Here is a 94,071-nt window from a genome sequence, read left to right as displayed (position 1 = left end):
GACAAATCGAACCGTTTCTTTTTTGAATTTTTCACTATAACGTTGCCGTTGTTCACCCATGTGAACCCCTCCTTGGTATGATGATGCCATTCCGTTATAGAGGTGTCTACCAATCATACTAACAGCACGATGTCCGGCAAAGCCGTGAAAACGTGCTGTTTGGGGAAAATAGTGGAACCCATGTCCGCAGAATTGCCCGTTTCTGCTTCTCATAAGGCTATTTATTTGCCTCATCCAACTTCAATCTCTGATAAATTTTAGAATGAGTATAAAGAGGTTGACCATCCCGGCGCAAACTCGCTTACCGCGGGCAACGCTTCAACTTCCTCGGCAGCTAATGCAGCTTATCAATATAAAAATCTATACGAACAAATCTCAATAGAGGACCAAGACATTCAATATTTAAAAGCTACTATCGAAAGGGTATTTGAACTATTTTCACCTAAAGAAAAAGACGCAAAGAGTCAAGAGGAACTAAAAAAGATACAAAAAGATAGAAAGGATTTTGAACTCGCAATTAGCGTAATTGATGTTGACACTTTGAAGACGATGCAATTACTTGGTTTTAATTATAAGGAAGCTATTGGACAACCTCTAACTCGTGCTTGTGCAGGGTTAATTTATGACAAATTTGGGGGCTTTCCACCCCAAGATTAAGCAGAGGCGGGTTATATTAATAAATAAATATAAGGAACTTATTGAATGTAATAGATAATTAAGAAAACTCGAATATACGTGGCATATCTTATCGCTATTATGAAGCAGCTCCGTCATGACCGACGAATATACTAACTACAAATTAGAATATCATTAATATTATCTTGTCTACTAGCGATATACATTTACTGTCTCTCACTATCTTTGAACACATGGATGGTCAAAAATCAGGAGACGACTGCGGGAAAAGCAAGAGCTGAAGATCCACCGACGGTGATATTCCGTCGGTTAGCTGAAGCCTTGCCCGCGGCAAGCGAATGGATTTTTGTGCCATCCAGCCATTAGCACAGAAAATCCTAATGAAAGTCAAGGCTTTTGCCTTTTCCTGGCCCTTTTTCTTTAATTGGTGTCACCATCTTCTTATCATTTATATAAACGGAGTCAGGGAGATCCTGACTCTGTTTTTCTATGCACTCATTCGAACATCTCATCTATTGAATATGATTTAAAAAATATAGATAAGTAAGACTTTCTCCACGTAGTTCCTGGAAATAATCTAATTTTTCTTCATAGGTAAATTTTTTGTAGCATGTTTTCCTTCTCACTTCCATACATATGAAAAAGAAATGACAGGTAAGTCGTGAGACAGAGGGGGAAATAGGTTGTTTTCAATTGGACTCGATAGTGAAACGGAGAGTCAGCACATGTATTACTGGCTGATGAAAGAAAAAACAAATTGGGAGCGGCAGGGATTTTCGGTAGGAAATTTGAAAAAAAGTGGAGATAGGATTGAATGGGAATTCAACGGAACAGAGGATCAATGGAAGGAAAGCGTCGTTCCCTTTCTTGCTTCCATACTATGTGATTATATGATCAAAAATAAGGAGCAGCAATGGGTTAAGCAATATGTGGAGCAGATGTATTATGAAGGGGATGAAGCCCGTGCTATTTCAGAAGTCGCTTATTCTCTGCTGGAGGGAGTGAGAAAAGAAATTCCCGAAACCGCTTTACTTCAGACAAGAAAGCACTTCATATACCGTGAGCTTGTCGATGAGATGAATGAAAAGTGTACCATTCAGTGGGGACCGCTTTTAACATTTCGGTTTGGTGCATATCACCGTCTTCTATTAAAAGCAGCGGCTGCGGCGGTCGACGAGTATAAATGGGAACAGGAATATCAGACGATGATTGAGTCGTGCCGTTATTATTTAAAAAAAGCCCCTCCATCATACGGAGCTATTCACGTGCTGGCCGCAGAAAAACCAGTATTTCTCGATGAATCATTGCAGCTGATCGACCAGTGGACAAGACTCCGGCATCTTGAGCCGACAATAGTGTTTGAAAAAAGTCTGCCTTTTGAAAATATGGTCGTCAGTCCAGCAGTCAGCATGGCACCGCAGAAAATCCACCTTTACGCAAAGGATGATAATAGCACAGTGCAGACGTTTGAAATGATTTTTCAAGAAAAATTGATTAAGCATCCGGTTGAGGCCTGGCCCCGTTAAAACGAAAGGTTGATTTTTTCCCTGTCACTCTCTATAATAACTTACAGATGAATGAAACAGCATGCAGTGACGAGGATAAGAGAAATAAAATCTCCCATGTCAGAGAGGAAAGCCAGCGGCTGAAAGCTTTCTATGCAGGAATTTATTTCTTACCACCTTCGAGCAGCAGATCCGAACGGACCCGTGTCCAAGTAAGCCCTGCCGTTACCGGACGATACCCGGTCTTGAGCCGGTCGGCTGTTTTTACATGCCCGATCGGAAAACAAGGGTGGAACCGTGAGTAGACTCGCCCCTTCAGTGGAAGGGCGGGTTTTTTTGTTTTAGAGCGAAGCCGTCTGAAATTCAAGTGAAGGAATAAACGGACGCTTTTAATGAACGGTGCATGAAAGTTCAATCATTATAAAATATTCAGGAGGTAGAGCCCATGGCAGAACAGGTAAGCATTACGTTTCCAGATGGAAATGTGAAAAACTTCGATGCTGGAGTCACTATGGAGGATATCGCCTCTTCAATCAGCCCCGGTTTAAAAAAACAAGCACTTGCCGGAAAGCTGAATGGAGAGATGATAGATCTGCGCACCCCGATCCAGGACAGCGGAGCCATTGAGATTATAACTTACAAAAATGAAGAAGGGCTTGAGGTGCTTCGTCACAGCACGGCTCACCTAATGGCCCAGGCGGTTAAACGGCTTTTCGAAGACGTAAAGCTCGGCGTAGGTCCTGTCATTGAAAACGGCTTTTACTACGATATTGACATGCCACACCAGCTTACACCGGAAGACCTTCCTAAAATTGAAAAAGAAATGAAGAAAATCATGGATGAAAACCTCGAAATCATTCGTAAGGAAGTGAGCCGCGAAAAGGCAGAGGAAATCTATGCGGACATTGGCGATGATTTGAAGCTTGAACTGATTGAGGCCATTCCGGCGGAGCAGATCTTAACAATTTATGAGCAGGGCGAATTTTTTGACCTGTGCCGCGGGGTGCATGTGCCAAGCACCGGTAAATTGAAAAAATTCAAGCTTATGAACATTTCCGGAGCATACTGGCGCGGGGACAGCAACAACCAAATGCTGCAGCGTATTTATGGGACCGCCTTTCCGAAGCAGGACCAGCTCGATGATCATCTGAAAATGCTTGAAGAAGCAAAGGAGCGTGATCACCGCAAGCTCGGGAAGGAACTCGACATTTTCACAGTGAATCAAAAGGTGGGGCAGGGCCTGCCCCTCTGGCTCCCGAACGGTGCGACTATCCGCCGTGTCATCGAGCGCTACATCGTGGATATGGAGGAACGGCTCGGCTATGATCACGTGTATACACCAGTGCTCGGCAGCTCGGAGCTGTATAAAACCTCGGGCCATTGGGACCATTACCAGGATGACATGTTCCCTCCGATGGAAATGGACAACGAAACCCTGGTAATTCGGCCGATGAATTGTCCCCATCACATGATGGTGTACAAAAGCCAGATGCACAGCTACCGCAATCTGCCGGTCAGGATCGCAGAGCTTGGAACGATGCACCGTTATGAAAAATCCGGTTCCCTCGCCGGACTCCAGCGGGTTCGGGCAATGACGCTGAATGACGCTCACATTTTTGCAAGGCCGGATCAGCTGAAGGGAGAATTTATCAGAGTAGTGGAACTCATTCAGCATGTGTATAAGGATTTCGGACTTGATAACTATTATTTCCGTCTCTCTTACCGGGACCCGGAGGATAAGGAAAAGTACGTTGATAATGATGAAATGTGGAAAAAAGCGCAGGCAATGCTGAAGGAAGCTATGGATGATATGGAAGTAGAATACGTGGAAGCAGACGGGGAAGCAGCATTTTATGGGCCAAAGCTTGACGTTCAGGTCAAAACCGCTCTCGGTAAAGATGAGACACTTTCTACTGTGCAGCTTGATTTCCATCTACCGGAACGATTTGAACTTGAATATGTCGGTGAAGATGGCCAGGCACACCGCCCGGTTGTTATCCACCGCGGGATCGTTTCTACAATGGAGCGTTTTATTGCGTTCCTTCTCGAAGAATACAAAGGGGCTTTCCCAACCTGGCTTGCTCCGGTACAGGCTAAAATTATACCGGTCTCTGCTGATGTGCACATGGATTACGCCCAAAAGGTTGAAGAAGAGCTCCGTCTTGCCGGCGTACGCGTCCAGACCGATACTAGAAATGAAAAAATCGGCTATAAAATCCGTGAAGCGCAAATGAAGAAAATTCCGTATATGCTCGTGCTTGGCGACAAAGAAATTGAAGGGGATGCGGTGAATGTGAGACGTTACGGACAGCAGGATTCTGAATCAGTGGAGCTCGACTCGTTCATTTCCCGCATCAAAGAGGAAATCAGCTCTCGTTCCATCCGCTGATCAGGAGGAACAAGAAAACTGCCGCCGCCTCCTGCTATTAGAGGCGAGATGCCGGCTGAAAACCGAGGAAACGCCAGTAATAAAAAATAAGGGTTGCGCCAGCTATTATTTTTCGGTAGGATAAAGGAGTGCCATTTTTCAAGTTGACACTGCCTCTGACGTGTGATAACGTTAGAACGTAATTTAATAAACGAATCTCAGCAAGCAGAAGCGCCCGCTTCTCACCTGACCGACGCCAAGAGCTGTTGCCAGGTTTACGACGATTTTTTCAAAAAACGTATTCTAGTGGGCGCAGTGTGTATGCGCCCGCTTTTTTATTGTGGAATAGGATCGTTTTTCATACATCGTTCCCTCACCGCAAGGAGGCGGGATTGGGAGATTGTGCAGCTAAATGCTTGGATTCGCAATTAATTTTGGAGGTGGCTAATTATTCGTAAGGACATGAAGGTCAATGATGGAATTCGCGCACGAGAGGTTCGCCTGATCGACGCAAACGGAGATCAGCTGGGAGTAAAATCAAAAAGCGATGCACTTGATCTCGCAACAAAAGCGAACCTGGATTTAGTACTCGTTGCTCCGAATGCGAAGCCTCCGGTCTGCCGTATTATGGACTACGGAAAGTATCGCTACGAGCAGCAGAAGAAGGAAAAAGAAGCGCGGAAGAAACAAAAAGTCATCAACATCAAAGAAGTTCGGCTGAGCCCGAACATTGAGGATCATGACTTTAACACGAAGCTTCGTAATGCCCGCAAGTTCCTTTCAAAAGGAGATAAAGTAAAAGCGGCGATCCGCTTCCGCGGACGTATGATTACTCACTCTGAGATTGGAAAAGTCGTTCTGGAACGGATGGCCAAAGAGTGTGAGGATATTGCCTCTGTTGAACAGCGTCCAAAAATGGAAGGCCGCAGCATGTTTCTCGTGCTCGCTCCGAAAGCTGAGAGCGAGATAAAGAAAGAAACTAGTGAAAACAACGGGTAAATTCACCCTGGGAATATGGATTAAGGAGGACTCACGATGCCAAAAATGAAGTCGCACAGCGGTGCAGCAAAACGTTTTAAGAAAACAGGTTCCGGCAAGCTGAAAAGATCTCATGCTTTCACAAGCCATATGTTCCGCAATAAGTCTGAAAAGCAGAAGCGCAGACTTGCGAAGCAGGGAATGGTAGACGCATCTGACCACAAGCGCATTAAGAACCTGCTTCCGTACGATAACTAAAATCAACGAAGACTCACAATAAATGATGGATTAAAAGGAGGGATTGACGATGCCAAGAGTAAAAGGCGGATATGTGGCTCGTCGTCGACGCAATAAGGTATTGAAACTTGCGAAAGGTTATCACGGTTCTAAGCACCGTTTATTTAAAACGGCGCAGGAGCAAGTGATGAAATCACTGCAGTATGCTTACCGCGATCGTCGTCAGCGCAAGCGCGAATTTCGTAAGCTTTGGATTACACGTATCAATGCGGCGGCACGTATGAACGGACTTTCTTACAGTCGTTTGATGTACGGCTTGAAGCAGGCAGAAATCAACGTGAATCGGAAGATGCTTGCAGATCTCGCTGTAAATGATGAAAAAGGTTTTGCAGAGCTGGCTGAGAAAGCTAAAGCTAGCCTGAAATAAATAAAGGAACCATCCGGCCGGGAACCCTTCCCGGTCTTTTTTGTATATAACATACCGGCGTCTCTCAACATTACTAGGCGAAAGCAATAGTTTTTCTTATACTTTAATCAATAAAGTTAATCTGTCTAAAGTGCAGGCGAGTTTGTAAGACATTTTCTATACAAGTACTTTTGCAGCAGCCCTGATCGTATGGCTGAAGGCATTCGTCGTGCAATCATACCGCTTTTAATTGGAATAATTAGCTGGCTGCTGTTTCAAACGAGTAAAGATAAAAAAGGGGACATTATGACAGCGATTCTTATTATTCTTGCTGCTGTAAATCTTTTTGCCATTGTTCTAATGGGGCTTGATAAAAGGAAAGCCAGAAAACGGCAGTACCGCATTCCGGAAAAGAATTTTCTAGTGCTCTGCCTGCTCGGAGGAGCAGCCGGCGTGCTTGTCGGAATGAAAATCTTCCGCCACAAAACGAAACATAAGTCTTTCACAATGGGAGTTCCACTGCTGCTTGTGATGCAGGCTGCAGCTCTCCTATACATTATTAGCATACGGCCATTCGGGTAAAAATTTGACACTTTCCAGTTGTTTGCTCGGGACTTGTAGGTCGGGCGGCCACTGCTTGTTTTGCTGTTACATAAAAATGACAAGCCTCAGCCTGTCATTTTATAAAGTATATCTTTATTTTTCAGCGTTACGGAGAAAATCCTTGATCGGGCTCTTCCAGTCAATATCGGCATCGGGATAATAGTGGTGGATTTCATTTTCTAAAAAGACAAAATCCTCCCGCTGCATGCCCTGCAGCCGGTCTTTGTTTTTTACCCAGACTGCAACCGACACGATATCAAATGCTTTATCCGTTGTTCCTAAATACTTTTCACCCTCAAACATCACGCCTTTGTACGTAATAAGAAAGTTTTTCCGCACATCCTTCGGGTCGTCCAGAAAATAAAAATTCTTCTTTTCATGCGCAAGTTCAAGCTTCCGTTTCGGGTTCAGGAAGTATTTAACGACGGCATAGACTAATATGATTAATGCAATAAGGATCAGAGCGCGCAGCAATAAAGCCATTATCATTACCTCCCGGCGCTTCGCTTTCTTTATTTTACTTAATATACGAATCATAACCGAACTCGTTTCATTATGAAACAAATAATTTTTGGATTTTTTTAAGGAAAGGAACTGATATTAATGGATACCCTATTTGCAATACAAAAAAAACTGGATGACCGAATTCTTAAGGAGCATCATCTGAATAGGGAGGATTTATTTCATGATAAAGTGCTTGCTCTGCAGGTGGAGACAGCAGAGCTGGCGAATGAAACCCGCTGCTTTAAATATTGGAGTAAGAAGCCGGCATCCCCGCGGGAAACAATTCTTGAAGAGTATGTGGACGGACTTCATTTTATTTTATCACTGGGGATCGACGGGGGCTGGCCGGAGACACCGGAATGGCGAACGGAAGTGGAGCTGCCTGACGCCACCACCGCTTTTCTTGCTGTTTTTGAAAATATTTCTTTGTACGCCGCATCTCCTTCTAATTCTGCATATAAAGAAATGTTTTCGGCTTATTTAGAACTGGGCAGGACACTTAATTTTTCCACCGAAGAAATAAAAGAAGCTTATTTATCAAAAAATGAAAAGAACCATATCCGCCAGGAAGAAGGATATTAATAACGGGGTATTGAAATACTTTGAGTATCGAAAAAAATTCGATATAATAAGACGTGGCTTGAAAATGATTACGTACATTGAAGGAGGAGCACGTATTGGCACAATTAGACAACACTTTACAAATGCTGAAAGATTTAACAGATGCAAACGGAATTCCGGGGAATGAAAGAGAACCCCGAGAAGTGATGAAGAAATATATTTCTGAATATGCAGATGATATTTCAACTGACCATCTTGGCAGCTTAATTGCAAAAAAATCCGGCAAAGCAGGCGCTTCTAAGATTATGATTACCGGACACCTCGATGAAATTGGATTTATGATATCCAACGTCGATGACAACGGCTTTTTAAAATTTCAGACGGTTGGCGGCTGGTGGAATCAGGTGATGCTCGCCCAGCGCGTTCGCGTGATGACAAATAAAGGCGACATCATCGGTGTGATCGGTTCTAAACCACCCCATATTCTTCCTCCTGAGCAGCGGAAGAAGCCGGTCGAAATAAAAGATATGTTTATTGATATCGGTGCCTCCAGCAAGAAAGAAGCCGCAGAGTTCGGGGTGCGTCCAGGGGATTCGGTGGTGCCTGTATGCGACTTTACTGTGATGAATAATGAAAAGCTATTGATGGCAAAAGCATGGGACAACCGGATTGGCTGCGCCATTGCCATTGAAGTATTGAAGCGGCTGCAGGGCCAGGAGCATTCCGCAGATGTTTACGGAGTCGGAGCCGTACAGGAGGAAATTGGCCTGCGCGGAGCTAAGACTGCAGCCAATAAGGTACAGCCGGACATAGGCTTTGCTGTGGATGTAGGCATTGCCGGCGATACACCGGGCGTTTCAGATAATGATGCGATTGCGGACATGGGAAAAGGGCCGCAGATCCTCATTTATGACCATTCCATGGTTTCTCACAAAGGGCTCCGCGACTTTGTGACGGATCTGGCAGATAAGCATGAAATCCCTTATCAATTTGATGCAATGAGCGGAGGCGGTACCGATGCAGGCTCCATTCATTTATCCGGCCACGGTGTTCCGTCGCTGGCCATTACGGTCCCGACACGCTATATTCATACTCATGCAGCGATTCTGCACCGCGATGATTTTGAACATGCCGTTCAGCTGCTTGTCGAGGTAGCTAAGGCACTGGATGAAGAAACGATTAAAGAAATAAAACAGAATGCATAATAAAAGGGGGCTGTAGCAAAAGCCCCTTTTTATAGAAAAAGTAGTATCCTAAATAGAAGATATCAGGGGACAAGTCCGAAGACTCCAGTGGGAAGCGCTGCCCACGGAAAGCGAAGGACTTGTCCCCTGCTTTTTTTACCATGCAAAAAGGGGCGAGTATCATTTATGATACAGCCCCTTTTACGTTATTTCTGCAATCCTTCTGCTATTTGAGAAATAACTTCATCTCTTCCCTGCTCGTCTGTTGTGTTCCAGTATACTTCGAATAAAACACCGAGGCCGGGAAGCATTTTTTCTTCACCACTTTTGACGGCATCTTCAATTGTGGCTTCTACTTGCTCTTCATTATGGCCAGTCACGTTTGCTAAAATAGCCTCACGGAGATTAAATGACATCATCCATCCTCCTGTTTGTGATAAAATAAAAGCTATCAACGTAGGTCGATAATTGTAGTATGTAGTATTAATTAAAAAAATATGCGTGAGCAGCTTGTTGTGGATAGAAGGAGACGAACGAGAGTGAACCGAATTGAGTCAATCAAGAACCCAAAGATAAAGCACATAAAGAAATTACGGAGAAGATCCGTCAGGGAAAAAGAAAATCTATTTCTCATTGAGGGAATTCATCTTATTGAAGAAGCAATTCAAGCCGACATTACAATAGATGAGCTGTACGTAGAAGAAACGAAACAGCCGCATGCTGAACTGGTCACAAATTCCCAAATCACGCTCGTTACAGAAGCTGTTATGAAGGAAATGAGTACGTTAGAAACACCCTCCGGTTTTCTCGCTGTTTGTGAGCTTCCCGAAAAGCCGAATACGGCTGCCCGTTTGAAGGGAACGTATCTTTTTGTTGATGGAGTCCAGGACCCCGGCAACCTCGGCACGATGATAAGAACAGCTGATGCAGCAGGGGTGGATGCTGTGATATTAGGAGAAGGCACCGTTGATCCATACAACGATAAAGTTATCCGCTCCACACAGGGATCATTGTTTCATGTCCCGGTTATCAAAGCGGATCTTGGGGATTGGATCGCAGCCTGTAAGGATAAGAACATCCCTGTTTTCGGAACATCCCTGACAGCCGGCACTTCTCATACAGCCATTGAAAGCCAGCAGTCCTTTGCCCTGGTTGTAGGAAATGAAGGAAGCGGAGTGAAGGAAGAGTGGCTGGAAAACTCAGATCAGACGATTTACGTACCAATTTATGGAAAGGCAGAATCACTCAATGTATCCGTTGCGACAGGCATATTATTATACCATCTGAGAAGCCCGGCGCTTTAAATCAAAATAGCCGGGGTTGCAGACTTGTGAAAAATTTTCTATAATACGGGAGAACAAAACATTTAATCGTTATAATATAAAGGCTGAGATGAAGAGTAGTAAACAGGAGCCCCCACGCAGGGAGGGAATGCCACAGACTGAAAGCATTCCTGTGAAAGGACCTGTCGAATTCACTTCGGAGCCGGCACCGGAGGACCGCGAGCGGTTAAGGTGCCCCGGACATAATCCGTTATTTAATAAAGTGAGCTTGTCTATTGCGACAGCTAACGAGGGTGGTACCGCGAAGCTTCGTCCCTTACCAGGGGCGGAGTTTTTTTATACTTCACAAAAATTTTCAACGGTTTTAAGAAAAGCGGTGGTGTTCTCCATTAGACATGGATAAAGCTATGTTTTTCTTCAATGATTGAATGACTGAAGGAGGAAATAAGATGATTGAACGGCTGGAGCAGCTTGCAGAGGAAGCCAATCAGGAAACAGCGAAAGCGGAAAATGTAAAAGAGCTGGATAAAGTCCGCGTCAAATATCTCGGAAAAAAAGGGCCGATTACAGAAGTACTGCGAGGCATGGGGAAATTAACCTCAGAAGAACGCCCTAAGGTCGGCCAGAAAGCCAATGAAGTCCGAGAAGAGATTCAAAAACAGATCGATGAAAAGACCTCTGCGCTGGAAAGAAAAGAGTTAGAGAGCAGGCTTGAAGCTGAAGGCATTGATGTGACCCTTCCCGGAAAGCCGTTAAAGCGGGGAGCAAGGCATCCGCTTACAGCAGTAGTCGAAGAAATTGAAGACATTTTTATTGGCCTGGGATTTGGGGTGACCGAAGGGCCTGAAATCGAAACGGACTATTACAATTTTGAAAAGTTGAATCTGCCGAAGGAGCATCCTGCCCGCGATATGCAGGATTCCTTCTACATTACAGAGGAGCTGCTGCTGCGCACTCAAACCTCTCCTGTCCAGGCCCGAACAATGGAAGAGCGCAATGGCAGGGGCCCGGTGAAAATTGTCTGTCCCGGTAAGGTATACCGCCGTGATGATGATGATGCGACCCATTCCCATCAATTTATGCAGATCGAAGGGCTTTATGTAGACGAAAACATCCGCATGAGTGACTTAAAAGGAGTGCTTGAGGCGTTCGTAAAGAAATATTTTGGAGAGGAACGCAGTATCCGGCTCCGACCTAGCTTCTTCCCGTTTACAGAACCATCCGTAGAGGTGGACGTTACCTGCGGCATCTGTAAAGGCGGGGGCTGCAGAATATGCAAACATTCTGGTTGGATTGAAGTACTCGGAGCGGGAATGGTCCACCCCCGCGTACTTGAAATGAGTGGATTTGATCCGGAAGTTTATAGTGGATTCGCATTTGGCATGGGCGTGGAACGCTTCGCCATGCTGAAATATGGAATAGATGATATTCGTCATTTCTATACGAATGACGTCCGTTTTTTAAATCAATTTAAAAGAGTGTAAACGAGGAGGCGACAAAGCATGCTTGTATCCTATCAATGGCTGAAGGATTATGTGAATATAGAAGATCTGACACCTGAAGAAACAGCAGAAAAACTCACGAGAGGCGGGGTAGAGGTAGATTTGCTCCATCAACGGAGTGAAGGTATCGACCATGTTGTTGTCGGATATGTCGAGGAATGCAAAAAACATCCGGACGCCGATAAGCTGAATATCTGTCAGGTGAATACCGGCTCCGAAACGGCTCAAATAATTTGTGGAGCGCCAAACGTAGCAGTCGGGCAGAAGGTGGCCGCAGCAAAGCCTGGTGCTGTACTTCCCGGCGGTATGAAAATTAAAAAAGCAAAGCTGAGAGGCGAAGCATCTAAAGGAATGATCTGTTCCCTGCAGGAGCTTGGGATCGAACAAAAACTCGTAGCGAAAGAATTCAGCGAAGGAATATTTGTGTTCCCTGATGATGTCGAAGTCGGTACAGATGCAATAGCTGCACTCGAACTTCATGACACTGTTCTTGAACTGGATTTAACACCGAACCGAGCTGACTGCATGAGTATGCTCGGAGTCGGCTACGAAATGGCTGCCCTGCTGGACAGGGAAGTGACCCACCCGAGTACAAATCTTTTGGAGAGCTTTGGAAGTGCGTCGGATTTTATTTCCGTTCAGGTGGAGGAAACAGAAGATAACCCTTATTATGGAGCTAAAGTTATCAAAAACGTCACAATTGCCCCTTCTCCGTTATGGATTCAGAATCGATTAACAGCCGCAGGCATTCGTCCGATCAACAATGTCGTGGACATAACGAATTATGTGCTTCTTGAATATGGTCAGCCGCTGCATGCGTTTGACCTAGACCGTTTCGGTTCAAAGGAGGTCGTCGTACGCCGCGCAAGAAACGGAGAGTCTATAACAACCCTTGATGAAGAAAATCGTACACTTACCTCAGATCATCTTGTTATTACGAATGGCCGGGAGCCTGTCGCACTAGCCGGTGTCATGGGCGGATCTTTCTCAGAGGTACAGGACGATACGAGGACCGTTCTGCTTGAAGCTGCCTATTTTCACCCGGTCCGGGTTCGAAAAGCTTCTAAGGATATGGGGCTGCGCAGCGAATCAAGCAGCCGTTTCGAAAAGGGCATCGATTCAAGCCGCGTAGAAGAAGCGGCAGACCGTGCCGCGAGTTTGATCGCTGAGTACGCTGGAGGCGAAGTGCTTGCCGGCACCGTCGATCAAGATTCCAGGTCGAAAAAGGATGCAGTGATCACAACGAAGGTGGAACGGCTGAACAAGCGGCTTGGTATGGAGCTGTCGACAAGTGATATATTAGCCATCTTCCGCAGGCTCCGGCTGCCTGCTTTGGAATCAGGGGATCATATTACCGTGACGATTCCTCCGCGGCGTCCGGATCTTGTAATAGAGGAAGACCTTGCTGAGGAAGTGGCAAGATTATATGGTTATGATCACATTCCAACCACGCTTCCCTCCGGCGCCACAACTCCCGGGGCCCTGACGAAAAGACAGCTTAACCGCAGGAAAGCGAGACGTTTTCTGGAAGGAAGTGGATTAAATGAAGCAATCACTTACTCGTTAACGAGTCCTGAAAAGACGCAGCGCTTTTTATTGACCGACCAATATCATACTGTTTCGGTTGCTATGCCGATGAGTGAAGAACGAAGCATGATGCGTACCAGCCTGATTCCACACCTGCTGGACAATATTCAATATAATCGAAACCGCCAGCAGTACGACTCGGCTGTATTTGAAGTAGGTTCTGTTTTCTTTAGTGAAGTGGAAGCATTAACAAAGCAGCCGGAAGAAAAAAATCTTGTGGCCGGTGCCATTTCCGGGGTGTGGGATCTGCATCTTTGGCAGGGGGAAAAGAAGAAAACAGATTTCTTTGTAGTTAAGGGGATTGTGGAAGGATTAGCCGAGGAGCTGAGGCTGTCCGACGCCATTACCTACCAGGCAGCAGTCCGTGACGACCTTCATCCTGGCCGGAGCGCTGACATTTTATTGCAAGGCCGAATTGTCGGCTTTATCGGACAGGTTCACCCGCTTGTCGCAAAGGAATGGGATTTGAAAGAGACATTTGTTTTCCAGCTTGACCTCGACGCTCTGCTGGATCAAAAAGAGCTTCCACTGCAGTACACGACTCTTCCTCGATATCCATCCGTTACAAGAGACATTGCTTTAGTCGTAAATACGGCAGTGACGGCAGGGGAGGTCCAATCTGTCATTGAAAATGCCGGTGGTGAGCTGCTTAAGCATGTTCAGCTGTTTGATGTGTATGAAGGCAGCAATCTTGAAAGCGGCAAAAAATCATTAGCATTTTCCCTCATCTACCTGGATCCAGAGCGGACTCTCACTGATGAAGAAGTAACCAGTGCTCATAACCGCGTCCTGCAGAAGCTCGAGGATCAGCTTCAAGCTGTTCTGCGGAAGTAAGTTTTATGGGAAGTAGACTCTGGTGCTTAATAGGTTGCGACTACCAATTCTTTTTAAGAAGGCAGCACACTGCAGGCGGAAGCTTTCTATGGGCAGCGATTCAGCTGCTTCTGCCAGACTACCCCAATTAGATAAGAGCGCAAAAATTGGCGGTGCGGTGGACGTGGACAAGTGAACCGACTGCGGCCGCCTGACAGAGCGTACGAAAGCAAATCACGAATTTTTATAACGTAACGCTCCCGAATTAACGGGGAGCGTTTTTTCTTCTTCAGAGACCTCCGTCTCTATTACATATGAATAAACATATTTTTGCCATTCTTCTTTGACAAGTAGAGTGCTTTGTCTGCGGAATTCAGCATCTGTTCTGAATTGTTGACGGCGGCTGAATCAGAGCTCGAAGCGCCGACACTGATCGTCACTGAGGAGTGAATCGGCGAATCGTGATGAGATATTTGCAGCCGTTCAATTTCACGGCGGAGCTTTTCTCCTTGTTGTAATGCCGTCGATCCGGGCGTTTCCGGGGTAATCGGCAGCAGAACTGCGAACTCCTCACCGCCGTATCGGTAGCCGCTGCCTCCGAGTTCTACAGCCCACTCGCAGATACGGGAAGATACAAGTTTTAAGCAATTATCACCACTCACATGGCCATAATAGTCGTTATACTCTTTAAAATAATCTATATCAATCATAAACAGCGCAAAAGAACGTTCATTTTTTTCCCAGGAAAACCAATAATCCTCTAAAGTGACATCAAATAAATAACGGTTGCCGATATTAGTGAGACGATCAAGCCGGCTTAGTGTTTCGAGCTGTTCTTTTTCATAAATAAGCCTTGCTTCAGAATTTTTTTGTTCAGTAATGTCAGTAAAATATACCGACATGCCTTCCTTGGAAGGATAGATTCGAATATTGAACCATCGGGAATGCCCGTGAAAGCGCAGTTCAAACACTTGCACCTCCTGATCGTCTCTCGCTTTAAAGAAATATTTGTTTATTTGTTTATTTTCAAGGGCAAGCGGGAGCCGGTCAATCCGTTCACCGATCAGAGAGGTATCGGAATCTAAAAAAGAGGCTGCCTCGTCATTGATATACGTAAATTCCCACTGATTATTTAAATGAAAAAAGCCATCTGTAATGCTTTCGAGTATAGTGTGTAGCCGCTTATTGGATCGTTCAAGCTCAGTCTGTATGTATTTTCTTTCGGTAATATCACGAATGATCACTTGAATACAGGGCTGCTGTTCAAACCAGACGAAGCCGGTGGCTACCTCTCCATAAATTTCTCTGCCATCAAGCCCGACGAAATGCTCTTCGATTATTGGCAGCCTGTGGTTTATATGATAGGCTGCTTTGGCACGTTTAAGTGCCTTTTCAAAGGAGTCCGGATGCACAAATTCCATAATGTCACGACCTAAAATTTCCTCTGTTGAAAAGGCTCCAAGCCGTTCCCGCCCCGCCTTGTTTACAAACACAATCTTATTGTGATGATGAACGACAATTGGATCCGGACTCATTTCAATTAACGTGCGGTACCCTTCTTCACTGCGGTTTGAATTTACCGCCTGGTATATCGCTTTATTTTTCCATGTAAATGTTCTGTGGAGATGGATGCTTAACAACGACACCATCAACAGGATAAAAATAATAAGGTAAGCCAGCAGCTCCGGCACCGAGGCACTTTGAATAGCTTCGGCAGTGTTCGGATAGCTGTAAAAAATAAAAGTAATTGATAGTATCCCGTTGGCAATAAGAAAGCGGACGTTTTGATAAAAGGACGCCAAAAGCGGAAGTGTTAAACAGACTACAAATAAAAGAAATGAAGGATGAGTGTACGCTCCTGCAAACAAATACCCCCAGCTGCCTGCCATCAAAAAGTATTTTATAGATTCGCTGTCTTTATGTTTATATGTAACCATCGTCAGTATGAGAAGAAGCAGACATGCTCCTGCTAAATATAACACCGGCCAGCGTTCGAGTCTGGTCAAATGGGTCAGGAAGGTGACGGTAATAAACAGCCAGAGCATGAATAACAGCAGGAGGTTTCCCCCGGCAGTGTGAGTCCGGTGGTCCTGATTCATGAGCACATCCTCCCCCTGGGTCTATTTTTGTATGATAATAGTATGGAATCCATTATACTAAAAAAAGGAATAAATTTCTAAATGAGGATGAGGAAATTTTCCGACAGAAACTGATATATTCTCCGCTGATCTTGTCAAAATGGGATAGATTTTCAACCGGAAGGGTTTCTGTTATGATATTGGGTAGGTATTTTGCATAAAGACAGGAGGATAATGCGATGGCAGGTGACAATAGTAAGCATCGCACGACTGTTACTATATATGGACAGCAATATAAAATAGTAAGTGACGAATCACCTCGTCACGTAGAAAATGTTGCCGATTATTTAGATCAGAAAATGCGAGAATTTAAAAATTATAACCCTTATCTCGATACGACCAGTCTTGCTGTATTAACAGCAGTTAATATTACAGATGATTATTTTAAAATGAAAAGAAAATTGGAACTATACGAAAAGGAAGAAAGAGAAGAGGAATAGCTGCTCATGCTTAGTCTACTATTAATTATTATATTATTTGTGAGCTTTTTAGTCGGGCTGCGCCGGGGATTCATGCTGCAGCTGATTCATTTGGCCAGTTTTTTTATTGCGTTAATCATCGCTTTTTATTTTTATCAGGATTTAGCCGAGTATTTAAGGCTGTGGCTTCCATATCCGGAAATCTCGTCCGGTGGAGACGGTGCTGTCAACATGTTCGTTTCCATGTTTGATATGGAATCTGTGTATTATTACGGAATTGCGTTTTTCATCATTTTCATTGCAGCTAAAATCCTTCTGCAGATTGTCGGTTCCATGCTTGATTTTGTTTCGCAGCTGCCGCTTTTGCGTACAGTCAACCGTTGGCTGGGAGGGTTGTTAGGTTTTTTAGAGTCTTATCTCATTTTGTTTATTTTATTAATTACCTCAGCGCTGCTGCCGATTGAAATGTTCCAGGAGATGATTGCTGCGTCTTCTGTTGCCGATATGATGATCAACCATACTCCAATATTGTCCGACTGGATCAAAGATCTTTGGGCGTCTGAAAATAGTGATCACTTCTGAACCGCTCTATAAATGGCCCAGGAAACTGAAACGCTGCCCGCCTGCTGCGTAGTTTTCACCTGCAGAAGAGGGTGAGAATTCCATTAAAGGTAGGGAACAAAAGGGGAAGTATTTGATGAATAAAAAAGAACTTATTTACCACCTTGAAACGATCGCTGTTTATATGGAGCTGAAAGGCGAGAATCCGTTTAAAACATCTGCATACCGAAAAGCAGCCGCGGCGCTTGAACAGGACGAGCGATCCATTTCTGAAATTGATGATCCGGCGGCGCTTTCCGGCATCGGCAAGGGAACTGCTGCTGTTATTCAGGAGCTTCAGGAGACAGGAACGTCAGTGCTTCTGGAATCTTTAAAAAAAGATGTTCCGGATGGCCTCGTTCCGCTGCTGAAGCTTCCCGGCCTCGGTGGAAAGAAGCTTGCGCGGCTTTATAAGGAGCTGGACGTAACCGACGCCGCTACTTTAAAAAAAGTATGTGAGGATAAAAAAATACAGAAGCTTTCGGGTTTCGGTGAGAAGAGTGAAGAAAAAATTCTTACCGCTCTGGAGGAAGCAGGAACCAGGCCGGAACGGCTGCCGATCAGCTTTATGCTGGATATCGCCGAACAGCTGGAAGCAGAGCTTTCGGGAATAGATTCGATTATCCGGTTTGCACGTGCGGGCAGCCTCCGCCGCATGGAAGAGACGATTAAAGATTTAGATTACATTGTTGCGGTGGATGAAAAGAAAGTAGATGAAGTCAGAAAAAAACTGACCTCGCTATCTCTTGTGAATGGAATAATTGCAGATGGCGAAACAAAGGTTTCAGTGGAGTTAGCTTTTGATTATACAGTGCAGGCAGACTTTAGGATTGTGGCTGACGACGTATTTTTTACCACTCTTCACCATTTTACCGGCTCGAAGGAACATAATGTACTAATGCGCCAGCTCGCTAAGAAACAGGGAGAAAAAATTAGTGAATACGGTGTGGAAAGTGCGGAAAGTGGTAAAGTAAAGACGTTTGCTTCTGAGGAAGCGTTTTTTCAGCATTTCGATCTTCATTTTATTCCTCCTGAGGCAAGGCTCGGCCGGGAGGAGACAGAAATATTTAAAAAACCGCTCGAATTAGTCTCTCTCTCCGATATCCGCGGTGACCTTCATATGCATACGACCTGGAGCGATGGGGCCCAGTCAGTGGAGGAAATGGCGGAGGAAGGAAGATCCCGCGGCTATGACTGGATAGCTATTACAGACCATTCCAAATTTCTTCAGGTTGCACACGGCCTGGATGAAGAGCGGATTTTGAGACAAATAAAAGAAATTCAGCGTGTTAATAAAGCGTATGTTGATATAGAGGTGCTGGCCGGTATTGAAATGGATATCCGCCCGGATGGCAAACTTGATATTGAAGACCGGGTACTGAAGGAGCTCGATTTCGTGATTGCTTCGATTCATTCTTCGTTTTCCCAGTCACAGGAGCAGATTATGGAGAGATTCGAAAGCGCACTGCAGAGCCCATATGTTCACATGATTGCCCACCCTACCGGAAGGCTGATCGGGCGCAGAGGCGGTTATAAGGTAGATATCGATAAGCTTATTCAGCGGGCAGCTGAGACGAATACGGCGCTGGAGCTGAACGCGAATCCAAACCGCCTTGATCTAAGTGCGGAGTCTGTAAAGAAAGCAGCAGCAGGCGGTGTGATGATAGCCGTGAATACGGATGCTCATCATCCAGGAATGATGGACCATATGGAAGTCGGGGTCGGAACTGCCAAAAAAGCATTTCTGACTAAGGAACAAATTTTAAACACTAAACCCTTTAAGGAACTTAAACAATTTTTAACCAGGAAAAAAACTCAGAATAATTCTGAGTGAAAGGGCTGAGGGAAAGGGTGAAAAGCATGAATGAAAAAGTCATGCGTGTGCTCGAATATAATAAAATGAAGGAACAATTGCTGGAGCACGCAGCTTCTTCCCTTGGAAAGAAGAAGGTGGAGGAGCTTCAGCCTTACACTACGCTGGAAGAAGCCAGGCAGGAGCAGGCGAGAACGACGGAGGGCACGAAGGTGCTCCGCTTGAAAGGACAGGCTCCGCTTGGTGGTATCCGTAATATATATGCGCATGTGAAACGTGCTCAAATCGGTGGAATGCTGAATGCGCATGAATTGATGGAGGTGGCAGATACAGTTTATGCCGGCCGACGGCTGCGAACGTTCATCCAGACGATGATTGAAGATGAAATCGAACTGCCGCTGCTTTCTGAGCTGAGCGAAGGCATCGTTCCACTTACGGAGCTGGAGCGTGCAGTTAAGCAGTGTATCGATGACCACGGCGAGGTGCTCGACAGTGCCAGTGCCGGCCTGCGCAGTATCCGCCAGCAGATTCGCAGTCATGAGGCATCCGTACGTTCTAAGCTGGAGCAGTTAACGAGATCCTCCGATCAGCAGAAGCTGCTCTCAGATTCGATTGTGACCATCCGCAATGACCGTTACGTTATTCCGGTGAAGCAGGAGTACCGCTCGTCTTTTGGGGGGATCGTTCACGATCAATCGTCGTCCGGAGCTACTCTGTTTATCGAACCTCAGGCTGTAGTCAGTATAAATAACCAGCTTCGTGAAGCAAGGGCAGCGGAACGTCACGAAGTGGAACGTATTTTACAGGAGCTTTCTTTCCAGGTGCAGGAGGAGTCAGAAGCACTCCTTGAAAATACAGACCGGCTCGCTGAGTTGGACTTTTTATTTTCAAAAGCTTATTATGCCAACGCAATTAAAGCGACAGCTCCTGCCCTGAATGACGAGGGACGTCTTCATTTTATGGAAGCGAGGCATCCACTGATCGACGAAGAGGAAGTGGTACCGATCGATGTAGAACTCGGCACCAGCTTTTCTTCTCTTGTTATTACCGGCCCGAACACAGGCGGAAAAACCGTAACATTAAAAACAGTAGGACTTCTGACACTGATGGCTCAGTCAGGCTTATTTTTACCGGTCCAGGAGGAATCAGAAGCGTCTGTGTTTTCGAATATATTCGCCGACATCGGTGACGAACAGTCCATTGAACAGAGTCTCAGTACCTTTTCATCGCACATGACCAATATTGTACAGATTTTAAACGACATTGATCACCAGAGCCTCGTACTGTTTGATGAAATTGGCGCAGGCACCGACCCGACAGAAGGGGCTGCCCTCGCGGTTTCTATTTTGGACTATGTCTATCAGAGCGGCGCAAAATTAGTCGCCACGACACATTACAGCGAGCTGAAGGGCTACGCATATAACCGTACCGGAGTAATGAATGCAAGTGTAGAATTTAACGTGGAGACGTTAAGCCCTACGTACCGTCTCCTTATCGGAGTACCGGGACGAAGTAATGCATTTGCGATTTCGAAGCGGCTCGGTCTCAGCCAGGACATTATCCAGGCAGCTGAAAAAGAAGTGAATGCCGACAGCCGCCAGGTCGAGCAGATGATCACCTCTCTTGAAGAAAAACGGCGAAGCGCTGAAGAGGATAAGCTGGATGCGGCCCGTGTCCGTCGAGAGTCTGAACAGCTGCACCGGGAGCTGGAGCAAAAATGGACGGAGCTTGAAAACGAACGGGAAAGCATTCTGGCTGCAGCTGAAAAAAAAGCAGAAGAAGAGCTGAAGAAAGCACGTCGAGAGGCTGATGAGGTAATCAGCGGACTTAGGGAGCTTCAAAAACAGGGACACTCAATTAAGGAGCATGAGCTGATTGAAGCGAAGAAACGTATGGCAGATGCGGTCCCTGAAATGACGAAACGTCAGAAGCAGATTAAAAAACAGGCACAAAAAACAGCAGCTATAGCTCCTGGAGATGAAGTGAAGGTTCTCAGCTTCGGACAAAAAGGACAGGTGCTTGCCAAAGTCAGCGAGCAGGAGTATCAAGTTCAGCTTGGTATTATGAAAATGAATGTAAAAGCCGAAGACATGGAAAAACTAAAGTCCGAACCTGCGAAACAGCCTGCCAGGCCTGTTGCTGCAGTTTCCTCGAGTGACCCGGTGAGGCCGGAGCTTGACCTGAGGGGAGAGCGCTATGATGATGCAATGCGAAAGGTCGAGAAGTATCTGGATGATGCAGTACTTGCCGGATACCGGCAGGTTCATATTATTCATGGAAAAGGAACTGGCGCGCTCCGAAAGGGAGTTAAGGAGCTTTTGAAGAAGCATCCGAATGTGAAAGGCACGAGAGACGGCGGCATGAATGAAGGCGGCCTGGGAAATACCGTAGCCGAATTGAAATAATAACAAGGAGGAACTCAAATGGAGGCACTCATGCAGAATCCGTTTATTCAGTCAGCTGCTGATTTTAGTGTGGCGGTTCTTTCCTTGATTTTATTTCTTACCATTTTTGAGGTAATTACATCTTATAAAAACTGGGAAGAGATTAAAAACGGCAATCTCTCGGTTGCACTTGCGACCGGTGGTAAGATTTTCGGAGTTGCTAATATCTTCAGATTTTCAATTGAACATAATGATACCATTCTCACAATGATCTTATGGGGGGCATTTGGCTTTACACTCCTGATTTTCAGCTATCTGATCTTTGAATTTTTAACTCCGATGTTTAAGGTGGATGAAGAAATAGCCCGCGACAATCGTGCGGTTGGATTCATTTCTTTTATCATCTCTGTCGGCTTATCGTTTGTAATTGGCGCCGGTATTATTTCTTGACGAATATAAAGGAGACCAGCGGGCATGGAAAAACTGGCTAAAATTTTAATCGCCTGCTGCATAGGATTTGTAGCTGCAGGAGCCGTATATTTGTTGTTTTTTTCATAGTAAGTTCGTGTGATGGCCTGCGGCTGTCACGCGTTTTTTATGGCTGACATTACTCATTACTTATAGCAAAGTAGTCATCGAGTAGGGTACGCGAGTTTTTCGAACGCCACCTCCCAGACATTCGGGAATATATAAACCGCCATTCAGGCAAATAGCGTACCTCCTGTCCGCATCCGGCTCACGGCCAGATTATTCTCTATAGTCCGCCACTTGGGAAGGCAGGCAGAGGAAGGGGGCTATTGTGCATATTTCTTGAAAGGTTCACAATATTTTCCTTTGCTTTTGTAAGCGCTTCCATTAAAATAGATAATAGAGAGGAATGTCTAAATAAGGAGGGTTAGCAATATAAAATAAGAAATGAGACGGAGGAGGAAGCGGCGATGACGAAACCATGGTTGAATCATTATCCTGAAGAGGTGGCGCCTTCCATTGAGTATCACGACAGAACCCTGCATTCTTATTTAAAAGAAGCGGCAGAAATATCCCCGGATAAAGAAGCGCTGCATTTTATGGGGAAGGAAATGACGTATAAGGAAGTATACGAGGATGCTCTGCGGCTTGCCTCACAGCTGCGGAGGATCGGAGTGGAAAAAGGGGATCGTGTTGCGATTATGCTTGCGAATACCCCTCAGTCCGTCATCTGCTATTATGGAGCCTTATTTGCCGGAGCGATTGTCGTACAGACAAATCCATTATATGTCGAGCGTGAAATTGAATATCAGATGAATGATTCTGAAGCAAAAGTTATGATCTGCCTGGACCTGCTTTTTCCGCGTGTCGAACGAGTCCGCAGCGACACAAAGCTGGAGCATGTTATTGTGACGAGTATTAAAGATTATCTCCCGTTTCCGAAAAACCTGCTCTATCCAATCGTTCAAAAGAGGAAGTCGACAATTAAAGTAGAGGTCGGCTACAACGAAAACACTCATCCTTTAAACGAGCTGATTTCTGAAGGGAAGGCTGAAGAGCCGGAGCTTACTATTGATCCTAAGGAAGATCTCGCATTGCTGCAGTACACAGGAGGGACAACAGGACCGGCTAAAGGGGTTATGCTGACCCATTATAATCTTGTCGCGAATACGCTTCAGAGCAGGGCGTGGATGTACCGGATGAAAGAAGGAAGCGAAAGGCTCCTTGCCGTCCTTCCATTTTTCCACGTCTACGGCATGACTGTGGTGATGAATATCTCGATCATGTATAAGTCTAAGATGATCATCCTTCCTAGATTTGAAGCGGTTCCGGTATTGAAAGCAATTCAAAAACACCGGGTTACGCTATTTCCAGGTGCTCCGACAATGTATGTAGGACTGATTAATGAACCGTCCATTAAGAAATATGATCTCTCATCCATCGAGGCCTGTTTAAGCGGTTCAGCTTCTCTTCCACTTGAGGTTCAGGAGAAGTTTGAAACGCTTACTGGCGGAAAGCTTGTAGAGGGTTATGGATTGACAGAAACGTCTCCCGTAGCGATTTCTACTCCAATATGGGGAAAGCGAAAGCAGGGAAGTATCGGACTGCCCTGGCCGGATACAGAGGCTGCGATACTTTCCGCCGAAACTGGAAAAGAAGCGGTTCCCGGTGAAATTGGTGAGATCATCATTAAAGGACCGCAGGTGATGAAGGGATATTGGAAACGACCAGAGGAAACAGCAGCTGTTTTCAAGGATGATTGGTTCTTAAGTGGAGATATGGGTTATATGGATGAGGACGGCTATTTCTATGTAGTGGACCGGAAAAAGGATATGATTATCGCGGGCGGCTTTAACATTTACCCTCGTGAAATTGAGGAAATTCTATACGAGCACGACGCCGTCCAGGAAGCAGCGGTTATTGGAGTCCCGGATGTTTACCGGGGGGAAACCGTAAAAGCATTTATTGTATTTAAGGATGGCAAGTCCGCTTCGCCGGAAGAGCTAGAGGCTTTTGCAAGAGAAAACCTTGCCGCCTTTAAAGTGCCCCGCTTATTTGAATTCCGTGAGGAACTGCCGAAAACGATGGTAGGAAAAGTTTTGCGGCGCGTTCTCGTTGAAGAAGAGAAGAAAAAACAGGAGGAAGCAGAAGATACGATAAAGCAGGGAAGCTGATGAATACCTTAGAAGGAGGCGGGGCCAGCACCCGTCTTTTTTTTATGTTCGACAAAAGGTTCAATCTTTGAAAAGCTGCCCTGATTGCGGACGCCTTCTGCGTCTTATACTGCTCCTCACCAATATTCCTCACGGTTTCAAGTGCTGAATCATCTTTTTTTTAAAAACATATTTAAAAATGAAGGACTATTCAGTACAATGTAAAGAGAGGAGAAAACGCTTTCAATAGAGGGAAGAGGTGAAAAGGGAGGAACTGGTCTTGCAATTCCAAACAAGCAAAGTATGGTTTAACCAATATCCTCAAGATATCGACAAAACTATTTCTTATGAGAACAAACCACTGCATGCATTCCTTCAGGAAACAGCTGCAGAATATCCTAATCATCCTGCCATGAATTTCTATGGCAGACGCTGGACATATCAAAAGCTGCTGGAGAATGCCTCTGCTTTTGCCAACCAACTTGCCGGGCTTGGGGTGAAAAAGGGAGACAGAGTTGCTATTATGCTCCCCAACACACCGCAGTCTGTGATCAGCTATTACGGAACTTTAATGGCAGGGGCAATCGCTGTGCAGACAAATCCCCTGTATGTGGAAAGGGAGCTTCAGCACCAGCTGGCGGATTCGGAAGCTAAAGTCATTGTCTGTCTCGATCTTCTTTATCCCCGGGTGATGAAAGGAAAGAAAGAGACAGCGGTCGAACACGTTATCGTCACCGGCATAAAGGATGCGCTGGCATTTCCAAAAAATATACTGTATCCTTTGAAACAGCGTAAAACAGCAGCAGTGAAGGTGGATATAGAATATAACGAAACCACCCATCATTTTCATGACTTTCTGCAGGGGGGAAGTATTCATGTGCCGGATGTTAGCATCAGACCCGAAGTGGACCTGGCCCTTCTTCAGTATACTGGTGGAACGACAGGACCGGCCAAGGGCGTCATGCTGACTCATCATAACCTCGTGGCCAATACCACCCAGTGTCTGCGCTGGATGTACCGGATGAAAAGAGGAGAAGAAAAAACTCTCGCTGTTCTGCCTTTTTTTCATGTGTATGGCATGACGGTATCAATGAATCTCTCAATTATGCACGCCGCCGAGCTCATTATTCTTCCGAAATTCGACGCCGGGGAAGTACTGAAGACGATAGAAAAACAACGTATCACGATTTTTCCGGGAGCACCGACGATGTATGTCGGTTTGATCAACCATCCGGAGGCTGCATCCTTTGACCTGTCTTCGATTGAGTGCTGTATCAGTGGTTCGGCTTCGCAGCCTGGTGAGGTGCAGCAGGAGTTTGAAGAAATGACCGGAGGAAAGCTTGTGGAGGGTTACGGTCTCACGGAAGCATCACCTGTGACCCACTGTAATATGATCTGGGAGAGTCGAAAAGAAGGCAGTATCGGCCTGCCCTGGCCGGATACAGATGCAGCGGTTTTTTCACACGAAACAGGGGATATCGCCGGCCCCGGCGAGGTGGGAGAGCTCATTGTCAAGGGACCGCAGGTTATGAAGGGTTACTGGAAGAGAGAAGAAGAAACAAATGCGGTATTCTTGGAGGACTGGCTCATGACCGGGGACATGGCCAGGATGGATGAAGACGGCTATTTTTACATTGTGGACCGAAAAAAGGATATGATTATTGCTGGCGGCTTTAACATTTATCCACGTGAGGTGGAAGAAATTTTATATGAACATCCTGCTGTTAAGGAGGCTGTTGTGATTGGCGTGCCGGACCCATACCGCGGTGAAACTGTGAAAGCTTTCGTTGTGAAAAAAGATCACGAAGAAGTAACAGAGGAACAATTAAATGCGTTCTGCCGCGAAAGGCTTGCTTCATTTAAGGCCCCCCGCCTTTATGAATTTCGTAAGGAGCTTCCAAAAACAAGTGTAGGAAAAATTTTAAAGCGCGTGCTTGCAGCGGAAGAAACAAAAAACGGCTCGGAAAAAGCACTGTAATTATTGACAGGGTAAAATACTTTTTTTACACTAAAGGGAAGATGAATGAATAATCATTCATTTATTTCATGTCCGGTCCAGATTGGCCTGGAAGCGCGAAAGGAAGTAATCAAATGGGTAAAAGAAAAGGGCCTAAATACGATCAGATTATCGAAGCAGCTGTTACTGTTATAGCTGTCAACGGATATCATCATGCCCAGGTTTCCAAGATTGCCAAGCAGGCCGGAGTGGCAGATGGAACAATCTATTTATATTTTAATAATAAAGAAGATATCTTAATTTCTTTATTTGAAGAAAAAATGGGTGTATTCGTTGAAAAGATAAGGGAAAAGCTGAAGCATGCCGCTACGATGGAAGAACAGCTGCAAGTGCTTGTAACCATGCATTTCAAGCAGCTGGCTGCTGATAAAGAGCTCGCTGTCGTTACTCAGCTTGAGCTGCGCCAGTCGAACAGCAGTCTGCGCCAGAGGATCAATGAAGTATTAAAAGACTACTTAACACTGATGGAAGAAATTATTTTAACAGGAAAACGAGAAAATATTTTCTCTGAGGAATTAAATGAAAAGCTGGCCCGGCAGATGATCTTTGGTACACTTGATGAAGTGGTAACCAACTGGGTAATGAAGGATTGTAAATATGACCTCGAAGCGCTGAGCCAGCCTGTACATGACATGCTGCTTCACGGCTTTGGGGCAGGCGTCAGATCGTAATTACACGACAGGGGAGGAAGAGCAGGCGATGGAATTTTTAGAGCTTGCAAAAGAAAATCATGTGGCAGAAGTGACCTTAAAGAGGCCCCCTGCCAATGCACTCTCTCGTGGAGTGCTTGAAGAATTATCCTTGGTCCTGAAGGGTTGCGAAGAAGATGAGGAAGTCCGTGTGATTCTTCTTTACGGTGATGGAAAATTCTTTGCCGCGGGAGCCGATATTAAAGAATTCACAAAAGTAAAGGACGGAACAGAATTTTCAGAGCTGGCCAGACTTGGCCAATCAATATTCGATCATTTGGAAGCCCTTTCAAAACCCGTCATTGCGGCTGTACACGGAGCTGCCCTTGGGGGCGGCCTGGAGCTTGCGATGGCCTGCCACCTGCGGCTTGCAGCCGAGGATGCAAAGCTTGGCCTTCCTGAGCTGACCCTCGGGCTTGTGCCTGGTTTTGCCGGGAGTCAGCGACTTCCGGAGCTTGTTGGACGTCCGAAAGCCGCTGAAATGCTGTTAACCGGGGAGCCGGTATCAGGAGCGGCGGCAGAGAGGATCGGACTCGTAAACCGGACATATCCCGCAGAACAACTGCTTGACGAGGCGAAAAAACTGGCAGGTAAAATAGCTGCAAAAAGTACTGTAAACGTGAAAATGATTATTGAATTGCTGCAGTATGCTAAGCACAGCCGTTTTTCTGAAGGAACGGATAAAGAAGCGCAGTTATTTGGTAAAGCATTTGAATCAGAAGATGGAAAAGAAGGAATTCATGCTTTTTTAGAGAAAAGAAAACCTGAGTTTAAAAACAGGTAACATCTTCATTTACAGGAGGCGTGCACATGAATATTTTTGTCATTATGAAAAGGACGTTCGACACGGAAGAAAAAATCGTTATCACGGACGGCAAAATTGATGAAGACGGGGCTGAATTTATTATTAACCCTTACGACGAATACGCGCTGGAGGAAGCCATTGTACTCCGCGATGAACACGGCGGTGAAGTAACCGTCGTAACTGTCGGTGATGAGGAAGCGGAAAAACAGCTCCGCACAGCTCTCGCGATGGGAGCGGATAAGGCCGTTCTAATTGATGTGGAGGATGTAGATGAAGATATTGATCATTATACAATCGGCGAAATTCTAACAGCTTACTTGAAGGATCAAGAATACGATATTATTCTCGGTGGTAATGTGGCTGTGGATGACGGCGCCGGCCAGGTTGCTCCCCGAGTGGCGGAAGGGCTTGGCATCAATCAGCTGACTACGATTACGAAGCTCGAGGTCAATGGAACCTCTGTCAGCATTGAGCGGGATGTGGAAGGTGACGTAGAAATCGTTGAAACCTCCCTGCCGCTGTTAGTCACCTGCCAGCAGGGCCTGAATGAACCGCGCTATCCTTCTCTTCCGGGAATTATGAAAGCGAAGAAAAAACCGCTTGAAACTCTTGATTTGGATGACCTTGACCTGGAAGAAGAGGATGTAGCCGCAAAAACAAGCACCATCGATCGATTTCTGCCTCCTGAAAAAGGAGCAGGAAAGGTGCTTGAAGGAGATACAGATGATCAGGTCCGTGAGCTTGTAGAACTTCTAAAAAGCGAAGCAAAGGTCATATAAGGGAGGGGCACAACAATGGCAAATAAAATACTCGTGCTTGGTGAGATAAAAGATGGAGAACTGCGAAATGTATCATTTGAAGCAATTGCGGCCGGACGCAGAATTGCAGACGGCGGAGAGGTCGTAGGGCTCCTGTTCGGTGAAAACCTCCAGGGACATGCTGAAGAATTAATAAAATATGGCGCTGACCGTGTGCTGACATCAGAAAATTCCGATCTGGTCCAGTACACTACGGATGCTTATAAACAGGCGCTGCTGCAGGTGTTTGAACAGGAAAGTCCAGACGGAATTATCCTTGGTCACACATCAAGCGGGAAAGATCTTGCCCCCCGGATCGCAGCAAAAATCGGAGCAGGGCTGGTCTCTGACGCCGTGGATGTCGAATCGAGCGGAGGCAGCACGGTATTTACACGGCCGATTTATTCCGGGAAAGCCTTTGAAAAGTTAAGCATTTCAGATGGACCAACACTTGCTACCATCCGTCCTAATAATATTGCCCCGGAAACGAAGGACGAAGGAAAGAGTGGGGACATTTCCTCCATTTCCTTGGAAGTAAAGGATCTTCGTACGATCGTAAAAGAAGTCGTCAAAAAAACAAGCGGCGGCGTTGATCTGGCTGAAGCAAAAATAATTGTAGCCGGAGGACGGGGAGTGAAAAGTGCGGAAGGTTTTAAACCACTGCAGGAACTGGCTGACGTTCTCGGTGCCGCAGTTGGTGCGTCAAGAGGAGCATGTGATGCAGAGTATTGTGATTATTCTCTGCAGATTGGCCAGACCGGTAAGGTAGTTACTCCTGATTTATATATTGCCGCAGGTCTCTCCGGAGCAATTCAGCATCTTGCCGGAATGTCTAACTCAAAAGTGATCGTTGCGATCAACAAAGATCCAGAAGCACCAATTTTTGAGGTCGCCGATTACGGCATTGTTGGGGACTTGTTTGAGGTAGTTCCGAAATTAACCGAGGAATTTAAAAAAGCGGTTTCGAATTAACTTAAAATCGCTGCTCGAAATAGACAGAACAAACCTATTAATAGATAAGCTAAGGCAAATCCGCCAGATTCAAATGGCGAAAGCCTTAGCTTTTTTTAAAATATAAGAAAGTAAGATTTTGTTGATTTCATCCCTGCAGGCGGACGCTTTCCGTGGGACCTGTGTTCGTTCCACGAGAGTTACGTCAGACAACGTATAGATGGTTTTAAGGAGAAGGTATTTGAACATACGGATGGGGTGAACAGCGTTCCGTCCATTGTCATGACAGTATTTTTTCTTCCGTTCGTCCTAAACGAAGGAAAAGTCTATAAGCTCATAAATTCTGCCTCCGAGCTCATTTTGTTGCAGGTCGTCCCGTATATCATGTAAGATTCCAGAATAAACATTATCCAACGTTTTTTTGCTTTCTGCATAGGGTAATAATAGCTAGAGCAGTTCGTTAGCAACGATTGTAACCTTAATGCTATAATAGCAGTTGGATAGCGCAAGCTACTATAAAGGAGGACAATAAACAATGGCAATTGTAAATGTATCCGACCAAAATTTCTCAAATGAAACTTCTGCAGGTGTTGTACTTGCTGACTTTTGGGCACCATGGTGCGGACCTTGTAAAATGATCGCTCCCGTATTGGAAGAAATTGATTCTGAAATGGGCGAACAAATTAAAATCGCGAAACTTGATGTAGATGAAAACCAGGAAACAGCAGGTAAGTACGGTGTGATGAGCATACCGACACTGCTCGTTTTCAAGGACGGCGAGGTAGTCGAGCAGGTTGTAGGCTTTCAGCCAAAGGAACAGCTCGTAGAATTGTTGAATAAGCACCTTTAAAACGGGAAAACTGCTGATTGCGATCAGCAGTTTTTTCTGTAATATACGGAGGTTGTTATGCCAATTCAAACAAAAAGAATTTATGAAAAACCGGCACACAATGACGGATTTCGTTTCTTAGTGGACCGGGTCTGGCCGCGCGGCATCTCCAAAGAAAAGGCAGCGCTTGATGATTGGGTGAAAGAGATAGCACCTTCAAAGGAACTGCGGCAATGGTTCGCTCATGAGAAAGAGAAATATCCGGTCTTTGCTTCAAGGTACAAATCTGAAATAATTGCTGATAAGGAAGCGATTTCCATATATAATAAGATGAAAAAGCAGGCAAGAACAGAAACGATCACGCTGGTGTTCGCAGCAAAAGAAAAACGCTGGAACCATGCCGAGCTTTTAAAGAAATGGCTCGAGGAAGATAAAGAGATAGAACAATAATCGAAGGGAGGGAGAGCCGGTGACAAACTCCATTCAAGAAAAGCTGGCGGTTCTTCCGGGCCAGCCAGGCTGTTATTTAATGAAAAACAAGCATGGGACCGTCATCTACGTCGGAAAAGCCAAGGTGCTGAAGAATAGAGTCCGTTCTTATTTCCGTGGATCTCATGACGGAAAAACGCAGCGGCTGGTAATGGAAATCCGTGATTTTGAATACATTATCACGTCTTCAAATCTTGAAGCTCTTATATTAGAAATGAATTTGATTAAAAAATATGAACCGAAGTACAATGTGCTGCTAAAAGATGATAAATCCTACCCGTATTTAAAAATAACAAATGAGGAGCACCCCCGATTGATTACGACCCGCAAGGTGAAAAAAGACGGCGGCAAATATTTTGGTCCCTATCCGAATGCCGGTGCTGCCAATGAAACAAAAAAGCTGCTTGATCGTTTGTATCCATTGCGGAAATGCCGAACCCTGCCGGACCGGGTATGCCTTTATTATCACATCGGCCAATGTCTTGCCCCGTGTGAATTTGAAGTCAGCGAAGACACCAACCGTGACCTTGTCCAGCGGATAGCAAAATTTTTGAATAACGGACATCAGGAAGTGAAAAAAGAGCTGCAGGTAAAAATGGAGCATGCCGCAGAGGAACTGAACTTTGAACGTGCAAAGGAAATGCGCGATCAAATGCATCATATTGATGCAGTGATGGAAAAACAAAAAATGACGATAAATGATCAGGTGAGCCGGGATGTGTTTGGCTTTTCATATGATAAAGGCTGGATGTGCGTGCAGGTCTTTTTTGTTCGGCAGGGAAAACTGATTGAACGGGATGTGTCGGTATTTCCGTTTTATCAAGAGCCGGAAGACGATTTTTTTACGTATCTTGGCCAGTTTTATTTGAAAGAAGAACACATAAAGCCGAAGGAGGTTGTGATTTCGGCAGCCATTGATTCGGAGCTCGCCGAACAGCTGCTGGAGGTAAAAGTTGTGCAGCCAAAGCGCGGCAAAAAAAGAGAACTATTAGCGCTGGCTGAAAAAAATGCCGAACAGGCTCTGCGGGAAAGGTTTGCCCTCATTGAAAGAGATGAAGAGAGGACAACCAAAGCAGTGGAACAGCTCGGAGAAGCTCTCGGTATTGATACTCCGTACCGAATTGAGGCGTTTGATAACTCTAATATTCAGGGGACCGATCCTGTCGCCGCTATGGTAACATTTTTGGACGGCAAGCCTCATAAAAAAGATTACCGTAAGTATAAAGTGCGCAGTGTCGAGGGACCGGATGATTATGCCTCCATGAAAGAAGTGGTACGCCGCCGCTATTTTCGGCTGTTAAAAGAAGAAGCTGCGTTTCCGGACCTTATTTTAATCGACGGAGGCAAGGGGCAGCTGAGTGCAGCAAAAAGCGTACTGGAAGATGAGCTGGGGCTCACGATTCCGGTAGCCGGAATGGCAAAGGATGAAAAGCATAAAACGTCGGAGCTGATCATTGGAGAGCCTCCCGCGATCGTGCCGCTGCAGCGGAACAGCCATGAGTTTTATCTGCTGCAGAGAATCCAGGATGAAGTGCACCGGTTCGCGATTACCTTTCATCGACAAATCCGTGGAAAAAGCATGTTCACTTCTATACTCGATGATATACCAGGGATTGGCGAAAAGCGGAAGCGCCAACTGTTAAAGCACTTTGGCTCGATGAAGAAAATGAAAGAAGCCACTCTCGATGATTTTCGAAAAGTGGCCATTCCCGACCGCATTTCGCAGGAATTAATGAACCGCCTGCATGATCAGGATCGAGCGTAAGTTTCCTGTCCGAGTTTTTCGGAAAGGGGACCTGCGCTTTTTTAAACGCAGAATTCAGCACTTCCCTGTTTAGGCAGTTCTAAAAAATAGCCTGCTTCCCATTTGAACAGGGCTGATTATTTGTCCCAATGAACTTGAAAGGTTAATTGTGATTTCTTTGGAATGATAAAGGTTTCTGTAAATTTGCCTGTTTGAATCTCCAGCTGTTGTGCCAGAAAGCCGGCTTCGAGCTGAAAATTAAACGATTTTTCACCAGAGGCTGGATGATCTAATTCGAATGCCATTTCTCTTTTTTTTCTTTTCAGGATCGTCAGTTCGCCCCATCCGGCTTTATGGAAAAAATCTTGAATGTCCTCGACTGTTTCCAGCGGGTACTTTCTGGCAATTACTTTTCCTCCCCAATAAAGAATATCCGCTTCCTCATTTCCCAGCAATTCAGGAAGAAGCGTTCCCCGCAATATTTCATAGCCAAAATCTGTATACAGTCTCTCTGTTTGTTCCACAATATCCCCACCTTCTCCACCACACATTATACCTGCTAAAACTGAGAATCTCTATAGCGCATGTATTTTATAAATGATATACTAAAGCCCGAATTCTTTGCGGAGGTATACAAGATGAAAAAAGGGTTAGAGCAATTTATGACTCCTTTTAGGATGATCATTTCTTCATATATTTTTTCCATGTTTTTATTCAGCTTTCTGCTCTGGCTCCCAGTTTCTCAGCAGCCGGGTACGAATCTGAGCTATCTGGAAGCATTATTTACCTCCGTTTCAGCAGTGAGTGTGACGGGACTGACAATGATCAATGTATCTGAGTCACTCAGCTACACCGGGGTCTTTTTTCTTGCACTCGCCATGCAGATCGGCGGTATTGGCATCATGTCTCTCGGGACGTTTGTATGGATGCTTCTCGGGAGAAAAATAAATCTGTCGCAGCGTCTGGTTATAATGGTGGACCAGAATCAGTATCAGTTCTCAGGTATGGTCCGGCTGCTGCGGGGTATATTACTGCTTGCGCTCGGAATTGAGCTCGTTGGGGCGCTGATTCTCGGTACATATTTTTTACAGTACTTTGAAACGGCAGGGCAGGCTTATTATCAAGGGGCGTTTGCTGCGCTGAGCGCTTTTACAAACTCTGGTTTTGATGTCACCGGTCAGTCCTTGATTCCATTCGCCAACGATTACTATGTGCAGTTCATCGTTATTCTGCTTATATTTGCCGGAGCGATTGGATTTCCAGTGCTGATTGAACTGAGAGAGTACTTTTTGGGCAAGCATAGAGGCTTTACCTTCAGCCTTTTCACAAAGGTTACTGTAACAACCTACTTTCTTGTTTTTCTTGCCGGAGTTGCAGGGATCTGGGTTCTTGAAGGAAATTCTTATTATGATGGTATGGCCTGGCATCAGCAGTTTTTCTATTCAGTTTTTAATTCTGCGACAGCACGAAGCGGTGGATTATCGACGATGGATGTCTCCGAGTTTACACTGCCGACATTGCTGTTCATGTCGATGCTGATGATAATTGGCGCAAGTCCATCGAGTGTGGGAGGCGGTATTCGGACGACTACTCTGGCTGTCATGTTTCTGACAATTCGAAGCTTTGCACTCGGGAAAAGTGACGTAAAGGTGTTCGGCAGAGAGCTTCATCCGGAAGATAAACAAAAAGCATTTATTGTCATTTCGTTTTTTCTTGCGGGTCTTTTTACTTCAATTATATTAATCAGTGCTTTTGAGCAGGGTAATAATAATATTGCATTAGTTGATATAATTTTTGAAGCAAGCTCTGCATTTGGTACGTGCGGCCTGTCAACCGGAGTGACTCCTGATTTGACGAGTGGAAGCCAAATTCTTCTGATGCTGATGATGTTTATCGGCCGCGTTGGAATCTTAGTGTTTTTATTTTCCGTAAAACGCAAGGAAACACAATCCTATTATAAATATCCGACAGAACGCATGATTATAGGATGATGGATTATTTTTTGCAGGGCCTTTTTTTCATACAAATACAGGCCTGGCACGGGAAAGAAGTCAAGTAAACGGATACACCGATTTCTTGACTGGCTCTTAAAGTGGGAGTACAATAAATTTGTCGGAAATGAGGGGAACAGAGCAGAATTGTAGACTATTCAGACTAATTAGTCTTTTTCGCTTTCCCCCGATGCTCTCAACTACCCATACATAGGTGAATAATGAACAGTCCTGTCAGCAGGCCGCACACAGCGGCTTTACAGCTTGAAGTGACTGTTTTAATTATGTGGAGCACCCGTTTTCCGAATAGGGGCCAGGGAGGTTGTTTCATCCGCACAATTATATAATTTAATAATCATAATCACCTATCGTTCAGGCAAAATTATTTTGGGGGGACATTGGCATGGCTGAAAATCGTGAATTTTTTAACCGCAGACTGCATTCCCTGCTCGGTGTTATACCGGTCGGAATTTTTCTTATCCAGCATCTGACGGTCAATCATTTCGCAACTCGTGGAGCAGAATCATTTAACGCTGCGGCTCATTTTATGGAAAGCTTGCCGCTGCGCTATGCATTGGAAATTTTTATTATATTTCTTCCTCTGCTGTTCCACGCAATTTATGGACTTTACATAGCGTTTCAAGGAAAAAGTAATACAAAGCGCTATGGCTATTTCAGGAACTGGATGTTTCTGGCCCAGCGTATTACCGGAGTGATCCTGCTTGTATTCATTTCGTGGCACGTATGGCAGACAAGAATTCAAGCTTCCTTTGGCGCAGATGTCAACTATGACATGATGGCAGATATTTTAAGCAGTAATTTTATGCTTGTCTTCTATATTGTCGGTGTCCTGTCTGCGACATTTCATTTTTCTAATGGACTCTGGTCATTTCTCGTTTCCTGGGGAATTACTGTGAGCCCTCGTTCACAGCAGCTTGCAACGTATGCGACAGTCGGCATTTTTCTCGTTCTGTCCTTTATGGGCATGAGAGCAATCTTCGCTTTCATCGACCCAAGCTTAGCGAATATGTAAGGAGTGGGTCTTTTTATGAGCAATGGTAAAGTTATCGTAGTCGGCGGCGGCCTCGCAGGACTGATGGCGACAATAAAAGCAGCTGAAGCAGGCGTTCAGGTAGATTTGTTTTCGCTCGTACCGGTGAAACGTTCTCACTCTGTCTGTGCTCAGGGCGGTATTAATGGAGCGCTGAATACGAAAGGGGAAGGAGATTCTCCCTGGGAGCACTTTGATGACTCTGTTTATGGCGGCGACTTTCTCGCAAACCAGCCTCCAGTAAAAGCAATGTGTGAAGCGGCCCCTGGAATTATTCATCTGATGGACCGAATGGGCGTTATGTTTAACCGGACGCCGGAAGGTCTCCTCGATTTCCGCCGCTTTGGAGGAACTCAGCACCACCGTACAGCTTTTGCCGGTGCAACAACCGGCCAGCAGCTTCTTTACGCACTTGATGAACAGGTCCGCCGCTATGAGGTAGCCGGACTGGTCAATAAATATGAGGGCTGGGAATTTCTTTCCGCTGTTTTAGATGAAGATCAGGTCTGCCGCGGCGTAAGTGTACAGAACCTCCGCTCGATGGAAATTGAAACGTTCCGTGGTGATGCAGTCATTATGGCCACTGGCGGTCCTGGCATTATTTTTGGAAAATCCACCAACTCGGTGATTAATACAGGCTATGCGGCAGCCTCTTTATACGAACAGGGAGTATACTATGCCAACGGTGAATTTATTCAGATTCATCCGACAGCAATTCCCGGTGATGACAAGCTTCGTCTTATGAGTGAATCAGCACGTGGTGAAGGCGGACGAGTTTGGACGTATAAGGACGGAAAGCCATGGTACTTCCTCGAAGAGAAATATCCGGCGTATGGTAACCTTGTGCCGCGTGATATCGCAACACGTGAAATATTCGACGTCTGCGTGAATCAGAAACTCGGCGTCAATGGTGAAAACATGGTTTACCTTGATCTTTCCCATAAGGATCCAAAGGAGCTTGACATCAAGCTTGGTGGCATCATGGAGATTTACGAGAAGTTTATGGGAGATGACCCTCGTAAAGTACCAATGAAGATATTCCCTGCTGTACATTATTCGATGGGCGGCATGTGGATCGACTATGATCAAATGACCAATATTCCAGGTTTGTTTGCCGCAGGCGAATGTGATTATTCCCAGCACGGAGCAAACCGTCTTGGTGCCAATTCGCTCGTATCTGCGATTTACGGCGGAATGGTTGCAGGTCCAAAAGCAGTAGAATATTTAAACGGCCTCGAAAAATCATCGGAGGATCTCTCCTCATCTGTTTTCGATGCCCAGCAAAAGAAGGAACAGGAAAAGTTCGATGGAATTATGAATAAAGATGGCAGTGAAAACGCCTATGTCCTTCATAAAGAGCTTGGGGAGTGGATGACTGCGAACGTTACGGTTGTTCGTGAAAATGAGAAGCTTCTCCAGACCGATGAAAAGATTCAGGAATTGAGCGAGCGTCTGGAAAACGTGAATATTAACGATACGGCAAAATGGAGCAACCAGGCTGCTTCCTTTACTCGTCAGCTCGGAGGCATGCTGAATCTCGCACGGGTGATGACCCTTGGTGCCTATAACCGTAATGAAAGCCGCGGAGCTCATTTCAAGCCGGAATTTCCTGAACGGAATGACGAAGAATTCCTGAAGACGACGAAGGCAAAATACAACCCGGCTAAAAATGGTCCTGATTTTGAATTCGAAGATGTAGATGTTTCCTTGATTAAACCTCGTAAGCGTGACTATTCGAAGAAAAAGGCAGGCAATAAACAAGGAGCTGGTAATTAATGAGTGAAGCAAAAAAAGTACGTTTTATAATTACTCGCCAGGAAGGACCGGATGAGGATTCCTATACCCAGGAATTTGAATTAGAGCACCGTCCGAATATGAACGTCATCTCTGCTCTAATGGAAGTCCGTCGAAACCCTGTCGATGCAAACGGCAACCCGACGTCCCCCGTTATCTGGGATATGAACTGTCTGGAGGAAGTATGCGGTGCATGTTCGATGATCATTAACGGTAAGCCCCGTCAATCCTGTACTGCGCTTGTGGATCAACTCGAGCAGCCGATCCGGCTTGAACCGATGAAAACCTTTCCGGTGATCCGGGACCTGATGGTGGACCGCAGCAGAATGTTTGATTCTCTGAAGCGGGTCAAAGCATGGATTCCGATTGACGGGACGTATGATCTTGGTCCTGGTCCGAGAATGGCTGAAAACAAACGGCAGTGGGCCTACGAGCTGTCAAAATGCATGACCTGCGGTGTGTGCCTGGAGGCATGTCCGAACGTGAATGACAATTCTGAGTTCATTGGACCTGCAGCACTTTCCCAGGTGCGGCTCTTTAACGCCCACCCGACAGGTGAAATGAACAAATCAGAACGTCTTGAGGCGTTAATGGGAGATGGAGGACTTGCGAACTGTGGTAACTCTCAGAACTGCGTGCAGTCATGTCCAAAAGGAATTCCTTTGACAACTTCCATTGCCGCATTAAACCGCGACACTGCACTTCAATCGTTCAAAAATTTCTTCGGCAGCGACCGGACGTAAAAATAAGTACAGAATACTTTCCCTGTTTTCGCGTTAACACCGCGGGAGCGGGGATTTTTTATTTTTAATAGTGCCTTAACTGCTCCGCTGGGATTTTCTTAAAGCAGCTATATGCTAAAATCGCTGCTGATAATTTTCAATTACGGATAGATATGTGTATGATTACCCCTTTACAAAAAGATGGTTGATTAGGGCCGGGCAAACGAGACGCCAGGTCGATTAAAACCGGCAACGTCTTGTGGCCAACATCATCGACACTAGCACGTCCGTCGCGGGCTGTCCGGCAGGATTTTAGTTAAAACACCCATACGCGGCTTTCCGAACTCTTATTCTTTATCAGAGTTATGTGAAAATCCTTGTATTTCTGCACAATCAAATGCTTTGAGCATAGTATATTGCGACTATATTCTTTTCTTCCTCCGGCTCTTTCGATAGAAAGTTACAAACGGAGACAGCCTTGCCAGGAAAGGGTGAAGCCATTTGAGGGAGTTGGATAGAGGCTACCGTTCCGTTTTAACAAAAAGAGAGCGGGAAGTCTTTGAGTTATTAGTACAGGATAAGACCACAAAAGAAATTGCAGCCCAATTATTTATTAGTGAAAAAACTGTGCGTAATCATATTTCAAACACAATGCAGAAATTGGGTGTCAAGGGGCGATCTCAAGCTGTTATCGAATTGATACGGATGGGAGAATTGACAATTTAACAGTCTGCCGGCTTTCCATGTTGAAGGCCGGTATTTTTTCTTGAAGTCGTGGATTATGAATGTTATAATACCGTTTAGTTGAAAAGCTGCTATCACTACACCATATCTATCCATTTACGTGTTACTGATACGATCAGGCATGAGTAAATGCTCAGAGAGTTTTTACAGCCGCTGTTTTTGTGAACAGCTCCTGTTCCTTCCTTCTGAGCTTGCTCATGTCTTTTTTAATGTGATGGAAGCCGCTGAATTCAAGAATGTTGGTTTAATTCGGCGCGTTGGTGGTAACGTAATAGAAAGCTGACAACTTCCGCTTGACCTGAGGCAGAGTCCTTAGTATGTTTATGTAAGCGATATTACTAATTGAAAAGGGGATAAGAAAATGGAACAAAAAACTTTCACAATCACAAATGACACAGGAATTCACGCACGTCCGGCTACCCAGTTGGTAAACAAAGCAGGACAGTTTGCATCTGACATTACACTTGAATACAATGGTAAATCCGTGAACCTTAAATCTATTATGGGTGTTATGTCACTTGGTGTCGGCAAAGGCTCTGATGTAACTATCAAAGTGGAAGGCTCTGATGAAAAAGAAGCCATGGCTGCAGTAGAAGAAGTAGTGAAAGAAGGGCTAGGAGAATAATGGCTGAAAGCTTAACAGGCATCGCCGCTTCTAAAGGCATTGCTATTGCAAAAGCTTTTGTTTTAGAACAGCCTGATATGGACATCCAAAGAAAAACGACCGATGATTCGCAAGAAGAAATCGGTCGTTTTAATGAAGCGGTCAAAAAGTCCAAAAACGAACTGCTGGCCATAAAAGAAAAGACATACAAAGAAATGGGAGAAGACAAAGCAGAAATTTTTTCTGCCCATTTACTTGTGCTTGAGGACCCGGAAATTGTCGATGGCGTATCCTCTAAAATCAGCGAGGAAAATGTAAATGCGGAATTTGCAATGAAAGAGATTTCGGATACGTTTGTCGCTATGTTTGAAAGCATGGAGAATGAATACATGAAGGAACGTGCTGCTGACATACGCGATGTATCCAAACGCGTTCTGCTGCACCTTCTCGGTATGGAGAATACCAACCTTGCTTTGATCGATGAGGAAACGGTCGTAATTGCAGAAGACCTGACTCCGTCGGATACGGCTCAGTTGAATCTTGAATACATCCGCGGCTTCGCTACAGATATCGGCGGACGCACTTCTCATTCTGCCATTATGGCTCGATCTATGGAAATACCGGCAGTGGTTGGAACCAAAAATGTCACCAGCACTGTCAAAACAGGAGACTTAGTGATCATTGATGGAATGGAAGGGGAGGTTGTCCTTCATCCAGATGATAATACCATTGCAGCCTTCAAAGAGAGACTCGAGGAATTTAATAAGCAGAAACAGGAGTGGGCAAAGCTTATTAACGAACCTTCCGTAACAACGGATGACCATCGGGTCGAGCTTGCCGCAAACATTGGTACGCCTGGAGACATGGAAGGTGTACTTTCCAATGGAGCAGAAGGCATTGGCTTATACCGTACCGAATTTCTTTACATGGGCAGAGATGAGCTCCCGACAGAAGAAGAGCAGTTTGAAGCTTATAAAGAAGTATTGAGCCGGATGGAAGGCAGGCCGGTTGTCATCCGGACGCTTGATATCGGTGGAGATAAAGAGCTTCCTTATTTGAACCTCCCGAAAGAGCTTAATCCTTTTCTCGGCTTCCGGGCGATTCGTCTTTGCCTTGAAGAAACCGATATGTTCAAAACTCAGCTCCGCGCACTGCTTCGAGCAAGTGCTTTCGGTAATCTGAAGATAATGTTTCCTATGGTTGCTTCCGTAGAAGAGGTAAGACAGGCAAAAAAAATTCTTGAAGCAGTAAAAGAGGATTTGATCAAAGAAGGCATTGACGTGTCCGAAAAAGTAGAAGTCGGCATTATGGTCGAAATACCTTCTACTGCTGTCGCTGCAGATATCTTCGCTAAGGAAGTTGACTTCTTCAGTATTGGAACAAACGACTTGATTCAATATACGATGGCCGCTGACCGTATGAGTGAAAAAGTAGCTCACTTGTATCAGCCGTACCATCCCGCGATTCTGCGACTCATAAAGAATGTAATCGATGCCGCTCATAAGGAAGGAAAATGGGCCGGGATGTGCGGTGAAATGGCTGGAGAAGAAACGGCTGTGCCATTACTGCTCGGGCTCGGGCTTGATGAATTTAGTATGAGCGCTACATCTGTACTGCCGGCCCGGAGCCAGCTCCGGAAGATTTCCCGCTCAGAGGCAGAGAAGCTTGCCAATGAAGCAATTCAGCTGTCAACAGCGGATGAAGTGGAAGAATTAGTATCGTCTAAAGGCTTTATTTTATCCTGATACTGATTTTTAAGCGCTGCCCCGGAGCTGTGTCGGAGGCGGCGCTTTTTCTATTTCCTTCACCAGCACTGGGTTGAAGGCATAATATAATGGAAAGAATATAAGGCAAACGTGTGACGATTACTTACGGATATCTTGAAAATTAAATGAAAAAGAGTAAGAATAGAAGAATGATCGAAAAACAGGGAGGAAAATCATGCTGACTCAAACCGAGGTTGCGGGAATTGAAAAATCATTACGGCACGTTTCTTATATTGTGAAACAAAAAGGACGGGAGATTTTAAATCAATTTCCGATAACACCGCCTCAGTTCGTTGCTCTCCAATGGCTGCAGGAGCACGGGGATATGACAATTGGCGAGCTTTCCAATCATATGTACCTTGCATGCAGCACGACAACTGATTTAATTGACCGAATGGAGAAAAATGAACTGGTGGAACGAGTAAAGGATCAGAAGGACCGGCGGGTGGTGCGGATTCATTTACTAGAAAAAGGCGAACGTATCATAAAAGAAGTAATTGAAAAACGCCAGAATTACCTGCAGGAAATTCTCGAGGATTTCTCAAGTCAGCAGGTCGAGGCTCTCGACAACAGCATTGATTTACTTCACCGTCTTATGACATCAGAAAAACAAAAAGTGTAAGAACTTCACCTATTAAAATAAGAAATTGAGGGACTGACGTTGGACAGACCGATTGGAGTAATTGACTCAGGTGTCGGCGGACTGACCGTGGCAAGAGAAATTGCGAGACAGCTGCCGAAAGAAGAGATGATATATATAGGTGATACGATCCGCTGTCCGTACGGCCCGAGACCGGTTGAAGAGGTCCGGACCTATACTTGGCAGATGATTCACCGCCTGCTTCAGGAAAATATAAAAATGCTTGTCATTGCATGTAATACGGCTACTGCTGTTGTACTTGAAGAAGTAAAAAAGACTCTTTCCGTTCCGGTTGTCGGGGTTATTCTCCCCGGTGCCATTTCTGCTCTTAAGGTCACAAAAAAAGACCATGTCGCGGTGATCGGCACGGAAGGAACGATTCGCAGCGGTGCGTATGAAAAAGCATTGCGGACCATTAACGAACATATTAAAGTGGATAGTCTTGCCTGTCCTCCTTTTGTTCCATTAGTTGAGCAGGGGATCTGCAGCGGAGAAGAAGCACTTTCCATTGTTCAAAAGACACTGGCGCCATTAAAAGGAAAGGCATTTGATGCATTAATTCTTGGCTGTACCCATTATCCGCTGCTGCACGAAGTGATCAGTGAAGCTGCCGGACCGTCTGTTACTTTGATTTCTTCTGGTGATGAAACGGCCCGTGAGGTAAGTACCCTTCTTAACTATCATGCTATGATATGCACGTCGAACCGTACTCCGGATCATGCATTCTATACAACGGGATCCGCCCGGCAGTTTAAGCAGGTTGCTAATCTATGGCTTGACGGCAAAGCAGAAAATGTACAGTCTATTTCGCTCGATAAAGTAGTATAGAACCTGATTAATAATCTAAGGTCTATTTCCTCTGAAAGCTCGTATACATGTTAGTACAAACTAGCATGGGAGGGAATGGAAGATGGAAACGAAAAAAATGTTCGGGGCAGCGGCATTCCTGCTCGTACCCCTTATCCTGCACGGCTGCGGATTCGGGGGCAGTGACGAAGCCGCTGAAGAATCCGAGGCTTCTCTTACCGAATTCACGGAAGAAGAACTGATGGAAGAGTTTGACCATGAAGCGGACGAGTCGGGAGAAGCAAAGCCTTCCGAGGAAAAAGACGACTCAAAAGATAAAGCAAAAGAAGAACAGGAAGAAACGGTTAAACGTGAGCTGTATTTACTGGATGAAAACGGGAAGGTAGTTCCACAAACCTTTGACCTCCCAAAAACGGATAGTGTATTAAAGCAGTCACTCGAATACCTGGTAACGGACGGGCCGGTTTCTCCATTTTTACCGAATGGATTCCAGGCAGTGCTTCCACCGGAGACTGCAGTAGATGTGCACCTTGAAGAAAATGGCACCGCGATTGCTGATTTCTCTACGGAGTTCGAATCTTACAACCCGGAAAATGAGCTGGCTATCCTGCAGGCAGTGACATGGACACTCACTCAGTTTGAAAATGTAGACGAAGTAAAATTCCGGATTAATGGGTATGACCAGGAAATGATGCCTGCGGAGAAAACACCGATCGGAGAAGGATTCAGCAGAGAAAACGGTATTAATTTAGAGGCCGGCTCGGTCAGTGATATGACAAGCAGTGAAAGTGTCACTGTCTACTTTTTATCACAGCAGGGAGATAATCCTTATTTTGTCCCCGTCACCCGTCGTGTAGAAAGCCAGGGAGAAGAAGATATGCTGAAAACAGCAATCGAAGAGCTTACGAAAGGTCCGTCTTCGGAAAGTGAACTCTTTAATGCCGTCCGGGACGGAACGGAGCTTGCCGCTGATCCCGTTATCAAGAAAAATGTTGTCTCTTTAACCTTCAATGAGTCGCTTCTTTCCGAAGAAGGCGGCAAAGGAACTGCAGCAGAAGCGTTAGAGGCGATTGCTCTGACTGCCACCGAAATTGAAGGCATCGGCCAGGTGGATCTGAACGTCGAAGGTGCCGGTGACGAGAATGCGGAGGCTGCAGAAGTTATTGCAGAACCTATCAGCAGACCAGATTTCATTAATGAAGCAGAGCTTTAGAAAAGGACGTTAATCTGCTATAATCATACGCGCATAGACAAGGCGGCCGTGCTGCCTTGTTTTTATGAGTCGAACAAAAATATACTCAAAGACATAATTGGTTGAGGATTAGGGAGGTCGCACATATGGCACGACTAGATGGAAGAATGGCCGATGAATTACGGCCTGTAACGATAGACACGGAATTTTTGAAGCACCCGGAGGGAAGTGTCCTAATCACAGTCGGGGAAACGAAAGTAATTTGTACAGCTAGTGTGGAAGACAGGGTCCCGCCGTTTATGAGAAATGAAGGAAGAGGCTGGATTGCAGCAGAATATTCCATGCTGCCGAGAGCCACAGAAAAACGTAATATCCGCGAAGCAGCAAAAGGCAAACTGAGCGGCCGAACAATGGAAATTCAACGGTTAATCGGCAGGGCACTCCGCTCTGTAGTTGATCTCACTGCCATCGGAGAAAGGACTATCTGGGTCGACTGCGATGTAATTCAGGCGGATGGCGGCACGAGAACCGCTGCAATTACCGGGGCGTTTGTGGCGATGGTAATGGCCCTTCAAACATGTGTGGATCGAAATAAAATAAAACAGCTTCCCGTAAAGGATTATTTGGCGGCCATTTCTGTCGGAGTGACAGCCGAACAAGAAGAGATTCTCGATTTATGCTACAAAGAGGATGCGTCAGCGAGCGTGGACATGAATATTGTCTTAACAGGAAATGGAGAGTTTGTAGAACTGCAGGGCACCGGAGAAGAAGCTTCCTACAATCGTTCTCAGCTGAACCGTCTCTTAGACCTCGGAGAAAAGGGAATTCAGGAATTATTTTTAATTCAACAGGAAGTGCTCGGAGAGACCGGTTCCCGCATCGGCACTTTCCTTGAAAAGAAGGACCGTTGATATGAATACAATTGTAATTGCTACAAAAAATGAAGGAAAAATCCGCGAGTTCCGTGAGCTGTTAAAGGGTAAAGCAGAAGTGAAGTCTTTGCTGGACATTAAAATGGCTGATATTGAAGAAACCGGAGTCACCTTTGAGGAAAACGCTGCTCTAAAAGCAGAAGCGGTAATGAAAACCTTCGGATTTCCTGCGGCAGCTGATGACTCCGGGCTTGAAGTGGATGCTCTCCAGGGCGGACCTGGTGTTTATTCTGCCCGGTATGCCGGCCCAGAGAAAGATGATAAAGCCAATATCAATAAACTGCTTCACGAGCTGGACGGTGCGCCTTCCGAAGAACGCACAGCCAGATTTGTTTGTGCGATTGCCGTAGCTGTTCCGGACAAGGAAACATTGGTGGTCCGCGGAACCTGCGAGGGACGAATCGCTGAAGCAGAGAAAGGTACCGGCGGATTTGGATACGATCCTGTGTTTTTTGTCCCAGAAAAAAATAAGACGATGGCCGAGCTGACGCCTGAAGAAAAAAATGCAATCAGCCACCGGTATGAAGCGCTCAAAAAGCTGAATTATTACTGGTCCGATCTGTTTCACGGCTGATAAAGGAGCGTAGAGGTACAATGAAATGTTTGATTCTCAGTGACAGTCACGGGAGCCAACAGGAGCTTCAGGAAGTGATTGATCGTCACATAGACGAAATGGACGCTGTTTTTCACTGCGGGGACTCGGAGCTTCGTGCATCATCTCCGGTTTGGAAAGGTGCTTTTGTGGTAGAAGGAAACTGTGATATTCCGGGCGAATTCCAAGAGTACCTTACCAAAGAAGTAAAAGGGATCAATGTTATGGTTACTCACGGCCATCTTTACAACGTAAAAATGACCAATGTTCCACTTTCTTATAAAGCAGAAGAAGAGGAAGCAGCGATCGCATGCTTTGGCCATAGTCACATTGCTGAAGCATTTCAAGAAAATAAGGTTATTTTTATAAACCCGGGCAGCCTGTTGCTGCCAAGAGGACGGCGAGAACAAACGTATGCTGTTGTCAGCGTCGTGGACAAACTGTGCACGGTTTCTTTTCTGGAAAGGATATCCGGAGAAGAAATTTCAGATATGCGACAAAGCTTTTCCATGGAGTAATCAAATTGAGACCGATTCCTTCGTCATCCTCCGGCTTACTCCAGAGCATTGTAGCCTTGAACGAAATCCAGGAAGATGGAACGAATGTGGACATGAGATTCGTTATTTAATCAATCTGTGCTGTTTAAAGAAAATAGCGGAACCAGTGTTCATAGAACCAGCTGTGGCTGGCCGGCATGCTTATCAATATGCTGCTTGCGGATGCTTTCCGCGTCAGCGCTTCAGCTAACCACCGGAAATAGCAAGAGAGGTTGATCAGAGCATAGCAAACGAGTTTGCGCTGGGGTGATCAATTGCTTTAACAAATAAAAAAGTCTAAAATTCAGCTATTAAGATTAACAGACATTTTTTCCACGACAGTACTTTTTCAGCAGCCTCGACCGTATGGCTGGGGGAATTCGTACTGCAATCAGCCCGCTTTAATTCATATACTTAGCTGGTATGCTCGAAAATAAGGTTGACTTCAAAAACGGAATATACTATTATTAAACTTGTCGCAAAAGCCGATCGTATAATAAGTATACGTTATGTCCCAGTAGCTCAGCTGGATAGAGCAACGCCCTTCTAAGGCGTCGGTCGGCGGTTCGAATCCGTCCTGGGACGCCACTTTTATAAAATTAACCAGAACTTCCCGCGCATGCCGGTGAAGTTTTTTTGTTTGGCCTTATTCCATATATAAGAAGTGTGTAAACGCATTCATAAAGATGCACATTAATCCGAATCGTCTAATAATTTATAAAAAGTGGTTGACCGCGCCTCTCAATCGGCGTATTATAAACGTCAAACACGTTTTGTCGCTAACAGAAATACAAATGCCTGCCCCGAAAGTACAGGGTGCATATTATTTTACCGCAGCGATGGATGGAATGGACATCAGGGGTGATTTAGAAGTGGAGGAGCAGTGGATTTATTTAAGCGGTGAATTTGTAAGGAAAGAGGATGCTAAGATTTCAGTGTATGATCACGGCTTTCTTTACGGAGACGGAGTCTTCGAAGGGATCAGGGTCTACAATGGAAATGTCTATAAGCTGGAAGAGCATCTTATCCGCCTATACAATTCAGCAAAATCTATTATGCTCGATATTCCAAATACGATGGAGGAAATGCAGGAGATCATCGTGGAAACTCTGCGGAAAAATCAACTGAACGACGCGTACATTCGACTAGTCGTCTCCCGCGGTGTCGGCAACCTGGGACTCGATCCGTCCTCGTGCTCTGAGCCGCAGATCATTGTCATCGCCGAAGAGCTTGCCATTTATCCAAAGGAATTTTACGAAAATGGCCTTGAGATCGTGACAGTTGCTACTCGTCGTAACCGTCCGGATGTTCTGAGTCCAAAAGTGAAGTCGTTAAATTATCTGAACAATATACTTGTCAAGCTTGAAGCCGGCCTGGCCGGTGTCAGTGAAGCATTAATGCTCAACACCGAAGGCTATGTCGCAGAAGGCTCTGCAGATAATGTGTTCATTTACAGAGACGGTACTTTAATTACACCTCCGGGCTATATCGGTGCATTAGAAGGAATTACCCGTAATGCTATTGTAGAAATGGCAAGGGATATAGGATATAATGTGAAGGAAGAACCTTTTACCCGCCATGATGTGTACACCGCTGATGAAGTGTTTCTCACCGGCACTGCGGCAGAGGTTATCGCTGTAGTGAAGGTAGATGGACGCATCATTGGAGATGGAAAACCGGGCACCGAAACTAAGCTTCTGCTCGAAGCATTTCGCAGTAAGGTTGTACAGGATGGCGTAAAGGTTTATACTCAAGAAAAAGAGGCCGGAGTCGGCTGAATTCTTAAAAATTACAATTAACTATGTTAACACGCAGAAGAGGAAAAGTAATTTTCGTAATTGGTATCTACAGAGAGCCGTTGCAGCTGAGAAACGGCGGTACCCCCGGAAATGAACTCACCTCAGAGTGCCTATGTGAAAGCTGAGCTAGTAGCAGAGGCCGGGCGGAGACTTACACATCTTCTCCCGTTATCAGGTGATGACAGTGAAAACTGTCGCTGAGGCGGCTTATGCCGTGAAGAAGGGTGGTACCGTGAAAAGAAATCTTTTCACCCCTTCGGCCAGATATAAAACTGGCCGGACAGGGTGGGAGGATTTCTTTTTTTATTGTCAATAGATAGATTGTGAAAACAGGGAGAAAAATTATAGATCATAAGGAGGATACGAACAATGAGTCCGAAGATGAAAGAAATGGATGGTCGAGAGTTGAAAGTGGAAAATCAAGAAATGTCAGGGTCGAGTATGCTCATCCAGGCATTGGCGAGGGAAAGCGTCGATGTCATCTTCGGGTATCCGGGCGGGGCGATATTGCCGACGTACGATGAAATCTATCGTACCGGCATCCGCCATATTCTCGCCCGTCATGAACAGGGAGCCATACACGCTGCTGAAGGGTATGCGAGAGTTTCCGGCAAGCCGGGGGTCTGTGTCGTAACATCCGGCCCTGGAGCAACTAATGTCGTAACAGGAATTGCTGACGCCATGATTGATTCCCTGCCGCTCGTGGTCATTACCGGTCAGGTTGCTACAAGTGTGATCGGCACTGACGCTTTTCAGGAGGCGGACGTCATTGGAGTGACAATGCCGATTACGAAGCATAACTATCAGGTTCGTGATGTCGATGAACTGCCAAGAGTTATCAAAGAGGCCTTTCATATTGCGACGACAGGACGTCCGGGGCCGGTATTAATCGATCTTCCTAAGGACGTGTCGGTGGCCACGGGATTTTTCAATTATGATCCGGCTGTCAATCTGCCGGGGTACCAGCCTACTGTGGTGCCGAATAAACTTCAGATTAAAAAATTAACAGAGGCAGTGAAAACTGCAAAACAGCCAGTCATCTTGACAGGTGCAGGCGTTCTTCATGCCGGAGCTTCCGAAGAGTTGCTGAAATATATTGAAAAGCAGCAGATTCCGGTTGCGAGTACTCTGCTGGGACTTGGTGCCTTCCCTGGAAATCATGAATTGTTCCTTGGAATGGCAGGTATGCATGGAACGTACTCCTCTAACATGGCGCTTCACAAATGCGATCTTCTAATCAGCGTCGGTGCCCGCTTTGACGACCGTGTGACAGGTAATCTCAAGCACTTTGCACCGAACGCAAAAGTTGCTCATATTGATATCGACCCGGCAGAGATCGGCAAAAATATCGAAACTCAGATTCCGGTTGTCGGAGACGCAAAAGAAGCACTTAGGATGCTGAATGAAGTCGATGCAGAGCCGTGTGACTGTACGGAATGGAAAGAGACGCTGAACGGCTGGAAGAGAGAATATCCACTTTGGTATAAGAACGAAGAGGGAATCGTGAAGCCACAGCGCCTCATGGAAATGATTTATGAGGAAACAGAGGGAGAAGCGGTCGTTACTACAGATGTCGGCCAGCATCAGATGTGGGCGGCTCAGTATTACAAATTTGATAAACCGAACATGTGGGTAACCTCAGGTGGGCTCGGCACGATGGGATTTGGTTTCCCTTCTGCGATCGGCGCTCAGTTTGCAGAACCGAATAAGCAGGTGGTGGCGATTCTCGGCGATGCCGGTTTTCAAATGACAGCACAGGAAATGTCGGTGCTGCAGGAGTTAAACCTGCCAGTAAAAATTATACTTGTCAACAACGCATCACTTGGTATGGTCAGACAATGGCAGCAGCTGTTTTATGAAGAACGCTATTCTAATTCCCTCTTTCCGATTCAGCCGGATTTCGTCAAAATGGCGGAAGCCTACAGTATCAAGGGATGGAAGGTAGAAAGCGATAAGGAAATGCAGGAAACGCTCCGTGAGGCATTAGCTTACGACGGCCCAGTGCTGATGGACTGTAGAGTTCATAAAACAGAAAATGTTTATCCGATGATTGCTCCTGGCAAGGGGCATCAAGAAATGGAGGGAATTAAGCCATGAAACGAACCATCATCGCGACGGTAAATAACACATCCGGTGTCATGAACCGGATCACCGGATTGTTTGCGCGGCGCCATTTCAATATTGAAAGTATCACTGTAGGCATGACGGAAAACCCTTCTGTTTCCCGGATGACATTTGTAGTAAATGTAGATGATCACCGCGCTCTTGACCAGGTGATTAAGCAGTTGAACAAACAGGTCGATGTCCTGAAGGTACGCGATATTACCGATGAAGCGATTGTAGCGAGAGAGCTCGCCTTAATCAAAGTAGTGGCAGCACCGCAGCATCGCGGAGAAATATCAGCGTTAGCGGAGCCTTTCCGTGCATCGATTATTGATGTAGGCAGAGAAAGTGTGACCCTTCAGGTGACGGGGGATCAGCAGAAGGTAGAAGCGCTGATTGATCTCTTAAAGCCATATGGCATAAAAGAGCTGGCCCGCACCGGTATAACCGCATTTAAGCGGGGTACGAAAAAAAGCGTTTTTGAAAATCCGAAGTATTCCATTATTAATTAAGAAAGCTCCAATTGTAAGTCATCAACCAAACTGAATGACCGCTGCAGCTGGTGATCTTAAAATATTAAACAACACAAAAGGAGAGAGTGAATCATGGCTAAAGTATTTTATAACGGGGATGTAAACGAAGGACTTCTGCAGGGAAAGACAGTAGCAATCGTAGGGTATGGATCTCAAGGACACGCCCACGCACAAAACCTCCGCGAAAGCGGCGTCGATGTAGTAGTTGGGCTGCGCCGGGGAAAATCCTGGGACCAGGCAACAGAAGACGGTTTCAACGTGCTGAGTGTGCGAGAAGCATCTGCTAAAGCAGACGTTATCATGATCCTGCTTCCGGATGAGTATCAGCCGACAATTTATAAAAACGAAATTGAGCCTGAGCTCGCGGAAGGAAAAGCACTTGCATTTGCCCACGGTTTTAATATTCATTTTAACCAGGTAGTTCCTCCATCTGATGTTGACGTATTTATGGTTGCTCCGAAAGGGCCGGGACATATCGTCCGCCGCACCTTTGAAGACGGAGCAGGCGTACCGGCACTTATTGCTGTTCACCAGGATGCGACAGGACGCGCGAAAGATACAGCACTTGCGTACGCAAAACAAATCGGGGCCGGACGTGCAGGTATTCTGGAAACATCCTTCCAGGAAGAAACCGAAACGGACCTTTTCGGTGAGCAGGCAGTACTGTGCGGCGGTACCTCTGCATTAATTAAAGCAGGCTTTGAAACTCTCGTCGATGCGGGGTATCAGCCAGAGGTTGCCTATTTCGAATGCCTCCATGAAATGAAGCTTATTGTAGACCTTCTTTATGAAAACGGCCTAGAAGGAATGCGTTATTCTATTTCTGACACAGCTCAGTGGGGAGACTTCCAGGCTGGCCCGCGTGTCATTACCGAAGACACAAAAGCTGCTATGCGCGACATTTTGACTGATATCCAGACCGGTCGTTTTGCAAAAGGCTGGATTCTTGAAAATCAGGCGAACCGTCCAGAATTTAATGCAACAAATGAACGGGAAAGAAGCCACCAGATTGAAAGAGTCGGCCGTGAACTGCGTGAAATGATGCCGTTTGTGAAAGGTAATTCTAAAGGAGTGGTGGGTAGTGCGAAAAATTAACGTCTTTGACACGACGCTTCGTGATGGGGAACAGTCCCCCGGTGTGAATTTGAATTTCGAAGAGAAAATGCAGATTGCAAAACAGCTGGAACGCCTCGGTGTAGATATTATCGAGGCCGGTTTCCCGGCTGCTTCTGAAGGAGACTTTCAATCAGTAAAAACGATTGCAGAAACAGTAAAAGGAAGCTCCGTTACCGGCCTGTCCCGTTCCATAAAAAAAGAAATTGATGCGTCGTGGGAGGCGTTAAAAGGAGGGGCAGAACCGAGACTGCACGTCTTTATTGCCACCTCTCCTATTCACATGACCCACAAACTCCGCATGACACCTGATCAAGTGATCGAAAATGCGGTCGATTCAGTCAAATATGCCAAACAAAGATTTCCGCACGTCCAATGGTCTGCCGAGGATGCCTGTCGCTCAGATCTCGATTTTCTCGTGAAAATTATTGAAAAAGTAATTGATGCAGGGGCTGAAGTAATTAATCTGCCGGATACGGTTGGGTTTATTACACAGGAGGAAATCCGCCATATGTTCACATATATTCGTGAAAATGTGCCGAACAGCGACAAAGCGATCTTCTCTACGCACTGCCATGATGATCTCGGGATGGCTACAGCAAATTCTCTTGCAGCGATTGAAGCAGGGGCAGGGCAGGTTGAGGGAACGATTAATGGCATTGGCGAGCGTGCCGGAAATGCTTCTTTAGAGGAGATTGCGGTGGCTCTTAAAATCAGAAATGATTTTTATAAAGCTGAAACAGGTTTAACTCTTAATGAAATTAAACGTACCAGCGCACTCGTCAGCAAGCTGACAGGAATGGTGGTTCCAAAAAATAAAGCAGTGGTTGGGGATAATGCCTTTGCACATGAAGCAGGTATTCATCAGGACGGCGTGCTGAAGGAAAAGACCACGTATGAAATTATCACTCCAGATCTTGTCGGGGTTGCTTCCAATAACCTCGTACTCGGAAAGCATTCAGGCCGTCACGCCTTTAAGGAAAAGATTCTGGCGCTTGGCTACAATGCTACGGAAGAAGAGCTGAATAAAGTCTTTAAAGCATTCAAAAGCCTTGCCGATAAGAAGAAAGAAGTTACGGATGAAGACATTTTTGCTCTTATGACTGAGGAAAAAGCCGGTGAAGCCGTTAAATATTATGAAGTAGAAGCGCTGCAGGTGAATTATGGCACGAATAATATTCCGACAGCAACGATTACAATGCGAAATCCTCAAGATGAACTTGTTCAGGAGGCTGCCACTGGCTCCGGGAGTGTAGAAGCGGTATACAATACGCTCGGACGAATCATCGGCGGAGAAGCTCATTTGAAAGACTACCGCATTCAATCGATTACCGGTGGACGTGACGCACTGGCTGAAGTTTTTGTAAAAGTAGAGTATGAAGGCCACGAAACGACAGGACGCGGTACTGCTCATGATGTGCTTGAAGCTTCGGCAAAAGCCTATATTAATGCAGTGAACCGCGTAATGAACCGTAAAAACTGGACGAAGCAGGAAACTGATAAAATCCACTTGTAGGAAGTGGACTGCTGAAAAGGGAGAGACTTGGAATGAATAAAAAGATAACTGTTCTGCCTGGTGACGGCATCGGAGCAGAAGTGGTTGAAGCAACCATCAAAGTATTAGATAAAGTAGCTTCACTTTACGATCATCAATTCGAGTACAAATTTGCTGACATTGGTGGAACAGCCATCGATAAGCATGACAATCCCCTCCCGCAGGAAACGGTTGATACGTGCCGAAGCAGCGATGGGGTGCTGCTAGGGGCAGTGGGTGGACCGAAATGGGATAACCTGCCGGGGAATAAACGTCCGGAAAAAGGACTCCTCGGTATTCGGAAAGCTCTTAATCTTTTTGCTAATCTCCGTCCGGTAACCGGTCATGAAAGTATGACGGATTCTTCTACACTTCGAAAAGAAGTGGTTGATAATGTAGATTTAATGATTATCCGGGAGTTGACCGGCGGTTTATATTTTGGGGAACCGCAGGAGCGCCGGGAGGTAGATGGAGAAGAAGCGGCAGTAGACACGCTGCAATATAAGAAATCGGAAATTGAACGCATAGTCCGGCAGGGTTTTGAGCTCGCTAAGGTGCGCCGCAAAAAACTGACGTCAGTTGATAAGGCAAACGTGCTGGAGTCAAGCCGTCTGTGGAGAGAAACAGCAATTGAAGTAGCCAAGGATTATCCTGAAGTGGAGCTTGAGCATATGCTGGTGGACAATGCGGCAATGCAGCTCATCCGCGATCCGAAACAATTTGACGTGGTGGTTACTGAAAATATGTTCGGAGATATTCTAAGCGATGAAGCATCCATGCTGACAGGATCGCTTGGCATGCTGCCATCGGCAAGTATCGGCAGCGAAGCGCCGGGACTTTATGAGCCAGTCCACGGTTCCGCACCGGATATTGCCGGCGAAGGTAAGGCGAATCCGCTTGCAACAATGGCTTCAGCCGCGATGATGCTGAAATATTCCTTTGGAATGCATAATGAAGCGGCGTCAATTGATACGGCCATATCAAGCGTATTAACGAACGGCCACCGCACTGGGGATATTGCGAAAGATGGGGAAAAAATTCTATCAACGAATGAAATGACTGATAAGGTGCTCGAAGCCCTGAAATAATCCCTGCAGGCAAAGAGAATGGGAATAGCTTAATAAAGTGAGGGGAAACAACCATGAAACCAAAAACAATAGTGGAGAAGATCTGGGATAACCATACCGTGATGTCTGAAGACAACAAACCGGATTTAATGTTTGTTGATCTGCAGCTGGTCCATGAAGTAACATCTCCGCAGGCATTCGAAGGACTTCGGCTTGCCGGAAGAAAGGTGAGACGTCCTGATCTGACATTTGCTACGATGGATCACAATGTTCCAACTGAAAACAGAATGTCTATCACCGATGCGGTAGCAAAAAAACAAATGGAAACACTCTCAAACAACTGTAAAGAATTTGGAATTGAAATTGCTGATTTGAACAGCCCGGATAACGGAATCGTTCATATTATCGGACCGGAGCTTGGACTTACTCAGCCCGGTAAAACCATTGTGTGCGGTGACAGTCATACGTCAACGCATGGTGCTTTCGGAGCGCTCGCGTTTGGTATTGGAACAAGTGAGGTTGAACACGTTCTCGCCACCCAGACAATCTGGCAGTCCAAGCCGAAAACGATGGAGGTCCGTGTCAACGGACGACTTGCTCCAGGAGCGACAGCAAAGGATATTATTCTCGCTATCATTTCTAAATACGGGGTCGACTTTGGCACTGGCCATGTCCTTGAATATACTGGGGAAGCGATCCGCGGCCTGACAATGGATGAGAGAATGACAATCTGCAACATGTCCATTGAAGCAGGAGCCAGAGCCGGATTAATCAGTCCCGATCAAGTTACCTTTGATTATCTGGAAGGAAAAGAAAAAGTGCCTTCCGGTGAAGCGTATCACAAGAAAGTTGAAGAATGGAAAGCACTGGCTACAGATCCTGGTGCAGAATACGACGCGGTTGTAGAAATTCATGCAGATGAAATTATACCAATGGTGACATGGGGGACCAACCCATCGCAGGGTGTTGGAGTTCACGGCACAGTCCCACATCCGGATGAAGCTGATTCGCCGGCTGGCCGCAGAGCCATTGAACAATCTCTCGAATATATGGATTTAAAACCAGGTACCAAGATTACCGATATTGAAATTCAGCATGTGTTTATCGGTTCCTGTACGAATGCCCGCTTAAGCGACCTGCGAGCTGCTTCCCAAGTGGCGAAAGGCCGCAAAGTAAAAGAAGGCGTCCGTGCCATGGTCGTCCCAGGCTCTCAGCAGGTGAAAAAAGCTGCAGAAAAAGAAGGCATTGATAAAATATTTAAAGAAGCTGGCTTTGACTGGCGTGAAGCAGGCTGCAGCATGTGTCTCAGCATGAATCCAGATTTCGTTCCGGAAGGGGAACGCTGTGCCTCTACCTCGAATCGGAACTTTGAAGGACGACAGGGAAAAGGAGCAAGAACTCACCTTGTCAGCCCGGCGATGGCAGCGGCTGCGGCCGTACACGGACGGTTCGTCGATATTCGTGATTTGAAGGAAGCGGCGGTTCAATAACAGCCGCTTATATACAGCCGCTGCATGGCACTTGAACATCGCAGCGGCCGTATTTCAATAAGAGGAAGAAGGGGAAGATGTATGGAACCTATTGTTGTTCATAAAGGTAATACAGGTATTCTTGGGCGTGTCAATGTCGACACAGACCAGATTATACCGAAGCAATTTTTAAAAAGAGTCGAGCGGACCGGCTTCGGACAATTTTTATTTTTTGACTGGCGTTTTAATGCGGATGGCAGTGAAAACCCTGAATTTGAGCTGAATCAATCACCGGCAGAGGGAGCTTCCATCCTGGTGGCTGACCATAACTTCGGCTGTGGTTCTTCCCGTGAGCATGCTCCATGGGCCCTGCAGGATTACGGCTTCCGCGTTGTCATCGCACCGAGCTTTGCGGATATTTTTTATAACAACTGCTTTAAAAACGGAATTTTGCCGATAAAACTTAATGAGAACCAGGTTTATAAATTGATGGAAAATGGAAAAGATAAGGTATACGAGATTACCGTGGACCTGAAAAACCAGACTATTTCTGACGGTGATGACTTTAACGCTTCCTTTGAAATCGATCCGTATTGGAAGGATATGCTCATCAATGGTCTTGACGAAATCGGTCTGACCTTACAGCTTGAGGATAAAATCACTGAATATGAAAAACAAATGAGTAAGTAAAGGAGGAGGCGGCCTGTCCCGGGTCGTCTTCTTTTTTCTTCCGTTGTTTGCAAATGGAGGAGTTCCGATGGCAGCTGACAAGCCGCATAATAAAATCGTCCTTTTTCCCGGATCAGCTGATCGATTAGTGAATGAAGGACTACAAGAATTGAAAGAGGGAGATAAGGAAAAATCACTCCAGCTTTTTCAGGAGGCTCTCGCTCATTCGGAAGATAACGAAGGAGCTTCCTACGGACTGCTGTTAGCCTATGCAGAAACAGGCCGGCTGCATGAAGGCAAGAAGTGGGCTGAAGGACTGATGAATAAAGCAGTCGGTGATTATTTTGAAGTTCTTCAAGTGTATGTATCGATTCTCGCACAGCTCGGGGAGTACGATGAAGTGGTACATATTTTAGAAACGGTGCAGGCAGAAGAGTCGTTTCCAGTCCATATTCACCAGCAGATGCAGGAGCTCCTGCAGGTATCCAGAAGCATGAGTGATACAGTGGCTGACAATTCTGGTTATACGGAGCAGCCTGCAGAGATAAATGCGGTGACCTCTAATGAGTGGGAAGAAAAGCTGTCATCAAAGAATCCCCAGGTGAAAATGGCGGTGCTCCAGGAGCTGCGTGATGCAGGTCCTTCCCATGTACTGCCTGTCATCCGGCGTCAGCTGTCGTCTCCGGATGTGTCCCCTCTCATGAAAAGTTTTCTGCTATTTTTATTAAAAGACTGGGAGACCGATGAGAACGTTTGGATTGAAAAATTAAACCGTAAAGGGGAATTCTCTCCGGTCTCTCTTCCTTCTATTGAAGAAAGTACGTTTTACATAGAAGCTTTCGCATTGCTTACCGAAACACTTGAGCAGAACAATCCACCGTTGTGGGAGACAGCTACCCATTTACTGCGGCAGTTATTATTGTTTTACTATCCGTTTCCTCCGGCGATGGAGATGGAAGATCTCGCAGCAGTACTGCATCATGAGGCAGCACTTCATTTAGGCCAGGATGCAGACGAAAGTATTATAATAGAGCAATACGAAGTTTCTAAGCAGAGTTTTGAAAAAACGAGCAGGGAATTTAATGATATGCAGAAGTATTTTGAAGAATTATAATCGCCCGATCTATGTCCTTGTGCCTGCAATAGGCTGAAAATCCTCATTTTTAATTGAAATGAGTACATGGTATGTTATAATGTAGTGGTTGTCAAAACGGATATAACCTATGAATCTTGGAGGGAAAGATAAATGAACGCCAATTGGGAAAAGCAAGAAGGAAACCAGGGGGTCCTGACAGTAGATGTAGAAGCGGACCGTTTTAAGGAAGCTCTGGACCAAGCCTTTCAAAAAGTAAAAGGAAAAGTGAACGTGCCTGGATTTCGTAAAGGAAAAGTACCGCGCCAGATTTTTGAACAGCGTTTCGGTGTAGAATCTCTCTATCAGGACGCGCTCGACATCATCCTGCCGCAGGCTTATTCAGAAGCAGTGGAGGAAACGGGAATTGAACCGGTCGATCGTCCCGATATTGATATCGAAGAGGTCGAAAAAGGGAAAAATCTTAAATTTACAGCTACAGTAATCGTCAAGCCTGAAGTGAAACTTGGAGAATACAAAGGTCTTGAAGTAGAAGAGTTTGATACCTCTGTCTCCAGTGAGGATGTTGAGGAAGAATTAAAGCAGCTCCAGGAAAAGCAGGCTGAGCTTGTCGTCGTTGAAGATGAGGAGATTCAGAACGGAGATACAGTTGTGTTTGATTTCGAAGGCTTCGTGGACGGAGAAGCATTTGAAGGCGGATCATCTGAAAACTATTCCTTGGAAATCGGCTCCGGCCAGTTTATTCCAGGGTTTGAAGAGCAGCTTACCGGAGCGAAAGCCGGGGAAGAAAAAGAAGTAAACGTTACGTTTCCCGAAGATTACCATGCCGAGGATCTGGCTGGAAAAGAAGCAGTTTTCAAGACAAAGATCCACGATGTGAAGAGAAAAGAGCTGCCTGAGCTCGACGATGAATTCGCTAAAGATACCGAGCAGGAAGTAGAAACCCTTGAGGAGCTCAAGCAGAAGCTTGAAGACAAGCTTAAGCATGATAAAGACCATGCCAAGGAGCACCACGAACGCGATACTGTTGTAGAAAAAGCTTCTGAAAACGCGGAAGTAGACATTCCAGAAGCAATGATTGCAACAGAAACTGACCGGATGATGCAGGAATTCAGCCAGCGCCTGCAGGCACAGGGCATGGATATGGAGATGTACTACCAGGTTGCCGGCACGGATGAAGAGGGCATGAAGGAACAATTCAAGGTAGAAGCTGAAAAACGCGTAAAAATGAACCTGACTCTAGAAGCTGTTGCAATCGCTGAGGAATTAGAAGCGTCTGATGAGGATGTTGACAAAGAGCTTGAAAAAATGGCTGACATGTACAAGCGTTCCAAGGACGAGATTAAAAATCTTCTCGCTATGCAAGGTGGAGAAAACGCATTAAAGGATGATCTCCGCATCCAAAAAGCGATCGATTTTCTTGTTGAAAATAGTAAGACAGTTGAGAAAAAACAAGAAGAAGAGACCGCAGCTGAAGAGTAAGAGTCTGGTTGAAAAAGGACTGTCCTTGACGGTCCTTTTTCTATTTGCCTAAATAGAAGATAATCGGATTTTCCTTTGAAAAAAAGGAATTTGCCAGGTAGTATGGAATATAAAATAAAAGGGAATCTTCTTTTATAACTTAGTCAAAAAGGGTATAGTAGGAAACAGAAGTTATGATAATCATGTGCTGCAAAATGAAGGAAAATGTATATTGTATGGGAATTGTTTTTGCCAGCATCGGATTACTTAACCTTTCGTTCCTAAATGTGGTACAATGCAAATCATTATAACCGTGGTCAGTAACATACAATAATGTAACCACGGAACTAAAAGGTAGTAGGAAAGGCGTTGTCATTCCAATGTACACACTAGCTAACAATCGATGGGGAAGGCAGAAGCCGTATCCATGTACTCGGCAGGAAACGTTCGTGTACAATATATATGTAAGGGGTGAAGAGCATGTTTAAATTCAATGAAGAAAAAGGACAGCTGAAGTGTTCTTTTTGTGGAAAAACACAGGATCAAGTCCGGAAGCTTGTTGCAGGACCTGGTGTCTATATATGTGATGAGTGTATTGAACTGTGTACAGAAATTGTAGAAGAAGAGCTGGGAACGGAAGAGGAAGTGGAATTTGAAGAAATTCCAAAGCCATCCGAGATCAACAATATTCTTGATGATTATGTTATCGGCCAGGAAAGAGCGAAGAAGTCACTTTCCGTCGCTGTATATAATCATTACAAGCGGATTAATTCCTCCAGTAAATCAGAAGATGTTGAGCTCTCGAAAAGTAATATCAGCCTGATCGGACCGACCGGGAGCGGTAAAACACTGCTTGCTCAGACGCTTGCCCGCATTCTGAATGTTCCTTTTGCGATTGCAGATGCGACTTCGCTTACAGAAGCCGGCTACGTCGGGGAGGATGTTGAAAATATCCTCTTGAAACTGATTCAGGCAGCAGACTACGATGTGGAGAAAGCGGAAAAAGGCATCATCTACATCGATGAAATCGACAAAGTTGCCAGAAAGTCTGAGAACCCGTCCATTACCCGTGATGTATCAGGGGAAGGCGTGCAGCAGGCTCTCTTGAAAATTCTAGAGGGCACTACTGCAAGTGTCCCTCCACAGGGAGGCCGCAAGCATCCGCATCAGGAGTTCATTCAGATTGATACAAGTAATGTGCTCTTTATCTGCGGTGGTGCATTTGATGGTATCGAACAGATTGTGAAGCAGCGCCTCGGCAAAAAAGTTATCGGCTTTGGTGCGGAAACGGAAAAAGCAGAAATGGATAAAGATGAATACATGAGCAAGATTCTTCCGGAAGATTTACTCCGCTATGGTTTAATCCCGGAATTCATCGGCCGTCTGCCTGTAATTTCGAGCTTGTCTCAGCTTGATGAGGATGCACTGGTCGAAATTTTGACACAGCCTAAAAACGCGCTCGTCAAGCAGTACCAGAAGCTGCTCGAAATTGACGACGTGGAACTTGAATTTACAAATGACGCGCTTCGTGAAATTTCCCGAAAAGCCATTGAACGAAAGACTGGCGCACGTGGACTCCGCTCGATCATTGAAGGTATTATGCTTGACGTCATGTATGATCTTCCATCCAAAGAGGAGATCTCTTCGTGCAAGATTACCGCTGAATGTGTGACAGAAGGAGTTTCTCCAATTTTAAAAACGAAAGACGGAGAAGAAGTAAGCTTGAAGCAGGATGTACCAAAGGAAAGTGCGTAACCATCCTTATAAATAAAAACCCACGCTCCGCAGCGGAGCGTGGGTTTTTTTACATTCAAAAAGAATGGAAAAAAAGGTTTGCGCGTGAACTCGTTCCGCATCGGTGGAAAAGAAGCGCTGGAGCGGGAAACGTGATCCGTCCCGTGGATAAGGAGCCCGGAAGCGGGAAACTAGCTCAACGGCGGTGGAAACGCTCTCCTCAAAAGGGGAAACGAGCTCAGCTCCGGTGGAAATATTTTTCATAAAATTGGAAGCCACAGCCTTGCAAGTTAACTCCCAAAGAAGCAATTGTCATTGCATGAAACCCTCTCCATTTATCCATACTAACGACAGAAATGAAAGGAGGAGAGGCAGCTTGAATTTCACAACAGCAGCCCTTGTAATTCAATTATTTTTCGGGGTCATTATAGGACTTTATTTTTGGAATTTATTAAAAAGACAACAAACCCAGAAGGTATCTATAGACAAAGAATCCAAAAAAGAAATGGAGGAATTAAGAAAGCTGCGATCGATTTCTTTATCCGAGCCTTTATCTGAAAAGATGCGGCCGGCAAGGCTTGAAGAGGTAATCGGACAGGAGGAAGGAATTAAAGCCTTAAAAGCAGCGATCTGCGGTGCCAATCCGCAGCACGTAATCGTCTATGGCCCTCCCGGCGTGGGGAAGACAGCCGCCGCAAGACTCGTCCTTGAAGAAGCGAAAACGCATGCTGATTCCCCATTTAAAAAAGAAGCAAAGTTTGTAGAATTGGACGGCGCGACTGCCCGGTTTGATGAACGTGGAATTGCGGATCCGCTTATAGGTTCGGTACATGATCCGATCTATCAGGGCGCCGGAGCGATGGGCCAGGCAGGCATTCCTCAGCCAAAGCACGGAGCGGTCACGAAAGCTCATGGAGGCATGCTGTTTATCGACGAAATTGGAGAGCTTCACTCCATTCAGCATAATAAGCTGTTAAAGGTGCTCGAGGATCGTAGTGTTTTTCTGGAGAGTGCGTATTATAACAGTGAAAATAAAAATATTCCAAGATATATTCATGAAGTATTTCAACGCGGTCTTCCAGCGGACTTTCGTCTTGTCGGTGCTACGACGCGAAGTCCAGAAGAGCTTCCGGCTGCCCTGCGATCGCGCTGCATGGAAGTTTTTTTTCGAAGTCTTGATCCAGGGGAAATTCAAAAGATTGCGGAGGAGGCTGCCGAGAAAAGCGGCATAAAGATTGAGGAAAAAGCCGCAGAGTTATTATCTTCGTTTGCTTCAAATGGCAGAGAGGCGGTCAATATTATCCAGACGGCTGCAGGGATTGCACGGGCTGATGCACGCAAGCTGATCAATGAAGCAGACATAGAATGGGTGGTCAAGGTAAGCCGCTTATCACAGCGGCCGGAAAAGAAAGTCGATCGTTCATATAAAATCGGCGTGGTAAACGGCCTTGCTGTCACGGGGGACGGCCGCGGCATGCTTCTTGAAATAGAAGCAACAGCGAGACCAGCTTCCGGGGTATGTACAACGACTGTCACAGGGATAGTGGAAGAAGAACAGCACGGCAGCGCCGCCCATTCCATTAAAAGAAAAAGTCTCGCGAAAAGCTCCGTCGAAAATGTAATGACAGTATTAAAGGCAATGGGAGTTCCTGTCTATGACTATGATGTGCACGTCAATTTTCCCGGAGGTATGCCGGTAGACGGACCTTCAGCAGGAGCTGCAATCGCACTGGCTATTTATTCGGCAGTCAATAAGGTTCATGTGCGCTATCAGGCAGCAGTGACCGGAGAGCTGGGGCTGCACGGGGATATTAAGCCGGTTGGAGGCGTGCCGGAAAAGATAGAAGCGGCCATTAAAGCCGGAGCCACCCACATATTTATTCCCCGTGACAATGACCAGCAGTCATTTAGAAAGGTTAAAGATGCAGTGATTCAGCCTGCTTCCCGACTCGAGGAAATATTAAAGGAAGCCACTGTGGAAGTGCCGGAAAAAGCAGCAGAGCAGCTGCCTGAATCCGGCCAAATAACGGCAGCTCCTGCTGGACTGTGAGGTAATAACCACGACAATCCCGCTATTAGACAAACGCAATCTCAATAGGATAGAATGAACACACGGCCTTAACAAGAAACAAAAAGGCGAGCCCGCTGCCAATTTTTTGAATGCTGAGCGGGCTTTTTACATAACGTAACATACATATAAGTAAGAGACGGTTAGAGAGAATGGAGTGTAAGACAATGAGTGAAAATACAAAACGAAACATTCCGCTGCTTCCGCTGCGCGGTCTTCTTGTTTTCCCAACTATGGTTCTGCATCTTGATGTAGGCCGGGAAAAGTCTGTGCAGGCCCTCGAAAAGTCAATGATGGATAACAGCGAGATTTTATTAACAAGTCAGATCGATTTATCCGTGGATGAGCCGGATAAAAAAGATCTTTACCAGATTGGCACGCTCGCCAAGGTGAAACAGATGCTGAAGCTTCCCAACGGCACAATCCGTGTGCTGGTGGAAGGACTGGAACGAGCAGAAATTATAACTTACCTCGAAGAGGATGAATATTTTAAAGTAGAAATGAAGCTTCTTTTTGAGGACGAAAAAGAGCACTATTCGGAAGAACTCGCAATTATGAGGAATGTACTCGGGCAGTTTGAGCAGTATGTAAAAATTTCCAAAAAGGTTTCGAACGAAACGCTGCAATCAGTGCAGGACATCGCAGAGCCGGGTAGACTTGCAGACGTTATTGCTTCCCATCTTCCGCTGAAGGTGGCCGAAAAGCAGAACCTGCTTGAAATCGTAAATGTGAGAGAACGGCTCCTTCACATTCTAGATATTTTAAACAATGAAAAAGAAGTGCTTGGACTTGAACAGAAAATCGGCCAGCGCGTAAAAAAATCGATGGAGAAAACACAGAAAGAATACTATCTCCGTGAACAGATGAAGGCAATCCAAAAAGAGCTCGGTGATAAAGAAGGCAAAACAGGCGAGGTTGAGGAGCTGCGCACAAAAATAGCGGAAGCCGACATGCCGGAGAATGTTGAAGAGAAAGCACTGAAAGAGCTTGGCAGATATGAAAAAATGCCGTCAACCTCAGCAGAAAGCTCGGTGATCCGCAATTATATCGAATGGCTCGTTAGTCTCCCCTGGAAAGAAGAAACAACGGACCGTCTCGATATCAACCATGCTCAGACAATTCTCGATGAAGATCATTATGGACTAGATCAAGTGAAGGAAAGAGTGCTGGAGTATCTTGCGGTTCAGGAACTTACCCGTTCATTGAAGGGACCCATTTTATGCCTTGCCGGGCCGCCCGGAGTCGGGAAAACATCACTGGCACGATCCATCGCCCGCGCTCTTGAACGTAAATTCGTACGGATTTCTCTTGGCGGAGTCAGAGATGAAGCCGAAATCCGCGGGCACCGCCGCACTTATGTCGGAGCCATGCCCGGCCGTATTATTCAAGGCATGAAAAAAGCGGGGTCGGCTAATCCGGTGTTTTTACTCGATGAAATCGATAAGATGGCGAGTGATTTCCGCGGCGATCCATCCTCTGCAATGCTCGAAGTGCTGGACCCCGAGCAGAATAATGCATTTGGCGACCATTTTATTGAAGAAACGTACGATCTTTCAAAGGTCATGTTCGTTACAACGGCAAACAACATAGGGACGATTCCAGATCCGCTCCTCGATAGAATGGAAATCATTTCAATTGCAGGCTATACCGAAATTGAAAAGCAGGGTATCGCCAAAGAACACCTGCTTCCAAAGCAAATTAAAGAACATGGACTTTCTAAAGGAAAAATTCAATTTAAAGAAGATTCCATTCTGAAGCTGATACGTTATTATACGAGAGAGGCTGGTGTGCGCAGTCTTGAGCGTGAAATTGCGACAGTATGCCGGAAAGCAGCTAAAATGATTGTTGCCGGTGAAAAAAATCGTGTCATTGTAACTCCAAACACTCTTGAAAATATGCTCGGTAAACCGAGATTCCGTTACGGCAAGGCAGAAGAAGAGGACCAGGTCGGAGCAGCGACCGGGCTTGCCTACACCACCGGCGGCGGGAATACGCTTTCCATCGAGGTTTCTCTTGCTAAAGGAAAAGGAGAGCTCACCCTGACGGGAAAGCTCGGAGACGTTATGAAGGAATCAGCACGGGCTGCTTTCAGCTACATCCGTTCAAAAGCTGATGAGCTTAAAATTGACCCGGATTTTCACGAGAAATTAGACATACACATCCACGTGCCAGAAGGGGCGACACCAAAGGACGGACCTTCTGCGGGAATCACTATGGCGACAGCCTTAATATCAGCTCTGACCGGGCGCAAGGTCAAAAAAGAAGTCGGAATGACAGGGGAAATCACTCTGCGCGGCAGGGTACTTCCGATAGGCGGCTTGAAGGAAAAAGCCATGAGCGCTCACCGCGCCGGCCTCGAGACAATTCTGCTTCCGGCAGAAAATGAAAAGGATATCGAGGACATTCCAGAAAGCGTCCGCAAGGGACTGAAGTTTATTACCGTAAAACATTTAGATGAAGTATTGAAGCACGCTCTGGGAGAGAAAGATGAAGATAACTAAAGCAGAAATAATTACGAGTGCGGTAAAACCGGAACAATATCCTGCGGGGGGTCTGCCGGAAATCGCTATGGCAGGCCGTTCCAATGTGGGGAAATCGTCGTTCATAAATACAATCCTTACCCGTAAAAATCTGGCACGCACCTCCGCAACACCAGGGAAGACACGGACACTTAATTTTTTTAATATTAATGATGTACTCGCTCTTGTCGATGTGCCGGGGTATGGATACGCGAAGGTGTCTAAAAGTGAACGGGCAGCATGGGGACGGATGATCGAGACGTATTTAACCGAACGAGATCAGCTTCGCGGAGTCGTATTAATTGTAGATGTACGCCATGAACCAAGCCGCGATGATCTGCAAATGTACGAATATGTGAAGCACTTTATACTGCCTGTGATTGTTGTTGCAACCAAAGCCGATAAAATCCCGAAAGGCCGACTGCCAAAGCATGTGAAAATGGTTAAGGAGACGCTTAAGCTTGCCCCGGAGGATATGATTATCCCTTTTTCAGCGGAAACTGGACAGGGCAAGGAAGAAACATGGAAAAAGATACGCAGCCTTCTCAGGTGAGATAGGCTGCGTTTTTTTAAAAATATAAGAAAGCATTTTGTTGATTTCATCCTTGCAGGCGGACGCTTCCCGTTTTCAGTGGCCGCCGGGTTTTGCCCGGTTTTTCTTAAATGCCTGGCAGTCATCCTGCGGCGAGCAGAGAAATACTACTTTTTGAAAAAAAGCAGGTAGACTCCGCTTATGATAAGTATAAATGGTGCATACTGAATGACAGGGGCTAAAAACGTGTCACCGATTAAGCCCCGCAGTTCATCCGAAAAGAAAAATGCGGCTCCTGTAAATAACAAGAGGAAACCGGGAATGACCCCGTCCGATTTTGTTTTGACGAAATGAAAAAGAATCGATATTCCAAGAATAAGGGCATACATACCTTCGTGGCCGGGCCAGGACGCCACGGTTTCGGCAAGAAGAAAGTGCAGGCCGAACAGAAGAAATAACATTCCCGGCAGAAAAGATTCCTGCTTCCGGCCGCGGCCGGAGTCAGCCAGGAAGGCAGCGCCTATAATAATGAATAATATGCGCCAGTCGATGATAAATCCAAGCCCTTCGGGGGCGCGGTCCTGTAGAAAAATAAATGCTCCGGTACCTAGTAAGAGAATGGCATAGAAGATGCTGCGTTTTTTCATGTGAGCCTCCGTTTGCTGAAAAAGTTTACTTAAAACCTTACTTTATCATAGATGTCAGAAGCTGTTCACAATAAATTTTTGAAGCTCTTTACATGCATGTTATAATAAAACATGGTATAACATAAATAGGTTACATTATAATAATTATTATTAACCCGGGAATATTGTCGGGAATTGATAGAGGGCGGCAGAATATTTTATTCTTTTTCATACAAAGCTGCCCGCAGTTTTAGTGGGGGTGAAACAGGGATATGCATATTTTAACAGCCGGATTAGACTATAAGACAGCCCCTGTAGAAATTAGAGAGAAGCTTGCATTTCAAGAAGAAAACCTGCCTGAGGCACTGCATCATCTGCGGGGAATGAAAAGCATTCTTGAGTGTACTATTATTTCTACTTGCAACCGCTCAGAGGTCTATGTTGTGGCTGATCAGCTTCATACCGGACGCCATTTTATGAAGAAATTTATGGCGGAGTGGTTCGGTCTGCCACTGGAGCAATTCGGTTCGTACTTAAACATCCGTGAAAATGATGCAGCAATTCAGCATCTGTTTCGTGTGGCCTGCGGGCTTGATTCAATGGTTCTGGGAGAAACACAGATCCTCGGCCAGGTGAAGGACAGCTTTTTTATTGCACAAGAAGCAGAAGCAACTGGAACGGTCTTTAATGAGCTATTCAAGCAGGTTATCACCTTTGCGAAGAAAGCCCACCGTGAAACAGAAATTAATGACAATGCTGTATCTGTCAGCTATGCGGCTGTGGAGCTCGGCAAGAAAATTTTTGGAGAGTTTCAGGACAAGCATGTTTTGATTCTGGGAGCAGGCGAAATGAGCGAGCTGACGGCAAAGCACCTGCATTCCAACGGAGCGGCGAAAGTTACCGTATTGAACCGCACGTATGCAAAAGCTGCAGAACTGGCGGAACGCTTTTTCGGAAAAGCGGAAAGCATGGAGCAGCTGCAGCAGAGTCTGGCGGAAGCAGATATTCTGATTTCCTCCACCGGTTCAGAGTCATACGTAGTGAAAAAGACAATGATGGAACGGGTTCTGAAAAAGAGAAAAGGACGTCCGCTGTTCATGGTAGATATCGCGGTTCCAAGAGACCTCGACCCAGAGCTCGATAAGCTTGATAATATTTTCCTGTATGATATAGATGATCTGCAGGGGATTGTTAAAGCGAATATGGCCGAGAGAAAGAAAGAAGCGGAGAAAATTGAAGGGATGATTGCAGAAGAGCTGGCGAGTTTTAAAGACTGGGTACACACACTAGGTGTCGTGCCAATCATCTCTGCTCTTCGTACCAAGGCGCTGGCCATTCAGGCTGAAACAATGGAAAGCCTTGAACGTAAGCTTCCTGAGCTTTCTGATCGGGATAAGAAGATTCTCAGCAAGCATACTAAGAGCATCGTAAACCAGATGCTGCGTGACCCGATTACACGCGCAAAAGAGCTTGCAGCAGAGCCGGATGCGGAAGAATCACTCGCCATGTTTACTGATATCTTTGCTTTAGATGAAGAAGTGGAATTGGCAAAGGAAGCGGAGGAAAAACAAGCGCGAGCCGAGGAGGCAGAGAAAGAATGGAGCCGCCGCAAGCAGCGGTCTATTATGCCTTATGCTTACGCGAAAGATGTAAAGGTCCGCTCCTGAGAGAGGAGTTTTAACATATGGTTGCTGCAGCCAATGCCATTTATGTTGTAACCATTGTGTTATACAGCCTTAGCGTATTTGGATATTTTTTCGACTTTATGCAGACCAGCCGGAAGGTGAACCGTATCGCCTTCTGGTTGCTTTCTATTGTCTGGGTTCTTCAGACAGTATTTTTCGTTATACGGGCGCTTCAGTATGACAGACTGCCTGTTATTACACCATTTGAAGGGCTGTTTTTTTATGCGTGGCTGCTTGTTACGCTTTCCCTGATCATCAATTGGTTTTTTAAAGTCGACTTTTTTGTATTTTTTACGAATGTTGTTGGATTTATCATTATGGCATTCAGCCTTGTCACGCCAGATGGGGATGTCCCCGTGGAGCTTAATGATCTGTTGATTTCTGAGCTGCTTGTCATACACGTCACGCTTATATTACTCTCTTATGCGGCCTTTACGACCTCTTTTGCCTTCTCAGCAATGTACCTGCTGCAGCATCAGCTGTTGAAGCGAAAACAGTATGGCAAAAAACTGCTCCGTCTTGATAATTTGTCAAAGGTAGAACGACTTTCCTTTCTTGTCACGACGATTGGCGTACCGTGTATGCTGCTTGGATTAATTCTCGGCTTTGTCTGGGCATCGATACAGCTTGGAACGCTGCCATGGCTTGATGCGAAAGTGATCGGTTCAGCCGCAGTGCTTATTATGTACAGCGTTTATTTGTATTTATGGGTTGTAAAGCAGCAACGCGGATATAACATGGCACTTGTTAATACAGCGGGCTTTTTACTTGTATTTATCAATTATTTTCTATCTGGGGAATTAACAGAATTTCATTTTTGGAACGTTTAAACAGCTTGGTGGATGGAGGTTCACAGCATGCGTACGATTACGGTAGGAACGAGAAAAAGTAATTTAGCAATGAAACAGACAGAGTGGGTGATCGAACAGCTGCAAAAGCTCGACACCTCATTTTCCTATGACACGAAAAAGATTGTCACAAAAGGGGATAAGATCCTGGATGTGACTCTTTCAAAGGTTGGCGGAAAAGGCCTGTTCGTAAAAGAAATTGAACAGGCCATGAGTGATAAGGAAATTGATATCGCTGTACACAGCATGAAGGATATGCCGGGTGAGCTTCAGGAAGGCTTTACCATAGGCGCGATTACGAACCGGGTCGACCCTCGTGATGCGTATATTGCAAATGATCATGTTTTGTTTGAGGAGCTTCCCGAAGGAGCTATTGTCGGCACGAGCAGTCTGCGCCGGTCTGCGCAGCTGTTGGCAGTTCGTCCAGACATTGAAGTGCAGTGGATCCGCGGAAACATTGAAACACGGCTCCGTAAGCTGAGAGAAGAGAATTTTGATGCGATTATTCTTGCTTCCGCCGGTTTAGAGCGCATGGGCTGGGGCGGAGATATTGTTACGCAGTATTTAGAGCCGGACGTGTGCGTTCCTGCTGTCGGCCAGGGTGCTCTTGGGATAGAGTGCAGGGCGGATGATCAGGAAGTGCTTGATCTTCTGGCGAAGCTGAATGATGCAGCTGTTGAAAAGACAGTCAGTGCCGAGCGTGCCTTTTTGCAGGCTGTGGAAGGAGGCTGCTCCGTTCCTATAGCCGGCTATGCGACGCTCGATGCGGAGCAGACGATTCATCTGACGGCGCTTGTCGGTTCACCGGACGGACGTGTCATCCTGCAGGAACAGCGCAGCGGCACCAATCCTGAAAAGATCGGAAGAGAAGCAGCGGACGCATTGCTCGGCAGAGGCGCCAAGGACATTCTAGACAAGGTGAAGCAGGAGCTGAATGAAAAATGAGGAAGTGCCTGTCGGGTAAACGCATCCTTGTTACCCGTCCGCTTCAGCAATCTGAAGCTCTTGCGGATCTGATTGATCAGAACGGTGGAACGGCTGTAATGCTGCCGCTGATCAAAACCACAGCGTGTGAAGAAAATCGCAGGCATTACACCTCCCTGGTCAAGCAGGAAAAGTGCGAATGGATTATTTTCACAAGTGCAAATGCTGTTTTTTATTTTGAAAAAGCACTTGAAGCAGAGAAAGTAATATTTAATGAACGCTCGTTTCAAATTGCGGCAATCGGGCCGAAAACAAACGCTGCACTTGCAGAAAGAGGCTGGCATGTGGATCTTCTGCCGGAAACGTATGTGGCGGAATCGCTTGCCGAGAAGCTTATCCAACAAGTGAAGCCGGGAGAAACGGTTCTTTTTCCGAAAAGCAGGCTCGCGCGGGATGTTATCCCAGCTGAGCTGAGGGCTATGGGTTTGGAGTGCGTCGAATGGCCGCTTTATGAAACTATCCCTGAAGAAGAGAACCGTGATAGTCTGAAAAGTTTGGTTGCTGAGGGCGGCATCGATATCATTACATTCATGAGCCCTTCAGCGGTAAAGGTATTTATCTCTTTTATGGACCCAGCTCTTCCTCGGACGTGGAAAGCTCTTCCTGTCGTTGCTGTTGGACCTGTTACCGCCGAAGAAGCGCGTCTGTTTCATCAGGTCTATACAGCAGCCCCTCACTCCATCGAGGGCATGCTTACTCAATTATGTTCAGCGTCATCAAAGGAGGATAATTAATATGAGCGATGTGAATTTCCGCAGACACCGGAGACTGCGGGCCACCCCGTCCCTGCGCGCCCTGGTCCGGGAAAATGTTCTTCGCAAAGGGGATTTAATTTTTCCGATATTCGTAGTCGAGGGGACTAATGTGAAAAATGAAGTCGCTTCGATGCCGGGAGTGCACCAGGTATCTCTGGATCATTTATCGGAAGAAATGAATAAGCTCACCAATAACGGCCTACTGTCTGTCATTGTTTTTGGGGTGCCGGCAGAAAAAGACGAGGCAGGAACGCAGGCATATGCGGAAAACGGAATTGTACAAAAAGCGATCCGCCAGATTAAGGAAACACATCCTGAACTTACAGTAATCGCTGATACCTGTCTTTGTCAGTTTACAGATCACGGACACTGTGGAGTGATTGAAGAGGGGCACATCTTAAACGATCCTTCCCTCGATCTATTGACGAAAACAGCCGTGTCACAGGCAGACGCTGGAGCTGATATTATTGCTCCTTCCAACATGATGGACGGCTTTACTGCGGCAATTCGTCAAGGTCTTGACCGTGCTGGGTTTTCCCACATTCCAATTATGTCTTATGCAGTGAAATACGCTTCTGCTTTTTACGGGCCTTTCCGGGATGCCGCTCACAGTTCCCCCTCGTTTGGAGACCGCAAAACGTACCAGATGGATCCTCCGAACCAAAGGGAAGCACTGCGGGAGGCACAATCAGACATCGAGGAAGGCGCGGACTTTCTTATTGTGAAGCCGGCCTTATCTTATCTTGATATTGTCCGCGACGTAAAGAATGAAACGGGCTATCCGGTGGTGGCATACAACGTGTCCGGAGAATATGCGATGATAAAAGCTGCCGCTCAGAACGGCTGGATTGACGAAAAAGACGTCGTAATGGAAAAGCTCACAAGCATGAAACGAGCCGGAGCGGATTTAATCATTACGTATTTTGCAATTGACGCAGCGACATGGATTGACGAGGATTAGAGAACCAAAACCTCCGGCTGCGCCGGTGGTTTTTCTTTTCCACATACGATCCGTCCACTATGTTTATTGGGGAGGTCCTTAGTACTGATAAAGCTTCCCTTCAATGAACGAAAATCCGTTTCAATTGCTTCAGTTAGGGTAACAGCAAAAACAGTAAGTATATTAAAAGGGAGTGCTAATGAATGAAAAATTTTCATAAATCGGAAGCCGCATTTGAAAAAGCCAGGCCCCTGATGCCAGGCGGTGTGAACAGCCCTGTTCGTGCGTATTCTTCGGTTGATCATCCTGCTGTGTATATGGAGAGCGGCAAGGGTTCAAAAATTACGGACCTGGACGGCAATGAATATATCGATTATGTGCTGTCCTGGGGGCCGCTCATTCTTGGACACGCCGATGATCATGTCGTCGATCGACTTCAGGAAACTACTGCAAAAGGAACCAGCTTTGGCGCTTCCCATGAGATGGAAACGAAGCTTGCAGAGCTTGTGATCGACCGGGTGCCGTCCATAGATGTCGTGCGGATGGTTAACTCCGGTACGGAAGCAACCATGAGTGCGCTTCGTCTGGCACGTGGTTTTACCGGCCGCGACAAAATCTTAAAAATGGAAGGCTGCTATCACGGCCACGGCGATTCGCTCCTTATTAAAGCGGGGTCCGGAGTCGCCACGCTCGGCCTGCCCGACAGTCCCGGTGTTCCAGCTTCTATTGCCCAGAATACACTAACGGTGCCCTACAATGATCTTGACAGCCTTGAGCTTGCTTTTGATAAGTACGGGGATGAGATCGCTGCGGTTATTATGGAGCCGGTCACTGGCAATATGGGAGTCGTCCTGCCGGAGGAAGGCTTTTTGGAAGGAGTCCGCGAGATTACGGAACAACACGGCAGCCTGTTGATCTTTGACGAGGTGATGACTGGTTTTCGCGTCGGCTTCAACTGTGCTCAAGGTGTTTACGGGGTAACTCCGGATTTGACGTGCCTTGGAAAAGTAATTGGAGGCGGACTGCCGGTCGGAGCATACGGAGGAAAGCGGGAGATTATGGAGCAGATCGCCCCGAGCGGCCCAATTTATCAAGCTGGTACGCTCTCCGGCAATCCACTTGCGATGACAGCAGGTTTTGAAACGCTGAATCAGTTAAGCCCTACTGACTATGAGACGTTTGATCAGCTCGGCCGCCAGCTTGCAGACGGTTTGGCTGGTGCAGCAGAGAAGCACGGCATTCCCCATCACATAAACAGTGCAGGATCTATGGTCGGATTCTTCTTTACAGACGAGCCTGTCGTCAACTTTGCAACGGCCAAATCCTCAAACCTTGATTTATTTTCAAAATATTTCAGAGAGATGATTCAGCAGGGCATTTCGCTGCCGCCGTCTCAATTTGAAGGAATGTTTCTTTCGACCGCCCATCAGGAAGCAGATATTACGCGCACTGTGGAAGCAGCTGACAGGGCATTTTCGAAAATCAAATAAATCATATGAATTTTTAAAGAAGACGGGGACAAAAACCAAGTAGAAAAAAACTTGGCTTATCGCAGGGCAGCCGGACAGCAATTTTAAATATAGCGCTTCTGACTATCATTTTTGATAATCGGAAGCGCTTTTTACTTTTCACAGACCGTTATGTCCCGGCCTTCCTTCTTTTTCTATTTAGTTGGTGATGGAGCCGCTAATGCCATAAAAATAGCAGCCGCAGGAAAAAGTAACATGATCCACAGAATTTCCTGATAGCCTCCAAAATAATCATAAGCTGCGCCGAACGGAAGTGGTCCGAGTGCCGAAGCCAGAACGACAAATGTTGTAGCCAGGCTTTTTAAGCTTCCGAGGTGTTCGAGGCCGAAATAATCCGGCCATAGGATGTTATTGCATATTTTGGAGGTGCCGTCAAATACACCCCACAGTAATATAAATAAAACTAACCGGAGGTTGAACAGGAAGTCTTCGATTATTGAAAATATCTGTCCTTCGTGACATAAATTCCCCCCTCATGGCCCCAGCAGTATTTTTTTGGAATATTAGTTAGTTTAGCAATTAAAAGGGAGCACAGCAATTGAAAAGTCTGAGAGACTATTTTGCAGATGAATATCATAGATTGATATGGGCAGGCATACATTTGTAATGGCGAATTCATTCATGAGCTAACAGCGAAAATTAGGTGAAAGAAGCTTTTATAAAGGAGGATCACAAATGGGGCAAGAGCATTCTTCGGCTCTTTCATTCAACCTCGAGGAGTCGGTATGGCTTGACCGGGGGGAAACCATGAAGGAACTGCTGTCACTTGGATTAGAGCCGGACATACGTATTGAAGAGGAAAATGAGTACGTGCACATTAGAGGCGGTCTGCATTTAAAAGGGGCGTATCGACCGGCTGAGGAGGATGAAGCAACAGACAGGAACGAGTTGGATCATGACGTTCCGCCGCCGTACATGAATAAAAATGAGCAGACTAACGATGGTTATGCAGAAATTGAGCATTTTTTTCCAGTTGATGTCACGATTCCCTCAAACCGGATTCAAAATCTTGATGATATTTATGTACAGGTGGATGGTTTTGATTATGATCTGCCGGAGCCCGGGTGCATTCAATTAACTGCAGATATTCGGATCAGCGGGATGAAGAATGAATCAGAAGAAATTCAGGCTTATGATCCACAGCTTCCTGAATTTCCACCATTTCAAGTAGAAACGAAAAATGCACCGGAGGATTTTCGAGTGCGTGATTTTCCGAACCCATATGATCGGAATTTTGCCGCATACGGGTATCAAAGTACTCCGGAAAGTGAAGAGGGAGATTATGAAGAATATGTAGAGGAGGCGGAAGAAGAAGTGGATGTCCAGCCTCCAACTCAGGATCGCTTTGTGGAAGAGGAAATAGAAGAAGAATCACCGGAAAATTTAGTGGAGGAAGAATTTGGGGAGGCCGTGGAGGAAGAAGAAACAACCGTCACTACATTTCACAGCCGCTCCGAGGCGAGTGACAGGGACGCCGGGGAAACAGAGACAGAAGCGGATGAGGAAGACGATCCACAGGAAGAGGAGAAGCATGACAGAGATGACAATGCCTCCTATTTAACGAAAGTGATGACCAAAGGGGAAGAAGAGTTTTCGAAGCTGCGTATGTGTATTATTCAAGAGAACGAATCGCTCGGAACAATCGCTGAGAGATATGAGACGACAACAGCGCATCTACTGAGGTTTAACCGGCTAGAAAGTGAGCAGATGGAAGAGGGTCAGATTTTATATATTCCTAATTCAGCACCAGGGTACCGTTCCAATGGACGCTAGTCTTCAAAGAGTGCTCAATTATTATGCAATAACTCCGCTGCAGATAGAAAGTTTATCTAAGATATCGAAAATTGAAGCGGAAGAAGGAATTTTCGCTCTGAAAAAGACGAAAATGAATTCAGGGCAGACGGAGCGTTTTCAAGAGACGCTCCGTTTTTTTGAAAGAAATCAGTTTCCGGGTGTTGCTCCAATTATCCCTGCATCGAATGGAGAGAGGTATGTTCGGGACATAGATGGTGAAACTGTCTTTTACCTGTCTGAGTGGGGAAGAGGAGGGCTGGAGGGTAAGAGAGAGAAGGATTATTTTCAGGCTCTTGCAATTTTTCATCGTTCGACACAGTACCATGTCCCGGTGGATGAGGAAATGTGGGAGGAGCGCGGAACCAGTCTCCGCGAATGGAAGAACGAAAAAATGCAGCAGCTTGAAGCGTATGCAGAAGAAATTGAGCGCAAGGAGTACTATTCCCCTTTTGACTGGGCGGTGCTCATGCATTTTCCGCTGCTGTATGAGTGCTATGATAAATCGATGCGATATTTTGAAGAATGGGAAGAGCTTGCCAGAGAAAAAGGGGAACTCAAGGTGGCGCGCTGTCATGGGAGACCGGAACCATCGCACTTCATTCTCGACCGTTATGGTAATTTTCAATTTATAAATGTTGAACACGCTGATACCGGCCACCCCGTCTATGATTTGGCTTATTTGTATAAAAAGTGCACAGAGCAAAAACGGTGGGAGCATGTAAATGGTGTCGATTGGCTAAGTACGTATGCCAGTTTTTGTCCAACCGATGATGGGGACAGGGCGCTTCTCAGCAGTATGCTGCTTGAGCCTGTGGATTTTTATGAGCTGCTCTCTTATCCAGGGCACCGCTCCAGCGGGGAACAGCCTGGACTTGTCCAAGAACTTGAAGCAAAAGTGTGGATGCTTGAGAAAATAAAAGACGATATAGAAAGCTGGCCGCAGCCAGTTCAAGACGAATAATACCGAGGGGAAAAATGCTGGGGGAGAAAATGCTGGGGCCAGGCCCCAGCATTTTTTACATAATTTGTTCGCTTCTTTCGGGTGTGATGTATTTTTTCGTCTGGATCCGGCCATGATTAGGAAAAGAAGCAATACAAGTAAAAGCAGACGATCAAAATGAGCAGAATGACGTCAAAGCTTGTCGGGAAAATAAGTGTACGGAACAGCTGAAACAGTATAATCGGCAGCATAATTTGCAAGAGTGCATATTTGCATTTTCTCAGCCAGAGCGGCTGCCAGCGCGGTCTTTTTTTATGGTGCTTAGGCGGGCAGTATGGCGGACGCGGCCGCCCGTGCGGAGGCGGATAGTATCCCATATTACCACCTGCTTTCTATACAGAATTTATATCATTTCTCTAGGCACGGTCTGTTTCTCTTTTCATAATAGCTATTATATGCACTCGGATATAAAGCGGTACAAAACCCTGTATAACAGGGCGTATGAAATGTTTCCCGGGAAATATTGACGAATAATCAACTTATGCGTAAAATGTCACTATAAATAACTGAATGTAAACATGCGAAAACAGGGAAGAGTACGTTTATCCCTCCTGATTCAGAGAAAGAACCCCCAGGCTGCAAGGTTCTTCAGGAGTGAAAACGGAAGGTCGCCCTCGAGCAGCTTTTTTGAAAAACGCCCTTCGTTAAGTAGAAAAAGACGGTTCAATCCGTTATCTGTTGAGTGCATATGCATGGACTTCCCGTGTATATGAACAAAGGTGGCACCGCGAATCCCTCTCTTCGTCCTTTGCAGACGAAGGGATTTTTTTATTCTTTAATACTCTAAGAATTTCTAATCTTATTAAAGAAATGAATTTCATAACTTCTAGACTTATGAAACAAAACATGTGAACATCTTATATTAAAAAGGAGGATGGAAAATGGCACAGCAGCATACAACAATGCCGACGAAGTACGATCCGCAAAAAACCGAAGCCGACTGGTATACCTATTGGCGGGAGGGAGAATTTTTTAAAGCAGAAGGAAACAAGGATAAGGAACCGTATACGATAGTAATTCCGCCGCCGAACGTTACCGGCAGACTGCATCTCGGCCATGCGTGGGACACTACGCTGCAGGATATTCTTTCCCGTCTCAAGCGGATGCAGGGCTATGACACCCTGTGGTTGCCGGGAATGGACCATGCCGGTATTGCCACACAGGCAAAGGTAGAAGGGAAGCTGAAGGAAGAAGGCACGAGCCGGTATGAACTCGGCCGCGAAAAATTTCTGGAAAAATCGTGGGAATGGAAAGAGGAATACGCTGATTTTATCCGCCAGCAATGGTCAAAGCTCGGTTTATCGCTGGACTATTCGCGCGAACGCTTTACTCTTGACGAGGGATTGTCAAGCGCGGTCCGGGAAGTATTCGTGAGCCTCTACAATAAAGGGCTTATCTACCGGGGAGAATATATTATTAACTGGGATCCCCAGACAAAAACGGCGCTGTCTGATATAGAAGTAGAATATAAAGATGTTCAGGGGCATTTTTATCACATGAAGTATCCGCTGCAGGATGGCTCCGGCCATATTGAGGTTGCGACCACCCGACCGGAAACAATGCTCGGTGATACGGCAGTGGCTGTACACCCTGATGATGAGCGCTATCAGCACTTGATTGGAAAAAAAGCCGTACTTCCGGTAATTGGAAGGGACATTGAAATAATTGCTGATGATTATGTAGACATGGATTTTGGTTCCGGCGCAGTAAAAATTACGCCTGCCCATGACCCAAACGATTTTGAGATGGGGAATCGTCATCAGCTTGAACGTGTCCTTGTTATGGACGAAGGCGGCCAAATGAATGAGAATGCTGGAAAATATCAGGGGCAGGACCGTTTTGAATGTCGTAAACAGCTGGTGAAAGATCTGCAGGAAGATGGAATTCTTTTCAAGATCGAAGAGCATATGCATTCCGTCGGGCATTCTGAGCGGAGCGGGGCAGTAGTTGAGCCTTATCTCTCCACTCAGTGGTTTGTGAGCATGAAGCCGCTTGCTGAACGGGCCATTGAGCTGCAGAAGCAGGCAGGAAAAGTAACGTTTGTTCCGGATCGGTTTGAAAAAACGTACCTTCACTGGCTCGAAAATATCCGTGACTGGTGTATTTCACGCCAGCTTTGGTGGGGCCACCGGATCCCGGCCTGGTATCATAAAGAAACAGGTGAAATTCATGTCGGGCATGAGGCGCCCGCAGATCCTGAAAACTGGGAACAGGATGAAGACGTACTGGACACGTGGTTCAGCTCAGCGCTCTGGCCTTTTTCAACGATGGGCTGGCCGGATAAAAACTCAGCCGACTACCAGCATTTTTATCCAACAAATGTTCTTGTCACCGGCTACGATATTATTTTCTTCTGGGTTTCCCGAATGATCTTCCAGGGACTTGAATTTACAGAAAAACGTCCATTTAATGATGTGCTTATTCACGGCCTCGTCCGTGATGCCGAGGGAAGAAAGATGAGCAAATCGCTCGGTAATGGCGTGGATCCGATGGATGTTATTGAAAAATACGGAGCGGATGCACTGCGCTTTTTCCTTGCTACCGGCACTACGCCAGGAAATGATCTTCGTTTTCATTGGGAAAAAATCGAAGCGAATTGGAATTTTGCCAATAAAATCTGGAATGCTTCTCGCTTTGCTCTGATGAACATGGAAGGCTTTTCAAAAGAGGATATCAATGTGAAAGGTGAAAAAACGATCGCAGACCGCTGGATTCTGACACGCCTTCAGGAAACAACAAGGGATGTCACCCGTCTGATGGACAGCTACGAGTTCGGAGAGGTGGGGCGCCTGCTCTACAATTTCATTTGGGATGACCTGTGTGACTGGTATATCGAAATGGCGAAGCTTCCTCTCTACGGAGAAAATGAAAAGGCGAAGCAGATGACGCGCTCAGTTCTGGCTCATGTACTTGACGAAACGATGAGACTTCTGCACCCGATCATGCCGTTTATCACCGAAGAAATCTGGCAGCATCTGCCGCATGAAGGAGAATCTATCACAGTAGCCGCCTGGCCTGAAGTGACAATGGAGTGGATAGACGAAGCAGCGGTTAAGAATATGGAGCTTCTGAAAAGTGTAATCCGCTCGGTTCGTAACACACGTGCTGAAATGAATGTAGCACCGAGCAAACCGATTGAACTGCAGATCAGCGCAGCAGACAATACAGCTCTAGAGCAGCTCAACCGCGGCCGTGAATACCTGGAACGATTCTGTAATCCGGAAACATTAGAAATCAAAACAGGTCTCACTGCTCCAGAAAAATCAGTTTCCCAGGTGCTCACCGGCGCAACGCTGTATATGCCTCTCGCTGGATTGATCAACCTTGAAGAGGAAATTACAAGGCTTGAAAAAGAAAGAGAAAAGCTTGATAAGGAAGTAGAACGTGTGGAGAAAAAACTTTCTAACGAAGGTTTTGTAAAAAAAGCGCCAGAGCATGTGGTGGAAGAAGAAAAACAAAAGCAGAGAGATTATATGGATAAACGCACCCAGGTGCTTGAGCGCATTCAATCATTAAAGGGATAAAGAGTTGAAAGGTGCCGCCGGCATGCTCCAAACCGCCGGCACTTTCTCATGCTTGAAAGGAGCAGCCTAGCTATGAACACATATGAAGAAGCACGAGAATGGTTGACGTCGTTTACTTCAGCCGGAGTCAGGCCCGGCCTCGAGCGGGTCACGATGATGCTTGAAGGCATCGGTAATCCGGAACGGCGTTTGAAAAGCATTCACGTCGGGGGGACGAATGGAAAAGGCTCGACGGTAACATTTTTAAAAAAGCCGATGGAGGAGGCTGGAATTGTCTGCGGAACGTTTACCTCACCCTATGTCAATGATTTTAGAGAACGCATTTCAGTAAACAGCGAGCCAATATCAAAGCAGGATTTTCTCGAATGCACACAGGCAGTAAAGCCGGTTGCAGAAAGCATTGCAAGAACTCCATTTGGGATACCGACAGAATTTGAGGTTCTTACAGTCATCGCTGCACACTATTTCCGATCGAAAGCGTTTCCCGATGTCGTTATTTGGGAGGTGGGGCTCGGCGGCCGCCTTGATTCCACTAACGCGATGCATCCGATGATTAGTGTCATCACGAATGTAGGGCACGACCACCAACAATTTTTAGGGGATAAAATCGAAGAAATCGCTTATGAAAAAGCAGGTATCATTAAGTCCGGAGTGCCGCTCGTCACTTGTGAACAGCGGCCTGAGCCGCTTGCTGTGATGGAAAAAGAAATCGAAAATAACAGGACAAAAATGTACAGACTCGGTCACGAATTTTCGGTAAGCGGTGCTGAACCGGCCGCGGAAGGGTGGTCGTTTTCTTTTCATTCCCTGCTTACAGGCTGGAAGGATTTACGAATTGCAATGCTTGGAGAGCATCAGACGAAAAATGCCGCAGCTGCTTTGTTCGTGCTGCGTTATTTAATGATGTATTATGCCCTGCCGGTTGATGAGGCACACATTCGCAGCGGCCTCGAAAAAGCCTTTTGGCCGGGGAGGCTTGAGCTATTGAAGGCAAACGAGACAGCCGTGCTGCTGGATGGGGCTCACAATCCCGAGGGAATGGAAAGCCTCGCGCAGGCGCTTGCTGCACATTTTCCTGAAAAAACCCTTTCCTTAATTGTCGGCATGACAAAGGAAAAGAAACCGCAGGATATTCTTGCTCCACTGCAGCAATTTGATAATGTGAAAAACACAGCAGCGGTGACATATGATTTTCCGAGAGCAGCAAGTGCTGAAGAGGTCGCTTCACAAAGTCCACTTCCTAACACGAAAGCTTACCACTCGTGGCAGCAGGCCTTTGATGAAGCTTTACAGCAAAGCAGCCCTGATACATTAATCGTCTTCGCAGGCTCGCTTTATTTTATTTCTGAAGTCAGAGGAGAGCTTGTTGGAGATAAAAACAAGTAGCATCATATTGCTGTCGATGAGTGCAACGAGAATGTCTGTGACGCCGCTTTCGTAAAGAATTTTTGTAGAATCTCGTAATCACATGGGGAGGCTGCATCCTGCTTCAGTTCTTCTTTGGGGCGGGTATCCCCCGAACCGGAGCTCGTTTCCCGTGAAGCGGAGAGCATATCCCCCCAAGCAGGGAGGTATCCCCTGGTCGAGAGCGATATCGACGAGACGGCCAGCTTATGCCGCCCTCGGGTGGTTTATCCACCGAAGCTGCGATATTTCCCTTGCAAATGAGCGATATCCACCGAACCGGGGAAATTATCCACCGTTACAAAGCTCGTTTCCCGCTTAACGATGAGTGTATCCTCCGTAGCAGGAGGGTCTCCATCGGGTTAGAGAACATAAAAAAAAAGACCCCGGCTCATACATTCTCATCCTATGTGAAGGTTTAATGGGGGCTCTTTACCTTCCTTCTTTAGTCGTCATAGGATATAACGATAATTTCTCCTGTCTGGGCATTCACTTCTACTTCAGCCTCGCCGTTATCAGTATTAATTTCAAAATCGTAATAGCTGATGCCATCATCTTCATCAAGCTCTGCTTCCTTTACGGTACCTCCGACTTCGTCAAGAGCAATTTGAATGGCTTCGTCCATGCTGACCGGATAGCCGCTGGATGAATTACTTCCAGAATTTTTGTCATCTCCGTTTTCCCCGGCTCCACTGTCATCTGCAGCTTCGGTGTCGTCGTTATCATCATTTTGGTTGGCTTTCTCAGAGGAGGTGCGTTCTTTTTCATCAAGGTGAACGACTTCTCCACTGTTTGCATCCAGCTTTAATTCATACTTATATTTCTCGCCGACAATTTCCATATCGTAAACCTCTTTGCCGTCATCTGTTTCAAGCTCAATTTCCTGAACACTTCCAGGATAGTGATCCTGAGCTCGCTCTTTTGCTTCTTCGATGCTGAGGCGGTCACTGCCTCCCCCGGGACTGCCCTGCTCATCTCCGAATGCAGTAAATTGCTGAATTCCAACTGCTGTTACTCCGATAACGGCGACACAAGCGGTAGCGATGATTAATTTCTTCATTTTTTTCTTTCTCCCTTCGAGTTATTGTACATTCATCTTACCCCGGCAACATGAGGAACCGCTTAGTGAAAGATTAGAATTTGATGAGAAAAAGAAAAGAAACCATTATGTTCCAGTGGGAAGGGTAATGATAAAGGCAGCGCCTTCACCTGGCCTGCTTTCGACTGTAATTTCTCCTAAATGAGCTTTAATTATTTCGGCAGCGATCGCTAAACCAAGACCAGATCCTCCGGTTTCTCTGCTGCGGGCTTTATCCAGCCGGTAAAACCGGTTAAAAATTTTCTCCTGTTCCTCCTCCGGAATGCCGGAGCCGCTATCCTTAATCACTGCCTGGACAGTTTTTTCATCTTGTTTAATAGAAATCCATACATCAGCTTCGCTGTATTTCACCGCGTTATCGAGTAGAATATACAGCACCTGTTTTAATTTTTCTTCATCAGCAAAAACAAATACAGGCTGGTCTGGAATATCGGCAGAAATATGACGGTTGTAGGAGGCAGTAAACAGCTGGGCGGCTTTGGCAGCTAAGCCGGCAATATCAAACGAGGTCCGCTGCAGCTCTTCTGTTGATTCATCACGTGCCAGCATCAGCATTTGTTCGAGCATTCTTTTCATGCGGGTTGATTCCGTAAGAATAGCTTCAATCGACTCTTCCATTACATCGGGTTTTTGCGTCCCCCACCGTTTCAGCATTCTTGTATAGCTGTCGATAATCGACAGAGGTGTTTTTAACTCATGGGAGGCATCGGACACGAAATTTTTTTGTTTTTCAAAATTCTCCTGCAGCCGGTCGATCATATGGTTGAATGTCTCGCCCATCTCATAAATTTCATCTTTAGACTGGTCATCAATATTTATTTTTTTAAGCTCACCGCGTTCCTGAATATCCTGCATCGTATGCACAGCACTCCGCAGCGGCCTGAGAAACAGGTTTCCAAGCAGCCTGCCTCCGATAATGGTAGGAATAAGTACAAAAAGAGAGGAAATCAACAGAACAATTCTCAGTCCATTCATGTTGTTTTCGAGCGAGACGAGGTGTTCCGAAAGCTGCAGCGTGACGACTTCGCCGTTTTCCCAGATCATCGGCCGGCTTACCATGCCATAGCGCTCGCCTTCTTCTGTAACGTAGGAGGAAGCAGATTCCGAAGTACTGAATGAATAAGGCAGTTCCCGGAAGCGGTCCTCCTTCGTTACTGTCTGAATCGTATTTTCATTATTTTCAATAACACGGATCATTCCATTGGCTGGCAGGTAAGCTGTGAAAAGTCTGCGACTGTCCAAATTATCACTGTCGTTAATCGTTTCCACAATTGTATCAGCCTGGGATTGCAGTCGAGTCAGTTCTGAATCAGAAGTTATTTGATTAAATAAATAATAGATGGCTGTATTTGTCGCCAGCAGCAGCAGCAGCATCCAGATTGTGGCATATAGTTGAATTTTCGTTTTGATCTTCATGATTATGAGCCTTTCATCCGATACCCGACTCCGCGGACGGTTTGAATGAGCGGAGAGGAGAAGGGAAGGTCTACTTTCTTACGTATGTAGCGGATGTAAACATCTACAACGTTAGTGTCCCCCATATAATCAAACCCCCAGACGTTCTCAAGCAGCTGATCTCTGGTCAGGACCTGGTTTTTATTTTGCATAAGAAAAACGAGCAGGTCGAATTCACGGGGGGTCATCTCAATCGTCACTCCGTCTCTGGCAATTTCCCTGGTCAGTAAATTTACCGACAGGTCCCCGGCATGCAGAACCTCGTCTGCAGGAGCGCTCTCCTCCCGGCGGTAACGGAGCAGCACGCGGATCCGGGCGAGCAGCTCTTCTATTTCAAATGGTTTGGTGACATAATCATTTGCCCCTAAATCAAGACCGCTGACTTTGTCTGGCACTTCATTTCTGGCAGTTAATAAAATAACCGGAGTTACTGCATCTTTTCGGCGGAAGCGTCTCAGAATTTCAAGACCACTCATTTCTGGAAGCATTATATCAAGCAGGATCAAATCGAAGTTTCTACTTTCTGCCAGGTTCAGCCCTTCCTTTCCGGTGTGAACTGCCGTCGTGCTGTAACCTTCATGCTCTAACTCCAGGGTTATGACTCTTGCAAGCTTTTCTTCATCTTCGACAATCAGGATCGAGTTTGACTCCATTTCCACACAGCCTCTCTAAAACGATACTTTATTTCTATCATACAAGATAATGTTACAAAGTCATAAAGGAAGCAGTCCTGTCGACTATTAAAGAAATCCGAAGATTGATATGATAATAGAAAAATCCTTTAGCGGGCTTGATCTCATCCTGCTAGGCATTGTTTTAATCGACCTGAAGTCGTCGCCTTACACTACAATCGAATGTTCGTGTTTTACATTCAGAATAGCATTTATGAAATTGATTCATATAACAAAAAATAGATCAGAGAAAGCAGGAATGACGATGGAGGCTGTTTACATACTGTATATCACGACAGCAGGACTTATTTTAGGTTCCTTTTATAATGTGGTGGGAATGAGACTTCCAGCCGGAGAATCCTTCATTTATCCACGGTCGAATTGCCCAAAATGCGGCACTGCGCTTGTCGCAATGGAATTGATCCCGCTTTTTTCGTATGTTTTATTAAAAGGAAAAGGGAAATGCTGCGGGACGAAACTGTCTCCGCTCTACCCATTGATCGAAGCAGCAACGGCCGGATTGTTTGTCGGCGCATGGCTTCTCTATGGATTTTCCTGGGAGTTTCTCTCTGCGGTATTGTTTCTTTCATTGCTTGTAATTATTACGGTGACAGATATCCGCTATATGCGCATTCCGGATAAAATTTTACTATTTTTTGGCGTGATGCTAGTGCTGCTGCGGGTAAGTACAGATCGGCTCGAGCCATGGTGGGACATGGCTGCTGGAACCGCTGCAGGCTTTTTCCTATTACTTCTTATTGGAGTAGTAAGCAAGGGGGGAATGGGAGGGGGAGATATTAAATTATTTGCCATTATTGGATTATTTTTTGGCTGGGAGCTGACATTGGTAGCGTTTTTTCTTTCCGTACTGCTAGGTGCAGCCGCGGGCCTGCCAGGGCTGGTGGCTGGAAAAGTAAAACGCGGCGTTCCAATACCATTCGGTCCATTTATTGCAGCCGGAAGTATTCTTACTCTTTTTTGGGGTAGAGCGCTTTTGGACTGGTACCTGAAAGGAATGTTTTAAGGTCAACTCCCTGCTTAAACGAATGCCTTTTTCTGCAGGGCAGCGCCGATTGACAATCTTTTTGAGAGCAAGGCGACAAATGTCTTGTTCTTTTTTAACTCTGCTGTGCTAAGGTTACCCATACATAGAGCGCAGGGAGGATCGAAGTGATGAAAAAGGACAAGCACGATGTCTCTATTAAGGTAAATGGCAAAAAGCTGAGTGAAGAAGCTGGCCGACCGGCACCTCCTGACCAGGAAAACTCCAAACAGGAGCCGCTTGCTATTATTGACTGGAAGGACAAGCGGCTGTTTGAACAGGAAGAAGCGGCGTCTTTGGCAGAAGACAGCAAGGAAGATGCGTTTCAGAAGAATCGTCCGTCACTGCCTGCCAAGCTAAAACGCAAGAAAAAATCAGAAATAATGAAGCCATCCCTTTATTTTCTATCGATCACAGCCGGCGCGATAGTGATTGGACTGCTTTTTGGAATGATGATCATTCAGCTTTTTTCTGCAGAAGCGACGCCGACAACCGGCTCAGCCGGTGAAGAAGACCCCGCTCTTACTGCATCCTACGAAGACCGATTAACCGCAAGCTTTATTCAGGCAGGAGCATTTACTGGGGAACAAAAAGCTGCAGAAATGCATTCGTCTCTGCAGGCAGATGGCTTTCCAGGCATGCTTACCCATGACGGCGACTGGTACTATTTATTTGTAGGTGTAGCGTTCGAAGAGAAAGAGGCGGGAGATATGCTGAAGACTTTTCAGGGTAAAGATATTGAAGTCTTTGAAAAGAAACGGGAAATTACTGAACCGATGATTAAAGATGGAAAAAAACAACAACGGGAATGGTTGCTTGCAGGCAAAAGCCTGCTCATGAAAACGGCAGCTTCCGACGACCCTAAAGAATTTATGAACGAATACGAAGAGCTGCTTAATAATTCTCAAGCCTGGAAGGATTCCGAACAAAAGGAATACGCTGACTTTTACAAAGGACTGGAAAATGTAAAAAATGTCCTTGAAGACGATGGAGAGCTTCCTATTACAATGCATAGGGAGACAATGGAAGCTGTAATTTATTATGAGGAAGCGGTGCACTTGTTTAATGATGCTTAGAAATAAAATCACAGCACAGTCGAGGAAATATTTTCTTGTTGGTGATTGCATCATTTGGTAAAATAATAGGGCACCTAGTACAATATAGATAACTATACTCTAACTAATTGGAAAGGTGGCCCCTTCATGCCTTCACTTATCCTTGCCTCACAATCACCCCGACGAAAAGAACTACTCGAACAAGCCGGATATACTTTTACTACAAAAAAATCAGAAGCCAGTGAACACGTTTCGGATGAAAGCACTCCTGCTGAGGCGGTAGAAGAGCTGGCAGCCCGCAAGGCAGAGGCAAGTCATAATATAGATGAAACGGCCGTAATCATCGGAGCGGACACTGTGGTTGCTATTAAAAATGATATCCTTGAGAAGCCATCCGATACCGAAGAAGCAAGAGCGATGCTGAAACGCCTCTCGGGTGCAACACATAGTGTCTATACAGGTGTAGCCGTGAAATCTGAAAATGACATCGAGATTTTTCATGTCAAAACAGATGTCACATTCTATAAGCTCGAAGATGGAATGCTCGAAGCGTACCTTTCAACGGATGAGCCGTACGATAAAGCAGGAGCTTATGGCATTCAAGGAAAAGGCCGCTTATTTGTGCGCCGTATAGAAGGTGATTATTTTAATGTTGTCGGCCTTCCGATCGCGCGTCTCGCCAGAGAGCTGAGTATTCTCGGCATCTACCCATCCTTCAGCAGGAACGTCCAGTAAACTCGTGTCAGGCTGCCCAGGAGGGAATCGATTGAGTGAAGTTTCTGTTTTGATTAAAGATGTACCTGTCCGTGAACGTCCCCGTGAAAAGCTGGTTAAAGAAGGTCCGGAACGCCTGACCAATCAAGAGCTTTTAGCAGTTCTTCTCCGCACCGGAACCAAAAGTGAATCAGTGCTTTCTCTCGCCCAGCGGGTTCTTTTTCATTTTGACGGGCTCCCGTTTCTTAAAGAAGCAGCGATCGAAGAACTACAGGAGATAAGAGGAATCGGAGCTGCAAAAGCGATTGAATTAAGAGCGGCAGTTGAACTAGGCCGCCGCATCCATACGTATACGGAAGAGGATCCTTATATTATCCGGTCACCTGAAGACGTTTCGCGTTATGTTATGGAGGATATGCGCTTTTTAAAGCAGGAACACTTTGTAATTCTCTGCCTGAATACGAAAAATCAAGTCATTCATAAGCAGACACTTTTCATTGGAAGTCTCAATTCAAGCATCGTCCATCCCCGTGAGCTTTTTAAAGAGGCATTACGCCGTTCAGCTGCTTCTTTAATCTGCCTGCATAATCACCCTTCCGGAGACCCCACCCCAAGCCGTGAAGACATTGAAGTTACAAAACGATTAATGGAATGCGGACGTATATTAGGGATCGATGTGCTCGATCATATCATTATAGGGGACCGGCGTTTTGTCAGTCTAAAGGAACAGGACTGTCTATAAAACGAGATAATAGTCCTTTCTTATTCTAATTCATCTGAAACTTCTTGATGATTTTTCGTAAATCTTATACACTATTTAAGTTATAGTAATAGTGGGACCTTTCTGTGCAGTGAACAGAGAAGGGTATGTTTTTTTGTGTGTTTTCCGTATAATGAGAGGCAGTAAGAATTATGAAAGAAGCTTTGAAATAATAACAATTGGTGATGAGTAAGTGAAGGATGAAGGGAGATACATAGATGTTTGGTGGTTTTTCAAAGGATCTTGGAATAGACCTCGGTACAGCCAATACCCTTGTGTACGTGAAAGGGAAGGGGGTAGTCGTCCGGGAACCATCTGTGGTGGCGCTGCGCACGGACACCCGTACTATTGAAGCTGTCGGTAATGATGCAAGGAATATGATTGGAAGAACGCCTGGTAATATTGTTGCTGTCCGCCCCATGAAAGACGGAGTCATTGCGGATTTTGATACGACGGCGACGATGATGAAGTATTTTATCAGCCAAGCCCAGAAAACGCGTTCCATTTTTACTCGTAAACCAAATGTTATGGTATGTGTGCCTTCAGGAATTACAGCGGTGGAGAAGCGGGCCGTAGAAGATGCGACAAAGCAGGCCGGCGCAAGGGAGGCTTACACGATTGAAGAGCCGTTTGCGGCAGCTATCGGAGCAGATCTTCCAGTATGGGAGCCAACCGGGAGCATGGTCGTAGACATTGGGGGCGGAACGACGGAGGTAGCAATCATCTCCCTGGGCGGAATCGTTACGTGCCAGTCCATCCGTGTTGCCGGAGATGAAATGGACGAAGCCATTTTGCAGTACATTAAGAAAAAATACAATCTCATGATTGGAGAACGGACCTCTGAAGCAGTAAAAGTGGAAGCGGGATATGCCGGAACACCAGACGCATCGTCGGAAGGCATGGATATCCGCGGCCGGGATCTCGTGTCAGGACTGCCGAAAACGATTAATGTAGCACCGGAAGAAATTGCTGGAGCGCTTGCTGATACGGTCAATACGATCATTGATACGGTCAAAGCCACCCTTGAAAAATCTCCTCCTGAACTGGCGTCAGACATTATGGACCGCGGCATTGTCCTTACAGGCGGAGGAGCCCTGCTGAGAAACCTGGATCGCGTACTTGGCGAAGAAACTAATATTCCAGTGCTTGTGGCAGAGGACCCGCTGGATTGTGTGGCTTTAGGAACAGGAAGAGCTCTTGAAAATCTTCATTTATTTCGGTCAAAAGCGGGAATCACATCGCGCTCCGGCCGGAACAGCCAGTAAAGGTTGTGTAAGGGATGCCCCATTTCTTCTCAAATAAACGACTCATCATATTGATGGTCAGTATTATCATTCTCGTCGCAGTCATTGGTTTTTCGATTCGGGATCGGGATTCTGTTACTTGGCCGGAGCAGTTTGCCCGGGATGCATCAGGACTCGTCCAAACTGTATTTAGTCTGCCCGCTCATGCAGCAGCGGGTTTCTTTGAGAACATTGATGATCTGCTGAACGTATACGAAGAAAATAAAGTACTTAAGTCCCGGCTTGAAGAATACGCTGCCCTATCATCGGAGCTTGAGAGCGTGAAGCATGAAAATCAAACCTTAAAAGAGATGGCAGACTCCGAGGAAAGTCTCACAGATTACGTTATGCGGTCCGCACTGGTAATACATCGAGCGCCGGACCGCTGGACAGAAACGATCGGTATTAATAAAGGCCGGGAGAACGGAATTGAAAAGGATATGGCCGTTATAACTCCAGAAGGCCTGGTCGGTAAGATTCAGAGTGTTTCAGCATTTACCTCCACTGTCCAACTGCTATCAGACGGGAACCGTACAAACCGAGTATCCGCAATGGTACATACGGAGAACGATCCGGTTTACGGTTTTATTGAAGGCTGGGATGAAGAACGAGAAGGTTTAATGCTGCGAAAGATTGAATCTGATGCTGATATTAAAGAAGGCCAGAGAATCAGCACTTCCGGGCTGGGAGGGATTTTCCCAAGAGGTCTTTCCATCGGGGAGATAGAAGAAATAGAGCCTGATGAATACGGGCTGACCTATAATGCTCTTGTCAAACCTTCATCAGACTTTTATAATATCGAACAGGTAAACGTTATCGAAAGAACGACGGATAGTCTGGATGAAGACCTGGAACAAGAAGTCGAGGAAGGCACAAATGCCCCGGAAGAAGACGAGGATGAGCCGGTGGAACTTGAGCAGGAAGACATAGAAGGCGGAACGACGCCATGATACGTTTTATACTTCCTGCCCTTCTTTTTTTACTGTTCATCATAGAGAGCACATGGTTTCAAATATTTTTTCCGCCTTCCTCGGGTGATGCCTATGTTCTCGTACCGCGTTTCACCTTGATCATAGTCGTACTTGCAGGGATATACAGAGGCCCGTTTCAGGCGGTTTTGTTAGGAGTGGCCGTCGGGGCACTGTATGATTTTGTATTTATTGATATCATAGGTATCTATATGTTCAGCTTTGGCTTTACCGCCTACATCAGCTCGTTCACTATGTATTCCATCCGGGAAAGCTACGGCTGGCAGATGCTGATACTTATCGGGGCCATTTTTATATTTGAATGGATGACATACGGCTTTTATTACGTCATCGGCTATACGGATATTATTTTTGAGGAATTTTTTGTGACCAGATTACTCCCTTCATTGATCTTAAATGGTCTCGCTGCTATGCTGTTTCTCATACCTGTAAAGAAAATGATACTGCAGATGGACAGCTATGAAGATTTGAAACAGCGCTAATATCAGAATGGTGGTTGCAGGATTTTATTCAATGGTTGTGGAAGATAATCAGTCGTGGGCAGAAATAAGAAAAGGATAAAGGCTCAAGGTGCCAGAGGTGACACAGATGAATGCAGGTTCCGCAAAAAATCTCGTTACAATCAAAGGAACAAAAGATGGTCTCACGATTCTGTTAGATGACGAATGCTCCTTTGAGTTGTTAACGAAAGAATTAAAAGAGAAAATCACCCGGGATAAAAAAGTATTCGAAAACGGACCAGAGGTAGAGGTAAAAGTAGACGCAGGCTATCGCTATCTTTCGGAGGAACGCAGAAAAGATATTCATAGATTACTAGAAGAAACCGGGACGATCCGCATTGGGGAGCTTATTTCCCATGTGATTTCAAAAGAACAGGCAAAGAAACTACAGGAAGAAACAGGGCTGACATCTTTTACGAAGATTGTCCGGTCAGGCCAGGTATTAAAGGCAAATGGAGACGTACTTCTGCTCGGCGACGTCAATCCGGGCGGAACCGTCGAAGCAACCGGTAACATTTATATAATGGGAACTCTAAGCGGAACGGCCCGCGCCGGGATTGAGGGACGAACCAATGCCGTAGTCTGCGCATCGGTGATGTCTCCGAATCAGATCTCCATCCATGACCGCATCTATTATGCACCGGACCGTTACGAAAAAACGGTCAACGGTCCTTTATTTAAAGAACCGGTATTTGCGTATATTGCTCCAGAAACCCAGGAATCTGAAATTTTATTTGAAAAAACAAGAATGCTTAATCAATTTCAGTCTACTGACAGCACTTCAGAGGAATCGATATAATATTATGGATAATCGGAAGAACGAACAAAACAGAGCGATGATACGGAAGACGGAAAATGGTTTTACGTCTGGAAGGAGGAATTGCAGTGGGAGAGGCTATCGTAATAACATCAGGTAAAGGAGGAGTCGGAAAAACTACGACTTCTGCAAATATCGGCACAGCTCTTGCTCTGCAGGGGAAAAGTGTCTGTTTAATTGATACGGACATTGGGCTTCGTAATCTCGATGTCGTAATGGGCCTTGAAAATCGTATCATTTATGATCTTGTAGACGCAGCGGAAGGCCGATGCAGAGTAAAGCAGGCACTCATCAGGGACAAGCGCTTCGATTGTCTGCACTTGCTTCCTGCTGCCCAGACAAGTGATAAGTCAGCACTCAGCCCGGAACAGATGAAATTAATTGTTGAGGAATTAAAGCCGGAATATGACTACATATTGATAGATTGCCCTGCCGGGATCGAACAAGGCTACAAAAATGCTGTATCCGGAGCAGAGCAGGCGATAGTGGTCACCACACCGGACACTTCAGCTGTCCGGGATGCCGATCGGATTATCGGACTCCTGGAACAGGAAAACATTCAGCCACCTAAGCTGGTGGTTAACCGCGTCCGCAGTAATCTTGCCGATAACGGCGATATGCTCGACGTGGACGATGTAGTATCTACCCTGTCAATCGATTTATTGGGAATGATCGTGGACGATGAGGAAGTCTTAAAAGCAGCCCATAAGGGGGAGCCGATTGCGATGAACCCTAACAGCCGTGCTTCGATAGGATACCGCAATATTGCACGCCGCATACTCGGTGAATCAGTCCCGCTTATGTCGCTTGATGTAAAAAAAGGATTTTTTGCCAAGCTGAAAAGCCTGCTCGGCTTAAAAGCTTAATATCTATACCGGCGCAGCCCCTGCCTGGCTGCGCTTTTTTGATATATAAGAAAGAATTTGTTGATTTCATCCCTGCAGGCGGACGCTTTCCGTGGGGATTGTCTTCAACTAATTCTGACCTCAGCAAAGCTTCGACAGAATGGATTTTCAGACGGCGTTGATCGCGACGGAGTCGCCGCCCTGCGTTCTTCCATCTAAGTATAATCACCCTATATTGAATATCGCATAGAGGATAAGCTCCAGCCAAAAAAAGACCGGGGCGGGTTTTGGAGGCCACTGAAAAACGGAAGGTCTTTTAAAAGTAGAATTTTAATAAAGCGGGGGCTGTAGCAAAAGCCCCTTTTTATAGAAAAAGTAGTATCCTAAATAGAAGAGAGCAGGGGACAAGTCCGGAGACTTCAGTGGGAAGAGCAGCGGCTGAAGATCCGCCGGGCGCGGGTTTCGCCCGGTTAGCTGAAGCGCTGCCCACGGAAAGCGAAGGACTTGTCCACTGCATTTTTACCATGAATAAGGGGGCGAGTATCATTTATGATACAGCCCCCGCTTTTCGCCTAATTTCAAGTGGTTTGTGCTCTCTATTCCTTCATTCGTTTAACGATTCGTTTCACATTAGCTGTAAAAATCAAATCGCCATCGCCCCTTGAATACGCATGACTTCGAGACCGAAGAAAATGAGGTTATCGCTCATGACGCTCGAAAATTCGCTGATCATACACACCGCAAGCACCACAGCAGGCGGTTGTTTATTTGCTTTTTCAATACCCAGGCATTATAATTAATTTAATCAAAAAAAATTGATGAAAAGAAAGGAGAAGTGGCCATGATTCCTATTCAGACTGAAACAAAGAGCACATTATCATTCGCGGAATATAAGAAAAAATTTAAAGCACTGGCCGATGAAAAACGGCTTGAAATCATGCATGAACTAAGCAGGCATGAGAGCGTCTGTGTTTGTGATCTTATTGATATTTTAGAGATTCCTCAGTCCAAGCTTTCCTATCATTTGAAAATATTACTCGAAGCAGATTTTATATTAAAAGAAACAAAAGGAACGTGGAGCTACTATAAGCTCAATGAAAAGGAAGTCAATCATGTGCTGTCTGAGGAGCTCTGCTGTCTTTTCCGGAAAAAAGGCTGCTGAAAAAGTTCAATTACCGACAGTCATGTGTATGAGTATTCCATTACATGTAATAAAAGTGATGGTTGACAAGAGCGGAGCAAGCGAGTTTGCGCAGGGAGAATCAACCTTATACAACCTTTCTTATTAATTTACAGACTTTCTTTCCCAATAGTATTTTTTTCAGAAGTCTCGACAAGCCATGAGGTGAAGACCCCTCAGGCAGCTTTTTGCTGCTGAGGAGGATGAGGCAAAGCTAACGGAAAGCGTTCGCCTGAATCGAAAGTCGAATGATAAAGAGAAAGTAAATTTTAATATTCGCATTTTTCGTTGTGTAATTGACTCTTGAAATTCATTCCAATGCTAAATTAATGAAAAAAAATATACGAATAACACTTTTAATTATTGTGCATAACAGAATGGACGGCATGGCTTCCACTGTACTTTATATCCACCTGTGACAACCTGCAGAAGTACATTAGTTGGTTTATAAACCGCCCTCCTCGAGCAGACGGAAAAATTTACTTATGACAGCGAGGTATGATATATTCAAAGCATAGATAAAATTCATTTATAAACCTCCAATTTCTTTCAACAATGAGCATTCTACTGCTTCTGCCTCTATTCATATATTGAGACATTGTCTAAAATCCGTAAAAGTTGTCATACTGTTAATAGATTGAAAATGAAAGTGCCCGGGGAGGGAACTCAAGTGATGACCGTGGATTATGAGTATTTAACAAAAGAAGAAAAGAAAAAATTGGCTGAGCTCGAAGAAAAAGTCCAACACGCCAAAACACATGACGAAATAAAAAAGTACACAACAGAAATGACGCTGCTTTATGAAAAAGCAAGAGTCCGGGAGGAAACGAACCATTCGTGAAACACCAATCTGCCGGCGATCTCTACTTTATGCAGTATAATAGCAGCTGAAAAACCGTCCCTCGTACGATTACGATGTAGACTAACCTAAATTAACGAGACACTATAAAACACCTTCGGAATGGTACACTTAAACAAAGTACTAATTCGGAGGTGTTTTTGCATGGGCAAAAACGTATATTCAAATGAAGTGAAGTGGGCAGT

The 94,071-nt window shown here is 45.8% G+C and carries 82 protein-coding genes, 1 tRNA gene, 1 pseudogene and 4 other annotated features; of the genes and pseudogenes, 74 read left to right on the top strand and 10 right to left on the bottom strand.

Translation table 11 applies throughout. From position 1 onward, the window contains the following. Nucleotides 1-1,319: 1,319 nt before the first annotated feature. From ytxC to ACE4RR_RS13905, 6 genes are all read left to right on the top strand, one after another. Nucleotides 1,320-2,162 carry a sporulation protein YtxC gene (ytxC, locus tag ACE4RR_RS13930; protein ID WP_375536036.1) on the top strand — a complete coding sequence of 281 codons (843 nt, stop codon included), beginning with the start codon at nucleotides 1,320-1,322 and terminating at the stop codon, nucleotides 2,160-2,162. A 424-nt stretch (nucleotides 2,163-2,586) separates the two neighbouring features. Continuing rightward, nucleotides 2,587-4,530, top strand: coding sequence for a threonine--tRNA ligase (gene thrS / locus ACE4RR_RS13925; protein WP_375536035.1), 1,944 nt, complete (start codon nucleotides 2,587-2,589; stop codon nucleotides 4,528-4,530). Nucleotides 4,531-4,726: 196 nt separating this feature from the next. Beyond that, nucleotides 4,727-4,854 (top strand) — a sequence feature (ribosomal protein L20 leader region). Nucleotides 4,855-4,971: 117 nt separating this feature from the next. Then, nucleotides 4,972-5,508, top strand: a complete 537-nt coding sequence (infC, locus tag ACE4RR_RS13920) for a translation initiation factor IF-3 (protein ID WP_375536034.1) — start codon at nucleotides 4,972-4,974, stop codon at nucleotides 5,506-5,508. A 36-nt stretch (nucleotides 5,509-5,544) separates the two neighbouring features. Next, nucleotides 5,545-5,745: a 50S ribosomal protein L35 gene (rpmI, locus tag ACE4RR_RS13915; protein WP_375536033.1), complete on the top strand. Its 201-nt coding sequence runs from the start codon at nucleotides 5,545-5,547 to the stop codon at nucleotides 5,743-5,745. Between the two features lie 49 nt (nucleotides 5,746-5,794). After that, on the top strand, nucleotides 5,795-6,151 hold the full coding sequence (rplT, locus tag ACE4RR_RS13910) for a 50S ribosomal protein L20 (RefSeq protein WP_375536032.1): 357 nt from the start codon (nucleotides 5,795-5,797) through the stop codon (nucleotides 6,149-6,151). Between the two features lie 189 nt (nucleotides 6,152-6,340). Continuing rightward, entirely contained in the window at nucleotides 6,341-6,712 is a 372-nt protein-coding gene (locus ACE4RR_RS13905; protein ID WP_375536031.1) for a DUF1294 domain-containing protein, read from the top strand. 114 nt (nucleotides 6,713-6,826) lie between these two features. Here ACE4RR_RS13905 and ACE4RR_RS13900 read toward each other — a convergent pair whose 3' ends face one another. Then, nucleotides 6,827-7,216: a sigma-w pathway protein ysdB gene (locus tag ACE4RR_RS13900; RefSeq protein WP_375536030.1), complete on the bottom strand. Its 390-nt coding sequence runs from the start codon at nucleotides 7,214-7,216 to the stop codon at nucleotides 6,827-6,829. Between the two features lie 120 nt (nucleotides 7,217-7,336). On the opposite strand from ACE4RR_RS13900, the gene ACE4RR_RS13895 reads away from it, so the two are divergent. Then, entirely contained in the window at nucleotides 7,337-7,819 is a 483-nt protein-coding gene (locus ACE4RR_RS13895) for a dUTP diphosphatase (RefSeq protein ID WP_375536029.1), read from the top strand. Nucleotides 7,820-7,914: 95 nt separating this feature from the next. Then, on the top strand, nucleotides 7,915-9,003 hold the full coding sequence (locus ACE4RR_RS13890) for a M42 family metallopeptidase (protein WP_375536028.1): 1,089 nt from the start codon (nucleotides 7,915-7,917) through the stop codon (nucleotides 9,001-9,003). A 185-nt stretch (nucleotides 9,004-9,188) separates the two neighbouring features. Here ACE4RR_RS13890 and sspI read toward each other — a convergent pair whose 3' ends face one another. Then, nucleotides 9,189-9,398, bottom strand: a complete 210-nt coding sequence (sspI, locus tag ACE4RR_RS13885; RefSeq protein ID WP_375536027.1) for a small acid-soluble spore protein SspI — start codon at nucleotides 9,396-9,398, stop codon at nucleotides 9,189-9,191. 123 nt (nucleotides 9,399-9,521) lie between these two features. Here sspI and ACE4RR_RS13880 point away from each other — a divergent pair, with 123 nt between their 5' ends. From ACE4RR_RS13880 to pheT, 3 genes are all read left to right on the top strand, one after another. After that, on the top strand, nucleotides 9,522-10,286 hold the full coding sequence (locus tag ACE4RR_RS13880) for a TrmH family RNA methyltransferase (protein ID WP_375536026.1): 765 nt from the start codon (nucleotides 9,522-9,524) through the stop codon (nucleotides 10,284-10,286). Between the two features lie 76 nt (nucleotides 10,287-10,362). Then, nucleotides 10,363-10,585: a binding site (T-box leader), on the top strand. A 129-nt stretch (nucleotides 10,586-10,714) separates the two neighbouring features. Beyond that, on the top strand, nucleotides 10,715-11,749 hold the full coding sequence (gene pheS / locus ACE4RR_RS13875) for a phenylalanine--tRNA ligase subunit alpha (protein WP_375536025.1): 1,035 nt from the start codon (nucleotides 10,715-10,717) through the stop codon (nucleotides 11,747-11,749). An 18-nt stretch (nucleotides 11,750-11,767) separates the two neighbouring features. Then, nucleotides 11,768-14,188, top strand: a complete 2,421-nt coding sequence (gene pheT / locus ACE4RR_RS13870) for a phenylalanine--tRNA ligase subunit beta (RefSeq protein ID WP_375536024.1) — start codon at nucleotides 11,768-11,770, stop codon at nucleotides 14,186-14,188. Nucleotides 14,189-14,475: 287 nt separating this feature from the next. On the opposite strand, the gene ACE4RR_RS13865 is transcribed toward pheT, so the two are convergent. Then, entirely contained in the window at nucleotides 14,476-16,266 is a 1,791-nt protein-coding gene (locus tag ACE4RR_RS13865) for a sensor domain-containing diguanylate cyclase (protein WP_375536023.1), read from the bottom strand. Nucleotides 16,267-16,484: 218 nt separating this feature from the next. Here ACE4RR_RS13865 and zapA point away from each other — a divergent pair, with 218 nt between their 5' ends. The 11 genes from zapA (at nucleotide 16,485) to ACE4RR_RS13810 (ending at nucleotide 29,422) form a co-directional block, all read left to right on the top strand. Beyond that, nucleotides 16,485-16,745, top strand: coding sequence for a cell division protein ZapA (gene zapA, locus ACE4RR_RS13860; protein ID WP_375536022.1), 261 nt, complete (start codon nucleotides 16,485-16,487; stop codon nucleotides 16,743-16,745). 6 nt (nucleotides 16,746-16,751) lie between these two features. Then, on the top strand, nucleotides 16,752-17,306 hold the full coding sequence (locus tag ACE4RR_RS13855) for a CvpA family protein (RefSeq protein ID WP_375536021.1): 555 nt from the start codon (nucleotides 16,752-16,754) through the stop codon (nucleotides 17,304-17,306). 115 nt (nucleotides 17,307-17,421) lie between these two features. Beyond that, complete coding sequence (gene polX, locus ACE4RR_RS13850; protein ID WP_375536020.1) at nucleotides 17,422-19,158, top strand: DNA polymerase/3'-5' exonuclease PolX; 1,737 nt, start codon at nucleotides 17,422-17,424, stop codon at nucleotides 19,156-19,158. Nucleotides 19,159-19,184: 26 nt separating this feature from the next. Further along, on the top strand, nucleotides 19,185-21,542 hold the full coding sequence (locus ACE4RR_RS13845; protein WP_375536019.1) for an endonuclease MutS2: 2,358 nt from the start codon (nucleotides 19,185-19,187) through the stop codon (nucleotides 21,540-21,542). Between the two features lie 18 nt (nucleotides 21,543-21,560). Continuing rightward, nucleotides 21,561-21,971, top strand: a complete 411-nt coding sequence (locus ACE4RR_RS13840; protein ID WP_375536018.1) for a DUF350 domain-containing protein — start codon at nucleotides 21,561-21,563, stop codon at nucleotides 21,969-21,971. Between the two features lie 488 nt (nucleotides 21,972-22,459). After that, nucleotides 22,460-24,163, top strand: coding sequence for a long-chain-fatty-acid--CoA ligase (locus ACE4RR_RS13835; RefSeq protein WP_375536017.1), 1,704 nt, complete (start codon nucleotides 22,460-22,462; stop codon nucleotides 24,161-24,163). A 259-nt stretch (nucleotides 24,164-24,422) separates the two neighbouring features. After that, nucleotides 24,423-26,120, top strand: coding sequence for an AMP-binding protein (locus tag ACE4RR_RS13830; protein WP_375536016.1), 1,698 nt, complete (start codon nucleotides 24,423-24,425; stop codon nucleotides 26,118-26,120). A 113-nt stretch (nucleotides 26,121-26,233) separates the two neighbouring features. Then, nucleotides 26,234-26,830 carry a fatty acid metabolism transcriptional regulator FadR gene (locus ACE4RR_RS13825; RefSeq protein WP_375536015.1) on the top strand — a complete coding sequence of 199 codons (597 nt, stop codon included), beginning with the start codon at nucleotides 26,234-26,236 and terminating at the stop codon, nucleotides 26,828-26,830. 28 nt (nucleotides 26,831-26,858) lie between these two features. Continuing rightward, nucleotides 26,859-27,632, top strand: a complete 774-nt coding sequence (locus ACE4RR_RS13820; RefSeq protein ID WP_375536014.1) for an enoyl-CoA hydratase — start codon at nucleotides 26,859-26,861, stop codon at nucleotides 27,630-27,632. Between the two features lie 26 nt (nucleotides 27,633-27,658). Then, nucleotides 27,659-28,432, top strand: coding sequence for an electron transfer flavoprotein subunit beta/FixA family protein (locus tag ACE4RR_RS13815; RefSeq protein WP_375536013.1), 774 nt, complete (start codon nucleotides 27,659-27,661; stop codon nucleotides 28,430-28,432). 15 nt (nucleotides 28,433-28,447) lie between these two features. Then, nucleotides 28,448-29,422, top strand: coding sequence for an electron transfer flavoprotein subunit alpha/FixB family protein (locus tag ACE4RR_RS13810; protein WP_375536012.1), 975 nt, complete (start codon nucleotides 28,448-28,450; stop codon nucleotides 29,420-29,422). Between the two features lie 159 nt (nucleotides 29,423-29,581). Here the strand turns inward: ACE4RR_RS13810 and ACE4RR_RS13805 are convergent. Next, nucleotides 29,582-29,746: pseudogene (locus tag ACE4RR_RS13805) on the bottom strand (transposase); the annotation flags it as partial. Between the two features lie 190 nt (nucleotides 29,747-29,936). On the opposite strand from ACE4RR_RS13805, the gene trxA reads away from it, so the two are divergent. From trxA to uvrC, 3 genes are all read left to right on the top strand, one after another. Continuing rightward, complete coding sequence (gene trxA / locus ACE4RR_RS13800; RefSeq protein ID WP_375536011.1) at nucleotides 29,937-30,251, top strand: thioredoxin; 315 nt, start codon at nucleotides 29,937-29,939, stop codon at nucleotides 30,249-30,251. A 57-nt stretch (nucleotides 30,252-30,308) separates the two neighbouring features. Next, nucleotides 30,309-30,680 carry a DUF488 domain-containing protein gene (locus ACE4RR_RS13795; RefSeq protein ID WP_375536010.1) on the top strand — a complete coding sequence of 124 codons (372 nt, stop codon included), beginning with the start codon at nucleotides 30,309-30,311 and terminating at the stop codon, nucleotides 30,678-30,680. 79 nt (nucleotides 30,681-30,759) lie between these two features. Then, entirely contained in the window at nucleotides 30,760-32,484 is a 1,725-nt protein-coding gene (gene uvrC / locus ACE4RR_RS13790; protein WP_375536040.1) for an excinuclease ABC subunit UvrC, read from the top strand. A 116-nt stretch (nucleotides 32,485-32,600) separates the two neighbouring features. Here uvrC and ACE4RR_RS13785 read toward each other — a convergent pair whose 3' ends face one another. Continuing rightward, nucleotides 32,601-32,987: a YslB family protein gene (locus ACE4RR_RS13785; protein ID WP_375536009.1), complete on the bottom strand. Its 387-nt coding sequence runs from the start codon at nucleotides 32,985-32,987 to the stop codon at nucleotides 32,601-32,603. A gap of 114 nt (nucleotides 32,988-33,101) precedes the next feature. Between ACE4RR_RS13785 and ACE4RR_RS13780 the strand changes: the two genes are divergently transcribed. The 28 genes from ACE4RR_RS13780 (at nucleotide 33,102) to yihA (ending at nucleotide 65,549) form a co-directional block, all read left to right on the top strand. Continuing rightward, nucleotides 33,102-34,454, top strand: coding sequence for a TrkH family potassium uptake protein (locus ACE4RR_RS13780; protein ID WP_375536008.1), 1,353 nt, complete (start codon nucleotides 33,102-33,104; stop codon nucleotides 34,452-34,454). 403 nt (nucleotides 34,455-34,857) lie between these two features. Next, complete coding sequence (locus tag ACE4RR_RS13775; RefSeq protein ID WP_375536007.1) at nucleotides 34,858-35,487, top strand: succinate dehydrogenase cytochrome b558 subunit; 630 nt, start codon at nucleotides 34,858-34,860, stop codon at nucleotides 35,485-35,487. A gap of 15 nt (nucleotides 35,488-35,502) precedes the next feature. Beyond that, nucleotides 35,503-37,281 (top strand): succinate dehydrogenase flavoprotein subunit, encoded by a 1,779-nt coding sequence (sdhA, locus tag ACE4RR_RS13770; RefSeq protein ID WP_375536006.1) that lies wholly within the window; start codon nucleotides 35,503-35,505, stop codon nucleotides 37,279-37,281. Continuing rightward, the gene (gene sdhB / locus ACE4RR_RS13765; RefSeq protein WP_375536005.1) at nucleotides 37,281-38,042 is read left to right on the top strand and encodes a succinate dehydrogenase iron-sulfur subunit; all 762 of its coding nucleotides are present in this window, start codon (nucleotides 37,281-37,283) and stop codon (nucleotides 38,040-38,042) included. Before sdhA ends, sdhB begins: the two co-directional genes overlap by 1 nt. A gap of 480 nt (nucleotides 38,043-38,522) precedes the next feature. After that, nucleotides 38,523-38,747: a helix-turn-helix domain-containing protein gene (locus ACE4RR_RS13760; protein ID WP_375536004.1), complete on the top strand. Its 225-nt coding sequence runs from the start codon at nucleotides 38,523-38,525 to the stop codon at nucleotides 38,745-38,747. Nucleotides 38,748-39,126: 379 nt separating this feature from the next. Next, entirely contained in the window at nucleotides 39,127-39,390 is a 264-nt protein-coding gene (locus tag ACE4RR_RS13755) for a phosphocarrier protein HPr (RefSeq protein WP_375536003.1), read from the top strand. Continuing rightward, complete coding sequence (gene ptsP / locus ACE4RR_RS13750) at nucleotides 39,390-41,114, top strand: phosphoenolpyruvate--protein phosphotransferase (protein WP_375536002.1); 1,725 nt, start codon at nucleotides 39,390-39,392, stop codon at nucleotides 41,112-41,114. The genes ACE4RR_RS13755 and ptsP overlap by 1 nt, the downstream gene beginning before the upstream one ends. A gap of 196 nt (nucleotides 41,115-41,310) precedes the next feature. Next, nucleotides 41,311-41,757: a MarR family winged helix-turn-helix transcriptional regulator gene (locus ACE4RR_RS13745; RefSeq protein WP_375536001.1), complete on the top strand. Its 447-nt coding sequence runs from the start codon at nucleotides 41,311-41,313 to the stop codon at nucleotides 41,755-41,757. Nucleotides 41,758-41,796: 39 nt separating this feature from the next. Further along, nucleotides 41,797-42,603: a glutamate racemase gene (gene racE / locus ACE4RR_RS13740; protein ID WP_375536000.1), complete on the top strand. Its 807-nt coding sequence runs from the start codon at nucleotides 41,797-41,799 to the stop codon at nucleotides 42,601-42,603. Between the two features lie 82 nt (nucleotides 42,604-42,685). After that, a complete protein-coding gene (locus ACE4RR_RS13735) occupies nucleotides 42,686-43,795 on the top strand; it encodes a GerMN domain-containing protein (protein WP_375535999.1) in 1,110 nt (369 codons plus the stop codon). A gap of 125 nt (nucleotides 43,796-43,920) precedes the next feature. After that, on the top strand, nucleotides 43,921-44,685 hold the full coding sequence (gene rph / locus ACE4RR_RS13730; RefSeq protein WP_375535998.1) for a ribonuclease PH: 765 nt from the start codon (nucleotides 43,921-43,923) through the stop codon (nucleotides 44,683-44,685). A gap of 1 nt (nucleotide 44,686) precedes the next feature. Further along, a complete protein-coding gene (locus ACE4RR_RS13725) occupies nucleotides 44,687-45,280 on the top strand; it encodes an XTP/dITP diphosphatase (protein ID WP_375535997.1) in 594 nt (197 codons plus the stop codon). A gap of 20 nt (nucleotides 45,281-45,300) precedes the next feature. Continuing rightward, nucleotides 45,301-45,816 carry a metallophosphoesterase family protein gene (locus ACE4RR_RS13720; RefSeq protein WP_375535996.1) on the top strand — a complete coding sequence of 172 codons (516 nt, stop codon included), beginning with the start codon at nucleotides 45,301-45,303 and terminating at the stop codon, nucleotides 45,814-45,816. A 529-nt stretch (nucleotides 45,817-46,345) separates the two neighbouring features. Next, nucleotides 46,346-46,422: transfer RNA gene (locus ACE4RR_RS13715), tRNA-Arg, on the top strand. 284 nt (nucleotides 46,423-46,706) lie between these two features. Further along, complete coding sequence (ilvE, locus tag ACE4RR_RS13710) at nucleotides 46,707-47,612, top strand: branched-chain-amino-acid transaminase (RefSeq protein WP_375536039.1); 906 nt, start codon at nucleotides 46,707-46,709, stop codon at nucleotides 47,610-47,612. A gap of 25 nt (nucleotides 47,613-47,637) precedes the next feature. Beyond that, nucleotides 47,638-47,892: a binding site (T-box leader), on the top strand. A gap of 122 nt (nucleotides 47,893-48,014) precedes the next feature. Then, nucleotides 48,015-49,730: an acetolactate synthase large subunit gene (ilvB, locus tag ACE4RR_RS13705; RefSeq protein ID WP_375536038.1), complete on the top strand. Its 1,716-nt coding sequence runs from the start codon at nucleotides 48,015-48,017 to the stop codon at nucleotides 49,728-49,730. Then, nucleotides 49,727-50,248, top strand: coding sequence for an acetolactate synthase small subunit (gene ilvN / locus ACE4RR_RS13700; protein WP_375535995.1), 522 nt, complete (start codon nucleotides 49,727-49,729; stop codon nucleotides 50,246-50,248). Before ilvB ends, ilvN begins: the two co-directional genes overlap by 4 nt. A gap of 93 nt (nucleotides 50,249-50,341) precedes the next feature. Next, the gene (ilvC, locus tag ACE4RR_RS13695; RefSeq protein WP_375535994.1) at nucleotides 50,342-51,364 is read left to right on the top strand and encodes a ketol-acid reductoisomerase; all 1,023 of its coding nucleotides are present in this window, start codon (nucleotides 50,342-50,344) and stop codon (nucleotides 51,362-51,364) included. Further along, nucleotides 51,351-52,898: a 2-isopropylmalate synthase gene (locus ACE4RR_RS13690; protein WP_375535993.1), complete on the top strand. Its 1,548-nt coding sequence runs from the start codon at nucleotides 51,351-51,353 to the stop codon at nucleotides 52,896-52,898. Before ilvC ends, ACE4RR_RS13690 begins: the two co-directional genes overlap by 14 nt. A 32-nt stretch (nucleotides 52,899-52,930) precedes the next feature. Continuing rightward, complete coding sequence (gene leuB, locus ACE4RR_RS13685) at nucleotides 52,931-54,004, top strand: 3-isopropylmalate dehydrogenase (RefSeq protein WP_375535992.1); 1,074 nt, start codon at nucleotides 52,931-52,933, stop codon at nucleotides 54,002-54,004. 53 nt (nucleotides 54,005-54,057) lie between these two features. Then, nucleotides 54,058-55,473: a 3-isopropylmalate dehydratase large subunit gene (gene leuC, locus ACE4RR_RS13680; protein WP_375535991.1), complete on the top strand. Its 1,416-nt coding sequence runs from the start codon at nucleotides 54,058-54,060 to the stop codon at nucleotides 55,471-55,473. An 81-nt stretch (nucleotides 55,474-55,554) separates the two neighbouring features. Continuing rightward, complete coding sequence (gene leuD / locus ACE4RR_RS13675) at nucleotides 55,555-56,142, top strand: 3-isopropylmalate dehydratase small subunit (protein ID WP_375535990.1); 588 nt, start codon at nucleotides 55,555-55,557, stop codon at nucleotides 56,140-56,142. 67 nt (nucleotides 56,143-56,209) lie between these two features. Further along, nucleotides 56,210-57,235 (top strand): tetratricopeptide repeat protein, encoded by a 1,026-nt coding sequence (locus tag ACE4RR_RS13670; protein WP_375535989.1) that lies wholly within the window; start codon nucleotides 56,210-56,212, stop codon nucleotides 57,233-57,235. 132 nt (nucleotides 57,236-57,367) lie between these two features. Continuing rightward, on the top strand, nucleotides 57,368-58,696 hold the full coding sequence (gene tig / locus ACE4RR_RS13665; RefSeq protein WP_375535988.1) for a trigger factor: 1,329 nt from the start codon (nucleotides 57,368-57,370) through the stop codon (nucleotides 58,694-58,696). A 459-nt stretch (nucleotides 58,697-59,155) separates the two neighbouring features. Then, the gene (gene clpX, locus ACE4RR_RS13660) at nucleotides 59,156-60,430 is read left to right on the top strand and encodes an ATP-dependent protease ATP-binding subunit ClpX (protein WP_375535987.1); all 1,275 of its coding nucleotides are present in this window, start codon (nucleotides 59,156-59,158) and stop codon (nucleotides 60,428-60,430) included. A gap of 355 nt (nucleotides 60,431-60,785) precedes the next feature. Beyond that, the gene (gene lonB / locus ACE4RR_RS13655; protein WP_375535986.1) at nucleotides 60,786-62,459 is read left to right on the top strand and encodes an ATP-dependent protease LonB; all 1,674 of its coding nucleotides are present in this window, start codon (nucleotides 60,786-60,788) and stop codon (nucleotides 62,457-62,459) included. A 185-nt stretch (nucleotides 62,460-62,644) separates the two neighbouring features. Next, complete coding sequence (gene lon, locus ACE4RR_RS13650) at nucleotides 62,645-64,978, top strand: endopeptidase La (RefSeq protein ID WP_375535985.1); 2,334 nt, start codon at nucleotides 62,645-62,647, stop codon at nucleotides 64,976-64,978. Next, on the top strand, nucleotides 64,965-65,549 hold the full coding sequence (yihA, locus tag ACE4RR_RS13645) for a ribosome biogenesis GTP-binding protein YihA/YsxC (RefSeq protein WP_375535984.1): 585 nt from the start codon (nucleotides 64,965-64,967) through the stop codon (nucleotides 65,547-65,549). Before lon ends, yihA begins: the two co-directional genes overlap by 14 nt. 146 nt (nucleotides 65,550-65,695) lie before the next feature. On the opposite strand, the gene ACE4RR_RS13640 is transcribed toward yihA, so the two are convergent. Continuing rightward, nucleotides 65,696-66,175 carry a hypothetical protein gene (locus tag ACE4RR_RS13640; RefSeq protein ID WP_375535983.1) on the bottom strand — a complete coding sequence of 160 codons (480 nt, stop codon included), beginning with the start codon at nucleotides 66,173-66,175 and terminating at the stop codon, nucleotides 65,696-65,698. Between the two features lie 251 nt (nucleotides 66,176-66,426). Between ACE4RR_RS13640 and hemA the strand changes: the two genes are divergently transcribed. The 8 genes from hemA (at nucleotide 66,427) to ACE4RR_RS13600 (ending at nucleotide 75,650) form a co-directional block, all read left to right on the top strand. Next, a complete protein-coding gene (hemA, locus tag ACE4RR_RS13635; protein WP_375535982.1) occupies nucleotides 66,427-67,821 on the top strand; it encodes a glutamyl-tRNA reductase in 1,395 nt (464 codons plus the stop codon). A gap of 17 nt (nucleotides 67,822-67,838) precedes the next feature. After that, complete coding sequence (locus tag ACE4RR_RS13630) at nucleotides 67,839-68,669, top strand: cytochrome C assembly family protein (RefSeq protein WP_375535981.1); 831 nt, start codon at nucleotides 67,839-67,841, stop codon at nucleotides 68,667-68,669. 27 nt (nucleotides 68,670-68,696) lie between these two features. Then, nucleotides 68,697-69,632 carry a hydroxymethylbilane synthase gene (gene hemC / locus ACE4RR_RS13625; protein ID WP_375535980.1) on the top strand — a complete coding sequence of 312 codons (936 nt, stop codon included), beginning with the start codon at nucleotides 68,697-68,699 and terminating at the stop codon, nucleotides 69,630-69,632. Further along, nucleotides 69,629-70,405: a uroporphyrinogen-III synthase gene (locus tag ACE4RR_RS13620; RefSeq protein ID WP_375535979.1), complete on the top strand. Its 777-nt coding sequence runs from the start codon at nucleotides 69,629-69,631 to the stop codon at nucleotides 70,403-70,405. Before hemC ends, ACE4RR_RS13620 begins: the two co-directional genes overlap by 4 nt. Before the next feature lies 1 nt (nucleotide 70,406). After that, on the top strand, nucleotides 70,407-71,387 hold the full coding sequence (gene hemB / locus ACE4RR_RS13615) for a porphobilinogen synthase (RefSeq protein WP_375535978.1): 981 nt from the start codon (nucleotides 70,407-70,409) through the stop codon (nucleotides 71,385-71,387). Between the two features lie 182 nt (nucleotides 71,388-71,569). After that, the gene (gene hemL / locus ACE4RR_RS13610; protein ID WP_375535977.1) at nucleotides 71,570-72,856 is read left to right on the top strand and encodes a glutamate-1-semialdehyde 2,1-aminomutase; all 1,287 of its coding nucleotides are present in this window, start codon (nucleotides 71,570-71,572) and stop codon (nucleotides 72,854-72,856) included. A 714-nt stretch (nucleotides 72,857-73,570) separates the two neighbouring features. Next, the gene (gene spoVID / locus ACE4RR_RS13605; RefSeq protein ID WP_375535976.1) at nucleotides 73,571-74,668 is read left to right on the top strand and encodes a stage VI sporulation protein D; all 1,098 of its coding nucleotides are present in this window, start codon (nucleotides 73,571-73,573) and stop codon (nucleotides 74,666-74,668) included. Further along, on the top strand, nucleotides 74,658-75,650 hold the full coding sequence (locus ACE4RR_RS13600) for a hypothetical protein (protein WP_375535975.1): 993 nt from the start codon (nucleotides 74,658-74,660) through the stop codon (nucleotides 75,648-75,650). Before spoVID ends, ACE4RR_RS13600 begins: the two co-directional genes overlap by 11 nt. 116 nt (nucleotides 75,651-75,766) lie before the next feature. Here the strand turns inward: ACE4RR_RS13600 and ACE4RR_RS13595 are convergent, their stop codons facing one another. Beyond that, nucleotides 75,767-76,006 carry a hypothetical protein gene (locus ACE4RR_RS13595; protein ID WP_375535974.1) on the bottom strand — a complete coding sequence of 80 codons (240 nt, stop codon included), beginning with the start codon at nucleotides 76,004-76,006 and terminating at the stop codon, nucleotides 75,767-75,769. A gap of 197 nt (nucleotides 76,007-76,203) precedes the next feature. Continuing rightward, nucleotides 76,204-76,441: a binding site (T-box leader), on the top strand. Nucleotides 76,442-76,570: 129 nt separating this feature from the next. Here ACE4RR_RS13595 and ACE4RR_RS13590 point away from each other — a divergent pair. Both ACE4RR_RS13590 and ACE4RR_RS13585 read left to right on the top strand, forming a co-directional pair. Beyond that, nucleotides 76,571-79,213 (top strand): valine--tRNA ligase, encoded by a 2,643-nt coding sequence (locus ACE4RR_RS13590; protein WP_375535973.1) that lies wholly within the window; start codon nucleotides 76,571-76,573, stop codon nucleotides 79,211-79,213. 72 nt (nucleotides 79,214-79,285) lie between these two features. After that, nucleotides 79,286-80,599, top strand: a complete 1,314-nt coding sequence (locus ACE4RR_RS13585; RefSeq protein ID WP_375535972.1) for a bifunctional folylpolyglutamate synthase/dihydrofolate synthase — start codon at nucleotides 79,286-79,288, stop codon at nucleotides 80,597-80,599. A gap of 463 nt (nucleotides 80,600-81,062) precedes the next feature. Here the strand turns inward: ACE4RR_RS13585 and ACE4RR_RS13580 are convergent, their stop codons facing one another. The 3 genes from ACE4RR_RS13580 to ACE4RR_RS13570 form a co-directional block, all read right to left on the bottom strand. Next, nucleotides 81,063-81,677 (bottom strand): PepSY domain-containing protein, encoded by a 615-nt coding sequence (locus ACE4RR_RS13580; RefSeq protein ID WP_375535971.1) that lies wholly within the window; start codon nucleotides 81,675-81,677, stop codon nucleotides 81,063-81,065. A 105-nt stretch (nucleotides 81,678-81,782) separates the two neighbouring features. Beyond that, a complete protein-coding gene (locus tag ACE4RR_RS13575) occupies nucleotides 81,783-83,132 on the bottom strand; it encodes a sensor histidine kinase (RefSeq protein WP_375535970.1) in 1,350 nt (449 codons plus the stop codon). 2 nt (nucleotides 83,133-83,134) lie between these two features. After that, nucleotides 83,135-83,824: a response regulator transcription factor gene (locus tag ACE4RR_RS13570; RefSeq protein ID WP_375535969.1), complete on the bottom strand. Its 690-nt coding sequence runs from the start codon at nucleotides 83,822-83,824 to the stop codon at nucleotides 83,135-83,137. Nucleotides 83,825-84,107: 283 nt separating this feature from the next. On the opposite strand from ACE4RR_RS13570, the gene ACE4RR_RS13565 reads away from it, so the two are divergent. The 11 genes from ACE4RR_RS13565 (at nucleotide 84,108) to ACE4RR_RS13515 (ending at nucleotide 93,868) form a co-directional block, all read left to right on the top strand. After that, nucleotides 84,108-84,866: a prepilin peptidase gene (locus tag ACE4RR_RS13565; RefSeq protein ID WP_375535968.1), complete on the top strand. Its 759-nt coding sequence runs from the start codon at nucleotides 84,108-84,110 to the stop codon at nucleotides 84,864-84,866. A gap of 149 nt (nucleotides 84,867-85,015) precedes the next feature. Beyond that, nucleotides 85,016-85,960 carry a hypothetical protein gene (locus ACE4RR_RS13560; RefSeq protein WP_375535967.1) on the top strand — a complete coding sequence of 315 codons (945 nt, stop codon included), beginning with the start codon at nucleotides 85,016-85,018 and terminating at the stop codon, nucleotides 85,958-85,960. A 126-nt stretch (nucleotides 85,961-86,086) separates the two neighbouring features. Beyond that, nucleotides 86,087-86,674: a Maf family protein gene (locus ACE4RR_RS13555; RefSeq protein ID WP_375535966.1), complete on the top strand. Its 588-nt coding sequence runs from the start codon at nucleotides 86,087-86,089 to the stop codon at nucleotides 86,672-86,674. Between the two features lie 31 nt (nucleotides 86,675-86,705). Next, a complete protein-coding gene (gene radC / locus ACE4RR_RS13550; RefSeq protein WP_375535965.1) occupies nucleotides 86,706-87,395 on the top strand; it encodes a RadC family protein in 690 nt (229 codons plus the stop codon). A gap of 236 nt (nucleotides 87,396-87,631) precedes the next feature. Then, a complete protein-coding gene (locus ACE4RR_RS13545) occupies nucleotides 87,632-88,678 on the top strand; it encodes a rod shape-determining protein (protein ID WP_375535964.1) in 1,047 nt (348 codons plus the stop codon). Between the two features lie 14 nt (nucleotides 88,679-88,692). Beyond that, nucleotides 88,693-89,646 (top strand): rod shape-determining protein MreC, encoded by a 954-nt coding sequence (gene mreC / locus ACE4RR_RS13540; RefSeq protein ID WP_375535963.1) that lies wholly within the window; start codon nucleotides 88,693-88,695, stop codon nucleotides 89,644-89,646. Continuing rightward, the gene (gene mreD, locus ACE4RR_RS13535) at nucleotides 89,643-90,167 is read left to right on the top strand and encodes a rod shape-determining protein MreD (RefSeq protein ID WP_375535962.1); all 525 of its coding nucleotides are present in this window, start codon (nucleotides 89,643-89,645) and stop codon (nucleotides 90,165-90,167) included. Before mreC ends, mreD begins: the two co-directional genes overlap by 4 nt. 106 nt (nucleotides 90,168-90,273) lie before the next feature. Beyond that, a complete protein-coding gene (gene minC, locus ACE4RR_RS13530) occupies nucleotides 90,274-90,984 on the top strand; it encodes a septum site-determining protein MinC (protein ID WP_375536037.1) in 711 nt (236 codons plus the stop codon). Between the two features lie 86 nt (nucleotides 90,985-91,070). After that, nucleotides 91,071-91,868, top strand: a complete 798-nt coding sequence (minD, locus tag ACE4RR_RS13525; protein ID WP_375535961.1) for a septum site-determining protein MinD — start codon at nucleotides 91,071-91,073, stop codon at nucleotides 91,866-91,868. A gap of 820 nt (nucleotides 91,869-92,688) precedes the next feature. Further along, nucleotides 92,689-93,009, top strand: a complete 321-nt coding sequence (locus ACE4RR_RS13520) for an ArsR/SmtB family transcription factor (protein WP_375535960.1) — start codon at nucleotides 92,689-92,691, stop codon at nucleotides 93,007-93,009. Between the two features lie 688 nt (nucleotides 93,010-93,697). Next, nucleotides 93,698-93,868 carry a hypothetical protein gene (locus ACE4RR_RS13515; protein WP_375535959.1) on the top strand — a complete coding sequence of 57 codons (171 nt, stop codon included), beginning with the start codon at nucleotides 93,698-93,700 and terminating at the stop codon, nucleotides 93,866-93,868. Nucleotides 93,869-94,071: the final 203 nt, after the last annotated feature.

Origin of the sequence: Alteribacillus sp. HJP-4, from assembly GCF_042139015.1 — a bacterium.
Lineage (GTDB): Bacteria > Bacillota > Bacilli > Bacillales > Marinococcaceae > JBHIKY01.
Note: the sequence above shows the minus strand (reverse complement) of the source record. Positions and strands in the feature narration are given on the sequence as shown.

What these genes read in the sequence shown, in the direction of transcription:
- thrS (WP_375536035.1), top strand. Translation starts at nt 2,587, where the DNA reads ATGGCAGAACAGGTAAGCATTACGTTTCCAGATGGAAATGTGAAAAAC.
- infC (WP_375536034.1), top strand. Translation starts at nt 4,972, where the DNA reads ATGAAGGTCAATGATGGAATTCGCGCACGAGAGGTTCGCCTGATCGAC.
- rpmI (WP_375536033.1), top strand. Translation starts at nt 5,545, where the DNA reads ATGCCAAAAATGAAGTCGCACAGCGGTGCAGCAAAACGTTTTAAGAAA.
- rplT (WP_375536032.1), top strand. Translation starts at nt 5,795, where the DNA reads ATGCCAAGAGTAAAAGGCGGATATGTGGCTCGTCGTCGACGCAATAAG.
- ACE4RR_RS13905 (WP_375536031.1), top strand. Translation starts at nt 6,341, where the DNA reads ATGGCTGAAGGCATTCGTCGTGCAATCATACCGCTTTTAATTGGAATA.
- ACE4RR_RS13900 (WP_375536030.1), bottom strand. Translation starts at nt 7,216, where the DNA reads ATGGCTTTATTGCTGCGCGCTCTGATCCTTATTGCATTAATCATATTA.
- ACE4RR_RS13895 (WP_375536029.1), top strand. Translation starts at nt 7,337, where the DNA reads ATGGATACCCTATTTGCAATACAAAAAAAACTGGATGACCGAATTCTT.
- sspI (WP_375536027.1), bottom strand. Translation starts at nt 9,398, where the DNA reads ATGTCATTTAATCTCCGTGAGGCTATTTTAGCAAACGTGACTGGCCAT.
- pheS (WP_375536025.1), top strand. Translation starts at nt 10,715, where the DNA reads ATGATTGAACGGCTGGAGCAGCTTGCAGAGGAAGCCAATCAGGAAACA.
- pheT (WP_375536024.1), top strand. Translation starts at nt 11,768, where the DNA reads ATGCTTGTATCCTATCAATGGCTGAAGGATTATGTGAATATAGAAGAT.
- ACE4RR_RS13865 (WP_375536023.1), bottom strand. Translation starts at nt 16,266, where the DNA reads ATGAATCAGGACCACCGGACTCACACTGCCGGGGGAAACCTCCTGCTG.
- zapA (WP_375536022.1), top strand. Translation starts at nt 16,485, where the DNA reads ATGGCAGGTGACAATAGTAAGCATCGCACGACTGTTACTATATATGGA.
- ACE4RR_RS13855 (WP_375536021.1), top strand. Translation starts at nt 16,752, where the DNA reads ATGCTTAGTCTACTATTAATTATTATATTATTTGTGAGCTTTTTAGTC.
- polX (WP_375536020.1), top strand. Translation starts at nt 17,422, where the DNA reads ATGAATAAAAAAGAACTTATTTACCACCTTGAAACGATCGCTGTTTAT.
- ACE4RR_RS13845 (WP_375536019.1), top strand. Translation starts at nt 19,185, where the DNA reads ATGAATGAAAAAGTCATGCGTGTGCTCGAATATAATAAAATGAAGGAA.
- ACE4RR_RS13840 (WP_375536018.1), top strand. Translation starts at nt 21,561, where the DNA reads ATGGAGGCACTCATGCAGAATCCGTTTATTCAGTCAGCTGCTGATTTT.
- ACE4RR_RS13835 (WP_375536017.1), top strand. Translation starts at nt 22,460, where the DNA reads ATGACGAAACCATGGTTGAATCATTATCCTGAAGAGGTGGCGCCTTCC.
- ACE4RR_RS13825 (WP_375536015.1), top strand. Translation starts at nt 26,234, where the DNA reads ATGGGTAAAAGAAAAGGGCCTAAATACGATCAGATTATCGAAGCAGCT.
- ACE4RR_RS13820 (WP_375536014.1), top strand. Translation starts at nt 26,859, where the DNA reads ATGGAATTTTTAGAGCTTGCAAAAGAAAATCATGTGGCAGAAGTGACC.
- ACE4RR_RS13815 (WP_375536013.1), top strand. Translation starts at nt 27,659, where the DNA reads ATGAATATTTTTGTCATTATGAAAAGGACGTTCGACACGGAAGAAAAA.
- ACE4RR_RS13810 (WP_375536012.1), top strand. Translation starts at nt 28,448, where the DNA reads ATGGCAAATAAAATACTCGTGCTTGGTGAGATAAAAGATGGAGAACTG.
- trxA (WP_375536011.1), top strand. Translation starts at nt 29,937, where the DNA reads ATGGCAATTGTAAATGTATCCGACCAAAATTTCTCAAATGAAACTTCT.
- ACE4RR_RS13795 (WP_375536010.1), top strand. Translation starts at nt 30,309, where the DNA reads ATGCCAATTCAAACAAAAAGAATTTATGAAAAACCGGCACACAATGAC.
- uvrC (WP_375536040.1), top strand. Translation starts at nt 30,760, where the DNA reads ATGAAAAACAAGCATGGGACCGTCATCTACGTCGGAAAAGCCAAGGTG.
- ACE4RR_RS13780 (WP_375536008.1), top strand. Translation starts at nt 33,102, where the DNA reads ATGAAAAAAGGGTTAGAGCAATTTATGACTCCTTTTAGGATGATCATT.
- ACE4RR_RS13775 (WP_375536007.1), top strand. Translation starts at nt 34,858, where the DNA reads ATGGCTGAAAATCGTGAATTTTTTAACCGCAGACTGCATTCCCTGCTC.
- sdhA (WP_375536006.1), top strand. Translation starts at nt 35,503, where the DNA reads ATGAGCAATGGTAAAGTTATCGTAGTCGGCGGCGGCCTCGCAGGACTG.
- sdhB (WP_375536005.1), top strand. Translation starts at nt 37,281, where the DNA reads ATGAGTGAAGCAAAAAAAGTACGTTTTATAATTACTCGCCAGGAAGGA.
- ACE4RR_RS13755 (WP_375536003.1), top strand. Translation starts at nt 39,127, where the DNA reads ATGGAACAAAAAACTTTCACAATCACAAATGACACAGGAATTCACGCA.
- ptsP (WP_375536002.1), top strand. Translation starts at nt 39,390, where the DNA reads ATGGCTGAAAGCTTAACAGGCATCGCCGCTTCTAAAGGCATTGCTATT.
- ACE4RR_RS13745 (WP_375536001.1), top strand. Translation starts at nt 41,311, where the DNA reads ATGCTGACTCAAACCGAGGTTGCGGGAATTGAAAAATCATTACGGCAC.
- ACE4RR_RS13735 (WP_375535999.1), top strand. Translation starts at nt 42,686, where the DNA reads ATGGAAACGAAAAAAATGTTCGGGGCAGCGGCATTCCTGCTCGTACCC.
- rph (WP_375535998.1), top strand. Translation starts at nt 43,921, where the DNA reads ATGGCACGACTAGATGGAAGAATGGCCGATGAATTACGGCCTGTAACG.
- ACE4RR_RS13725 (WP_375535997.1), top strand. Translation starts at nt 44,687, where the DNA reads ATGAATACAATTGTAATTGCTACAAAAAATGAAGGAAAAATCCGCGAG.
- ACE4RR_RS13720 (WP_375535996.1), top strand. Translation starts at nt 45,301, where the DNA reads ATGAAATGTTTGATTCTCAGTGACAGTCACGGGAGCCAACAGGAGCTT.
- ilvB (WP_375536038.1), top strand. Translation starts at nt 48,015, where the DNA reads ATGAAAGAAATGGATGGTCGAGAGTTGAAAGTGGAAAATCAAGAAATG.
- ilvN (WP_375535995.1), top strand. Translation starts at nt 49,727, where the DNA reads ATGAAACGAACCATCATCGCGACGGTAAATAACACATCCGGTGTCATG.
- ilvC (WP_375535994.1), top strand. Translation starts at nt 50,342, where the DNA reads ATGGCTAAAGTATTTTATAACGGGGATGTAAACGAAGGACTTCTGCAG.
- leuB (WP_375535992.1), top strand. Translation starts at nt 52,931, where the DNA reads ATGAATAAAAAGATAACTGTTCTGCCTGGTGACGGCATCGGAGCAGAA.
- leuC (WP_375535991.1), top strand. Translation starts at nt 54,058, where the DNA reads ATGAAACCAAAAACAATAGTGGAGAAGATCTGGGATAACCATACCGTG.
- leuD (WP_375535990.1), top strand. Translation starts at nt 55,555, where the DNA reads ATGGAACCTATTGTTGTTCATAAAGGTAATACAGGTATTCTTGGGCGT.
- ACE4RR_RS13670 (WP_375535989.1), top strand. Translation starts at nt 56,210, where the DNA reads ATGGCAGCTGACAAGCCGCATAATAAAATCGTCCTTTTTCCCGGATCA.
- tig (WP_375535988.1), top strand. Translation starts at nt 57,368, where the DNA reads ATGAACGCCAATTGGGAAAAGCAAGAAGGAAACCAGGGGGTCCTGACA.
- clpX (WP_375535987.1), top strand. Translation starts at nt 59,156, where the DNA reads ATGTTTAAATTCAATGAAGAAAAAGGACAGCTGAAGTGTTCTTTTTGT.
- lon (WP_375535985.1), top strand. Translation starts at nt 62,645, where the DNA reads ATGAGTGAAAATACAAAACGAAACATTCCGCTGCTTCCGCTGCGCGGT.
- yihA (WP_375535984.1), top strand. Translation starts at nt 64,965, where the DNA reads ATGAAGATAACTAAAGCAGAAATAATTACGAGTGCGGTAAAACCGGAA.
- ACE4RR_RS13640 (WP_375535983.1), bottom strand. Translation starts at nt 66,175, where the DNA reads ATGAAAAAACGCAGCATCTTCTATGCCATTCTCTTACTAGGTACCGGA.
- hemA (WP_375535982.1), top strand. Translation starts at nt 66,427, where the DNA reads ATGCATATTTTAACAGCCGGATTAGACTATAAGACAGCCCCTGTAGAA.
- ACE4RR_RS13630 (WP_375535981.1), top strand. Translation starts at nt 67,839, where the DNA reads ATGGTTGCTGCAGCCAATGCCATTTATGTTGTAACCATTGTGTTATAC.
- hemC (WP_375535980.1), top strand. Translation starts at nt 68,697, where the DNA reads ATGCGTACGATTACGGTAGGAACGAGAAAAAGTAATTTAGCAATGAAA.
- ACE4RR_RS13620 (WP_375535979.1), top strand. Translation starts at nt 69,629, where the DNA reads ATGAGGAAGTGCCTGTCGGGTAAACGCATCCTTGTTACCCGTCCGCTT.
- hemB (WP_375535978.1), top strand. Translation starts at nt 70,407, where the DNA reads ATGAGCGATGTGAATTTCCGCAGACACCGGAGACTGCGGGCCACCCCG.
- hemL (WP_375535977.1), top strand. Translation starts at nt 71,570, where the DNA reads ATGAAAAATTTTCATAAATCGGAAGCCGCATTTGAAAAAGCCAGGCCC.
- spoVID (WP_375535976.1), top strand. Translation starts at nt 73,571, where the DNA reads ATGGGGCAAGAGCATTCTTCGGCTCTTTCATTCAACCTCGAGGAGTCG.
- ACE4RR_RS13600 (WP_375535975.1), top strand. Translation starts at nt 74,658, where the DNA reads ATGGACGCTAGTCTTCAAAGAGTGCTCAATTATTATGCAATAACTCCG.
- ACE4RR_RS13595 (WP_375535974.1), bottom strand. Translation starts at nt 76,006, where the DNA reads ATGGGATACTATCCGCCTCCGCACGGGCGGCCGCGTCCGCCATACTGC.
- ACE4RR_RS13590 (WP_375535973.1), top strand. Translation starts at nt 76,571, where the DNA reads ATGGCACAGCAGCATACAACAATGCCGACGAAGTACGATCCGCAAAAA.
- ACE4RR_RS13585 (WP_375535972.1), top strand. Translation starts at nt 79,286, where the DNA reads ATGAACACATATGAAGAAGCACGAGAATGGTTGACGTCGTTTACTTCA.
- ACE4RR_RS13580 (WP_375535971.1), bottom strand. Translation starts at nt 81,677, where the DNA reads ATGAAGAAATTAATCATCGCTACCGCTTGTGTCGCCGTTATCGGAGTA.
- ACE4RR_RS13575 (WP_375535970.1), bottom strand. Translation starts at nt 83,132, where the DNA reads ATGAAGATCAAAACGAAAATTCAACTATATGCCACAATCTGGATGCTG.
- ACE4RR_RS13570 (WP_375535969.1), bottom strand. Translation starts at nt 83,824, where the DNA reads ATGGAGTCAAACTCGATCCTGATTGTCGAAGATGAAGAAAAGCTTGCA.
- ACE4RR_RS13565 (WP_375535968.1), top strand. Translation starts at nt 84,108, where the DNA reads ATGGAGGCTGTTTACATACTGTATATCACGACAGCAGGACTTATTTTA.
- ACE4RR_RS13560 (WP_375535967.1), top strand. Translation starts at nt 85,016, where the DNA reads ATGAAAAAGGACAAGCACGATGTCTCTATTAAGGTAAATGGCAAAAAG.
- ACE4RR_RS13555 (WP_375535966.1), top strand. Translation starts at nt 86,087, where the DNA reads ATGCCTTCACTTATCCTTGCCTCACAATCACCCCGACGAAAAGAACTA.
- ACE4RR_RS13545 (WP_375535964.1), top strand. Translation starts at nt 87,632, where the DNA reads ATGTTTGGTGGTTTTTCAAAGGATCTTGGAATAGACCTCGGTACAGCC.
- mreC (WP_375535963.1), top strand. Translation starts at nt 88,693, where the DNA reads ATGCCCCATTTCTTCTCAAATAAACGACTCATCATATTGATGGTCAGT.
- mreD (WP_375535962.1), top strand. Translation starts at nt 89,643, where the DNA reads ATGATACGTTTTATACTTCCTGCCCTTCTTTTTTTACTGTTCATCATA.
- minC (WP_375536037.1), top strand. Translation starts at nt 90,274, where the DNA reads ATGAATGCAGGTTCCGCAAAAAATCTCGTTACAATCAAAGGAACAAAA.
- ACE4RR_RS13520 (WP_375535960.1), top strand. Translation starts at nt 92,689, where the DNA reads ATGATTCCTATTCAGACTGAAACAAAGAGCACATTATCATTCGCGGAA.